The organism is Flavobacteriales bacterium (assembly GCA_020435415.1).
Taxonomy (GTDB): Bacteria; Bacteroidota; Bacteroidia; order JACJYZ01; family JACJYZ01; genus JACJYZ01.
Window position 1 is genome coordinate 24558 of sequence record JAGQZQ010000001.1, and the last position, 115343, is coordinate 139900.

A 115343-nucleotide genomic window follows, 5' to 3' on the forward strand; every position below is an offset into this window, starting at 1 on the left:
CCTCCACAGGTTGTACCACATGTTCTTCTGCAATGGGTGTTTCACCGTCCATTGGATTATGTATTCGGCCATCCGAAGAATCCGGCATATCTTTGTGGGCCTGATATCCACTATCCGTGAGCTTGAGCTGTGCTACCTGTTTTGGCGCCTTGTTCTCTCCTACAAATATCCTGAACCTGCCTTAGGCAAACATCAACTCACCTGCTTTCTTTGCGGAAGGCACTATGTGTTGTTCCACGATATTCCTTGAATAGTTTGTCAACGGCTGGGTCTGAACCACCGGGCGATAATGCGCCACCGTATCGATATGGCTGATAACACTATCCAGCCTGGCCAAAAAGCGATTGTTGATCCCATTGGCATTCGACAAATACGAGAAATAAACGGAATCGTACGCGAACGGAAAATCCTCATCCACGTCGGGTGTCCTGGTGATCCTTTTCAGAATATTGGATTGTGCACCCGCATCATAATAAAAGATATCCTTGGATGCAGGTACCAGATGAACGTCCGTCTTCATTCTGAGGGTATCATCCACCCGGTTTGAACTGAACAGAATGCCTTCATCATTGCGCACGAAACGTGGATGGAGGTCATCATAAATATCGTTGGTGATCTGTTTGTTGGTGAAGGAAGAAATATTGTAAACAAAGATGTCTGACTGACCTTCACGGATGGCAGACAGTACAAGGTTTTTACCATCACCTGAATAGGAAAAGTCGACAATCTTCTCAAAATGAAGGAACGGCGTTTCCTGCCACTTGGGTCGCTTTTGGCTCAGGTCGTAGTACCCCAGTAAAATACGGCCTTTATGCTCCCGCATCATGGCCAGCATTTTTCCTCCCGGATGCCAGTCTAACAGCGGGAAAGAATAATCCAAACGATATTCCGCCAGCTTGAATCCTTTCTTGAAAATCTTTTCCGTTTTCCCGGTTTCAAAATCGTGCAGCCACACTTTGTACTTGCCCATGTGGTTGGAGACGTATACCGCCTTGCTTCCATCCGGACTGATCTTTAAATGAAAATAGGTCCGGTTCTTTTTGAGTTTGCCGATCTCAACACTGTTTTCAGGCAGGTGGCGTGTTTTATCCGCGTTGGTATAACGTTCCGTATAATAATTGATCCACTCGAAGGTGAGGTTCTTGAGTGAAGTGCCAAGTACAAAAAGGAATCCGCTCTCAATATTCCGACTGATCTTAGCCATGTACAGAATGTTCGGTATCACGGACTCCCCGTATATATCTGCAATATATGCCCAGATCGAATGGCCGGCATACACGGCATCTTCTCCGCTTAGCTTGTTGAATTTACGGTAACGACCGGAGATGATACCATCCTTCACCCGGTTGTCTACATGCATATTCCAACCCTTTGCCAGGTATGACATCAGGCCATTGAGATACCATTCCGGAAGATTCAGGAAGGTGGAGTTCTTAAGCATATCCTTGAGATCCCCGCCATACATCATCTGATTAACGAGCACCTGGGCCAGACCAGCCTTGATCTCTTCTTCGAAATGCGCGTGATCTCCATCGAAATAGAGGAGGATCTTGGTACCTACAATCCTTGTGACGCCCCCGGTATTGTATTGTTCGGAGCCCATCAGACCGATATTGGTCTGCCTCAGATCCGACAATTTATTGAATACCACGAGCTGCAACTTCTTTTCAAGTTGATAGTCGAGCTTTTTTTCCAGCTCCGCTATATACTTGTCCGCTGCCTTCGCTGCATATATCGCGAGGTTCTTCCCCCCTTTATAAAAGTAAATGTCAAACTCCTGAAACCGGTAGAAGGTCCACAACATCTCTATGTGTTGTACCCTGTTCTGCCCGAAGGTCATCTGCGAACCATTGTAATACTGTGCCTGCGCTCGTGGTGCAGATGCCACGACCAAAAGTATCGCCGGGATCAGCAGACGAAGAAACGTAATACGGGATGTTTTCGGTTGTTTCAATCTTGAGACTTCTTGGAATGTACAGTAAAAGTAACTATACTGTACAATAAAAGTAACTATTTTACATCAATCTTTGTACTTTCGTTATGTAAACCCCCGAGGATGGCAACTGCACATTCATTTACATTCAATCCCTTTCAAGAGAACACATACATCGTTTATGATGAAACCGGGGAATGCCTCATCATCGACCCGGGTTGTTGCGATGCGAACGAACAGAATGCCATCACTTCCTTTATCCGGGATAACGGCTTAAAACCGGTAAGGTTACTGAATACGCATGCCCATGTTGATCACATCATGGGCAATGCTTTCATCGCAAGGAAATATGGCATTCCTTTAGCCGTTAACGAACTCGATCTTGCCTTATTGCGCAATGCCAGTTCACATGCCATGGCGTTCGGTGTGACCATGGAACCATCCCCCGAGCCGGACTCCTTCCTGGATGAAGGCATGGTGATTGAATTCGGAGACACAAAGCTGGATGTGGTGCACACACCGGGACATAGCCCGGGAAGTGTTTGTCTCATCAATCATAATGACAAATGGGTGATCGGGGGTGACGTATTATTTTACAGTAGCATTGGACGTACGGATTTGCCGGGAGGAGATTTTACAACGTTAATCCATTCGATCCGGTCAAAATTGTTTATCCTGGATGATGACTTCACGGTTTATGCCGGCCACGGACCTTCCACGACCATAGGTCAGGAACGCAAGCATAATCCATTCCTGCAGGAACGGGTCGTTTAACCTTAGCGTTTAAAAAGAATATCCCTCAGTATTTTCGAAAAGAGATAAACATCCGTGTAACTGTTATACAGGGGCACCGGAGCCAACCGGATCACTTCCGGCTCACGCCAGTCACATATCACACCGAGATCATAAAGCTGATCAAACACCTCTTTACCCCTATCAATAACAACCGACAATTGCGCACCCCGCATGGCAGGGTCTTCCGGCGTCAGAATCTTCACCTCCACGCCGGTTGAGGCCTCCACCTCCTTCAAACAATACCACAGATAGGCTGTTAATTTGTCGCGTTTTAGGAATAAGTTTTCCGGACCTGCATCCACCATTTGTTCGAGTGCCGCCTGCTGCGGCGCCATGGCAACGGCAGGCAAACAGCTCATCATCCAACCCGCAGCTCCGGGTGTCGGGGTGAATTCCTTCTTCATTTTAAAACGTTCCGCTGGATCACATCCCCACCATCCTTCCAATCTAGGCAAACCGGGTTTGGAGGCGTATCTTTCGTTGACAAAAAAACCGGCGATGGCACCCGGCCCCGCATTCAGATATTTGTAATGACACCACACTGCAAAGTCCACATCCCAGTCGTGCAGATTCAGCTCGATATTTCCAATGGCGTGTGCAAGATCAAAGCCTGCCTTCGCACCTACCCCATGCGCAGCCCTGGTAATTGCTTCCATGTCGTAGCGCTGTCCGGTATAGTAATTCACGCCCCCCATCATGACCAGTGCCAGCTCATCACCTGTAGCATTGATGGCCTCAATGATCGCCTGGGGTTGTAACGTGGCCTCGCCTTCTGCGGGAAACAACTCTATAAGACAGGATCCGACATCAAGGCCGTGAAGTTTGAGTTGGGAAGACAAGGCATAATAGTCAGACGAAAATGCTCCCGCCTCCATGATGATCTTATTGCGCTTACCGTTTGGTGTAAAGAAGGAAGTAAGCATTGCATGCAGATTGCCGGTCAGACTGCCCATCACGCACACCTCTGATTCCCGGGCACCCGTATAAAGAGCCAGCCCTTTGGCAAATCTTTTATGAAGATCAAACCATGGCGCATCCCCTCTGGTATATCCTTCCACACCCATCTCCGCCCATCGCTGCATTTCATCATTGACTGCCTGTGATGCGGACCGCGGTTGTAAGCCCAGGGAGTTTCCCACAAAATACAAGGCTTCTTTTCCCCGAACCTTCGGAAAGAGCATTTGCTCGCGGAAACGTGAAAGCGGATCGGCATTGTCCTGTGCAGCAGCAAAGTCTGCACTAAACTCAAAGTTGGTTGAAGTGATGACAGGTTCTTTGTTTACAGACGTACTCATAACTGGGTTTAATTTGTGTGAAAGATATAAATTCGTGCCCAAAACCAGCCGAGATGAATACCGAACGTTCCGAGAAGTTATATGTAAAAGCACAAAGCCTTTTTCCGGGAGGCGTTAATTCTCCCGTCAGGGCATTCGGTGCCGTCAGCGGAGATCCGATATTTATTGCAAAGGGAAAGGGAGCCAGGTTATGGGATGTGGATGGAAATGAATACATCGACTTTTGTTGCTCCTGGGGTCCGCTTATTCATGGCCATGTGCATCCGGAAGTGATGCGAAAGGTTGAAGAGGTCATGCACCTGGGTACATCGTTTGGGGCACCTACCGAACTGGAGAATCAACTGGCTTCTCTGATCATAGACAACAACCGGATGGTGGATACGCTCCGGTTTGTAAGCTCCGGGACGGAAGCCACCATGTCTGCCATCAGGCTTTCACGGGGTTATACCGGACGCAACAAGATTCTGAAGTTCGAAGGTTGCTATCATGGTCATTCCGATGGCCTGCTGGTGAAGGCTGGCAGTGGACTGGCCACACTGGGCACCGCATCGTCTGCCGGGGTTCCCGCCGGTTATGCGCGGGAAACCATCGTCATTCCTTTGGCCGATGAGGGCGCGCTTCAGGAAGCCTTTAAACAGCATGGTCAGGATCTGGCATGTGTGATCACAGAGCCTTTGCCTGCCAACAATGGTTTACTCAGACAGGACCCGGCATACCTTCGTTTGCTGCGTGAACTATGTACCAAGGCAGGCACGGTACTGATCTTTGATGAGGTGATCACAGGATTTCGTTTAGGTTTTGAAGGTGCGGCCGGATATTATGATATCATACCCGACCTGGTAACCTATGGGAAGGTGATCGGTGGCGGGTTTCCCGTTGGCGCTTACGGCGGCAAACAAGAGATCATGGAACAGATCGCACCAAGCGGACCGGTATATCAGGCAGGCACACTTTCGGGCAATCCGGTGGCCATGGCAGGTGGACTGGCCCAACTGAGCTTGTGTCTGCAGTCTGGCTTTTATGACCACCTGGCTGCCCGTACCCGTGAATTTTGTGAACGTATAACCGAAAGCGCCCGTCAAAGTGGCTTTCCTTTTTCCGTTGTTTCCGAAGGATCTATTTTCTTTTTAAGTCTGAATGAAATGGAACCACCCAAAGCAGCCCATGAAATAGATCCGGCTGCTATCAAACTATTTTCAGAATGGCACAGGCTATTGCTGGAGGAAGGCGTCTATGTCGGACCGTCCGGCTATGAAGTTTGTTTCCTGAGTTCGGCCCACACAGATGAAGATCTGGACCAGGCCGCACAGGGCATTCAACGTTCCCTTGAAAGATTATTTTCCTGATCAGGATTACCCCAGGAATTCAAACAACCATAACCAAAGCGGCTGAGCGACCAGCATGCCATCCAGAACTGACAAATGAAAAAAGTCGCTTTCCACCCTGGCGCTGCGCACAATGAAGAACGCGGTCATCAGGTTACTTCCGGAATACGCCAGTAACTGCGCCTGACTATAAAATCCCTGAAAAAAAGTGTGGCCGGCTACCAAACCGGTGTGAAGCAAGAGGCTGAACAACGAAATGCGGATAGCTGCTACTTTGCCCACGGTATGCACCCAGGTCTTCAATCCTTCAGCGCTATCATCCTTGGCATCGCGAACATCAAAAGGAAGTGTCAGGGCAAAGATGAAGAGGCTCCGTTCAGCAAACATGATGTACATATTTTCCCGGGTCATCACGGTCCAACCCGAAACAACTGGTAAAGCCACCGTTACAAGCGCCCACACTACAGCGATCAGAGGAAGCTTCAGATAAGGCAGTGCGCGCAATCCACCCCATTTGCCTATTGGTAACCTGTACAACAGAACAGGAATGCAGGTAATAAGGCAAATGGTCCACGAGATGTGATCCAGAAAACGGATCAGAAACAACATGGGCACAATGGCAATACCCAATGCTGCCAGAAGTATTTTCCGCCTTCTTCTGCTCCACTGCAATCGAACCGGAAGATCTTTTTTGGCTGAAGTTGTGATGGTAAGCACACGGTGCATGGAATAGGACCACCATGTAGCGATCAGGACCAGGGCAAAAGCCGGCCACAAATAAGCATCATATTGCTGACCGTGCATGAGGGTAAGCATGCATTGCATGGCCGCTCCTATGGCGATCCATCCGTTTGCATACACCAGGTTCTTGAACACGGGAAGCGATTATTTATGAAAGGCCTGTTGATAAACAACAAGTCCGGTAAGAAAGCCCAGAAAGCTGGATGCCGCGCTGTGGCGTGTACGTTTGTTGCGCGCTTTGCCTGTATATCCTTCCCGGTAATAGAAGTCATCCTTCATCTTTTCATCCATTCCTGTCTCCTTCCTGGGTGATATATTTCCGATAAGAGACACATAAACCACCTGAGGAACGAGTCCATACAATGGGCCTAAAATAGCCGATCCTCCCCCTACCAAGAAGGCTGGCGCTTTAAGCCACCCGGTATGGTAGTTTTGCCGGGCGTCGTAAATTCCCCTGATATACTTTGCCATTTCCTGTCTTGAATAATCGTCGCCTTCAAGGGTATCCACATCATAAACCCAAAGCTCATTATCCCCTTTAACGATGAGGAACACCCGGTACCTTGACATACTTTTCTCCTTTTCTTTACCCGGTACCTGGTAGATCACCTTTGAGGCAAGGGTATCAGCAGAGGTTACATGGAGCGTATCACCATTCATGAGCACAAGACGTACATCCGGTTGCTGGGCATACAACAAACCGCACATCATACACATGAAAGTGATCAGGATAAATGCTTTCCCGGAAACAGAGTAGGTCATGAAGCGCCAAAGGTATAAAAACCGGGGGACGGGATGGAAAAAAAATACGCGTGGGTAGCTGTTTTTTCTTGCCAACATCACTACATTTGCACGTCCAAAATTAGCCCATAACAAGTAACCTGAAGGTAACCCGGTATCATATGAAAGAAACCACATTTGTTCGCAGACACATAGGCCATGATGAAGAAACGGTAAAACGAGCGCTTGAAACGGTCGGATGCGATACCCTTGATCAATTGATTGGTGAGACCATTCCTGCCAGTATCCGTCTTAAGAAGGATTTGCCTTTGGATGAAGGTCTTCTCGAGTCACAGTATCTCGATCATATCAGTCGCCTTGCAGACAAAAACCAGGTATACAAATCATACCTGGGTCAGGGTTATTATGACTGCATCACCCCATCACCGATCCTCAGAAACCTTTTTGAGAACCCCGGATGGTATACCGCTTATACACCTTACCAGGCAGAAATATCACAAGGTCGCCTTGAATCTTTGTTGAACTTCCAGACCATGGTCTGTGACCTTACCGCCATGCCTTTGGCAAATGCCAGTCTGCTTGATGAAGCCACGGCAGCAGCGGAAGCCATGATCATGTTTTATAATGCCCGCACCAAAGAAGAAGTAACCCAGGGAAAAAATACGTTTGCGGTAGCGGAGAATTGTTTTCCTCAAACGCTCGACCTCCTGAAAACAAGAGCCATTCCGTTGGGCATTGAACTTGTTGTGAAGCCCAGCAATGAGCTTGCCGGTGTAAACAACGCATTCGGCATGCTTCTTCAATACCCGGACGGATTGGGACTCGTTGAAGATTATAAAGGTCTTGTTGATGAGGCCCACAAGAAACAAATCAGGGTAGCTGTTGCATCAGATCTGATGAGCCTTGCCTTATTGGTCCCTCCCGGCGAATGGGGTGCGGATGCGGTATTCGGGTCCAGTCAGCGATTTGGTGTACCCATGGGTTATGGTGGACCACATGCTGCATTCTTTGCCGTGACCGAAGATTTCAAAAGATTCATTCCCGGTCGTATCATTGGCGTATCTGTGGATAAACTTGGGAAGAAGGCGCTCCGCATGGCGCTTCAGACCAGAGAGCAGCACATCAAGCGTGAACGTGCCACGTCAAATATCTGCACATCCCAGGTTCTCCTCGCCAACATGGCTGGTATGTATGCTGTGTATCATGGTCCTGAAGGCATTCGCTTTATTGCCGACCGCATTCATCGTCGTGCAACCATGGTGAGCAACGCACTGAGCGCATTGGGTTATGAATTGAGGAATTCCGCATTCTTCGATACATTGTTCATCAATGGAGAGGGTGATAAAATCCGTGAACTTGCCGAAGCGAAGCGTATTAACTTAAGGTATACGAATGATGGCATTGGCATTTCGGTGGATGAAACAACCACTGAAGAAGATGTCAGACAACTGATCGCCGTTTTTGCAGAAGCATCAGGTAAACCGGCGCCTGCGGATTTATCCGGGGAAGGTATTCTGCCGGGATCCTTGAAGCGGACCTCTGCCTTCCTTACCCACGACGTGTTTAACAGCCACCGTTCGGAAACAGAATTGATGCGCTACATCAAGAAGCTGGAGAACAAGGACCTGTCCCTCACCCACTCTATGATCCCACTCGGTTCATGCACGATGAAACTGAACGCAGCCACGCAATTGATGCCTGTGAGCTTCCGGAAATTCAACGGGCTACATCCTTTTGTTCCGGTTGAACAAGCGCAGGGCTATGCCGAGATTTTCAGAGATTTTGAAAAGGCACTGTGCGTTATCACAGGATTTGACAGTGTTTCGTTACAACCCAATTCCGGAGCTCAGGGAGAATATGCCGGACTGATGGTGATACGCGCCTACCATGAAAGCCGGGGTGATCATCACCGGAATGTGGCTTTGATCCCATCTTCCGCACACGGCACCAACCCTGCCAGTGCCGTGATGGCCGGCATGAGTGTGGTGATTGTCAAATGCGACGAGAAGGGGAACATCGATCTGGAAGATCTGAAAGCAAAGATCGAGAAACACAAGAATGAACTTTCCTGCTTCATGGTGACCTACCCATCCACCCATGGGGTATTCGAGGAATCCATTATGGATGTGACCAAAATGATCCACGAAGCAGGTGGGCAGGTATACATGGATGGTGCCAACATGAACGCTCAGGTAGGACTGACCAATCCTGCGACCATCGGAGCCGATGTATGTCACCTTAATTTACATAAAACCTTTGCCATTCCCCATGGAGGCGGTGGTCCCGGCATGGGCCCGATTGGTGTAGCAGCGCACCTGTCACCGTTTCTTCCAGGTCACCCCGTGATCAAAACCGGAGGAGATCATGGTATCACAGCCATATCGGCAGCTCCCTGGGGCAGTGCAAGTATTCATCTTATCTCCTACGCTTACATTAAACTACTTGGCGCAAAAGGACTCAGGGCTTCCACCGAAGCTGCCATTCTGAATGCCAACTATCTGAAAGAACGCCTTGAAAAGTACTATCCGGTTTTGTACAAAGGCACCAAGAACAGGGTTGCTCATGAAATGATCCTGGACTGCAGACCATTCAAACGTAATGCCCAGATAGAGGTGGAAGATATCGCAAAACGACTGATCGATTATGGATTTCATGCACCTACGGTATCATTCCCGGTGGCGGGTACCTTAATGATCGAACCAACCGAGAGTGAGTCCCTGGATGAACTGGACCGTTTTTGTGAGGCCATGATTTCCATCAGACAGGAAATAAAGGATATTGAAGAAGGCAAGGCAGATGCTGTGGACAATGTCTTAAAGAATGCGCCACATACAGTTATGGAAGTCAGTGGTGATAAATGGGATCACGCGTATAGCCGGTCCCAGGCTGCGTTCCCGTTACCGTGGTTGACCGAGGCCAAATACTGGCCAACTGTCAAGCGTGTAGACAACGCACAGGGTGATCGACAACTGATATGCACATGCCCTCCGATGGAGGCTTATGAGGAAAACTTACTCGAACAAGTTTAAGCGTCAAAAGTATTTCTAAACGCTTGTATAATTATTTGCGAGTTTTTTTACCTTTGGAGCATTCGATTGTATCCAATTGTTTCTGAATTATTCTTTTAACCCTAACCTAAATAATTGATTATGAAGAAGATCTACACTGTTGCAGGTGCTGCATTCTTCCTGGCTAATATTGCGTTTGCTCAGCGTACCAATATTGCTCCAGCAGAAGTGAGGCCCGGTGCACAAAATGAAGTCTCCACAAACGTGGCACATTCCCTGAATGCAGGTATTGATGCATTGGGTGATACCATATGGTCTGAGGATTTTTCAGGTGGCATTCCGGCCGGCTGGGAAATCATTGACCACACTACACCGGCCACTGGAAATGTATGGGAATATGCAAGCACAGATACTATTTCCTGTATCCTCACAAGCGCCATATTCAAAGCTACTTCCGCCAAAAATGGGTATGCATTGATGTTTGGTGACCGGTACAATGCTGACGCTGGTTGCCTTAACAATCTCGGTGTCACCTTGATGAACACTTCTCTTCAGACCCCGGCTATGGATTATACAGGTTATACATCTGTATTTCTTAAATTTCAGCATGCGTTCCGGTATTGTTGTGATCCAGCTAGCAAGTTGAGTATTTATGTGTCGAATGACAGCACCTCCTGGAAAGAATATAACGTCAAGGGTACTTACCCGGTTAGTACAGGAGTTAAGGTCAATGACAATTCGCCTAACCCAATGATGGCATCGGTTAATATTTCGGATATTGCAAGCGGTCAGTCAAAGGTTTGGATCCGCTGGCGGATAGATGGCCCTAGTCACTACTACTGGGCGGTTGATGATGTTGCAGTTGTTGAAGGCTACACTGAAGAAAATGCACTTGTAAGGCCGTTTGTTGACTTCAATTATATGGATGGTGGTTTTTACTCCATGTTGCCAAGGAGTCAGGGAGCCACTACACCGATCGATTTTCGTGGCGCAATATACAACAATGGTACTTCCGCTCTCGCTAACGTTGTACTTAACGTAAAGGTGAAGGATCCTTCCGGTGCTACAGTCTATGATGAGTCTTCCACCGCTATGTCAACGGTTCCCCTTGATCTTGACACTGTTTCAACCAGTACGTCATTCTATCCGGGTTCAACATGTAATGAAATCGGTCAATACTCGATTGATTACACGGTAAACCAAACCGAAACGGATCAGTACATGGCAAACAATACCGCATCCTTTAATTTTGCGCTTTCCGACACTGTTTTTGCACGTGATTATGGTGTTGCCAACAAGGCCATTGGCCTGACAACATGGGCCTCTTGTTCGCAGAATGCGGATGGTGAGGAAATCAGCACATTATATGAATTCAGCAGTGATGCAGTAGCCACTTCTATTTCCTTTTATAATATGGCAAGCACTACTCCCGGCGTAGCAGTGATTCTTAATCTTTACCGCTTTCAGGTAGATGGAAACGGCGCAATTGTTCAAACCAGTCCTATTGCAGCATCTGAAATTTATGACATTGTTGCCGGTGACGCTAACTCCTGGATTACTTTACCATTTACCACCCCGGTGACTGTAGAAAAGGATAGTGCATTCATGGCATCCATATCCATCTATAATATTGCCGGTAAAAGCTTCTGGGTTGGTGGTGATCTCGCAACCATTCAGCCTGATGCCACCTCATTCGCATACTGCTCAGGCGGTTGGGGTTGGGTAAGTGATCAACCGATGATCCGACTGAATGTAAATGATGGAAGTGGTAACTACTGTGTAGGTGTAAATGAGGTCGAAAACCCTCATAAAGTGAAGGTATTTCCCAATCCGAACAATGGTTACTTCAATATCATTGCTGAGAACCTGAGAGGCAGGAATAGCACAATTCAAGTAACCAATGTAATTGGTCAGGTTGTCTATTCTAAGGACGTATGCGTTTCTACTTCTTACCTGAGTGAAACGATAGATCTATCTTCAATTGAGAAAGGTTTATATTTTGTGAAGTTGATCAACAACAACTCCGAAAGCGTATACAAGGTGGTCGTGGAGTAACCGCTTTAACTTACCCATTATAATAAAAGAGCCCGGGAAATTCCCGGGCTCTTTTATTATAATGATTATATGTGCCCATACCTGCCCGCTCGAAGGTCAACAACCTCTTCCCACTTACTCCTTTAGCTTCCGCATGAATTTGGAGGCATACACAAAGGCATTGATCTCCGGGTTATCGGTCTGTAGTATCTCCTCCTGATTGCCCTCCCACCATTTATGCCCCTGGTGAATAAATACGATCTTCTCCCCGATCTCCATAACCGAATTCATATCATGGGTATTGACAATGGTCGTGATGTTGTATTCATCCGTGATCTCCTGGATCAGGTTATCAATCACGATAGAGGTCTGCGGGTCCAATCCTGAATTCGGCTCATCACAGAACAGGTATTTGGGGTTCATAGCAATCGCCCTGGCAATGGCCACGCGTTTTTGCATTCCTCCGCTGATCTCTGAGGGGTAGAGTTTATTCGCATTTTCCAGGTGAACCCGCTTTAAGCAGAAATTCACGCGATCCCTCATTTCCTCCGCACTCATATCCGAAAACATCATCAGGGGAAATTTCACGTTCTCTTCTACCGTCTGGCTATCAAAAAGCGCTCCTCCCTGAAACAGCATACCTATCTCCCTGCGAAGAAGCTTTCGCTCATGGTTTTTCATCACGGTGAAATTGCGGTCGTTGTAAAATATTTCTCCTTCATCCACCTCAAACAAACCTACCACACATTTCATCATCACGGTCTTTCCTGATCCGCTTGCGCCAATGATCAGATTGGTTTTTCCGGGTTCAAAGACAACAGAAACATCCTTCAAGACCTTCTTCTCACCAAATGATTTGGAGATGTGCCGGGCTTCAATCATATTAACAATAATTGGGTGAGGATGTAATTGGTGATCAGGATACCCACGCTGCTGAATACAACAGCCTTGGTGCTGGAATGCCCCACTTCGAGTGATCCTCTTTTGGTGTTATAACCATGGTAGGCGGAAACAGAGGTAATGATAAACGCAAAGACCACTGTTTTTATAAATGCGTAGGTCACGTTAAACGGATCGAAGTCATATTGAATCCCATAAATAAAGTTCCTGGAAGTTACAACGCCGGCCATTGTTCCTGCCAACCAACCACCGGTTATAGCTACACACATGCTGATGGCTACCAACACGGGATTTATCAATACCGCAGCAATGATCTTGGGAAACGTGAGGTAGGCCGCTGAATTCACACCCATGATTTCCAGTGCATCAATCTGCTCGCTCACTCTCATGGTACCCATTTCACTGGCAATATTGGAGCCCACTTTTCCGGCAAGGATCAAAGCGATAATGGTTGGCGAAAGTTCAAGAATAACGGATTCACGTGTGGCAAACCCAATCGCATAAGCGGGGATCAGATCGCTGTCTATACCCGAAGCCGTCTGAATAGTGATCACCGCACCCATGAACACCGAGATCAACACCACAATTCCCAGAGAACCCAGACCGATCGTGTCTATCTCAAGGGAAATCTGCCTTCTGTAAATGGCGGCTTTTTCCGGCTTTTTGAACACCTGTAGAAGGAACAGACTATAATTCCCCAAATGGTAAAATACATTCATGCAATACCCAAATTACCGGCTAAAAATAGGTATAATTTCTCAACATGACCGTCGTTAACCATATGAGGGGTAGCAGGTTTTCACAACACTCAAAAAGTTTGGTTAAGTTTGTTTAAATTGAATGGCCATGAAAAAACGACAGGGACTTCTTTTAATCACCAGCGCACTTCTTTGTACCTTCCTGTTCTCGGGATGCTTTGTCTTTAGAAAGAAGAACCGATGTGATTCCTGTCCAAAGTGGAGTTCAACCACACCCGAAAAAAAGCATCACAGCCCTTTTATCAAAGGCTGATTCTCGTTGCGATCAAATACCCCATTTTAGGTATTGCCGGGATACCCTCCTCACCTTTACTTTGCATATTGACGTAATTGATCCTGAGCCACGTGAGAAATCTGCTTCACCTTAAACCCGGAGAAAAGGGAACCATTCAATCCATCGTTGATCGCCATATTTCACTTAAATTAATGGAAATGGGATGCTCTTCCGGAGCAGAAGTCGTCATGGGCAGGGCTGCACCATTCGGGGATCCGATCACAATTATGGTATCCGGCTCCAGGATCAGCATGCGCAAATCCGAAGCTGCTTCTATTCTTCTGGCAGAACGCGCAACAACCGATTCACTTAGGTGAAAGGAAATACATTAACGCCTTCCCGTTTGACCCGGATCGCACTGATCGGTAATCCCAATACCGGGAAAAGCAGCTTATTTAATGCGCTGACCGGACTCAGGCAAAAGACCGGAAATTTCCCGGGGGTAACGGTAGATAAAAAGACAGGAAGATTTACACACAGTTCACCGGCAGCAGCAAAAACCTTTGAGATCACTGATCTGCCCGGCACTTACAGTCTGATCCCATCCTCTCCGGATGAACAGGTCACCACCCGGTTCATCACCAATCATGATCAAGACGCCTTACCCGATTGCGTTCTGGTAATTGCCGATGCCACCCAGCTCAAAAGGAGCCTTCTCATATGTACCCAGGTTATCGACCTGGGACTTCCTACCGTATTGGCACTGAACATGTCCGATATCGCGCAACGAAAAGGGATCACAATCCTGGTGGATGTACTGAGCGCCCAACTGGGCGTTCCTGTGGTAGCGGTAGATGCGCGTTCGGGGACGGGCATATCCAGACTAAAGGAAGTACTCTCATTGACCAACCAGGGAACCCTCAAAGCGTTTCATCCGGGAAAAAAACAAAGTGCCGGATCCCACGATATCCCATACCTGAAAGATCTCCTTCTTCAGGTCCAACAACAATTATCACACGGGCCGGATCTGGATGAAAATACACATGAAGCGATTCTTGAGGATACCCGGGAACGCCAGGTTAAGATCGACAGGCTGGTTGATCATATTCAAACCCGTAATGAAGGCTCCGGAAAGGATTTGACTACGATGCTGGATGGTGTTCTCACTCATCCGTTATGGGGATACCTCATCTTTTTGGGACTTATGCTGCTGATATTTCAGGCGATCTTCAGTTGGGCACAGTGGCCGATGGACCTGATCGATATGGGCATGACCAATGCAGGCATAGCCATGAAAGAATTTCTCCCTGATCACTTCATCTCTCGCCTCCTGGTAGATGGTGTTTGGGCCGGATTGAGCGGTATATTGGTATTTGTTCCGCAAATCGCGCTGTTGTTCACGTTTATCGGCTTATTGGAAGACAGCGGCTATATGGCCCGGGTAAGCATGATCATGGATCGCTTGATGCGGAGCTTCGGTCTTGGCGGAAGATCGGTTATTCCCCTGATCGGCGGTATGGCCTGTGCCATTCCGGCCATCATGTCCACCCGCATTATCGGTCATGCGAGGGAACGATTGATCACCACGCTGGTCATCCCCTTTACCACCTGCTCCGCACGCTTACCGGTATATACACTTCTGATCTCCCTCGTTATTCCGGAAGATCAGATGCTGGGCCCGTTCAACCTCCAGGGTCTGGTATTTCTGGGTTTATATCTGCTTGGCTTTGCCATGGCCCTGCTGGCCGCCGCCATTCTGCATCTTTTATTTCGAAAGAGGGAAAAGAGTGTATTTATCATGGAGATACCTGAATTCCGAAGACCCCACGTAGGGAATATTCTGAATACCGTCTTGGAGAAGGTCCGGATATTTGTAACTGATGCCGGTAAGATCATCATCGGTGTTTCCATGGTATTATGGTTTTTATCGTCCTATGGGCCTACCCCCGAGAGTTCCGGATCGGCTGATCCACCTGCAACAACACTGGAAACAAGCTGGGCCGGACAGATTGGTAAAACGATTGAACCGGTCATCAAACCATTGGGCTTTGACTGGAAGATAGGGATCGCCCTGATCACGTCATTTGCCGCCAGGGAGATATTTGTAGGCACCATGGCCACACTTTATAGCATAGAAGACCAGGATAACGAACAATCGTTGCGGCAAAAACTACTCAGCGAACGGATTCCCGGGACCAATAAACCGAGGTATACACTGGCAGTCGGACTTTCTTTGATGATATTTTATGCCTTTGCATTGCAATGTGTTAGCACCCTGGCGGTGGTATACCGGGAAACAAAAAGTTTAAAATGGCCCATTCTACAGTTCTCAATTATGGGGATTCTTGCTTACTTTGCAAGTCTGATAACCTACCAACTGTTCAGCTAAGCCGGGGGTTTACGAACATTTGCTCCTCATTGGCCGGTTTATGGTTCAGAGAAACGACTGATATCCAATTTATTGACTTTTTAATTACTCGAATCTATGGCTTTCAGGTGGTCCCGCATTCCGTATGATGTGATTCGTCATCATATTCCGGAAAATGCCTGGCTGTTGTTACTGCCCTTGATAGAAGGGCAACCGCTTCACATTATTTTATGGGATCACCGCCAGTCCAAGTTCGGTGATTACCGGTCTCCGGACAACCACGGGATCCATCGCATATCCGTGAATAAAAGTCAGAATCACTATTCGTTTCTCATTACCCTTATCCACGAGCTGGCGCACATGATGGTTTATGAACGCTATGGCCAGAACAAACAACCGCACGGCCGTGAATGGAAACATGTTTTTCGCTCCATGCTTATGCCGTTCATCCAGGCCGGGTGTTTCCCACCTGATCTGACCAGGGAATTGCACCGTCATTTGGAAAACCCCAAAGCGACCACCGCTTCTGATCTATCCTTGTCTAAAATGCTCTCATCGTATGATTCGGATGGGGGTGTCCTTCTGGAAGATGTACCAACGGATACGGTCTTCAGACTGGAGAACGGCATGGTATTCCGCAAAGGAGAAAAACGCAGAAGCAGATATTCCTGCACAAGGATCCAGGATGACCGGCTGTACTATGTGAATGCACTTGCACGCGTCGAAGTGGTTTAACACGTGCAACCTGTTACCTTGCATCACGTCCTTTCAAAGGAATTCTTCGTCAATTTTGCTACCTTTGGGCTCCCGCATTGACGCGAGCAATCAACAACAGCAAACATCATGAGTACTTTAACCGCAGAAAGCACACCATTGAAAGTCTCCCAAATGGCCGAGTCACTGATCGGCTCGGAGATCATCAAACTGGCCCAGGAGATCAATGAAAAAATCAGTAAGGGAGAGAAGGTATACAATCTCACCATCGGTGATTTCAACCCCAAGGTATTCCCCATTCCCTCTGAATTGAAAGAGGAAATCATCCGTGCCATTAATGAGGATGAAACCAACTATCCCGTACCCAACGGTATGCCGGCCCTCAGAGGCGCCATTTCCGAATACCTGCAGGCCAGAATGGGTGTAAGCTATAATGAACAGGAGATTGTGGTATCCGGAGGTGCAAGGCCCTTGATCTATTCCGCTTATCGCGCCCTGGTAGATGAAGGTGATACCGTATTGTTCCCGGTACCTTCGTGGAACAACAACCACTATGCACACATGCTGGGTGCAAAGGCCGTGTGGGTGGAAACCAAGCCGGAAAACAACTTCATGCCTACGGCGGCTGAATTGAAACCGTACATTGGAGAGGCAAGCCTCCTGGGACTATGCTCTCCACTTAATCCTACCGGCACCGTATTTACCAAAGAAGCTTTGGAAGAAATCTGCCAGTTGGTTGTCAAGGAAAATGAAGCTCGTCTGCAAAGCGGAAGGAAACCACTATACCTGCTGTATGATCAGATTTATTGGGTATTAACCCATGGCGATACCGTTCACCATGACCCGGTAACGATCAATCCTGCCATGCGCCCCTATACCGTTTTTGTTGACGGGATGTCCAAGGCTTTTGCAGCCACAGGGATTCGGGTAGGATGGTCTTTCGGCCCTGAACGGATCATTCAGAAAATGAAGGGCATCTTATCCCATGTTGGCGCGTGGTCTCCCAAAGCCGAGCAGGTGGCAGCAGGCCGGTACCTGAAACGCACAGAAGATGTTGATCGCTTTCTTACAAGCTTTAAAACCGCGGTAATGGACCGTCTGGAAGGTTTTTATAAAGGTTTTTCTGACCTTAAAAGTGAAGGCTTTCCTGTTGATGCTATTGCTCCGCAAGCTGCCATCTACCTGACTATAAAGATTGATCTGAAAGGAAAAAAATTGCCGGATGGTACGGTGATCAGCACGACACAGCAGACCACCAAATACCTGCTGGAAGAAGCAAAAATGGGCATTGTTCCTTTCAATGCATTCGGTGCATCCAATGACTCCGCCTGGTATCGCCTCTCCGTTGGCACATGCCGGATGGAAGATGTGGCCGACGCCATTGCCAGTTTACGTAGTGCACTTTCCAAACTTAGCTAATGTCCCAATCAAACAACACTTATTGCGTGATCATGGCCGGCGGAATCGGAAGCCGCTTCTGGCCGATGAGTCGTTCAAACCGCCCCAAACAGTTCCTGGATATCCTTGGAACCGGAGAAAGTTTATTACAGCAGACTTACCGGCGGTTTTTGCCTCTGTGCAAACCGGAAAACATCCTGGTTGTAACGCATGCGTCATACACAGATATGGTGATGCGCCAACTTCCGGACCTGCCTAAGGAGAATATCCTTGCGGAACCATCCCGCCGGAACACCGCACCGTGCATTGCATTTGCATCATACAAGATCAGTAAGTTCAACCCGAATGCCAATATCATCATCGCTCCTTCGGATCATCTGGTAACCAATGAGAAGGAATTCGTAAGGGTGATGGAAACCGCACTTCAGGCTACGGAGAATCAAAACCTCCTGGTAACACTTGGAATTAAACCCAGCCGACCCGATACCGGTTATGGATACATCCAGTTTACCCAGGAAAACCTTCCGGACCATGAAGAGGTGCACAAGGTCAAGACCTTCACCGAAAAACCGGACCTGGACATGGCCCACTACTTCATGGAAAGCGGAGAGTTCCTGTGGAATTCCGGTATGTTTGTATGGAATGTGAGCAGCATTCTGGAAGCACTGGAAAGATATCTTCCTGAAATCAACGCAGTATTCCTGGAAGGTGTACATGAGTTGAATACACCCGGCGAAGAGGCCTTCATCGCCAAAGCCTATGCGGTTTGTAAAAACATCTCCATCGATTACGGTGTGATGGAAAAGGCCGGAAATGTTTTTGTTTTACCGGCCGATTTCGGCTGGTCCGATCTGGGAACCTGGGGGTCTCTCTATGACCACATGCCCAAAGATTCGAACGGCAATGCCATTGGAGGAAACAACGCCATCCTTTACGATTCAAAGGACTGTGTGGTGCAGCTTCCCGGCAATAAGTTGGCCGTACTACAGGGATTAGAAGATTTTATCATCGTGGATTCTGAGAATGCGTTACTCGTCTGCCGCAAATCGGAGGAGCAGCAGATCAAGGAGTTTGTGAACGAGGTGAAGGTCAGCCGCGGCGACGAATTTGTGTAAAAACGCTCTTCATACTGTATTAACCCCTTCTTATTTCTTCTTCCAACTCCTGTTTCAGTTCATCAATATCCCTTAACTCTTTTTTGAGTTCTTTCGGAATGGATTTGCTGAGTTGGTATTCGCTCACACCCATGGGTTTTGACATCCCTTTGAGTGCATACTCCACTACCACACTGTTCTTGGTTGGACATAGCAGGATGCCTATGGTTGGCTTATCATCTTCGCCTTTCAGCATATCGTCCACTGCGGAAAGATAAAAATTCAACTGCCCGGCATATTCCGGTTTGAATTTATCGATCTTCAGTTCTACTACTACATAGCTCTTCAGACGGATATGGTAGAATAGCAAATCGATATAAAAATCATCTTCACCCACCTGCAGGTGATATTGCCTGCCAACAAATGCAAAACCTTTACCCAGTTCAATCAGGAAACGGGTGATATGCTCCATCAACTTATCCTCCAACTCCTTTTCCTTATACTTTTTACTCAAGCCAAGAAAATCAAACACGTAAGGATCTTTGATTGTCTGTTCGGCGAGTTCGGATTGTGGTGAAGGAAGCAGGTGTTTAAAATTGGTGGACTTGCCTTTGCGCTCCTGTCTCTGATAAAGTCCTGTTTCGATCTGATGCTCCAATATGGCCCTTGACCAGCCGTATTCAACGCATTGATTGGCATACCATAGCCTTTCCTTGATGTTGTTTGCTTTGTTCATCAAAGCAATGTTATGACCCCAGGGCAACTGAGAAACCACCCTATCAAAATTATTCGGATTAACCGCTTCGGTACTTCCGGACAATTCGCCAACAGGCTGTTGGCGAATTGTCTTTTTGCCAACGGATTGTTGGCGAAACAAATCCGGATAAGTTTCTGCAAACCGCCTCATATAACGCAGATTACTATCTGACAGTCCCTTCATATCCGGAAACTCCTTTCGCAAATCAGCAGAAAGTGTTTCGGTCACTTTAGCGCCCCACCCTTTTTGTTCTTGCTGTTTGAGGATGGCCTTGCCGATATCCCAGTACAAGCGAATCAGCTCGGCATTGGCAGCCAGGGCAGCCCTTATGCGGGCTGAAGCAATTCGTTGCTTCAGGTCTTCCAGTAAACCCAGATATGCTTTTTCCCGGTCAACTTTCATAACAAATGGAAAGGTTAAACACGGCTAAGCCAATGCTGTTGAGACAATTTACTTAGCTACCATTCAATTGGAGTTTGTAGCATAACCAGAAACAACCACCGAAAACCTCACCCTCGCTTACAGCGAACCGATCATCCTGGATGGATCCACCCATTCGGTGAACTGATCATCGGTAAGCAGATCGAGATCAATGGCTGCCTTCCTTAGGGTGCTTCCCTCCTGGTACGCCTTCTTTGCGATCTTAGCGGCATTCTCATATCCGATGTGGGTATTCAACGCGGTGACCAGCATCAGTGAATTCTCAAGGTTTTCCTTTACCCGGGGTGTATTGGCCTCAATACCTGCCACACAATTTGATAAGAAGGACTGGCTCGCGTCACCGATCAGCCTTGCTGCCATCAGGAAGTTATAGATCATCACCGGTTTGAAAACGTTGAGCTCGAAATGTCCTTGCATTCCGCCGGCAACGATGGCTGCATCATTTCCGATCACCTGAGCACAAACCATGGTCATGGCTTCACACTGGGTAGGATTTACCTTCCCGGGCATGATGGATGATCCGGGTTCATTGGCAGGGAGAATCAACTCACCAATACCACACCGCGGACCTGAACCCAGTAAACGTATATCATTTGCGATCTTCATCAGGCTTACTGCCACCGTCTTCAGAGCACCCGATGCCTCTACAATGGCATCATGCGCTGCCAACGCTTCAAACTTGTTTTCAGCGGAAACAAAAGGCAGACCTGTGAGCTCTGCAATCTGGTTCGCCACTTTCACCGCATATCCCTTCGGCGTGTTGATTCCTGTTCCAACCGCTGTTCCACCCAGGGCAAGCTCCGCCAGGTGAGGCAGTGCGTTGTTCAGCGCACGGATGCCATGATCGATCTGGCTGACATAACCGGAAAATTCCTGGCCCAGGGTAAGGGGCGTGGCATCCATCAGATGCGTGCGTCCGATCTTCACGATATCCGCGAACTGTGTAGCCTTGTCCTTAAGTCCATCACGAAGTGCCTCCAATCCCGGAATGGTATTCTCCACCACCATGCGGTATCCTGCGATATGCATGGCCGTGGGGAAGGTATCATTGGAAGATTGCGATTTATTCACGTCATCATTCGGATGAATGAATCGGTCTCCATCACCCAGCTTATTACCTTGAATCACGTGGGCACGGTTGGAGATCACCTCATTCACGTTCATGTTAGACTGTGTACCTGATCCGGTTTGCCAAACGACCAGGGGAAACTCGTCATCCAGCTTGCCGGCAATGATCTCATCGCACACCTTCGCGATCAGTTCACTTTTTTCCGATGGCATAACGCCAAGGGCGGTATTTGTCAAGGCTGCTGCTTTTTTGAGATAGGCAAAAGCGTGGATCACCTCAACCGGCATGTGTTGGCCGCCGATCTTAAAGTTCTCCCTGGAGCGTTGTGTTTGTGCTCCCCAATATTTACCGGCGGGGACTTTTACCTCGCCCATTGTATCTTTTTCAATTCTGTATTCCATGTGACAGGGTTTTGTCGTGAAAAATTATAGCAATGTTTTTACATTTTCCGGAGGTCGCCCGATAACGGCTTTGTTGCCACTGACAACGATCGGTCTTTCAATAAGGATAGGGTTATTTGCCAGAACCTTAATCCATCCTCCTTCGGTGAGAGACTTTCCTTTATACTCCTCTTTATAAAGCTTCTCGGACTTCCTGATGATGTCCTCTGCTTTAAGTCCGAGCTTGTCAAGGATGGCCTTGAGTTCCTGCTCGGTCGGAGGTGTTTTAAGATATTCAACCACTTCGGTCTTTGCGCCCGAATCTTCAATAATCTGTAACGTCTGCCGACTTTTCTGACATCTCGGGTTGTGGTAGATCTTCATGACTAAGGTGTGATTAGTTTCTTCCGAATTCCATCAGATACGCCTTGATAAACTCATCCAGATCCCCGTCCATCACATCCTGTACATTGGATGTTTCAATACCCGTACGCAGGTCTTTCACCATTTTGTACGGGTGCATGACATAGTTCCTGATCTGGGATCCCCACTCGATCTTCTTCTTCTTACCCTCTTCCTCAGCCAACTTTTCCTGGCGTTTTCTCAGCTCAAGTTCATATAACTGTGACTTAAGCATTTTAAGCGCTTTCTCCTTATTTCTCAATTGGGAACGTTCCTCCTGGCACTCAATGATCAGGCCGCTGGGGGCATGTCTCACGCGGACAGCCGTTTCAACCTTGTTTACGTTTTGTCCGCCCGCACCACCGGAACGAAATGTATCCCATGTGATATCGGCATCCTTGATCTCGATCTCAATATTATCATCTACCAGGGGGTAGGCATATACCGAAGCAAAGGAGGTATGTCTTTTGTTGGCAGAATCAAACGGGGACAACCGCACCAGGCGATGCACGCCATTCTCACCTTTGAGGTAACCGTAAGCAAGTGGGCCGTCAAACTCCAGGGAACACGTTTTGATGCCCGCCACATCTCCCTGCAGCAGGTTCACTTCTTTCACCTTGTAACCGTGCGCTTCCCCCCACATGATGTACATGCGCATAAGCATGGCTGCCCAATCCTGGCTCTCGGTCCCGCCTGCACCCGCATTGATCTGAAGGATGGCACCCAATTGATCTTCTTCCTGGGAGAGCATGTTCTTGAATTCAAGATCCTCAACCAGTTTCAGCGTTTTATCGTATTGGGACTGCACCTCCTCCTCACTGCTCTCACCCGCCTCATGGAACTCCATGAACACGGCCAGGTCATCAAATGCAGCTGCCGTCTCAAGATATGCTTTGGTCCATACCTTAACGGCATTGACTTCCTTCATGACGGCTTCGGCTTTCTTGGGATCGTTCCAAAAATCCGGCTGTTGCGTAATGGCTTCCTTTTCCTTCAGGAATGTTTGTTTCCCATCGACGTCAAAGATGCCTCCTTAACGCATCCAGGCGCCTCTTCAATTCGTTCTTCTGTTCGTTGGATATCATGGGCGCAAAGATAAAATAATGTGCTTAAAATCCGCTGGCCTGAATACAGATCAGGTATTGAGTATGTTCCGGACAGCTTTCCATACAAGGGCGGGCTCAAATCCTTTTCCGATCACAAAATCCGCAATCCGTTTGTTTACAGCCGGACCGGATCGGCCTGAGGTTCCTGCCTTTTTAAGTATCCAGGCATCCAGCGCTTCCTGGTATTCATCATCCGGGATCTCCTCCATGGCCTTTCGGATGCAGTATGGTGATATGTTCCGTTGTTTGAGCTCCAGGTTGATTCGGATCTTACCCCAACGCTTTATCCTGAACTTTCCGCGGGCGAATGCACGTGAAAACCGTTCTTCATTAATAAAGTTTTCCGTGATCAGGGAGGCGATGAGCAATTCAACATCCTGGCGGCCCAGTCCTAATGTATAGAGTTTTTTGCGCACTTCCTGCTGACAACGCTCCTGGTAAGCACAATAATGGCGGGCTTTTTCTAGTATTTCCGGGGAAACAGACATGGAAGGCGAAACTAAGTATTCTGTGTGTCACTTTTTGAATCATACCTATGAAAGTTTGAAATCCGGATGAAACGTCCTTCGAATAAGGGATTGAATGAATCCTTCTAATTAAGATTACGTATATTAGCAGGTAGCTAGGGGTTTTACAGGAAGACCAATCCGGCAAGTAGAGTTTTTTACGCGTCACCTCCGATCAGTATGTTCAGAATCAGATTAACCGATCTTGCCCGAAGGACAGGCGTGTTTGGGCTCCTGTTGATAATTTGCTCTTCAGGAAGCGCCCAGCAAAAAGCAACGGGCGATGGTGAACAATTGCCACTAGTCGACGGGTCCTGCGGTTCTCCTACAGGTCCGTTCTTCGAATGGGACGGTTCGTCCTACTCCAATTACACACAAGCCAACACAGCAGGTAAATGCAATAATAACCTCACAGCCGGGCAAACATATTGCTATACCTTTCTCTATCCATCCACCGGTAGCCTTAATTTGAAGATTTATGTTAACGGGAGCTGCGGTAATTGTGATGGCAGTTTTAGTATCAATTCCGACCCTGCTTGTACCGGTGGGTGCTGGGGGCCATTTTCCAGTTTCTCAGGTTGCACCAACACCCTTTATAACTCCAGTTGTTCTCTTCAGGAGTCCGGAGGATTTGAGATGGGAACCGGTTGCACCCCAGCCATTACATGTAATACTACTTTCACCTGGTGCTTTACAGTACCAGCAGGTTGCAGCACCCTGGACATATGTCCCTTATCCAACTGTTCGGCAGGTTCCAGCAATTGTGCCGGTGGGTTGCCGGTTAAGCTTATGAATACTCTGATAGAAGAACATGGCGAGAAAATCTTTATGGCTTGGGTAACAGGCACCGAAGAGAATAACGACTATTTTACAGTAGAAAAATCCGATGATGGAATTCATTATCAGTTACTGACTACGGTTCAGGGCTCAGGCAACAGTTTTAAGCCAAAAAAATACAGCATTTACGATACGGAACCATATCATGGCATGAACTACTACCGACTGTCCCAAACCGATTATGATGGAAAAACAGAGGTGCTTGACCACCTTGCGGTAAATAAAGACCCGGAAGGATTATCCATTTCATCTCTCTACCCTAATCCAGCCAACGATCTTGCACACGTATCCATTACAACCGAAACCAGTGAGCAGGCGCAGGTCCAGATCATCGACATGACCGGAAGATTGCATTACCAGTCTTTCTACGACCTGAACGAAGGCACCAATGTGATTTATCTTCCCACCAATGAACTGCCTCAAAGCACCTATTTCTTCAGAGTTACCACCAAACGGGGCACGGAGTATATCCGGTTTGAGAAGGTCAACTAACCCTTCAGGGTGAACAATTATTTTCACAGTTTATGTTATCGGGATTTTATTACCTTTGCAGCCGTTCTTGATTGATAGTCGTAAGTCGCTAGTAGTTAGTAGTAAGTATATAGGCTACCGATGAATGTTATGTTTTTTCGACTAGCGACTAACTACTCAGTACTAATTTTGGTGCGGTAGCTCAGTTGGTACCTGCCTGCCGTCGCGCAGACCAGGGCATCGGCAGGCAGGGAGCAAAGGACTGAAAATCCCTCCACACCATTAAAGGTTGAGGTATTAAGTAAGGTAGGGATGGTTAATGGTGAGGAATAAGTAAAATATAAATACTGGTGCGGTAGCTCAGTTGGTAGAGCAAAGGACTGAAAATCCTTGTGTCGGGGGTTCGACTCCCTCCCGCACCACAAAAACAGTTTGGAGCAAGAGCATACAGCATACAGTCCGTGCGGTAAGCTTCCTTGCTCCAAATTGTTTTTGTCCCTGTTGCTGTATGCTCAAACTGTATGCTCACTAGTATGTTGAGATAAACCCGTCAATGACTGTTTCCCTCCCACCAATAATTATCCCCAATCACTTACAATTACCAAACCTACCTGTCTATACGAAGGCTTGTGCAATAGCAGCCAGGTCGTCAATTTGACGGTTCGAAGTCATGTCGGTCAGCACCACGAAAACAGCAACAGCATACAGTGAGTACATGCTGACCGTATGCTCTTGTTATTTTCGTCCTGTTGCTGTATGCTCACACTGTATGCAGATTTCAAAACCTCACCCCAATCACCAGGATATCATCCACCTGTTCCTCGCTTCCTTTCCATTTCGTGAATTGTTCTTCAAGGATACGTTTCTGCTCGACGATGTCCTTGTCATGTATTTCCTTTAAAAGATCTCTGAACTTTTTCGTTTTGAATTTTTTACCCGTCCGTTCCCCGAACTGGTCTGCAAATCCATCGGTAAAGAGATACATCATATCCCCTTCCTGATACGGCACATGTTTGTCCTGAAATTGTTCCACCCCATTGATGTGTTTTCCGGCAATCGGGTAACGATCACCCTCCACTATGTTAAGTTCTCCTTTTCGGAACATGTACATAGGGCGCATAGCTCCTGCAAAGGCTATGGTCTTCTCCTCCCGATCGATACTGCATAAGCCGATATCCATACCATCAGGAGACTCTACCGACTCATGGGCCTGGTTCAATAATTGCCTGATATGCTGATGGAGTTTGTTCAGGATGCCGGCCGGATCAGTCAGACGCTGCCCTTCCACCAGCAGATTGAGTTGCGTGAAGCCCAGCATTGACATCATAGCGCCCGGTACACCGTGACCCGTGCAATCAGCCACTGCCAGTATATCCCTGTTCCTGACACTTGCATGCCAGTAAAAATCACCGCTAACGATATCCTTTGGTTTAAAGAAAACAAATGAATTCGGGAGGCTTCCTGCCAATTCCTTTCCCTTTGGAAGAATCGCACTTTGTATCTTCCGTGCATAGCGAAGGCTTTCTCTGATCAGTTGATTTTGCTCTTCGACCTTTTCCTTTTCCTTCTCCAGATCAATTGTCCTTGACCGCACCTTTTCCTCCAGGCCCTCGTTCAGTACCTTCAATTCTGAATTAACGGAGTCGAGCATCTTCAAACTATTTTCCAATTCCTGACTCACCCTTTCCCGCTCCTTCAGCAGGTTTTGACGCTCAATGGCATATCTGATGGACTTCTCCATGAGGTAGTCGTCATATTTTCCCTTCTCCAGGTAATCCTGGGCACCCAACTGTATGGCCCTCACTGCGGTCTTATGATCTGACAAACCTGTCATGATGATGATGGGAAGATGCGGGTACTTCTTTTTGATCTCAGTATATCCATCCAGATGGGAACTGTCCGGCAGAGACAAATCCAGCAACATCACATCCACGTGGTAGCGTTTTAAGATATCCAGTCCTTCGCTCACCCTACTGGCGATATGAAGCGCAGACCCCCTTAGGTTGGTAGAATCGAACAATTCACGAAAGAATTGCTGATCGACCGGGTTATCCTCAATCATCAATATCGACAGATCCCTATTCATGATTTTTTGGCAATCGGGCAGTCTGGAACCAGAACTGTTCGATTTGTCTGGCCACCTCAAAGAAGTGGTCGAGATCAACAGGTTTTGTGACATAACAATTGGCATGATCATTATAACAAGCTTGAATATCCTGCTCGGAGGTGGAGGTGGTAAGTACGACAACCGGAATCTGTCTGAGCTTCTGATCCATCTTGATCTCTGCAAGCACCTCTCTTCCGTCCTTTTTCGGCAGATTCAGATCCAGCATGATCAGATCCGGTGTGGGTACTCCTTCGTAGCCGGAGATCTTTCTCAGAAATTGCAAAGCCTTGATTCCGTCTGTCACTATATGAATATTGAACTCATGGTAATTTCTTTCCATGGCGGTTTGCGTCAGCTCGATGTCCTCCGGGCTGTCTTCTACAAGCAACACCTGTATGGGGTAATGAGGTTTATTTTCTGTGTCCATATACGGAACTATTTAGGTAACGTGAAATGAAACGTGGTGCCCTTTCCGAGGCTTGACTCTACCCATATCTCACCGCCATGCTTGGTCACGACTTTCTGGCACATGGCGAGACCGATCCCAGTCCCCTCATATTCCTCTCTGGTATGCAGTCTTTGAAAGATGATGAATATGCGTTTAAAGAAATCCTCTTCAATCCCAATTCCATTATCCTTGACAAAGAATTGCCAGTAACCATCCACCTCATTGGCGCCCACTTCTATCACCGGACTCACACCTTCACGCCGGAATTTGATGGCATTGCCGATAAGGTTCTGGAACAGGAGTTGAAGTTGGGCGTTGATTCCCGGAACCGTTGGAAGCGGACCGACTTTAATGTGCGCATTGCATTCGGAAATCCGAATCCTGAGATCGGTCATCACCTTCTGAACCAGATCAGCCACGTCTACCTGCTCAATATCCTCATCATTGGTATTTGAAAGTCTTGAATAGGTCAGAAGGGCTTCTATCAACTGTTTCATCCTCTTGGTTCCATCCACAGCCACATTAATGTACCGCTCGCCTTTCTCATCCAGCGTATCCTTTATATGGTTTTGCAACAGTTGCAAATAACTTGTAATGGCCCGCAATGGCTCCTGAAGGTCATGGGATGCCACATAGGCGAATTGCTCCAATTCCCTATTGGATCGTTGCAAGGCTTCGGTGCGCTCCTGTATGCGGATTTCAAGGAACTTATGACTTTGCTTCAACTCTTGCTCCTGGGTATATTTCTCCACAAAGAACTGAACCTTGTTGAGCAGAACCTGAGGATCGAACGGTTTGGTGATATAGCTGAACGCACCTTTTTCATAGCCTTTAAATACATTGATGTTTGATGTATAAATGGCTGAGATGAATATGAAAGGCATCCGGGCCGTCTTTTCTTCGGAGCGCAGGATTTCTGCCAACTCATATCCGTCCATCTCAGGCATCTGAATATCCAACAGGGCAAGCGCAAAGTCGTGTCTCAGCGTGAGCTTTAGTGCCTCGTTCCCGCTGCTTGCGCGGAACAGTTCAACATCAAGGTCCTTCATCAGCCGCTCGAGTGCAATCAGGTTCTCAGGCCTGTCATCAACCATCAGAATTTTGGGCCTGTCAATTCTCAGGTCCTTTTCAGGACTGGACACCTCATGCGGTTGGTCCATGGTCATCATTCCTTTATCCATATTCTCATAAGTGAAAGTAAGCGTTCAATATCCACTGGTTTTGATATATAGTCGTTGGCGCCGGCATCTATGCACTTCTGCCTGTCTTCTTTCATGGCTTTTGCTGTAAGAGCGATAATGGGAAGATTACGGAACTGCGTATTTTTTCTGATCTCACGCATGCAGTCGTATCCATCCATTTCCGGCATCATGATATCCATCAGGACGATATCCGGGTGCGGTTGTTCCTTGAGTGCTTCGAGGGCCACTATACCATTCTCAGCCTTTGAAATAATGAAGCCCTGGTCCTTGAGCACCTTGGACAGTGCGAAAATGTTGCGCATGTCGTCATCAACCAGAAGCACATGTTTATCGTGAAAGAGTCGTTCCTTGTCATATAAACTGGTGATCATTCCCTGCTTTTTATCCGGGAGGTTGTTCACCGTACGATGCAGGAACAGGGCGGTCTCATCCAACAAACGTTCTTCGCTTTTCACGCCTTTGATGATGATGGAATCCGCTGACATTCTGAGTTCTTCATTCTCTTCCCTGGTGAGCTCTTTTCCGGTATACACAATAATGGGCGGGACCTTCTTCTCCTTTTTTCTTTCCTCCAGCATGTGTATCAATTCAAAGCCCGTCATATCCGGCAATCCGATATCCAGCACCATACAATCCACCTGCTGGTTATCGAGAATCTCCAGTGCCTGTTTTCCGGTTGACGCTTCAACACATTTCACGTCGCCGTTACCTATCAGTTTTTTAATCGACTTTCTCATCACGTTGTTATCCTCCACAATGAGGAGGTTCTTCATTTTACGATTGATAAAGTCCTCTATCCTGGAGAATGCTTCTTCCAGCTGCGGTTTGGTCACAGGCTTGGTCAGGTATTCAAGTGCTCCGGAACGAATAGGATCCAGGGTTTTTTCATTCACAGACATGATGTGCACCGGAATGTGACGTAGTGCCGGATTTCCCTTTAACTCCTTCAACACCATATGTCCGTCGATGCCCGGCAGATCAATATCCAGCAAAATCGCATGGGGCATAAATTTGGAAGCCAGCGCAAGTCCGTCTTCACCCGTGGTCGCCGCCAGGTATTTGAATCCTTTTTCATTTGCCTGTTTGGCCAGGACCCGTGCAAAGCCAAGATCATCATCAATGATGAGCATACATAGATCATCCTTCGTTATCTGATCCCTTTGATCATCAATTCCCGGGACATTCAGATAGCGATTATCCGTAAATGACACCGGCTGTTTAGGTTCATGTTTCACCCACACTTCCTCCGCCGGTTTACCGTCCCCTTTGCTTATTATTAGTGGTATTGACAAGGTAAAAGTGGAACCTTTTCCGGCATCACTTTCAAGGCTGATATTTCCTCCGAGTAGTTTGGCCAACTCACGGGAGATGGACAGCCCCAGGCCGGTACCGCCATATTTACGTGCCGTCCCACCATCGGCCTGTTGGAAAGCTTCAAAGATCACATCCTGCTTGTCCTTGGGAATCCCTATTCCTGTATCGGAAACCATGACATTCAGATTACTTCCTGCATCTTTCCGGAAGGTTATTTTCACACTTCCTTCTTCCGTAAACTTCAAGGCATTTGATATCAGATTCTTGATCACCTGATCCATTCTCTGACGGTCGGTTTGAATGGTTTCAGGAACGCCATCTTCTACAACCACACTCAAATCCAAACCCTTCTCAGATGCCTGTCTCTTGAAATTCCTCCGAATGTCAGCAGCTATTTCATGTACCGTCACCTTTGAAATATTCAGGTCCATCTTACCAGCCTCGATCTTGGAAAGATCCAGTATTTCATTGATCAGAATCAGAAGATCCTGTCCGCTTTTGCTAATAACCTGCGCACTTTCCACCTGATCTTCAGTCAGGTTCTTTTCCTTGTTGGCGGATAAGTCACCGGCAAGAATCAACAAGCTGTTCAGAGGCGTACGCAGTTCATGGCTCATGTTGGCCAGGAATTCACTTTTGTATTTGCTGCTTATTTCCAGTTGCTTTGCCTTCAGTTCAATATCCGTTCTGGCGGTTTCCAGGTCCTTGTTCTTTTGCTCCACCACCTGGGTTTGTTCTTCCAGTTCTTCGTTGGCGGCCTGCAGTTCTTCCTGTTGCTCCTTGAGTTTCTGGGCCTGTTCTTCCAACTCCTCATTGCTTTGCTGCAATTCCTCCTGCTGGGTTTGCAGCTCACCGTTCAGCTTTTGCATGGCGGCCTGCTGTTCCTTGAGTTCTGTGATCTCAAACCTGACGGAAATGAATTTTTCGATCTTACCATTGACGTTTAGAATGGGGACAATGGTCGTATCCACCCAATAGTAACTTCCATCTTTGGCCTTGTTGATAATCTCACCACTCCATACCCTACCCGTTGTGATGGCTTTCCACATACCCACGAACAAGCCGTCCGGTTGTTTGCCGGACTTAAGCATGCGGTGATTCTGGCCTATTAATTCTTCGCGGGGGAACTTGGACACTTTCACAAATCGGTCGTTGACATAGGTGATATTTCCATCCACATCGGTAATGGAGACCAGAGCCACGTCATTCAGTCCTTCCAGTTGCTGCTCAATCTCCCGTTTGGCATTGGCCAATTGCGTACCTTTTTCCGTAGCTTCATCCAGCAACTGCTGAATCTTCATTTTGGTAATCGCAGTATTCACTGCCACTCCAAGCGTTTCCATGCTCCCCTTCACAAATTCCAACTGAATTTCTTCGAATGCCTGTGGCTTGCCAAGCTCGATAACCCCGAGTGAGCGGTCCTCAAACAGGAAGGGACTCACCAGGACGTTCCGCGGTGGTATATCCACCAATGTGGATTTCACCCGGATGCTCTTCTCGTCCACGTCATGGAGCATGATGGGTTTCTTCGCAGAAGCCACCTGACCAATCAGACCTTCACCCATTCCATACCTGCCGTTGCCATCGCTATTTGAGAATGCATATTTCCCTGCGAGTTCCAGGTCATTTCTTTGTTCGTTTTTAAGGTATACCGAACCGATATTGGCCTCCGTGTAATTGGCAATGAATTCGATCACATCATTCACCAGGGTGGTCACATCCTTATCTCCCTGAATCACATCGCTGAGTTCATTCTTTCCGGTACTCAGCCATTTGTACTGTTGGGTTTCCTGTTCTTTCTTAATCAGCGCGTCCCTCATGCGAACCATCGCATTTCCAAGCGCTGCCAACTCCGTAGACCCACTCACCGATATATCTGTGTCCAGATTTCCGTCACCAATATTTTCAGCCACGTTCACTGCTCTGGCCACGGGCCTCACAATCGAACGCGTAATGAACCATGAGAAAATGATACAGAGTATGGAGAGAAATGCAAGTAGAGACCATTCCACCGTGATCATATTACTCAATTGTGCCGTTGTCAGGACCTGATCATCATTCATAAATTTCTCCTGCTTCCGGCGCATGGCGTCTATCAAACCGGTGATCTCCTTATTGAGATTGACCATTTTACTCTCTATAAGATCTTCGGCGGCCTGCTGGTTGGTTGCGGCAACGTTCTCCACCTCGGTCTGGTACTGGTCTAACGTTTGCAACAAACCTTCCAGTCGGTTCACCTCATTCACCCAGGCCTCATGCTCCTCCATCTTCACCTTTTCCGTAAGCCCTTTCAACACGGCCATTGGCGGCCTGATCTCTTCATCCCATATCTTTCTTCGGCCTGACCTGTTGGTATCCTTACCCAGCATCACCCATCCACGAAGCTGGGAAATGCTTTGATGTACGCCTGCCATCAATTCCAGGTCGGCATTTAAGGCCGGAGCCCTGAGCGTGTGAAGCCTGTCAGCGGTGGCATCTACATTTTCTGCCATCGAAATGATGATCAATACAGAAATGATCAGGGAGATGATCATCGCTCCATAACCGAAGCTGATTTTCTTTCCTATCGAGTCAAGCTTGAAATTCATGGTGGTTGTTTGATTGTTGGTGTACTTTCATAAGTGTTTCGCTTATTTTATCGGGAGAAAGGATGAGGTCGGGCTGGCACGCTTCGATCGCTGCCAGCGGCATATATGGTGACTCAGCGGATTCCGGACTTTGTGCAATGGTAAACCCGCCATACTCTTTGATCTTCGTTAGGCCACGTGCACCGTCGTTGTTGGCTCCGGTAAGCACAACACCCACCAGGCGCTCGCGGTAAGCGTCAGCGGCCGTTTCAAATAGGACATCACACGATGGCCTGGCATAACAGACCCTCTCGTCAATAGTGAGGCTCAGGGTACGATCGGTTTCAACGAGAAGATGATAATTCGGTGGTGCAATGTAGACCGTGCCCGGCATGGCCGTCTCTTTTTCATCCGCTTCCTTGACCCTGATGCGACATTGTTTATCAAGAATCGTAGGCCAGACGGAACCTGCGTCAGGTGCAATGTGTTGCACAATCAGGATGGTCAAAGAAAAATTCTGAGGCAACGGAACAAGAATCTCACGGATCGCCTTCAGGCCACCGGCTGACGCCCCTATAACAAGAGCTTCATATCTTGTTCGCTTATTCAGTTGCATATCTTTTTTTATAAATCCGCTGTCCTTCGTCCAACGCTTCAAAATACTTTCCGTACTCTGAAAACATTAATGTCTCTTTGTGTCCAAGACAGAGAATGCCACCTCTGACCAGGCTTTGATGAAATAAACGAATGACTTTATTCTGAAGATCTTTATTGAAATATATCAGAACATTGCGGCATACGATCATATTGGTTTCGGTAAAATCCCCGTCAGTCACCAGGTTATGATGAGCCCAGACAATGTTTTTTTTCAGGTTGTTATTCATGATCGCCGAATCGTACTTCGCGTAAAAATGATCTGTGAATGAGGCACGCGCTCCACTGGAAACATAATTCATGGCATGACGCTTCATCTGCTGGATTGGATAAATACCTTCCCGCGCCTGCTTTACGACATCATAATTGAAATCCGTGGCATATAATTGTGTGCGGTCATACACTCCTTCCTCGGACAGAAGGATGGCCATGGAATAGACTTCCTCGCCGGTGCTGCATCCGGCGTGCCATATCTTGCAATAGGACCATGTTTTTAGAAGGGGCACCACCTTTTCCCTGACTGCAGCATAAAACTTCGGGTCCCTGAACATTTCGGTGACATTAATGCTCAGATCTTTCAGAACCTCCGAGGCAAAAGACGGATCGGCAAGTACGCGGTGCTGAAGCATCGACACGCTCTCCAACCCTGATAATCTGAGGCGTTGGAGAATCCGGCGTTTGACATGCGCCTTGGAGTAACTCCTGAAATCATAGCCATACCTTTGGAATATGGCTTCCAAAAGCAGAGGTATCTCAATGTCGTTAATATCCGGCTTGCTCACTACTTCCATGCCCGTGAGTCATATTTGTTCATGCTGAATCGGGACTAACAACCTTAGCCCTACCGATTGTTCACCGGAGGATATCCTGTAATCATTACGGACATATGCACAATCAGTGCCTGGTTTTACGCCCCGACCGAACGGAAGTTACTCGGTATTTATACCTAATTTTCGCATTTAAAGCGACTTACATAACTATGGTTCATGTCCATATAACCCCTAAGTCACCCGTGCACCCATTTAATGAGCAGGTTTGATTTTATTTAACTTTGGCGACATGCAACTAGTCATTGACATCGGTTCCTCGCATACCAAAACAGGCCTTTTTTCAGGCAGGGATTTGGTTTCATCCCACAGCTTCGATGGCATTCCTGATCCGGAAACTTTAAGCGCCTGGTTGAAGTTGTACCCATCGCCTTATGCAACCATTGTTTCCAGTGTCAATCAGGAGGCACCGGAATTATATGATTTTATTAAACAGAACATGATCCTCGTGCTGGTAGACAGCCAAATGTCTCTTCCTGTGAAGGTAGACTACAGAACACCGGAGACCCTTGGCAATGACCGGTTGGCCGGCATCATGGGCGCTTATGGTCGTTTTCCTGTAAAAGACGTTCTGGTGATTGATGCCGGTACATGTATCACTTATGACCTGCTTGACAAAAATGGTGTTTACCAGGGAGGCAGCATCAGCCCCGGGCGTCGGATGCGGTTTCAGGCGCTGAACAAATTCACGGCACGCCTTCCACTCGTCAATGGAAACGATGAAATGGCGCTTACCGGAAAGGATACCACCACTTCAATACAGTCGGGAGTGCAGCATGGGATACTCTCCGAAGTGGCCGGGATAATAGGTTTGTATCAACAGCAATATAAGGATGTTACCGTCGTTTTGACCGGGGGCGACAGTGCCTTCTTTGATAAGAATCTGAAAATTAACATCTTTGTCGCCCCAAACCTGGTACTTGAGGGATTGAACCTTATGTTAGAATGCCATGCGAAAGTTTAAATTGATGCTGCTCATACTGGCGGGCCTCTGCGGAGTCGTCAATGCCCAGGAACGCAGCAATTCGCCATACAGCAGGTATGGTATCGGCGAGCTTTATGGCAACACCTTTTCATATGCCACCTCTTTGGCTGGGGCCAGTATCGCATTCCGTCCAAACGTAGAACTAAACCTACAGAACCCCGCATCACTCACGGCTATGACCAGCCGGGCGCAATTCGGAATTGGTATTTTCAGTCACATCAACAAACTGAAGGTGGCCTCTTCCTCCGTGCCATCATTAAGGAATACCACGCAATTGTCTCAGATGAGCATGGGCTTTCGGATAAAGTCAAACTGGAAAGGTGCCCTGTCCCTTGCCCCGTATAGTGGCGTAGGATATTCCATGGTAGAAAAGGTCAACATTGACCAGGTAGGTGAGGTGAAATACAAGTTCAATGGCTATGGTGGAGTGAATAAGTTCACCATGACACATGCCTACCAATGGAAAAACCTGTCTGTTGGTGTCAACGCGAGTTACATCTTCGGCCGGATAGATCGTCAACGCTCGGATTCATTACCGGATAATATATTCGGATTCAATAGCGCAGCGAGCAGCCAGCTACTGGTGCGTAACTTCGTTTTTGAGACCGGAGCACAGTACCATCGGAACCTTTACTATCAAAACAATAAGGGAAACCGTGACTCGCTTGAACTTATTCTGGGAGCTACGTATGGTCCGCCCGGTCATCTTAACAAGACAAGGGAAGACTTCCTGATCACGATGACCACGCCCGGTGGCACCACTGTTGACACATCATTCAGCGAAAGCTTTGAAGGCAAAATGGTCTTACCCCTTTCCTGGGGCGCCGGTGCCTCCATCGGCAAAACAGCCGGTGATAAGCAATGGCGGATTGGTGTGGACTATACAGCACAACCATGGTCTAACTACACGCTTTTTGACAAAGCAGATTCCATTGGAAATGCCCATCGCTTATCCATTGGCGGCCTGTATCAAAACGATGCGGAAGGCATACAATGGCGAGGTGGATTATTCCTTTCGCAAACCTACCACGAACTCAAAGGGATCGCCATTCAGGAAAATGGCATAGCTTTTGGTTTGAGTGTACCCATGAAGGTGGCAAAACCTCTTGGAAGTAATTATTTAAACCTCGGTTTTGTCATTGGAGAACGTGGAACAACCGATCAATCTTTAATTAAGGAGCAGTTTATCCGGCTAAATGTGGGATTCTCATTTCAAACGGCAACTTGGTTCCTGAAACGTAAATACGACTGATATGAAGGCTTGGAAACTTTATTTAACGCTAATTTGTGTATGTGGGATGGCTTTAACCCAAGCTTCCGCACAATGTTATCAGACCAAAGATAATGGTCAGAAGTTCGGACCGGACAGCGCAAAATGCGTTGAAAATCTCTCTCTGTATAGTGAATACTACAAACAAAACAATATGGAGATGGCGCAGAAGCCATGGCAGGAGGCCATTACCAACTGCCCGAGGTCTTCACAAAACCTTTATATACACGGCCCATCCATTCTGAAGTATGCTATTAAAAAGGCCACAGACCCAAAGATTCAAAAGAAACTGGTGGATTCCTTGATGTGCGTTTATGATAAACGCGTTGAGTATTTCGGAAAGAAAGGATATGTACTGGGCCGGAAAGCATCAGATTATTATACCCTTACCAGGGATAGTGAAGGCGCTTATGCCATGTTCAAGGAATGCATGGAACTGGAAGGAAATGAGACGGAAGCCATACCTTTGGTATATTACTTCCAGTCTGCCTGCGACCTTCTTAGCAAGGAGAAACTTACCAAAGAAGATGTACTTGGACTTTTTCAGAGCATTGGTAATGTGATTGATTACAACCTGAAGAAAGACCCGAACGACAAGAATTATCAGGCAGCGCAGGAAAATGTGGAAAAGATTTTTGTCAATTGCAGCGGTATTGCCGATTGTGGTGCGATGATCGGGATTTTCGGGCCGCAATTTGATTCAAAGGTAGATGATCTGGACTGGCTGAAGAAAGTAGCAGGATTATTAGATCGTCAGAAGTGCCAGGATTCCCCCTTATTCTTTAAGGTGGTGGATGCCATTGGAAAGAAGGAACGTTCTGCCACCGTTTTCCGGATGCTCGCAGGATTGGCGGCCGGAAAAGGTGATTGCACGACAGCCATAAAATATCTGCAGGATGCCGTTGAAATGGAGGAAGATGCGACCCAGAAGGCAAAGGACCTGCTTTCCATTGCAAAATGCTACGCCAATCAAAAGCAGTTCGGACAGGCAAAATCCTATGCGCTGCGCGCTGCTTCCACCAAGAGTGGATGGGGAGATCCATACATCTCGATTGCAGAGTGGTGTGCCGCATCATCTTCATCGTGCGGAGACAATGAATGTCTGGCCAAAGCCGGTTACTGGGTTGCCGTGGATTTCCTTACCAAAGCCAAGTCCGTTGATGGTTCCGTGGCATCAGAAGCGAATGAAAAGATCAGCAAATACAAACAATATTTCCCGAACAATGAGGACTGCTTCTTCCATGGCATCAAAGAAGGAGACGAGGTGGAAGTCGGTTGCTGGATCAATGAAAAGACCAAGGCCAGGTTCTAAGTTTGGTCTGATCCCTACACTATGTCTGCTTAGCATACTGACCGCATGCGAGGCAGACCTTGCCAAGGTGGATCTGGTCACATCTCAGGATGAGACAGCACCAGAGGTGGCGCACAATGTTGAAGCGCTTTACAGCGATTCAGCCATGCTGAAGGTGAAGTTGAACGCCCCCCTTATGGAACGCTTTTACGGCGAGAAACCCTATGTGGAATTTTCCAAAGGATTGCACGTGGTATTCTACGACTCAGTTGCCCAACCCAATGCTGAATTGACCGCAGGATATGCCATCCGCTATGTGAACGAACGCAAGATGGAAGCGCGACGGAATGTGGTGGTCGTGAATGAGCGGGGTGAACGGCTGGTGACAGAACATCTGGTGTGGGACGAGCAAAAACAAATCATTTTTACAGAAGAAGAAGTACACATCACCAGGGATGATGAGGTGATCTGGGGTCAGGGACTTGAAGCCGATCAACATTTTAACCGATACCGCATTAAAAAACCGATTGGTTCATTTCACCTACCTGAAGAAAAAACGGAAGAACATGTTCCTTAAATGGGCCTGGGTGATTGTAGGTATCGTGTGTCTGTTCACAACTATGCTGGCACTTTATCGGGGAGATGTGGAGATGGCTGGAACTTTTTTTATCTTTACTTTGGCTTCGGCGCTATTATACTGGCGACGTAGGAATACAACTTAAGTTAAAACACCGTACCGATCATGGAGTCTTCTGAAGACGCGGACCAGACCATAACCAAGCCCTGATCTATATTCATGGAAACAGGCTTGGTCATTCTGATCTCACTCTTTTTTTCGGCATTCTTCTCAGGCATTGAGATCGCGTATATCACCTCCAACAAACTCGATCTGGAGCTTCGCAGGAAGAAAGGCCTGATCTCTGCAAAATTACTGGCCGGCATTACCCGATATCCATCACGGTTTATTGGTATGCTGTTGATCGGCAATAATGTAGCGCTGGTTTTCTATGGTATAGCCATGGCACGGCTGCTTGAGCCAGACTTGCGTTTGTACCTGCACTCCGATGCTTATGTGATGGTGGTACAAACGCTTATTTCCACCATCATCGTTCTGCTGACCGCCGAGTTTCTTCCAAAGGTGCTCTTCCGCATCAACCCTAATTTTATCCTGCTGACCCTTGCCGCTCCCCTGTGGCTTCTCTACTTTCTGCTTTATCTTCCCGTGGTACTCATCATGCAAGTGGCCCAATTCATACTAACACGCATATTTGGTATTGCCTTTCATGCAGAAGATCCTGTATTCGGTAAAACGGATCTTGATCATTACCTGGACCTGGTGACCACAGGAATCAATCGGCCGGAAGACATTGATCCTGAAATCAAGATTCTTAAAAATGCACTCGACTTTACCAATATCAAGGTGAAGGAATGCATGGTTCCCCGTACAGAAATTGTTGCCCTGAATATTGACGATCCCATCAATCAACTCAAGGAACAATTTATCCGGACCGGGCTTTCCAAGATCCTCATCTTCAACGAAAACATTGATAACATCATCGGCTATACCCATTCCTATGAGTTATTCAAGAACCCAAAAAATATCAAAGCCATCCTTCTGCCGATCATCATTGCTCCGGAAAGCATGAGGGCCAGTGAGTTGATGGAGAATTTTATCCGTGATCACAAAAGCGTCGCCGTAGTGGTTGATGAATTTGGCGGTACCGCTGGAATGGTAACCATGGAGGATATCATTGAAGAGATCTTCGGTGAGATCGAAGATGAGCATGACTCGGAAGAACTGGTTGAAAAACAGCTCGGTGACCATGACTACCTGTTCTCCGCCCGACATGAGATAGACTACCTGAATGAGACTTACGATCTTGGCCTGAAAACCTCAGATGAATACGAAACACTCGGAGGTATGGTCACCCACTTTCATGAAAGCATCCCTGAAGTGGATGAGGAGATCGCGGTTGACAATCATATTTTTGTTATCAAAAAGGCATCTGATTCCCGGATCGATCTGATTCGTCTTAAAGTTCGGAATACGTCCTGATATCTGCGTTTGCCGTCTTTTTATTTTCAATTATCCATTGTATCTTCGCACCTCATTTTCAAGACCTATAAAGGCATGGCTATTATTGGAAGTATTAGAAAAAAAATGGGCTGGGTACTTCTGTTCTTCGTCGGAGGTGCGCTCCTGGCCTTCATACTGGGAGATTTTTTGAACTCAGGATCCTCCATGTTTACAGGAGATCGCACCACAGTGGCGGAAGTTGGTGGCACCAAAATCTCAGCAAACGTTTATGAACGTAACGTGGAAGAACGCCTTGCATCTTTTCAGATGAACAGCAACGGCGAGAACATACCCAGCGAGACTCAGGACATGCTGAGGGATGAAGCATGGGAACAAATGATCCGTGACCTGATCATGGAACAACAATATAATGAGACCGGCATCGCCGTGGGTGGAGAAGAACTGAAAGACATGGTCTCCGGACAGAATATTCATCCTGAGGTTGCCAGGGCATTCACCAATCCGCAGACCGGTGAATTTGATCCATCCAGCATCCTTAGCTCCATCAAGAGACTACGGGAAACCGAAGATGGAAACAACCGGTGGGCCATGTTTGAAGATAAGATTGTGAAGGAAAGGACCTTTGAGAAGTATGCCATGCTTATTCAGAAAGGCCTTTATGTCACTACAGCAGAAGCTGAAAGGGATATACAATCCGGCAGTGCAAAGGCCAATATCTCATACGTGTACAAGTCATTCAGCAGTGTGTCTGATAGCTCAATTACGGTGACAGATCAGGAGATCAGAGAATACTATGAAGCCCACAAACACCTTTACAAACAAAAGGAAGAGGAAAGAAGCCTTGAATATGTGATCTTTAATGTGGATCCCTCAGCAGAAGACACACTTGAAGCACGCAACTGGATCAGTGAGATCAAAGAAAAACTCGTTGAATCCACGACTGACAGTCTGTTTGTTAACCGCCATGCAGACACGCCTTTCGATGACCGTTTTTATGGCAAGGGATCTATTGCCGCCAACCTGGATTCCATCTTTTTTGCAGCGGATTCAACAGGCCTGGTCGTAGGTCCTTATTTTGAAAATGGCGCCTATAAACTGGCCAAGCTATCTGAAAAACGTATGCACTCCGACAGTGTCAAAGTACGTCAGTTTGTCCTCCTGGCAAAGGAAGGCGATACCCTCGCTACCTATGCCCGTGCCGACAGCCTGATGAAACTGATCCAGAACGGAACACCATTCGGTGATGTGGCCTTTAACAACAACGATGATCCCTCTACCCAGGCAGACAGCGGGAACATCGGTTGGGTAACCGAATACGACCAACGCATGACATATTATGGTCCTCGTTTCACAGATACCTGCTTTGCCAATACCAGTAAAGGGCTGATCCTGCTGAAAACACCATATGGCGCTCATGTCATTGATGTTCAGGAAAGGACGAAGCTGGTACCCCAGGTTCGCATTGCCTTTGTAGATCGTTACCTGAAGCCAAGTCAGGAGACTTACAACAATGTTTATCAGCAAGCCAATGAGTTCGCCGGAAAAAGCCGTACCGAGGAAACCTTTAGTCAAAACTCGACCAAGCTGAATAAACGTGTGGCGGAGGGTTTGCGCACAGGTGACAGAAATATTCCTGGACTGGAGTCCGCCAGACCAATGGTACGTTGGGCATACAACAGTGAAGTCGGTGATGTATCCGATGTCATGGCTTTTGGAGACAAATTCGCTGTGGCCTTACTGACAGAGGTGCTTGAAGAAGGCTACATCCCCATCGATAAGAGAAAACCGGAACTGGAAATAGCAGCAAAGAAGGAAAAGAAAGTCAAACAATTCCAGGAAGAGTTCAAATCTAAGATGGCGGGTATCAATGACATTAATGCATTGGCCAGTGCCATGGGATCGGAAGCACAAAAGGTAGAAGGCATTACCTTCTCCGCCAGCTTCGTTGCAGGACTAGGCATGGAGCCTGCCGTGATCGGTCATGCTTTCGGTGAGAAACAAGGTCAGCTTTCTCAACCGATCAAAGGAAATACAGGCGTTTTTGTGATCGTGGTAGAATCCGTGACTCCCGCCCCCGAGGGCCAGGATATTGCTACAAAAAAGAAATCCATGAGGGCAACCGCACAATCCAGGGCTGCTACGGATGTGGTTAATGCGCTCCTGGAAAAGGCAGATGTGCAGGATTACCGCGCCAAGTTCTATTAATAAATTGCTAAGATTTTGTTTCAGAAGACCCCGCAGATAGCGGGGTTTTTTGTTATCCCAGGATCTCCATCCGCACCGAGTCCAGCTTGATGAAGATGAAAAGGAGGATCGTAAAACCCCATAGCGAAGATCCACCATAGCTAAAGAAGGGCATGGGTATTCCAATGACCGGCGCCAAACCAATGGTCATCCCTATGTTGATGGCAAAGTGAAAAAAAAGAATGGATGCCACCCCATATCCGTATATCCTGCTGAAATGGGAACGCTGTCGTTCTGCCGCATAGAGTATTCGCAGCATAAGAAACAGAAAAAGGGAGATCACAACGAAACTACCCAGGAAGCCCCACTCTTCTCCCACCGTGCAAAAAATGAAGTCTGTGCTTTGCTCGGGTACAAAATCATACTTGGTTTGGGTTCCTTTCAGAAAACCTTTCCCGGTTACCCCTCCTGAACCAATTGCGATCTTTGACTGATTTACGTTATAACCCGCTGCATGAATGTCGGCCTCTTTACCAATCAATACATTGATGCGTTTGCGATGGTGATCGGCCAGAACATTGTCAAAAACATAATCGACACTGTACACCAGGCCTGCACAAAGCACAAAGCCTCCGATCACCGCGATGATGTCTGACTTTGACTTTCTGACAAGGTAAACCAGCAACATTGCCACGCCGGCAAAACAGGCAATAAGGACAAGCTTATCAACCAACAAGGCCAGTATGAACACCAGTGCAAGGCCTGCCCCGATGATCAGGACGTTTCCGGATAGCCCTTCCCGAAACAACACGAGAACAAATGCGGAATAAACCAAAGACGAACCTGCGTCTCCCTGAAGAACGATAAGGGCCGCCGGAGCCAGGAGAAGGGCAAAGGACCACATTTTTATTTTCAGGTCCTGAAACTTTATTTCATGAAGCCCGAGGTATCTTGCCAGGGCAAGAGCGGTTGCAAATTTGGCGAACTCCGCCGGCTGCAGCCGGAATGCACCGATTTCAAACCAGGAACGGGAACCCGCCACCTCTCTTCCGAAAAACAACACGGCCAGCAGCATCGCCAGCGTAATGCCATACAGGATCATCGAAAAGGACTCCCAGAATTTACTTTCTATCAACAGCAAGGTTAATCCGATCACAAATGCTGTAGCAATCCAGATCATTTGCTTGCCATAGTTCCTGGATACGTCCAGGATACTCGCATGACTCTCATCATACACCGCCGCATAAATATTCACCCATCCCATGATCACCAGTAACAAGTAGGTTATCACCAACCACCAGTCGATCCCTTGCATTATGTTCTTTCTCGTGCGCATCGATGCTAAAGCTATGGATGGGTTTCTATCATTCTTTTCTCAAGGTCTTTTCGTGAGACTTCACCCTTGAGGTATTTTTCAATCATCAGTGTGGCAATGGGTGCCGCCCAGCTCGAACCGAAACCAGCATTCTCAACATATACCACAATCGCGATCCTGGGTTCATCCTTCGGTGCAAAGGCCATGAATATGGAATGGTCTTCCCCATGCGGATTTTGTGCCGTCCCCGTCTTACCGCATATGGCAATGCCTTCTACTTTTGCCCGGCTTGCTGTTCCGGCCTGAACCACCTTTTCCATTCCCTCAATCACCCACTTGAAGTGCGATGAGTCGATGGTGGTGTGGATCGGTTTCATGTATTTCTCATCAATACTTTCCCGGCCTTCAACAGACTTAACAATGTGCGGAATGTAGTAATACCCCCGATTGGCAATGGTGGCTCCCAGATTCGCCATCTGCAAAGGGGTTACCCCAAGTTCGCCCTGACCTATCGCCAATGAAATAACGGAGAGCGACTTCCAACGGCCTTTGCCATGATAACGGTCATAGTATTCAGCCTTGGGAACAAGTCCCTTGAGATCCTGATCCATATCGGTTCCCAGGGAGGCCCCAAGGCCGAAACTGGTCACATGGTCACGCCAGGCATTGTAACCCTTCTCGGTTGTAGGATAGGGATCAATAATCGATTTGAATACCCGGCAATAGTATGCGTTACAGGAATGCTGGATGGATTGTACAAGGTTAAGCGGACTGGTATGGGCGTGACATCCTACCGTAAGTCCTCCAAAATGAAAACCGCGCTGACACCCATAACTTGTGGATGGAACCACCACCCCTTCCTGAAGACCTACCAGGGCATTCACCAGTTTGAAGGTGGATCCGGGTGGGTAGTTCGCCATTGTAGCCCTGTTGTACAAAGGTTTCAGACTATCCATCACCAGTTTGTTATAGTTGGTTGTTCGTTCCCGTCCCACCAGCAGGTTGGGGTTGTATACCGGCGCGGTGACCAATGCCAGGATTTCTCCTGTCGAAGGTTCTATGGCCACGATGCTGCCCATTTTATTGGCCATGAGATGCTCTCCGTAAGCCTGTAATGTGGCATCAAGGGTGGTGTGTATGTTCTTTCCCGGTACGGATAGGGTATCATATGCTCCGTTCTCAAAGCTTCCCACAACACGGTTATGTACATCAACCATTCTCACCTTTAACCCGCGCTGCCCCCTCAATACCGTTTCATAATAATGCTCTATCCCGCTGACACCGATATAGTCACCAGCTTTGTAGTAAGAATCGCGTGCCAATATCTTATCATCCACTTCTCCCACATATCCGAGCACATGGCCCGCCAGGCTATCCGGATATTTTCTTAATGTCCTTGGCTGAAGGAAGAATCCCGGAAACTTGAACAGCTTTTCCCGGATGATCGCACTGGGATTTGAAAGAATATTCTTTTCAATTACCGAGGCCTTGTAAGGAGAATAAGACCTGGCATCTTTCAATCGCTTTACAAAAACAACAGGTTTCAAACCGATGAGCTCACAAAATGCCGTGGTATCCAGATCCTTTACCTGGCGCGGAATCACCATCAGGTCATATGCCGGTTCATTGTACGCCAGCAGTTTTCCCTGGCGATCGAATAATAATCCCCGGGCAGGATATTCGGTCACATAACGCAGGACGTTATCATTGGCGTACAGCTTGTACTGATCATCCACCACCTGGATATAGAACAAACGCAAAAGAAGTATCAGTCCCGTGCCGATAAAGATCATGGCCACCACCAGCATCTTCGACGAGATCACCCTGCTCATCGACTCACGGGATTTGTGAAGATCAGTTTAACAACGATGATCAGAAATGAGGTGATCAGGGTGTTGATAATGGTGCGGAACAGGACGGACCAAAAATAGTCCAGTGAGAAGGCTTCCAGGTAAAACAGAACAAGGTGGTGAAGAAAGACCATGATCACCGTGTAGAAGACCATTCCCCGCAAACCCTGCGCACCTGCCTTGGTTTGTTTGTAGTCGTATGTATCCCGTTCAGAAAGAGACCGGGTAATCAATGGTTGACAAAATACCATGAAGACACAAGCGGCTGCATGCATACCAGCTGTATTGGAGAACATGTCTATGATGATGCCGGTCACGAAAGCGATAGGAAGAAGCAACACTTTTCTTTCATTCACAGGAAGCGCCAGCAGAATACTCAGGTACAGGAATGGGGTGAACCTTCCCAGGAAACTGATGTTGTTCAGGATCAGGACCTGGATCAGGATGAAGATTATAAAACGGATCGTATGTTTAAGCACTTCATTCATTCATCGGCTCTTCATTCATTTTCTGAAGTTCTTGCTGTTCGTCTTTTCGGATGTTTTGAATGGCATATACAAATGACAGGTTGCCAAAGTCCGCAGCGGTCCTGACCTTCACAGAATAGAAATTATCCCCGGGAAGCACTTCGTAATCAACCACGGTGCCAATCATCAGACCCGCCGGGAAAACGGCAGATGCACCGCTCGTTACCACGGTATCTCCTTCCAGGATATCAGCAGGCAAAGGCACATCACCCATGGTCAACAGACTCGGATCATTGCCGTCCCATTGGATCACGCCGGTGTACTTATTGCGTGAGAATCGCGCGCCAACGGTAAACTCTTTGTGAAGCAGGGACCTTGCGACCGCATAGTGTTTGGATACATTGGTGATCATGCCAACGATCCCTTTACCGGAAATAAGCCCCATGTACTCTTCCAATCCGTCTTCACTTCCTGAGGAGAGCGTGATATAATTGCTGCGCTGGTTCAGAGAATTGGCGATCACTTCTGCGGGATAAAAAAAGTATTGCATCCCATTCAGGCTATCCATGGTACGCTGGTATTCCGATGTTGATGACGACGCCATCAACAAACTTCTTAACCTTGCATTCTCATCCGCCAATAAACGGTTCTTCTCCCTGAGGGAGAAATAAGAAGTTACGTTATCCCATGCACCGAATACACCTCCGGCAACGCGGCTTGACGAATTAATAAATCCTGCCCGTTGGTAGGTATTGTTTCTCACCACCAGGGAAAAACACAGAATTTCAAAGGCAACGAATACGAAAAAGTAATGGTTTCTCCAGATGAAGCTGAACAGTGCGCGCATGAAGCCGTACTCCTTTACATTCCTTGAACTACCTGATCAGGAACGGGAACTTATGTACGTTTTTGAGTGCTATGCCGGTCCCCCTGGCTACTGCCCTTAGCGGGTCTTCGGCAATGTGCACAGGCAATTTCGTTTTTAGTGCAATCCGTTTATCCAGGCCACGAAGCAATGCACCACCACCGGCAAGATAAATTCCGGTCCTGTAAATATCGGCGGATAGCTCGGGAGGTGTCATCTCCAGTGCGTTCAGGATGGCCTCTTCAATTTTGGAAATGGATTTGTCCAGCGCATGGGCGATCTCCACATAAGACACTGAGATCTCTTTCGGAATCCCCGTCATAAGGTCACGACCATGTACGGCGAAGTCTGGTGGTGGATTGTCTATTTCCGTAAGTGCGGCACCCACCTCAATCTTGATGCGCTCTGCAGAACGCTCACCGATCAGGATGTTGTGCTGACGACGCATGTAGTCTTCAATGTCACTGGTGAAGTCATCACCGGCTACACGGATGGACTTATCACAAACGATCCCACCCAAAGCTATCACAGCGATTTCACTGGTACCTCCACCGATGTCGATCACCATGTTGCCGTTGGGTTCCTCCACATCAATCCCCATACCGATGGCAGCGGCCATAGGCTCATGGATAAGGTAAACTTCCTTGGCACCGGCATGCTCTGCGGAGTCACGTACAGCCCGTTTTTCCACCTCCGTGATACCGGAAGGAATGCATATCACCATGCGCAATGCAGGCTGGATCAGTCTTCCCTTGCGGTTGATCATCTTGATCATTCCGCGGATCATGTGTTCCGCAGCGTGGAAATCTGCGATCACACCATCCTTGAGCGGACGTATGGTTTTGATATTTTCATGGGTCTTTCCATGCATCTGCATGGCCTGCTTGCCTACAGCGATCACCCGCCCCGACAAGCGGTCTGTTGCCACGATGGACGGTTCATCCACCACCACCTTATCGTCAGATAGTATCAGCGTGTTTGCTGTTCCCAGATCAATGGCAATTTCCTGCGTTAAGAAGTCGAATAATCCCATAAGCTAACCCCCGGACGAAAAGTGTGAACTTTGTTTAATCACTAAAAATAATGTTTTAAAATGGACTGATGGGGTCAGCGGGATAAGTTTTTTAAACAATTGAATGCTAAAAACTATGGTGATGGTGGTTCGGGGAGTCTACAATGGTCATTCAAATGCAACTCCATCGGATCATGGGAAGCAAACTCAACTTCATCTTACTTCCTGATCACGGTATTAAATTTCCCATGCTCAAAACGAATGGTATCCACCGCATTGGGATAGTGTTTGGGATCATCTGGATCTATCACCATGATTAACTGAAACTCTCCCCTGACCTCACCGGTAATCTCATCATAATGAGTCACCTTGATGAAATTGTCAAAGCCAATCATAGGAATAACGTGATACACATTATCAATCACATCTCCATCCTCTTGCAAGGTGGCATAAAATGCGCCGGTGATCACCGAATCTGTGTGGGCATCTATTGTGTCAATCATATTCCACTGATTCTTGTACGGGATACGGAAAATATATAGCGACTCCCTTAGAAATTGATATTCATTGTATACATCAATGTTAAGGTCAAAACCGTAACCAAACGGTTTACTTGGAATGCCTTCGATCAAGGCACGCCAGGGCTGGCCATTTTTCACCGCCGTGGCCTCGCCTTCATAACCCTTAAGGAGGATGGGGTCCGGCTTGCAGCCTTGCAGCATGGGCAGGATTATAAGAAGAGTGACCAGGTACCGCATTAGTTCTTTAATACCATTAGTTTCCTTGTCTCAACAAATTCGTTTGTTTTCAGCTGGACAAAAATACTTCCACAGGAACCTATAAGCGAATATCTACTTCCTGATCACCGTAGTGAATTTCCCATGTTCAAACCGAATGGTATCCACCGCATTGGGGTAGTGTTGAGGGCGACTCAAATCAATGATCGTAGTCAATTGAAACTCTCCGCTGACTTCACCGGTATGTTCGTTGTAATGGGTTACGGTTATATAATTATCAAAATCAACGGCATTGAAAACATGATATATATTATCAATCACATCTCCATCCTCCTGCACGGTGGCATAAAATGCGCCGGTGATCACCGAATCTGTATGGGCATCTATTGTGTCAATGATATTCCACTGATTCTTATATGGGATACGGAAAATAAATAACGATTCCCTTAGAAATTGGTATTCATTGTATACATCCACATTAATATCAAACCCGTAACCATAAGGTTCACTTGGAACGGCCCTGATCAATGCACGCCAGGGTCGGCCATTTTTCACCGCCGTGACCTCCCCTTTATAGCCCTGAAGCAGGATGGGGTCCGGCTTGCAGCCTTGAAGCAGGGGAAGGATCAATAGTAGAGTGACCAGGTACCGCATTAGTTCTTTAATACCATTAGTTTCCTTGTCTCAACAAATTCGTTTGTTTTCAGCCGGATAAAATACTTCCACAGGAATCTATAAGCGAATACCTACTTCCTGATCACCGTAGTAAATTTCCCATGTTCAAACCGAATGGTATCCACCGCATTGGGGTATTGCTTAGGATCATCCGGATCAATGACCACCATCAATTGAAACACCCCGCTAACTTCACCGGTATGCTTGTTGTAATGGGTTACGGTTAGATAATTGTCAAAATGAACGTCATTAAAAACATAGTATGCATTGTCCATCACATCTCCATCCTCCGCCAGGGTAGCATAAAATGCACCAGTAATCAACGAGTCGGTATGCCAACCTATCGTGTCGATCAGGTTCATCTGATTTTGATAGGGAATCCTGAAAATAAACAAAGACTCCCTTTGAAACTGGTATTCATTATAGACCTCCATGAGAATATCAAACCCATAGCCAAGTGGTTTGTTTGGAACAGCCCGGATCAAGGCACGCCAGGGCTGGCCATTTTTCACCGCCGTAGCCTCGCCTTCATAACCCTGAAGCAGGATAGGGTCCGGCTTGCAGCCTTGAAGCAGGGGCAGGATCAAAAGTAGAGTGACCAGGTACCGCATTAGTTCCTTAATACCATTAGTTTCCTTGTCTCAACAAATTCGTTTGTTCTCAGCCGGACAAAATATTGTCCAGGCGTTAACCCCGAAATATCCAACTTAAAGGTATGAAGTCCTGAAGGAAAACCGCCATTGTCTTTGGCAAGGATTAATTTTCAGCATGATTTCAGGTGTTTGGTTTGAAGCAAAGCTATCCCAAACGGAACCGTTAGTAAAGGGACAAGTCAATGACGTTTGATAGTTAGGATGATCTGGTCCGGGGTTATTTTGTCAACAACAAAAACCTCGTCAGATACAGATTACGGAGCTTGTAATCGCATCAAAAGAATATTCAGCGGTACCCATTGTGGAATGGAATCCTTACTGCACAAAACGTGCAAAGGTCATCAAAATAGAAACTTCAGGATAAAGGGGACAAATCCTCGTCTAATGTTTAAAATGCCGCTTACCGGTCACGACCATGGCCATGTTCTGTGAATTGCAGTAGTCTACAGAATCCTGATCCTTTACGGAGCCACCCGGTTGTACCACAGCTGTGATGCCCGCCTTGTGCGCGATCTCCACGCAATCCGGGAAGGGGAAAAAGGCATCCGAAGCCATGACGGCACCCTGCAGGTCAAAGCCGAAGTGCCTGGCTTTGGCAATGGCTTGCTCCAGGGCATCCACGCGCGAGGTTTGTCCCACGCCACTTGCCAGAAGCTGCCCGTCTTTGGCCAATACAATGGCGTTGGACTTCGTATGCTTCACCAGCTTCACCGCAAAGATCATGTCCGCGATTTCGCTCTGCGCCGGTTTCCTTTCGGTAGCGGTTGTAAAATCAGCGGCGGTTTCTGTGAAAACATCCCTGTCCTGCTCCAGCACACCATTCAGAATTGTGCGGAATTGTTTGGTGGAACGTTTGATCTCCTTTCTCTTCAGGATGATCCTGTTCTTCTTTGACTGTAGCAGAGTCAATGCCTCCGGTGCGAAGTCGGGTGCGATGAGTACTTCAAAAAACAACTTGTTCATCTCCTCTGCTGTGGCCAGATCAATGGGGCGGTTGCTCACCAGTATCCCACCGAATGCACTCACCGGATCCCCAGCCAGGGCATCTTTCCACGCATCAATAAGGTGCTCCCTGCTTGCCAGTCCACAGGCATTGTTGTGCTTCAGCACGGCCACGGTGGTTTCTTCAAAATCATCTATCAGCGCCACGGCGGCATCTATGTCGAGCAGGTTGTTGTAAGATATTTCCTTGCCGTTCAATTTGTCAAATGCCTGATCGAGGTCGCCGTAGAAAACGCCCTGCTGATGGGGATTCTCACCGTATCTCAACACATGGGCCGGAGCCGCATCTGCTTTAAATACCATTGGCTGATCTCCCTGAAAGAAGCTGAATATGGCGCTGTCATAGTGCGATGAAACATCAAATGCACGGCATGCCAGGGCCTGACGTTGGGCCAGGGTGGTAACGCCGTCGTTCTCATCCAGGAAACCTTCAAGTACGGCATACTCTTTTAAGGAAGGCACGATCACCACATCGCTGTAGTTCTTTGCTGCCGCACGAATAAGGGAAATGCCACCGATATCTATCTTTTCTATGATCTCCTGGTGGGATGCTCCGGATGCAACCGTATCTTCAAAAGGATAGAGGTCTACGACCACGAGGTCAATCTCCGGGATCTCATATGTAGCCAGTTGCTCCACATCGCCTGCTTCTGACCTGCGACTCAGGATACCTCCGAATACTTTTGGGTGCAGGGTCTTTACCCGCCCCCCAAGAATGGACGGATAGCTGGTCAGTGATTCGACCGGGGTTACCGGAACCCCCAATCCTTCAATGAATGTTTGGGTTCCTCCGGTGGAAAACAGCTGGACGCCTTTTTCATGAAGTTTCCTCACAGGGCCTTCCAGACCATCTTTGCTAAATACAGAAATCAGTGCCGACTTTATTTTTTTCTTTCCTTCCATGGTGTTTTTGTATGGTTCCGTTCACAACCGTGACGAGCGAGGGCGCAAGTTACGATGACCTGCCGGGGCAAGCAAAGACCGCCACGCTTACTTTTTAACATAGAATTCACAACACACCCCTGCTGTCTCATTCTTAATTCTTAATTTTCCTCTTCATTCTTAACTCTACATTCTTAATCCCCTTATGATTTTTCTCCGGCTGGTACGTGAAAGTGTGATGTTTGCCCTGCATGCCTTGTGGGTGAACAAGCTACGCACCATCCTCTCGCTTTTGGGGATTACCATCGGCATCTTTGCAATCATCGCGGTTTTCACGGGCATCGATTCGCTGGAGATCAACATGCGTAAGAGTTTTGATAAGCTGGGCACCAATGTTGTTTATGTTCAGAAATGGCCATGGACCTTCGGCCCCAACTATGCCTGGTGGAAATACTGGCAGCGTCCGCTCACCACCGTTGAAGAGGCGGAACTGGTTGCGGAACGGTGTCATGCCGCCAGTGAGGTGGCATTCCAGGCGAGCGATAACGGAACGGTCAAATACCGCAACAACAGTGCCGACAGGGTTACCATCCTGGCGGTTTCCCAAACGATGGATCGCATCCAGAATTACGAGTTCAGTGAAGGGCGGTTTTTCAGTGAGATCGAGTCTGCCGGAGGACGTAACCTGGCTATATTGGGTGCGAATATAGCTTCCAGTCTTTTCCCGCTTGGCAATGCCCTCGGTAAGAATATCAAGGTCATGGGACGCAGTGTTCGTGTAGTGGGTGTTCTCAAGAAGGAAGGGGAAAGTATGTTTGATACCGGTGGAGACAATACGGTGATCATCCCACTGAAATTCGCCGGAAACATCATGTACATCAAAGGTCCGGCGGCCAACCCCATGATCATGGTGCAGGCCAGACCGGGCATACCCAACTCCGAACTCATCAGTGAACTGGAGGGTGTGATGCGCTCCATCCGTAAGATCCGTCCGGGCGAAGAATCCAACTTTGCGTTAAATGAATCAAAGCTGCTCACCAATAACTTCAGCGGGATTTTTACTGTGCTCAGTCTGGTTGGACTGATCATTGGTGGGTTCTCCATTCTGGTAGGTGGGATCGGCATCGCCAACATCATGTTCGTGTCTGTAAAGGAACGTACCAATCTGATCGGTATTCAGAAAGCCATCGGAGCGAAGAGCCACTTTATCCTGATCCAGTTCCTTTCCGAATCCATCACGTTGTGTCTGATCGGCGGCTTTTTCGGACTGATGATCGTTTGGTTTGGTACTATTGTAGCCAGCTCCCTTCTGGACATGGAGTTCTCGCTTACCTTCGGAAATGTGATGATCGGGGTGCTGGCATCCGGACTGATCGGGGTGATCTTCGGCTTTATTCCGGCATGGATGGCATCCAGGATGGACCCGGTTGAAGCGATCCGTTCTTAAGTCTGTTGCACCTTCTCCGGTTTTCCAACGATTTCCCCCAGCAAGTTCAGTGCCTGCTCCACCGAATGAATCCCCCTTACGATCAACCGCAGGGTTTCCCCACTTTCTTTCATGGCCGTATCCGCACCCCTGCGTTGCACAAAGGCAAGGATGGCGGAAAATACGGGTGACTGGTAATAGGCCTCCAGATCCTGTGGCGGAAAATGACCGATCAGGCGATCGTTCTTGAGAAATAATTTTTCGAAGCCGAGTGAAGCACCCAGCCATTTCAGCCGCATCGTGTCCAGCAGGTCCTGCACCTGTTGCGGCAGTGGTCCGAAACGATCACGCAGCTGTTCCACGAAAACCGTCAGGCCATCTTCATCTTCTACCTTGTTCAAGGACCTGTATAAAGAAAGTCGCTCGCTGATCTTGTTCACATACGTATCCGGTATCAACACTTCCAGGTCTGTCTCTATCTGACATTCATGTACAAACACACTTTCTGCTTCTTCATCTTTGAACAGCTCCCCGAATTCTTCATGCTTTAGCTCACGAATGGCCTCATCCAGAATTTTATGATATGCCTCAAATCCCATCTCTGAAATGAAGCCGCTTTGCTCTCCACCCAACAGGTTTCCAGCTCCCCGGATATCCATGTCGCGCAGGGCGATGTTAAAGCCGCTGGAGAGATCCGAGAATTCTTCGATGGCCCTCAGGCGTCTCCTGGCGTCATTGGAAAGGGTGGCCAGAGGTGGTGCCAGCAAGTAGCAAAAGGCTTTTTTGTTGGAACGTCCCACACGCCCCCGCATCTGGTGAAGGTCACTTAAGCCATACATGTGTGCCTGATTGATGATGATGGTGTTGGCATTGGGAATATCCAATCCGGATTCGATGATGGTGGTGGCCACAAGAACATCATATTTCCCTTCAATGAAATCCACCATGATCTTCTCCAGGTGCTTTCCATCCATCTGCCCGTGAGCCACAGCAACCCTGGCGCCCGGCGCTGCGCGTTCCACCATATGTGCCACCTCATGGATGTTCTTCACGCGGTTGTGTACGAAAAATACCTGTCCACCTCTCGACAATTCATAATCCACAGCCTCTGCCACTATGGCTTCATTAAAGGGTTGGAGCTGGGTCTGGATCGGGTAGCGGTTCGGCGGTGGGGTATTGATCACCGAAAGGTCCCTCGCACCCATGAGCGAAAAGTGCAAGGTTCTCGGGATGGGTGTGGCGGTGAGGGTAAGGGTGTCCACATTCACCCGCATGGCTTTCAGTTTTTCCTTGGCGGTCACCCCGAACTTCTGCTCTTCGTCCACAATGAGGAGTCCGAGATCTTTGAACTTGACATCCTTGCTGAGCAGCCGGTGGGTGCCGATGATGATGTCGATTTTTCCCTCAGCCAGTTTCTTCAACGTTTCCTTTTGCTGGGCGGATGTCTTGAAGCGATTCAGGTAATCTACATTGCACGGAAAATCTTTCAGTCGTTCAGCGAAGGTTTTGGAATGCTGAAGCGTAAGAATGGTGGTAGGTGCGAGAATGGCCACCTGTTTGCTGTCGGCCACGGCTTTGAACGCAGCGCGTATGGCAATCTCTGTTTTTCCGAAGCCCACATCTCCGCATATGAGGCGGTCCATCGGATGGGGTTGCTCCATGTCCTTTTTCACATCGGCGGTGGCCGTCACCTGATCGGGTGTATCTTCATACAGGAAGGAGGCTTCCAGTTCATGCTGGAGATAGGTATCGGGTGAAAATGCCAGACCGTCCTGCATCTTGCGCTTGGCGTAGAGCGCAATCAGGTCCTTGGCGATGTCCTTGACCTTCTTTTTGGTTTTGGACTTGAGATTGGACCAGGCCTTGGACCCAAGCTTGTTGATCTTGGGCACGTGGCCTTCCTTGCCCGAAAAGCGCATGATGCGATGAAGCGAATGAATGCTTACGTAGAGGATATCGCTGTCCTGGTAGGTTAACCGCACGGCTTCCTGTTTCCTGCCGTTGACATCAATTGTTTCCAGTCCATCAAACCGGCCCACACCATGGTCGATGTGCGTGACAAAATCGCCCGGTTTCAGGTCATAGAGTTCCTTAAGCGTAAGCGCCTGGCTGCCGGTAAAACCGGTCTTCAGTCGGTACTTATGATACCTGTTGAATATCTGGTGATCCGTATAGCAGGCATATTTCAGTCCTTCATCAATGAACCCTTCATGAAGTGATTTCGCATAGGGCTGAAAGTGGCGGTCTTCCTTTCCTTCAGGCGCAATGTCATCCAGAATGGCATAAATGCGCTCTATCTGTTTGGCATGATCCGCGAAGATGATGTTACGGTAACCTTTCTTATTACAGGAAGCGATGTCATCGGCAAGCAGCTCAAAATTTTTGTTGAATGATGGCTGGGGGTGCAGGTCAAAATTAATGGTATCATCCACCTGACCGTTGTATCGCCCGAAGATCACCTGCCGCCACGGCTTCCATACTGCATCAATTTCTTCATAGGTAGCCAGCACCTGCGTCGGTTGCGGTTGCTCTTCCCTTTTCTCTAATCCATCGTACGCCTTCACACATTGCGTCATTTCCTGCTCCAGGCGATCTCTGACCAATTCCGGATGACGTATCCACAGGGTGGCGTTCTCCATCAACAACGGAAAGGGTGCCTTTTGATCCAAAACCTTTTCTTCATGGAAATCCGGCACGATAGACAGGCGGTCAAGCATGGAAACAGAAAGCTGCGTGTCCGGTTCGAATGTTCTGAGTGATGAGATATGATCATCGATCCATTCTATGCGGTAAGGAAATTCATGGTGAAACGTATAGACGTCAACGATGCCTCCGCGGATAGAAAACTGTCCGGGTTCATAAACAAAATCCACCGCCTCAAAACCGAAAGAGAACAGCTTCTCACGCATTTCCTCGATGTCTCCTTCCTGGTCCAACTGGAGGTCAATGCGCTTGTCGCGGTATCGCCTGCCCGGCCATATTTTCTCTGCCAGGGCTTCAGGGAAGGTGACGATGGCCAGTCCTCTTTTATTGGGCTTACCTGCCCGTTCCATCACCTCATTCCGTGTGATCACGTTGCTGTTGATGCGTGGGCCGTAATACTGCCGGTACGACTCCGGAAAGAACATGGCTTGTCCGGGTGCAAGCACCGTTTGAAGATCATTGTAAAAATATGCTGCTTCCTCTTTATCGTCGAGTACGAAGAGGTGTATGCCACCTGATTGTGATAGCACCTGTGAGAAATACACCGGAAGAGCACTTCCGATGAGGCCGGTCAGATGAAGGTGTTGCGGTTGCTCGTTCTGAAGGCCATTCAGAATCCGGTGAACCTGATCGGTTTCTTTAAATGATTGAAGAAAGGTATCAAATGCAAACGTTTCGCCGGAATTCACAGGTCAATCTCCTCTTCAGGCCGGCACTTTCTTTCCGGCGGCAATAAATTCCATCACCTTGTTCACCATCTCTTCTGAGCCTACGATGTAGGGAACGCGTTGGTGAATATCGGTCGGCTTGATGTCCATGATGCGTCCGTGACCATCGGTGGCCACACCACCTGCCTGTTCCGCGATAAAGGCCAGCGGGTTGCATTCGTACAGCAGACGGAGTTTTCCCTGGGGGTTCTTTGCGGTGGACGGATAAATAAATATCCCTCCCTTGATCAGGTTGCGGTGAAAATCGGCCACCAGCGAACCGATGTATCTTGAAGACAACGGACGACCGGTGGCGCTGTCTTCCTCCTGACAATACTTGATGTATTTTTTTACTCCTTCGGGAAAATGCACATAGTTCCCTTCATTGATGGAATATATCTTACCGTCTTTGGGAATGGTCAGATCGGGATGTGACAGGCAGAACTCACCGATGGACGGGTCCAGGGTAAAGCCATTCACGCCACGTCCTGTGGTGTATACCATCATGGTAGAAGAACCGTAGATCACGTAACCTGCGGCCACCTGCTCGGTTCCGGGCTGAAGGAAATCTTCCAGGTTACCCGGTCCGGAAAGCGACACACGGCGGTAGATTGAAAATATCGTTCCGATGGAAACATTCACATCGATATTGGACGAGCCGTCAAGCGGATCAAAGACCACCACATACTTTGCATTATCCGAAATGCTGCCATCGAAAGGGATGAGGTCTTCATTCTCTTCAGATGCCACGGCACAACACTCTCCTCCGGATTTCAGCGCGGCGATGAACTGTTCATTGGCAAACACATCCAGCTTCTTCACTTCTTCCCCCTGCACATTCACGCTGCCGTCCTCACCGAGAATATCCACCAGTCCGGCCTTGTTCACCGCACGGTTCACAATCTTGGCCGCCAGACCGATATCGCTGAGCAATCTGGACAGCTCTCCCCTCGAATAAGGGAACTCCGCCTGGCGCTCGATAATGAACTCGTTGAGGGTGGTTACATGTTTGTCTTTGTTCAATCCTACCATAACTGATGTTTTAATACCTCACAAATATCGGAATTATCGGCCAATACAGGAAATCTAACGGTTTATGGTCTAAAGTTTAAGGTTTAATGTTTAAGGTTGGTCCGAACCTTAAACATTAAACCTTAAACCTTAAACCATCTATTCCTTACCTTTGACACAAATTACAGCCCATGAACTTCACGATAAGAAAAGCGGTGCGGGAAGATGTTCCCGACCTGTTGCGCCTGATACGCGAATTGGCCTTGTATGAAAAAGCACCTGATGAGGTCACCGTAACCGAAGAAGAACTTGCCCGTGACGGCTTCGGTGACAAGCCCATCTTCGATGCCATTGTCGCCGAAACGCCGGAACGGATCGTAGGGATGGCCCTGTACTTCCCGGTATACTCCACCTGGAAAGGCAAGTGCATTTATCTTGACGACCTGATCGTGGAAGAATCCATGCGGGGCAGCGGTATCGGAAAAGCTTTGTTAACGGAACTCATGCGCATCAGCAAAGCCTTCGGTGCACGCCGACTGGCATGGCAGGTGCTGGACTGGAACGAACCCGCCATTAAGTTTTATGAAAGTCTGGGGAGCCAGCTGGATGGCACCTGGATCAACTGCAAGCTGACGGGTGAGCAGCTGCATGAGATGGAACTTACCCGTTAAAAGTTTGTGGTTTGCTTCGTCCTCCATAGCTTTAGCGAAGGAGGGTGGTTTGTAGTTTGTGGTTCGGTGTCAAACGTTAATCATTATGCAAAGTTGTTTTACCTGATCATATGCGCCAAACCAATGCTTAAGGATTCTTCCGGGACTCCTCGTGTCAACTACAAACTAGAAACCAGAAACTAGAAACCACATTAATTATATGAAAGTATTCAAGTTTGGGGGCGCATCGGTGAAAGATGCTGATTCCGTGAAGAACGTCGCCCGTGTGTTGAAGCAATTTCCTGAGGAGTCACTTGTGGTGGTGGTATCGGCCATGGGCAAAACCACGAACGAACTCGAAAAGCTGGTGGCATGTCACCTCCAGGGCCACAAAAACAAAACACTCAAACAACTCAAGTTTATCCGCGACTTTCACATGACCATCGTGAATGGACTGTTCGGAAAAGAAGATGCGGTCGAAGGTCTGGAAAACCTTTTAAGTGAACTGGAAACCCGGTCCCTGAAGAAACCCACTACCAACGAAGATTTCGCTTATGATCAGATCGTATGCTACGGCGAACTCATTTCCACCCGCATCGTGGCAGCCTACCTGAACAACGTGGGCATGTCCTGCACATGGTGGGATGCGCGCGACCTTATCCTCACGGACAGCACCTACCGCGAAGGGAAAGTCAACTGGAAAGTGACGCGGGAACGGGTACGCAAAAACCTGTTGCCGAAACGTAAAAAACATATTTCCCTCACCCAGGGTTTCATCGGTAGCACTTCCCAAAAACATACGACAACACTGGGCCGGGAAGGATCCGATTATACCGCTGCCATCCTTGCCCACACCCTCGAGGCGGAAGAAGTGACCATCTGGAAAGATGTACCCGGCGTACTCAATGCCGATCCCAAGTGGTTTGATGACACGGTTCTCCTCCCCCAGCTGTCTTACCGTGATGCCATTGAGCTCTCCTATTACGGCGCCACCGTCATTCACCCGAAGACCATCCAGCCTTTACAAAACAAGAAAATCCCGTTGCGGGTGAGGTCGTTCGTGAACCCGAAAGCCAAGGGCACCGTCATCGCTGAAGCGCATTACCGCAAACTCATCCCATCATTCATCTTCCGAATCGACCAGGCTTTGCTGTCCATCCAGGCAAAGGATTTCTCTTTCATCGCCGAGGATAACCTGAGCTTGATCTTCAGTCTGTTCGCCAAACACCGCATCAAAATCAACGTGATGCAAAACAGCGCCATCTCCTTTCTGGTAGCAATGGATAACAACAAAAAGAAGGTCTCCGCCCTGACAAAAGACTTGTCTAAACACTTCAATGTACAAAGCCAAACCGGGCACCTGGAGCTGATCACCATCAGGTATTACGATCAGAAAACCATCGACCGCGTTTGCATCAACAAGGAAATTCTACTGGAACAAAAAGGACCGGAGAATGTGCAGCTGGTGGTGAAGGATAGGGGGTGATGTGATGATGTGGTGATGTGGTGATGTGGTGATTTGGTGATGTTGATCTGAAGAAGAAACAATTTATCCATCCGCAAGCGCCTCAAATTCCTTTCTTTTATTTTCAAACCACTCCTGCATAGCCTTTGGATTCTGCATCAGTTCCTGCATTTCATCCATGGCTTTGAGGTGAGCGGTATCCCCTTTCTGAAACATTTCCCTTCCATGTTGTTTGCTTAATTCCGCCATCTCCTCGAAAGTGTTCGCGTGAAATTCCTGGTCGCATGCGCCGCCCAGTTGTTTGCATGTCATGGTTTTCATGATGTTGGTGTTGGTTCCGTTTACTTAATCCCAAACTATGCAATAGAAAATTTTCTATTGCATGATTTTGGGGTTAACAACGCAAATACAATAGCCGCATAAAGCAAGGAATGTACCAAACCTACCGAGATCTTCAGGCAGCATTGTCGTTATAATATTTGATCTGTTTTAATACTCCGGCCTTCTTTTCCCTTTCCTCCTCCAGGTCATAGTCATCCTGCAGTCCGAGCCAGAACTTGGCAGTGGTTCCGAAATACCGGCTTAACCTGAGAGCGGTATCCGCAGTGATTCTCCTGTTTCCCTTGATAATCTCTGAAGTCCTTGTTTGTGGTATTTCAATGTCTTTTGACAAACGATAAGCACTTATGTTCAACGGAATCAGAAACTCTTCCAACAAAATTTCACCGGGGTGTATGTTTGGTAGCTTGGCCATGATTCAAGATTTTAGTGATAGTCCATTATTTCAACTTCCGAGGCTTGCCCGTTATTCCATCGAAAAACAATTCGCCATTGATCATTGATCCGGATGCTGTAGAAGTTTTTATGTGCACCTTGCAATTTCTCTAATCTGTTCGCCGGAGGCACCCGCAAGTCTCCTATGTTCTGTGCATTATTCAACATTCTGAGTTTTCTTCTTCCAACCTTTTGAATCTCCAATGGCAATTGTTTTACCCGATCACCATTCCAGATACTTTCTGTTTCCTTTGATCCAAATGACACAATCATACTAACGCATTACATTAGTAACGTTAAAAGTAACCAATATGTTTCGATTTAAAAAGAAGCTTTCTTTCTCAAATTCCTTTCTCTTGTTTTCAAACCAGTCCTGCATGGCTTTTGGATCCTGCATCAGTTCCTGCATTTCGTTCATGGCTTTGAGGTGTGCTTCATCGCCTTTCTGAAGCATTTCCCTTCCGTGTTGCTTGCTTAATTCCGCCATCTCCTCGAAAGTATCCGCCTGGAACTCCTGGTCGCATGCACCACCCAGTTGATTGCATGTCATTGTTTTCAGCTTATTTCGTGCGTACCTCAATTCGCATTATCATTGGTTAATGATAGGGTAGCTGTAAGCTACAGAATAGTACGACGAAGGTGCACCTGTCCCGGTATCGCAATGATCCGGGAACCTTCGCCGAACCTCCACATCACACATCACACATCACACATCACACATCATACATCATACATCACACATCATACATCATACATCATACATCATACACCCCCCGCGTACCCCTGGGCAAACCTTCCCCCGTCAACCCGACGCGTTACGCACTGCCTCCTGCCTCCTGCCTACTGCCTACTAACTCCTGCCTACTGACCTAATCTTCTCCGCCAGAAACACCGCCAGCTTCTCGTACGACTCATACGACCATCCGGCAATGTGCGGGGTGATGATGGCATTCGGATTGTCTATCAGGTATTGCAATGGCCCGGGAATTGCGTCGGTGGATAGTTTTTCGAATGACGACTTTTCATACTCCAGAACATCCAGACCGGCGCCGATCACCTTCCCTTTCTTCATTGCATCTGCGAGGTCGGAGGTATTTACAACCGCTCCACGGGACGTGTTGATGAGGTAGATATTCTTGATGAAGCGATCCAGGTATGCCGCATTAACCAGTCCTCGTGTTTCGTCGGACAGCGGTACATGTAAGCTCAGGATATCTGCCTGGGCGAATATCTCATCCATCGACACACTGCGCACCATACCTTCCTCGATCATTGGCAGGTAAGGATCAAACACCATGACTTCCGTAGTGAATCCCCTCAGACGACGAGCAAGTGCGGAACCGGTATTTCCATAACCGATGATGGCTACGGTTTTTTCGTCGAGTTCTATCCCGCGGTTGGCTTCACGTTCCCATTTTCCCGCGCGTACTTCATCCCATGAACGGGAAATGTTTTTTGTAAGTGACAGCATCAGACCCAGCGCATGATCTCCCACCGCATCGCGATTGCCTTCCGGTGCGGAAAAGCAACGAATGCCTTTTTCTTCGGCATAAGCCACATCTATGTTCTCCATGCCGGAGCCATAACGTGCAATCCATTTAAGATTGCCAGCACGGTCGATAAACTCCCGGTTCACGGGAAACTTGCTGCGGATGACCAGCCCCTCGTAATTCGGGATGAGGTCATACGCTTCTTCAGGGGTAATGTCATATTGAAGATCGCATTCCCACCCATCACCGGAAAGGAGGCTCATCATCCGTTCGTGCACACTGTCTGCAAAAAGGACTTTCATGTTTTTTCGGAGGTTAATAATTAGAGGTTTCTGGTTAAAAGTTTAAGGTTCGTTAACGGGGTTATCGTATATCCATAAACCAATGTAGCATCATGGGAGTTCACTTGATCATACCTTTTGTCCCTGGATGGATGCATATCACCAAACCAGCCTGCCTCGCAATAGTCCAAGCGTCGGCTGGCAGGTCATCACATCACCAATTCACCACATCAACTATCATCCATATATCATGTGGCCGATGGTGAAGTAGACCAGCAAGCCAAGTACATCATTGGTGGTAGTGATAAAAGGACCTGTTGCCAATGCAGGATCTATCTTATACCGATGCAACATGAGGGGAATCAGGGTCCCAAAGATAGAGGCAAAAATAATAACGGTCATTAATGCGGAACTTACCGTGAAGCTTAACATCAGATCATTGTTGAATATCCAGTTGTAGATCAGCAGAACGGCAGAGCAAATAGCGCCATTGATGAGGGAGACAGAAAGCTCCTTCATCACCTTCGAGAAAATATTGTTAAACTCCAGGGATTTATTTGCCAGACCCTGAACGATGATTGCGGAAGACTGCACACCCACATTTCCTCCCATGGCCGCAATCAGGGGTATGAAAAATGCCATGGACGGATTGATCTGTAGTTGCTGTTCATGTGAACTGATCACCTGTGCACCCAACAGACCACCCAACAGACCGATCAGCAGCCAGGGTAATCGTGCCCTCGAAAGTACCCAAACGCGGTCACGCTGTTCCACATTGCCGGAGATACCGGATGCCAGCTGGTAATCACGGTCGGCTTCTTCCTGCATCACATCCACCACGTCGTCAATCGTAATGCGACCGATCAACCGTTTGTGGTCATCCACCACCGGCAGCACAACCAGGTCATATTTTTTCATGATGACAGCCACTTCCTCGCCAGGGGTATCGGCACTTACGGAAATCACATCTTCATCATAAGCATTTGCCACTTTGGTTATGGTAGGATGCACCAACATATTCTTGAGTGGAAGTAATCCCACCAGACGATCTTCGTCATCCACTACATACACAGCGTATACATCATCCACCTCCTCAGCCTGCTTGCGCAACTCATCAATACACGTATGAATATCCCACGTAGTTCGGGCCTTGATCAGTTCCTTGGCCATCAGACCACCGGCGGAATCCTCATCGTAACCCATCAGGTGTACAATGTCACTGGCCTGCTCAATGTCCTCCATGTGGGTGAGGACTTCCTGCTTTTTATCTTCCGGCAGCAGGGCCATGAGGTCGGCAGCATCATCGGACTCGAGGTTCTCGATCACATCCTCAGCGATCTCACGGGATGTGAAGTTCTCGAGCAGTTCTTCCCGTTCGTCTTCATCCATTTCGATGATGACTTCGGCGACCTTTCCCTTCTCAAGCGACTGGTATAGCACCTTGACCTGGTCTACTTCCAGTTCATCAACAATCTCGGCAATATCCGCAGGGTGGAGGTGTTCGGTAAGCGAATTCAGCGCGACGGTGTCATGCTGTTTGATGGCTTCCTTGATACCGGAGATCAGATCCTTTGTTAACTCAAAAGCCATGTCCTGCGCACAATTTAGGTTCTATCCGGCCGTAGGGCCCGGGCGAGTTCGTCAAATGCTTCAACCGATAACTCTTCTGCCCTTTTGGTTAGGTATGGGACCTCACCGAACGAGGGCAAAATAACGGTTTTTAGTGCATTCCTCAAAGTCTTTCTGCGTTGATTGAATGCCAGCTTCACAACTTGTCGGAACCACTTCTCATCGGCAAGAATGCGGGGCGTCTCTCTGCGCACCAGCCGTATCACGGATGACTTCACCTTAGGCGGTGGAAAGAATGCTCCCGGCTGTAATGTCATGACCTGTTCAACTTCATAATAGGCCTGGATCAGCACACTCAGAATACCGTAAGTTTTACTGCCCGGTTGCTCCCTGACCCTATCAGCCACTTCCTTCTGGAACATTCCCACCACCAGCGGTATCATCGGGCGATTGTCCAGAATCCTGAATAATATCTGCGAAGAGATGTTATACGGAAAATTGCCGATGACTGCCAATGACAGGCATTCTGTTTGTGCCGGGTCCCATTTCAGAAAGTCTTCCAGGAACAATTGCGGTTTGATGGCAGGAATCAGGTCAGTCACGAAGGCTGCCGCCTCGGGGTCTATTTCCACCACATAGAGTTTATCACCATACGTTGTCTGCAGGTGCTGGGTGAGGATACCTTTCCCCGGACCTACCTCGACGACCTTCTCAAAATCGATACCCTGCAAGGCCTGCACGATCTGAAGTGCCGTGTTGGTGTCGGTAAGGAAGTGCTGTCCGAAATGCTTTTTGGGTCGCATGCCCGAAAATAGAAAGATTATTCCGACTGTCGTTTAACTTCATCACAGTGGTTATGTATCTTCGTATGTAATCAATGTAACGGTATCATGAAAAAACTGCTTTTTCTCACGTACCTGATGTTGACCGCTTTCGGATCGGTTTTCGCACAGGACGACTATGCCGATACCACCAACGGGAAAGCTTATGAGCTGTATGTGGTTATCAAGAACGACGGCACTAAATATGTTGGCAAGATTATCTCGGACGACGCCCGGGAATTACTTTTGGAAACAGAGAAGGTTGGTCAGATTTACATCCCCAAACATGAGATCAAAGAGGTGAAGAAGATTGAATCCGGACAGCTCTCCAAAGCCGGTGAGTTTATTGCGGATGATCTTTTTGCAACACGATATTTTATTTCAACCAATGGTTTGCCCGTAGCAAAAGGAGAGAGTTATATTCTCTGGAACCTGTACGGACCCGATTTTCAGTTTGCGGTCAGCGATCATGTCACCGTTGGTGTTCTTACCTCATGGTTTGCGGTACCCATTATCGGTTCTGTCAAATATTCAGCGAGTCTCAGCGAGTATGTGCATGTGGGCGTTGGTGGACTTCTGGGTACCTTATCATATATAAGACCCAGTTGGGGAATGGCACTTCCCTATGGGACGCTTACGCTTGGGAACAAAAGAGCCAACATTAGCGTTTCCGGAGGTTACGGAGGTTATTTCGGTGACGGTGAATCCGGAGGCAGGGCATTGTTCGCAGTAGCCGGATTGGCCAAGATAAACACTAAATTTTCCTTTGTATTTGATTCATTTATCATTCCTCCAAAATCCGGTGAGCCCTGGGGCAGTGCCTATCTGTTTATACCCGGTTTGAGGATAGAAACGAAGGAAGATCGGGCCTTCCAGTTTGGATTTGCGGGTGCGACTTTTGAAGGTGAAACGGCTCCCATCCCGATCCCCATGATTCAATGGTTCAGAAAATTCTGACATGGATGTAGAAAAAATCCGCAACATCTGTCTCGGGAAACCGGGTACCACGGAAGACATGAAGTGGGGCGATCACTTATGCTTTTGCGTGGCTGGAAAAATATACCTGATCCTGGGTATGGATGACCATCCGGTTACCGCATCCGTAAAAGTAACAGATGATGAATTCGAAACATGGAGCCGGCGCGAAGGTTTTGTTCCCGCCCCTTATATGGCCCGAAACAAATGGGTGAAGATGGATGATCTCGAACGACTCGGTGAGAAGGAATGGCGTGAGCGCATCGAAATCTCATATGACATCATCCGGTCAAAACTTCCTAAGAAAATTCAGGCAAGCCTGTAACAATGGGAAACCATATTCAACAAATCGACGATTACATTCTCAAGGCACAAGGGTTTGCCCAACCCATCCTTCAACACCTGCGAACACTGATCCATCAGGCCTGTCCACAACTGGAGGAAAAGGTACGGTGGGGCATGCCGCACTTCGATTACAAAGGCATGATGGTGAGCATGGCCGCATTCAAGGCCCATTGCAGTCTCATGTTTTTTAAAGGAGAGTTTTTGAACGACCCCAAGGGTGTTCTTGATAAACAGAGAGAAAAGGGCATGGGACAGTTCGGACGCATCACCTCCCTGAATGATCTTCCTTCGGACAAGGTGCTCATCGAATTTATCAAACAGGCCATGCATCTGAACGAGGATGGTGTGAAGAAAGCCAAACCCTTGAAGAAAAGCACGCCCGTGGTTGTTCCGGATGTGATCCGAACGGCGTTATCAAGTCATCAGAAGGCATTGAAATATTTCAATTCACTGCCACCCTCTCACCAAAAGGAATATATTGAGTGGATCACTGAAGCCAAAACGGACACCACCCGCGAAAAACGAATAAAAACAATGCTGGAATGGCTCACCGAAGGCAAGTCCCGAAACTGGAAGTATATGAAATAGTTTGAGGTTTAAAGTTGAAGGTTACAGGTTGTCCGAACCTTAAACCTTAAACCTTAAACCATTCAACCTTCAAGTTCTTTCTTAAGATTATCCAACCCTTCAGCCAGACTGGGTCCCAATGCTTTTTCCATATCCATGAACAACATCATAATGTTCATCGGATAAGCCATATTGCCTTCAAAACCCCACTCCACTTTGGTGGCACCACCAGCATCAGCGGTGGTCATATATGCGCCGCCTTTGGATTCAAAAGGCTCTTTGAAACGCAATTCATAATCTATGCGCTGACCTTCGGTAATGCCCATGATTTCCTGCTCACCCTTGCCTACATCTTTGTTATCGCTTTCCCAGGCTGAGACAAAACCCACGGTACCATCGGTTCCTGTGTAATTCTTTTTCATGTTGGGATCCATTTGCGCCTATACGCTGAAGTTGTCCTGATTCTTCAACATTTTCAGATAGGAAAAAACTTCTGTTTTAGGTTTGTTGATGGTCACCTCCCTGACAACATGGTAATCCTTGGCGGTGAATATTGGAATAATAAAAAACAGAGCAACGATGGCTCCGAGAACGATCAGTACTTTTTTCATGATGGATGTGTTTGATTGAACCTTCCGTAGATCGATCAAATATAATAACTTGTCGATAATTCCTAAAAGAGGTCCTAACTCCCTGACTGCCCAACCACTTCGAGAAGCGTACGAAATGCCACCATTTTATCTTTGTACTTATCCACCACTTTTTTCTGGAGTTCGGGAGCATGCTTGTCCCGGTAAAGCTCATACTCCTTCATGGAAGTGCAGTGATACTGGATGGCGTAGGTTCGTCCTTCGGGGTCGTCGGAAAGCACACGTGACATGCGGTGACCTGTAAATCTTCCGGTTTCCAGTACTTCCGGAATGTGTACGCTATTCATCCATTCCAGCCACTCGTCATGGACATCGTCGCTGATGTTTACGGTTACATTGTATACGATCATTTGATAGTAGTTAGTAGATAGTAGTTAGTCGTTAGTAAGGGGCAGGGTTACAGTAAAACGCGCTCCACTGGTTGGTCCCTGGTTTACCTCTACCCTTCCACCATAAAGCTGGGTGATGTAGCGTACGATGTAAAGTCCGAGACCGGTGCCACGCGTGGTTCTTGTTTCCTCCTGCTCCACCCGGTAAAACCGCTCAAAGATATGTTCTCTTTCATTTTCGGGGATGCCCGGACCATCATCTTCCACCTGTATGACCACGGAATTGCGAATACGGTGTATGTCTAACCGTACGGTCTTCTCATCCGGGGTATACTTGAAGGCATTGCTCAACAGGTTCTCCAGGACTGACTCCAGGGCATGATCATCTCCCCTAACGGTGATACCTTCTTCCACGGATAACACAAGATGGGGACCAGCGCTATGTTTGGCCTGCATCCGTGCCGCTATATTCTCCGCGAGTTCGGACAACATCACCACATCTTGCTGGAAAAAGCCTTTACCGCTTTCAATGCGTGCAGCCATCAACAGGTTATCTGCCAGTTTTGCCAGGCGGTCCGTATCCTCAATGGCCATATCCGCCATTTCGTTTACCTGCTGCTCCGGAAGCTTCCGGTTACGTATCGTTTCCAATTGCAACCGGATAGATGCCAGCGGACTTTTAAACTCATGACTGATACTCAATAGAAAGTTCTTTTCCTGCTTTGCCAGAGAGACTTCTCTTCTGAAAGCACGTCGCACGCGCCACACGCCAAGGAGAAGAATCAGGAGAAAGACACTGCCTTCGCCCACGACCATCCATAAACGGCTATCCCGGGTTTTATCAACCGTACCCCCATCTGCCAGTATCCATGCCCACCACCCGAACTGAAGCAGAATGTAGGCCACCAGCAGATAAAATACCGTAAGTGTCTTATGTCTTTGCTCCCTGGCCATTGAACAAATGTACCATCAATTTTTTTCATCTTTACAAGAGCGAACGTGCCTTTCTGTTGTAGGCCGTATACAATTGCAGAAGGCCTGAAAATAACATTCATGAAAGAAAAAACAGAAAAAGAATGGCAGGAAGAACTTGATGCGGAGTCTTTCGATATTCTCAGGAAGAAGGGCACCGAACGGCCTTTTTCCGGTAAGTTCAATGACCACTTTGAGAAGGGTGAATACGTATGTAAGGGTTGCGGTGAAGTTCTGTTTGCGTCCGGTTCCAAGTTCAATGCCCATTGCGGATGGCCGGCATTTGACCGATCCATTGCAGAAGATGCGATCACTGAGACACGGGATACGAGTCATGGCATGGTTCGAACAGAAATCTGCTGCAGCAAATGCGGTGGTCATCTCGGCCATGTCTTCGATGATGGTCCGACTGAAACCGGCCTGAGATATTGTGTGAACTCCCTTTCCCTGGACTTTAAGAAGGACCAATAAACCAGAGATACAATTGGAGATTCGCTGGGCTATTGAACATCTTTGGAACAGATTTTGGATATACCCTTCCAAACAAAGCTGATTGCCATATGAAACGCTTACGCCTCCTTGCCCTGTTACTGGTTTTTGCTTCGTGTGCTCCCAGGGTGCCCTTTACACAGCAAATCCGTGAAGAATACAAACTGACTGAAGATGAGCTGAAGTCTATCCAGTTTTATGTGTCGCACAACATCGTGTTGAAACGCGGAGAAAAGATGGATAAACAGAAAGCCACCGAAGATGGGGCGCTGAAGATCAAGAGCGGACAATCCGTAGAAGAGATTGTGATCAAAGCCGGCACACGTGGTGTGGTGGAAAAGGTGGTCGACGGAAATCGCCTTGCCATTAGTTTTGAAGTCGGCGACAATACCTATCTGGTCTTCGGTGAAGGCAAATCCATGAACGGTTATTACACTTTGCAGGCCACCGAATGGAAAGATGGCCGCGGAACCATTAATTATGGTGATCAGCTGTACATGTCCAATGCAGGAAGCGGAAGTATATATCTGTTGTTTAAGCTCAAGAAACTGGACCAGTACCGCAAGAAGCAGAAGATTGTGAAGGGTCGGAAGGTATAGACATTGCGGTCATGCCGTTGCCATTCACCGCACGATCGCGCAACCTAATGCCACCGGACTGGTGCTTCCCCGCCCTATCACCAAACCAGCCTGCCTCGCAATAGCCCGAGCATCGGCTGGCAGGCCACACATCATCACATCATCAAATCACCAAATCACCAAATCCACAGGCTCAATACTCCCACAGATCCTGTTCGAAGTCCATGATGTCATGCTTCACGCTTTCACCCTCAAGCAGGGCGTCCATTCCGGTTTTGTATTCTTTGATATACCGGTCGTAAGCATTGGATTCTTTGATGATGAAACTGCTGAACATCCGCTTCACAAAGACATCGTCAAAACTTAAGGGCATGACGGCGTTGTTTCTGATGAACACCTTCTTCTGTGCCAGAACCGGCCTCAGTTCCGGAAAGTATACCCAATAAAAATCGCGAAGTCCGAGGAATTCACCGGACTCAGAATACTCGGCGATCACCGGAGCGATCCCGATGATGCGGCATTCCATAACCGACCGCTTCTTATCGAAGTACCAGTCTTCCTTAAGCTTGAACATCACAACCCGACTCCGATCGAATGGGTTGGAAATGATCTTGGGTCTTTCAGTATCGTCTTCCGGGTAGTATACCATGATGGTATCGTTTTCACCGGCACCCAGCACGGATAATTGTTCACGCCCGATTGGCAGCGTGAATTCATCGCTGGTATAAAGTCCGTCATAGGCCTCATATGCCGTAACAGCACCTTCCAGCACAGCATCGTGGATCACGTCAAACAGGTTCTGACGTTCTTTGATGGGATGATTGCTGGCGGGATAAGCCAGGGGTAGATTCAGTTTTTCACGAAGATCAACATAGCGCCAGACGCGTTTGGACCACATCATATCGGCTTCCCTCACATACGGATAAGGAGTAACGCTTTCGTCACGCTCAGGTACGGTAACGCCATCCAAAACATTTTGACCGGTCATCATCATGGGTATGGCCATGCATGCGACCAGGGCCCTGTTCATTCGTCTTCTCATCATTTCCACGTTTTTGTTCAGGACCCTCTTCCTTACACTTCAACGGGCACCATACACTGGATAGTATGGCCTTTTGTTGTATAACCATTGAATTCAGGAAAAGGAACAGGTAAGAACCCTCCTTTACAACAAAATGTTCTGTTGGCCGAATCAACATATTTTCGCAAATTACGGCCGCGAAAGGAAGCTATACCAAACCTTTCCAAATAAGAAAATAACCTATGAACAAGATTACATTATTCTCATTGATGGCACTGACGATGGCTTCCTTCTCATGCCAGACCGGAAATGATCATCAGGACCAGGAGGGCAGCGCTGACAGTCTGACCGTGAACGAAACTGCAGAAGCAGAAGCACCTTCAACTTTTGAGGTGATGCTTCCTTCCCCATTACAGATTGCACGTATCTTTCAGAAAGCAGGACTTCCATTTAAAAAAGGACTGGTCAATGATCCTTCCAAGGTATCTTCTTATGCTTCCACGGATGTGCAGACTTTGAATTTTGGCGTATACTCTGCCGATCTCTCTTACCTCGTTCTCAACAAACAGTCTCAGGACGCCTTTAACCAACTCAAGGCAGTGAAGGAACTGGCCTCTTCAATTGGATTATCGCCCATATTCAACGATGCACAAATGATCGCCTCCTTTGAAAAAAATATAGGAGTTGAGGATTCGATGATTACCACACTGGTGAATCTGCAAGAGAAGTTACACGAAGTGCTGGAAGATGGGGAACAGGAACATCTTAACACAGTCATCTTTGCCGGCGCCTGGATCGAAGGTATGTATCTGGGTTCTCAAAGCACCGGGCAGGACATTATGCCGGGCATCAACAGCCGCATATTGGAACAGATGGCCATTCTTGGCAACCTGATCAAAGGTCTGGAAAATCAGCCCAATCATTCGGAAATGGTTGCTGCCATCATTACCGGACTAAAAGATATTCAGACAATGTACAATGGATTTGCCTCGGTGAAAGCACTGGACCAGTCGCAAGATGTTGAACTTGACCAGCTGCAGCTCACCAACGAAGAAAAAACCGCGCTGACGGAAAAGATCGCGCAAATCCGTTCATCCATCATTCAAGGTTAAACCTTTTCATATGCTAAAAAGAACCTTATTGCCGGCTAGTGTCCTTCTTCTGTTTGCAATGTTAGCCATATCGCAAACGGCGGAACCGGTTGACAGTTGCACACCGAGGGAAACCAGGGAAAAATGCAAACAATCGCTCGATCCGTTTAAATACGACGCAGGAAAGATTGTACGGATCGTTTTTAAGGAGCAGGCACAGCAACAGGAATATGAAATTCCACTTTATATAGGTGAGAAGTACCGCTTTGTATTTCAAAAAGAAGGTTTACCCCAGGATGTGGAAATCAATGTCTATGACAAGATGATCGGAGCCAAAAACCGGTCGTTGCTATTTTCCAGCAAGGGCAAGTCTTTTGACGAGAAGGAGATTATCTGGGAACCTGAGAAGTCGCGAAGGGTTTATGTCCACTTTGATATTCCGCCAACCACTGACGTGGTAAAAAAAGGTTGTGTGATATTTCTTTTGGGATATGCGCTCTGAATAGTCAATCAAGGATTAACCTGCATCATTTTCCCTATCTGTTTGTCCAGTACCTGACGCCCGGCTTTGCCTTTGTCATGATATAACAGCACCCAGTGTGCCTGTCTATCGCTTTCGGGGGCGGAAGCGCATGAATCGGGCTGGTTATCTCCTGATCTGGCACCAAGGACCAATTGACTGCCTTTTCCAAACTGTGGTATGGCATCCCGTTTAATGGTGTCATTAATGAAATAAATGGGGTAACATTTTCCATCTATTCTAAGGGCATCCAATGACAATGCGTCTGAACTCCGGTTCACTTTCATGCGCACCTGATATTCCGTATGGCCTGGTATACCGGGAATTCCAGGAACCACCTTCCGTTCCTGCACATCGATTAATTGGAACGGGGGTGCTGCACAACCGGTCAGCCCAACCCACAAGATGAGACGTGACCAACTGGTCATCACTCGATCTCTATTTCATCGCCCTTGGTATCAAAGAAACGATATTCCAGCATTTGGTAGGAGGTAGTCGGAAGTACCTTCAGCTTCAGACCAGTTCTGGACATCCATTTCTTCCGCACCGAATTAAACAGTCCGCGGTTAATATATGACTCGATGTAAGGGTGTGTGTAAACAGTCAATGCCTTGGTGATCTTCTCACTTGCGATATGCTTGAGCTTGTTCTCAATTTCATCCACGAGCAGAATACTTGGTTGTATCTCACCACTTCCATTGCAGGAAGGGCATTTTTCTGTTGTTACAATGTTCATTTCGGGACGAACACGCTGCCTGGTAATTTGCAACAACCCAAAGCGGCTTAGAGGTAATATCTTGTGCTTGGCCCGGTCCGCTTTCATCTCTTCCTTGAAGACCTCGTACAATTTCTTCTTGTTCTCGGCCTTGTACATATCGATAAAATCCACGACAATGATGCCGCCCATGTCGCGCAAACGAAGTTGCCGTGCAACCTCCTTTGCCGCCTCAATATTCACATCAAGGGCATTCGTCTCCTGGTCTTTATCTGATTTTGTTCTGGCTCCGCTGTTCACATCGATCACATGCAATGCTTCCGTATGCTCTATGATAAGATAGGCACCGGATGACATGGTCACTGTTTTACCGAACAGCGATTTGATCTGGCGGTGTATGCCAAAATTCTCGAACAAAGTTTTCTTACCCTGGTAGAGCTTAACAATATCCTGTTTATCAGAGCCGATGGACTTGAGGTATTTTTTTATGTCCTCATAGAGTTCGGTGCTATCCGTATAAATATTGTTGAACGAAGGATTCAGTACATCGCGTAGAAGAGCGGAGGTACGATCGATCTCACCTAAAACTTTCTTAGGTGCCTGGGCCCCCATGAGCGCTTTGTGACACTGTTCCCATTTGGAAACCAGGTCCCTCAGATCGTTGTCAAGATCTACGACCTTTCTGCCGGTGGCGGCAGTACGGACGATCACTCCGAAATTATCGGGCTTAATGCTCTCGATTAATCTGAGTAATCGTTCTCTTTCCTTTTCATCATTGATTTTCTGGGAAACCGAGACCTTGTTGTAAAAGGGCACCAGAACCATGTAGCGTCCGGCGAGAGATATTTCGCAACTTAGCCGTGGGCCTTTGGTTGAAATGGGCTCCTTGGTAATCTGCACAAGAAGACGGTGCTTTTCAGCGACCACATCTCCGATCTTCCCTCCCTTTTCAATATCCTTCTCAAGGCCAAAACCCTTAAGTGTTGCTTCCTTTCTGTTTTTGCTTAGGGTAGGCAAAAGAAACTTACCCAGCGATTTAAACTGGGGTCCGAGGTCATGGTAATGCAAAAACGCATCCTTGTCATAACCCACATCTACGAAAGCGGCATTTAATCCGGGCATCACCTTGGTCACCCGACCCAGGTAAAGGTCCCCGGCCACATAGCTCCGGTTACGCTTTTCATTATGAAACTCAACGAGTTGTTTCTCTTTGAGAAAAGCGATCTGAACTTCGGAATCCGTGGCCTTAATAATGAGCTCACTGTTCACTGTTTTCAGGATTGCGTGCGGCCCAGCTTCATTGCGATGCGCAATGATTAACTGTATAGGGTATCATATCAGACCGGGATCTTTAGGATCGATCGTTCACAACACTGTACCGGTCGGCATGCCGGCCACACAACGAAAAAATAACACAGCTCTCTTTGAATGTGAGTGAGGCCCGGAAAGCGGGCACAGAAGGTATTCTGTTTATACCATCACCCAGGCTCTTGATGCAGCCCGGGTATCATTCCAACTCACCGTTCTCAGACAGGTGTGTTTTTAGCTATTCTTCTTCTTATGGCGATTTTTGCGAAGTCTTTTTTTCCGCTTGTGGGTTGCCATCTTGTGTCTTTTCCTTTTTTTTCCGCTTGGCATTGCTATAACATTTACGTTAATACTGTGATGCTATTCGAGTGATTCAATCAACGTTCTGGCCTTTTCCTTAGCTGCACTGTCTGTTGCCACATCCAGAAACGTTTTATAAGCGTTTATGGCACCCGGGGTATCTGCCTGCATCATCAAGGCATCTCCCATGAAGAACCATGCTTCTTGGTTGTCCGGTTGTAATTCCAGGATCTGTTTAAACCTCGCTACCGCCTTTTCTCCCTGACCGGACATCAGTGAGAAATATCCCATTGCGGTAAGCGCCTCAATATTATCAGGGTCCTCTTCGAGTATCTCGCGTAGTTTGCGGATACCTTCCATTGGGTTTGTTCCCTGTTGAATGTCCCTAACAGCCTCTGCCAGCTTTTGCTCAACCGATGGCGAAGAATCTCCTCCGGCGGTCTTCTCATCCGCTTTGTGTGGCAGCACCCACATCAAACCGAATAAAACCAACACCGACAGCACCGCCAATCCGCGCCTCAACCGCTCCTTTCGGGACATCCGACCTATACCTTCGGCGAGTTGTTCCTGACTGCCTCTACAAAGGTCTTGGCCGGCTTAAATGTTGGAACAAAATGTTCCGGGATGATGATCGTGGTGTTCTTGGAAATGTTTCTGCCGGTTTTCTGAGCACGCTTCTTTACAACGAAGCTGCCAAAACCTCTCAGGTAAACATTCTTGCCCTGAACCATCGCACTTTTCACCGATTTCATAAAGGCTTCCACGGACGCCTGAACAGCCACCTTTTCAATGCCTGTTTTTTCAGCAATTTCCGCTACAATGTCTGCTTTTGTCATCTTTTCCTAATGATTTTCAATCAGTTATAATCGAAAAAGGGAGACGAAGATACGCTTTTTGTCTGGAACCCAAAAAAAAATCAATTAATTTTGATGCTAAGTAATTCAATCATAGAATGTTTTAAGATGAGAACATGGCAAAACGAATGGCTGAACTGGTACGCTGAACATCGCCGTGATCTTGCCTGGAGAAATACAAAAGATCCTTATGCCATCTGGGTATCGGAGGTGATTCTTCAACAAACACGTGTTGACCAGGGTACGGACTACTATCATCGTTTTCTTGACCGGTTTCCTACGGTCTCTCACCTCGCCAATGCACCAGAAAAGGATGTTTTAAAATGCTGGGAGGGTCTGGGCTATTATTCCCGTGCCAGGAACATGCACCACGCCGCCGGTCAGATAGTTGCTACCCATGGGGGACAGTTACCCGCTGACAGGGATGCATTGCTTGCCCTGAAAGGCGTCGGTCCTTACACGGCACACGCCGTTGCATCAATCGCCTTTGGTTTGCCGTATGCCGTGGTAGACGGGAATGTGTCAAGGGTGCTTAGCCGACTGTTTCTTATCACGGACGATATTGCCACGGGAAAAGGACACAAACGCATTGAACAGCAGGCCCTGGAAATTCTGGATCATCGTGATCCGGGCACCTGGAACCAGGCTGTTATGGAATTGGGAGCGCTGGTATGTACCCCCGTCAATCCGCGGTGCGGAGACTGTCCTGTTTCCGGAATTTGTAAGGCATACATCAAAGGCATGACGGATGAATTACCCGTAAAATCGCCCAAAAAGAAACCCAGGGACCGGTTCTTCAACTACCTCGTATGGGAAGATCCAGGGGGCATTCACCTTACCAAAAGGACCACGAAAGATATCTGGCAAAACCTTTATGAATTTCCTTTGTGGGAGTCCGATCAACCGGTTTCCGGTCCCGAGGAACTGATCGAAGCCATGCCTTCCTATTTCAGATCGGGTAAAGAGAAGATCATAGATCATACATCCATAACCCATATCCTCACCCACCAGAGAATTCATGCCGTCTTTTGTCATGTGCAGAGCGACCGGGTTATCAAACAGCCCGGTATTGAAAGGATCGAAAGAGACTCACCCGTAGCATGGCCCGTGCACCGACTGGTACAGCAATATCTGGTGAAGCTGGGTTTTATTTTTTAATTTTGAGGTTGCATCGACCGTTTCGCCCGGTTGATGGAGAACATTGTTTTATAGGGCGATGAAAATAAAAATTCTGTGTAGTTATGGCAGGCATAAATAAAGTGATCCTCGTTGGGAACCTTGGCAAGGATCCGGAAGTAAAATATCTGGAAAGTGGCGTGGCCATTGCAAAATTCCCGTTGGCAACTTCTGAAAGTTTTAAAGATAAATCAGGTAACCGTGTTGATCAGACGGAATGGCACAACATTGTACTCTGGAGAGGTCTGGCGGAAGTCGCTGAGAAATATCTAAAGAAAGGCAACCAGGTTTACATTGAAGGAAAGATCAAAACCCGTTCATGGGACGATCAGGATGGCAACAAAAAATACATGACCGAGATTGTTGCGGATAACATGACCATGCTTGGCGCCAGGAAGGATGAATTCGGAGATGATAGCCAGGCACCTTCATATGACAATGGCCCGGTAAGCCAGCCCGCGGCCAATGCCGATTCCGGACCATCTCCAACAGATGACCTTCCGTTCTGATCAATGAAGAATCATCGCCGTACCAATACCGTTTGTCCCCGTGGATAGTGCTGACGGCCTTCCGTTAGGCTGGACCGTTCTGACGGTTACTTTTCAAGGACTGACACCCGCTTCTGCGATTGCTCTGAGCGTACTTCCGTTGCTATTGCTGGCTTCTGCCATGATCTCCGGCGCTGAGGTGGCCTTCTTCTCACTGACCCCACAGATCCGAAAATCCCTTGAAGAAGATCCCGGGAAAAGGGGCAGGACCATCCTTCAATTGCTGGACAGGCCCAAACGACTACTGGCAACCATATTGGTCGCCAACAACCTGTTTAACGTAGCAGCCATCATCCTGTCTTCATTCGTGACAGCCAATGTTTTTCACTTTCAGGGAGACAAGGTACTTGCCATGTTGGTGGAGGTGGTCTTCATCACCTTCCTGCTCGTCCTTATCGGAGAGATATTACCGAAGGTGTACGCCACCAAACATGCCTTACCTATGGCTAGTCTAATGGCATTTCCATTGTTTGTAATGGAACGCATTTTCAGACCGATCTCCTTGTTCATGATCACCCTCACATCCGTGTTCGACAAAAGGATCAAGCAGAAATCCACCGAGCTTTCCATGGATGACCTGTCCCATGCGCTGGAATTAACCACGGATGAAGCCACCACCGAAGAAGAACAGAAAATGCTTTCCGGCATCGTTAAATTCGGAAATATAGATGTGAAGCAAATCATGAAGTCCAGGGTGGATGTCGTGTCACTGAATGATACTGCGGACTTTGACGAGGTGCTTAAAGTGATCATCGATGCGGGTTATTCACGTATCCCCGTATTTCATGAACATTTCGATCACATCGGTGGGGTGCTTTACGTAAAGGACCTTCTTCCTTATATCGACAAAGGGAAGTCGTTCAACTGGCAGGCATTGATCCGGAAACCCTTCTTTGTTCCCGAAAGCAAAAAGATCGATGACCTTCTGAAGGAATTTCAAAAATCGCGCATACACCTGGCCATCGTGGTAGACGAATATGGTGGCACGCTCGGAATTGTGACCCTTGAGGATATCATTGAAGAGATCGTGGGTGAGATAAGCGATGAATTTGATGAAGAGGAATTGGTTTATTCAAAACTGGATGATCACAACTTTATTTTTGAAGGGAAGATTCTGCTTAAGGATTTTTGCAGGGTCACCGGATTAGAAGAAGGAACTTTTGATGGCAGCGCAGCGGAAAGTCTGGGTGGAATTATTCTGGAACAAGAAGGCAAAATCCCAGATAAAAATGCCGTGGTTGTTTATAAAAATCTGGAGTTCAAGATCGAAGCCGTGGATACCCGCCGCATCATCAGGGTGAAGGTGACCATCCTTCAGGAAGAGGAAAAGAACAAGGAAAATGAGGATTGAATTTCTTAAACGTACCACTTTTCTCATCAGCCCGGTTTTGTTATTTCTCGGGTGCAACAGCTACGACCCGGTGCCCAAGCCAACCGGATACCTGCGAATCGACTTGCCGGAAAAATCTTACCGTGCTTATGAGTCGGATTGCCCTTTTACATTTGATTACCCCACTTATGCGGAGATCATCACCAGTGATCCCATGCTCAGGGAAAAGTGCTGGATGAACATCAACTTCCCCGCATTCAAAGGCAACCTTCATGTGAGTTATAAACCGGTAACGGATAACCTTCAGCAGTATCTTGAAGACTCATACCAGTTCAAGGTCAAGCATATGTCCATGGCCACCGCCTTTGAAGACAGCCTGATCACCGACCCGGAAAGAAAAGTATATGGCATGGCTTTTCAGATTAAGGGTGAGCGCACCGCCAGTCCATATCAGTTCTTCCTGACCGATTCTGTTCATCATTTCCTGAGGGCTTCCTTGTATTTCAGGGTCAGCCCCAACAACGACTCACTTGCCCCGGTGATTGATTTTCTGGAAAAGGATTTTGAACGAATGATCAGTTCGTTCCGCTGGAAAGAGAATGAAACACCCTGAACATCCCCAGGCGGTGACAAAGGGATAACACCACCGCCAATAAAAGGAAGGCACCGGCCTGGTGCAGCACCCCCATCACCACAGGAACACCCGTTAACAGGGTGACTACCCCCAGAATGAATTGCATGGATACGGCAATGATCAACCACAACGATGTGCGATGCAGTAATGACCATACTGGGTTCTTCCTTATCCTGAATGCCAGCCACAAAGCCAGGAGGGCGACGCCATATGCCAGGGTACGATGCACAAACTGCACCCCGGCCAGGCCGTCTATCAAGCCAGTCCACCAGGGATCCATTGCCGTCACACCGTCTGCTACCCACTGACTTCCCATCTTTGGCCAGGTATTGAACACCAGACCCGCTTTTAATCCGGCAACAAATGCGCCGTAGAGAATTTGCAGAGCCAATATCGCCAACAACAATTTAGACCAGGTGAGGATGGCAGGCGCCTGTATGCGTTCATCTCCGGACCGCCTGATGTCCAGTATCCACCAAAAGGCATAGGAGAATGTGGCCAGCGCCGTCATAAGATGCGCAGCCAACCTGTAGTGACTCACATGGGGATTATGATCCAGACCGCTCTGAACCATATACCATCCCAGCACCCCCTGAAAACCACCCATGGCAAAAAGGATGAGGGCACGGGGCACGGCACTTCCGGTGATCCATTTTTTTCGATAGAAGAAAATAAATGGCACCACGAAGACCACTCCTATCAGACGCCCAAGAAGCCGATGAATGTACTCCCACCAATAAATCGATTTAAAATCATCGAGTGTGAAATGAAAATTGCGTTGCTGGAACTCCGGGAACTGCTGATAATCCTCAAAGGCCTTTTGCCAGGCCTCTTCCGATAACGGTGGCAGCGCACCGGTGACCGGCTTCCACTCCACCATGGACAACCCGGATCCCGTGAGCCTGGTGATCCCGCCAATCACCACCATGGCAAAGATCAGCAGACAGCCTGAGGCCAACCACAGGGTGAGGGGTCGTTTACCTTCCTCGGTTTTATTCATGAAGCGAAATTATAAAAAAAGGCCGTCGGAAATTCGACGGCCTGCCCTCCGGGTTGCGCGCAACTATCTGTTAAAATACCCATTGGTGGTTATCAGGATCAGACCGCCAGTCAGGTCACCGTATTCCGCCGGAATTCCACCGGTCAGGACTGTCACCTGGTTGATACTGCGGCCGGGCATTTCTGTACTACCGATGACCTTCATACCATCGATGTAGACCTGGGTAGACTCCTTGCGGGCGCCACGAATATAGAGGCCGCTGCCGTCCGGTGCGGGAAATACGCCGGGGGCCAACGGGGCATAGGAAACCGGATCGGATGAAGCCACAGGGATTTTGGCGATATCCCTCGGTGTAAGGGTAAATTCGTTTGAGGGATCCAAGGGAATAACGGGCGGTCTCACCACGCAGATCGGTAAGTCAAGCATTCCCACCTCGATGTCCTGAATCAATAGTCCGCCGGCAGTAACCAACAATCCTTCCAAAACAGTGGTTTTCATTCCCGCAAAGCTGGCCTCCAGCGAGTACTCACCCGGTTGGATTCCGCGGATCCGGTAATTTCCATGCTCATCGGCCATGGAACCGGTAATAACATCACCATTCTTCTTAACGGCCACATTGGCAAATGGAAGCGCTTCTCCTGTCGCCGCATTGGTAACCCGACCTTTGATCTCACCGGTACTTACAACAGAACTTGCATGAGTTAATGGAGAAGTGAAAAGAAAAGTAACGATAAAAAAGGTGAAAAAGGAATATTTGAATCCAACTCCTCGCTGATGTTGTCGGGATGAACCCGCTGAATAAATGGCCCACATCTTCATAATAAGTGTTGATTTAGATAAACGGATATGCGGATCATCGTTCTTCTTCCACAATATACGTTTAAGCGATCCTCCCCGAAACCGGAACATGGTAAACGGTTGCCCGGAACAGGTCAGTGGTTGTCGCCAATTTGCGTACGGTCATCCATTAATTCCACAAAGCATTGGGATAAACATTCTCAATGTGCTGAAATCTCAAACCCCCGCACTACCTTTGACCCGCCGATGAATCTTCTGGAAAATAAATTGTACCAATGGCTGACCCTTTGTCTGCTCGCCCTCACATGGGGTAGCTCCTTTATTTTGATGAAGAGGGGGATGGTTTCCTTCACGGACACCCAGGTCGCTTCCATGCGTTTGATGTTCGCATGTGCGGTCTTGATGCCCTTCGGTATAAGGGCCATTCGTAAGGTCCCACCCAAAAGCCTTTTGCCAATTGCGCTTGTAGGACTTTTCGGCAATGGCATTCCTGCCTTTCTGTTCACCAAGGCACAAACGCACATCGATAGTTCCATGGCCGGTATCATCAATGCGCTGTCACCATTGTTCACATTGATCATTGGCATTCTATTCTTCGGACTGAAAGGAAAGATTAACCATTGGATCGGGATCATCATCGGTCTGGCCGGAGCAATCCTTCTGGTATACCAGGGAGGTGAAGTGGGCGGACAGGCCATGTATGCGGCACTTGCCATACTCGCAACTGTGTTCTATGGATTTACCATTAACCTGATCAAGTCCAGGCTTCACGAGGTACCTTCTCTCAGCATCACCTCCATCGCCTTTCTGTTTGTGGGTCCACCAGCCACCATCTATCTCTTTACAACCGATTTCACCACACGCCTGGCCACCGACCCGCATGCCATGACAAGCATGGGGTTCGTCATGATCCTGGGCATGGTGGGCACAGCCTTTGCCGTAGTGCTTTTCAACATGCTTATCAAAGTAACAAGCCATTTGTTCGCAGCCTCTGTCACCTACCTGATCCCCGTGGTGGCTGTTCTATGGGGTGTGCTTGACAAGGAAGTGATGAGTTTGGTGAAGGTGGCCGCCATCGCTACAATACTGGCAGGTATATACCTGGTGAATCAGAAAAGATGAATGACGAGTGAAGAATGAAGAGTGAAGAATGAAAATTAAAAGTGAAGAATTTAGGTCGGGGGTGAGAACAGGCATGCGACTGGCAACAAAATTTCTTGGGGATCGAAATTCTTTTTCATACATTTGCACCCCCTTAATGTAAGTACAAGGAACTATGTATGCAATCGTAAAGATAGGCGGACACCAGTACAAGGTCGAAAAGGACCAGGAGGTGTTTGTAAACAAACTCGCTCAGAATGAGGGAGATCAGGTATTGCTGGATAAAGTGTTGCTGATTGACAACAAAGGAAAAGTGACCACCGGTGCACCCACCATTGCAGGTGCAGGTGTAACAGCTACCATTGTTGAGCACATGAAGGCAGACAAAGTTTTGGTCTTCAAGAAGAAGAGAAGAAAAGGCTACCGCAAACTGAACGGTCATCGCCAATCCATCAGCCGTATCAAGATCGAAAAGATCGAAGAAACAGGCGCGAAGGCTCCGGTTAACAAGGCTAAGGCTGCTGCTCCCAAAGCGGAAACCGAAGTAGCACCGAAGGAAGAAGACAAAAAAAAGGCAGCAGCTCCTAAAAAAGAGGCCGCCCCAAAAGCAGATACCAAGAAAGCACCCGCTGCAAAGGCAGCTCCAAAGGCTGAGAAAACAAAAAAAGAAGACAAAGGCGAATAACCTTATAACCGTATACAACCATGGCACATAAAAAAGGAGTCGGTAGTTCCAGGAACGGTAGAGAATCAGAAAGTAAACGTCTGGGCATTAAAATTTTCGGTGGACAAAAAGTAATCGCCGGAAATATTATCGTGCGTCAACGCGGCACAAAACACCATCCGGGCCTGAACGTAGGCATCGGAAAAGACCACACCCTGTTTGCTCTTACCGGCGGTGTTGTGGAATTTAAGCGCAAAAAAGATAACAAATCGTATGTTTCAGTGGTTGAACCCGGCCAATAGAAACATCTGAATCATTATTTTTAAAATCCCGATCAGTTGTTCGGGATTTTTTTTTGAACCAATAAAAACCATTGACCAAATGCTGCCTATTCAAATTATCCGGGACCAAACCGACGAGGTGGTAAAAAAGCTAAAGAAGAAGAATGTCGATGCCCGTGCAACCATCGACCGCATTCTGGCCCTCGACCAGGAGCGCCGGACAACCCAGGCGGAGAACGATGACCTGCTGGCAGAAGCCAATCAACTTGCACGCTCCATCGGTGACCTATATAAACAGGGCAAGGCACAGGAAGCAGAACAAATGAAGACCCGCTCTTCAGAATTGAAAGAGCAGAGCAAAACACTCAGCGAAAAACTCGATACCATCGAGCAATCCATCCGCGACGTGCTGGTTGAACTTCCCAACCTGCCTCATGATTCCGTCCCGGAGGGAAAAACGCCGGAAGACAACGTGGTGGTCAGAGAAGGTGGTAAAACCCCGGAACTGGGTGACAACGCTATGCCCCACTGGGAACTGGCAGAAAAATACCGCCTCATCGATTTCGGTTTGGGCAACAAGGTAACAGGTGCCGGCTTTCCGGTATACCAGGGCAAAGGAGCCAGACTCCAGCGAGCCCTGATCAATTTCTTTCTGGACCGGGCACTTGCAGAAGGCTATGAAGAATTCCAGCCGCCCATCCTGGTGAATAAAGACTCTGCCTTTGCTACCGGTCAACTCCCCGATAAGGAAGGGCAAATGTACACCGCCGAAAAGGATGAACTTTATGTGATCCCGACAGCCGAAGTCCCACTGACCAACTTATGGCGTGACATGGTGGTGGAGACCTCACAACTTCCGATCAGGATGGTGGGCTACACCCCTTGCTTCAGACGAGAAGCAGGTTCTTATGGTAAAGATGTAAGGGGCCTTAATCGTTTACATCAGTTCGACAAAGTAGAGATCGTTCAGATCAGCCATCCCGACCAATCCTACGAGATTCTGGAAAAGATGGCAAGCTATGTGGAAGGCCTCCTGCAGGCACTGGAACTCCCCTACCGCGTGCTGAAGTTATGTGGCGGAGATATGGGCTTTACCGCCGCACTGACCTACGACATGGAAGTGTATTCCGCCGCGCAAAAGAGATGGCTCGAGGTGAGCTCCGTATCTAATTTCGAAAGCTACCAGGCCAACCGGCTCAAGCTCCGTTTCAAGGAAGATAAGGTAAACAAACTCGCACATACGCTGAATGGAAGCGCCCTCGCCCTGCCCCGGATCGTTGCCGCGCTGCTGGAAAACAACCAAACCGAGAAAGGCATTCGCATCCCCAAAGCACTTGAACCCTATACCCGTTTTGAATATGTTGATTAGATTCACCCTTTACCTTTGTTTGGCGGCTGGTATGCTGAGCACAGCCACCTCATGCTCCGACCCATCGGAAAATAACCTGGTGGTGTTAGACAGCCTGCAAACCGAAATCCGTCAACTTGATGATTTTCTAAAAAGCATTGACTACAAACAATCCATGGCATGCCTGGACAGTGTCAACGATGGATTGCACACCATAGCCGCGGAATACCAGGATACTTTTCCAAAGAGCCTGGCGGTGATGGTTTCGTCCTATCGTGGTATTCGCAAACCCCTATCAAATTTAAAGGACCGTTACCACGTTTATCTTCAGGAGATGCAAACCTCCGCAAACCAGATCGACAACCTGAGAAAAGATATCCAGGAGGGCAATCTGGAAGGTTCGTTGGTTGACAAATATCTGAATGACGAAAGAGAAGCTTTGGCCTCATGGCAACAGGAAATAGAAAAAACCGTAAACATGGCCAAAAAGAAACTGATCCAGTACGATTCAATACAACCTTATATCAGACACACGGTTGATAGCCTGAAGGCCGCCCACCTATGATGTGGAAACGAATCATATACCTGCTTACCCTCAGCTGCTCGCTGCTTGCATCAGGTTCGGTATTTGCTCAGACGGAAACAGACGAGCAATTGGCCGGGTTATACCTACAACAGAAAGATTACGAAAAGGCGGTTTATTACTACGAAAAATTATTCGAGTCCCGGCCTGACAATTATTACTACCAACCCCTGCTGACATGCTATCTGGAACTGGCGGACTTCAAGAAAGCGGAAAAGCTGGTCCGGAAGCAAATCAAGAATAACCCCACAAGTCTGGCATACCAGGTAGACCTGGGCTATGTCTATCGCAAGTCCGGTGAAGATAAAGACGCCGAGCAACAATACGAGAAAACGGTACGTGAACTTCCGGCTATTCAGAAAGAGGTGATCGATCTTGCCAATACCTTCATGGGGAAAGGGGAAACGCGTTTTGCAGTCGTTGCCTACCTAAGAGGAAGGGTCCTGTTCAATGGTATTTACACCTTCAATATGGAACTGGCCGAAATCTACGCGGCCAATGGAGAATACATCAAAATGTTCGAAGAATATATTTCCCTGCTAGACCAGGACCCTTCGTACATCCAAACCGTGCAGAATGCCCTGCAGGCCAAAATAGGAAATGACGTCACCGGAGAACGAAGGGAGCTGCTCAAGAGTCTTCTACTCAAACATATTCAGAAATACCCGGATGCCGTGGTCTTTTCCGAACTGTTGACCTGGTATTACATGCAGGAGAAACAATTCGGATCTGCCCTCATACAAGCCAAAGCCTTGGACAAGCGGCTTCGTGAGAATGGCCAGCGTATTATGAACCTGGCCGCTATTGCAACACAAAATCGTGATTACGATGTTGCCATTGATTGCTATAACTACATCATCGGCAAAGGAAACAATGGCTACCACTACCCCGATGCTCGCGTGCTGATGCTGGAAGTCATGTATCTTAAGATCACCACAAATCCAGGTGTTCAGCAAAGTGAAATCACCACCCTTCAGACAAAATACAAGGAAACCCTGAATGAATTCGGCATTTCCGATCGTACCTCTTTGATGGTGCGTGACCTGGCCCACCTTGAGGCATTTTATCTTCACGATATGGATGCCGGCATCGGAGAACTGACCGGCATGCTGGAAGCACCGGGAATCTCAAAGTCCAAACTGGCGGAAGTCAAACTGGAACTGGCCGACATTTATCTGCTGACAGGAGAACGCTGGGAGGCAACCCTGCTGTACAGTCAGGTCGAGAAGGATTTTAAGAACGACCCCATAGGTCACCAGGCCAAGCTACGCAATGCAAAGTTATCCTACTATATGGGCGATTTCAACTGGGCAAAAGCCCAGCTGGATGTGCTGAAAGCAGCTACCACCAAGCTGATTGCCAACGACGCCCTCGACCTTTCCCTCCTGATCACCGATAACCAGGATGGTGACTCTCTTGATCTCCCGCTACAGATGTACGCCCGCGCTGACCTGTTGTCTTTCAGAAACAAAGACAGCCTCGCCCTCCTTGCGCTGGATTCCATTTCACAGCTGGCCATTACGCACGCTTTGGCAGATGAAATCCTTTTCAAGAAAGCAGAGATCATGGAAAAACATGGCCGGTTTAAAGAGGCGGCTAACTTCTATCAAAAGATCATCGACAATTATTCGTTTGATATCCTGGCGGACAATGCCTTGTTCAACCTTGCTGAACTCTACCAATATCGCCTGAATGACCCAACCAAAGCGATGGAACTCTACCAAAAGCTACTGGTTGACCACCCGGGCAGTTTGCTGTCCGTGGAAGCCAGGAAACGATTCCGGGAGTTACGGGGAGACAAGTTGAATTAAGAATTAGGAATGAAGCGTGGAGATATGGTATGCCTTCACGCTTTGTTCTGGCTTATGGGGTCTGAATCTATCTTATCGCTTCAATGATCTTTAACAGTTCGTTGGTTAATGTTACCCAGATGATCCCCCTTTCATTCCTAATTCTTAATTCTTAATTCTTAATTCATCAGTATCTTTGTCGTTCATAACCTTTCACCATGAGCGATACTCCCTTTCAGAAAACCGTGCTGCTTATCCTTGACGGATGGGGCGACGGTAACGGCAGTCAATCCGATGCCATTGCACGGGCCAATACCCCTTTTGTTGACGGGCTGTATGATAAATACCCACATGCCCACCTTCTTACTTCAGGCGAAGACGTGGGTCTGCCCGCCGGACAAATGGGCAACTCGGAAGTAGGTCACCTGAACATCGGTGCCGGAAGAATCGTTTATCAGGACCTTCAACGCATCAACAAAGCAATCCTGGACGGTGAGATCAAGGCAAACCCCGCCTTGCAGAAAGCATTTGAGACCGCCAAAAACAACAATGTCAAACTGCACCTCATCGGTCTGGTGTCCGATGGCGGCGTTCATTCGCACATCAACCACTTGAAGGCGCTTTGCGACCTGGCGGAAGATGCCGGTGTCCCGCAGACATACATCCACGCATTTACGGATGGGCGCGATTGCGATCCCAAAAGCGGACTTGGTTTTATAAAGGATCTCGAAAAACATATTCAGAATAAGCCTGTCTCCATCGCATCGGTCATCGGTCGCTATTACGCCATGGACCGGGACAAACGATGGGAGCGTGTAAGAGAAGCCTATGACCTGCTGGTTCACGGCAAAGGGGAAAGGGTCACCAATGCAGAACTTGCCATTGAGAGCTCATACGACCATGATATCACCGACGAGTTTATCCGTGCACATGTGTGCACCAACGACATCGGAGTGCCGGTCGCAACCATCTCCGAAGGTGATGTCGTGCTGTGTTTCAACTTCCGCACTGACAGATGCCGTGAAATCACACAGGCGCTGACGCAACAGGATTTTCCGGAACAGGACATGCACAAGCTCAACCTTCACTACGTGACCATGACAGTCTACGATGAGACCTTCAAAGGGGTGGACGTGATGTTCAGGAAGGACAATCTGAAAAATACCCTTGGCGAGGTTTTATCCGATGCAGGAAAAAAGCAAATCCGTATTGCGGAAACTGAGAAATATCCGCATGTGACATTCTTCTTTTCAGGCGGAAGAGAGGAACCTTTCCCGGGAGAGAAGCGCATTATGATCAACTCACCCAAGGTGGCAACCTATGACCTCCAACCGGAGATGAGTGCCTGGGAAGTGACGGATGCCATCGCCACGGAACTGATGAATGAAGACACCGACTTCGTTTGTCTGAATTTTGCCAACCCCGATATGGTAGGCCATACCGGCGTTTACGAAGCGATTGTAAAAGCAGTGGAGACCATTGATGCATGCGTAAAACGCGTAGTTGAAACCGGCATCACCCATGGATACAGTTTCCTCATCATCGCCGACCATGGCAATGCCGACTTTGCCATCAATGATGACGGCACACCGAATACGGCACACACCACCAATCCGGTTCCTGCCATTCTTATCCATCCGAAACTTAAATCCATACAGAATGGTATCCTGGCCGATGTGGCGCCTACGTTGCTAAATATGATGGGATTGGATCAACCGAAAGAAATGACGGGAAATGTACTGGTCAGGGCATCTTCCAGAATCCCGGAAACGCACTGACGTATTATTCCTGATTCGTCATTCTTAATTCTTAACCACCCTTTCCGTCATCGCCTCCCCATCGGGGGTTTCCGCATATAACATGTAGGTTCCGGAAGGAAATGTGGAAAGATCAATGTAGAGTTGATTGGTACCCGATTGCAGATTTGCCTCCGTTGTATAGACTGTCTGGCCAATCATATTGATCATTCTTACCCGTGATAAACCTGGTAGCTGTGAACGGATCATACAATTCACAAAACGATCCGAAGGATTGGGGTAAAGGACCAATTCAGCCGTTCCATGCTGTTCGCACCGCACCTGCATCCAGGGCCACGTTTTCCGCTGGCCGTTCATGTCGGTTTGGGCAAGACGGTAATACCGTGCGGTACCGTTAAAGTCGTTATCATCGGTAACCTCGTACAGGAGAAGATCAGTGCTGTTGCCCGCGCCTTTTACCGTAACAACGGTTTCCGCATTTACCGCATCCATACTTTTTTCTATGGTAAAGAAGTCATTGTTGACTTCAGATGCGGTGATCCACGTTATCTTAATACCAGCGTTCGCAGGATCACAATCCACGGAAAAGGAACGAAGGGTGATGGGCAGGGCGGCTTCCGCTTCTACAGCGCCAACATCTGATGGTGTACCCCTCGAGCCTCCGTAAATATCATCGGTAATGGCCAGGGAAGTACCTACGTTCAATGCCGCCGACCCGACGGTAAGATCCAGGTCAAAAGTAGATACATCGTTGTAATTCGGGTTGCCTTCCACCGCATTTTCGTCTCCCGAGGTGCCACCTGCATTCGTATGATCCGCACCCTGCCAGGAAGCCAGTGTGGTGTAACTGGTCATTGTTATCGCGTTCCTCCCGAATGCCGCCCCGTTAGGTGCATAGTAAACGTTATAGTCACATGTAGTGGGACGGGAAGAATTGGTGCTGTTATCATTAATATTTATGCATGCATAGCTTGAGGAAGCCGCTCCGGAATAAAAGATATTATTCACGATGTCCCAGTTCTTCAGAGACACAGCGCCTGATCCGAGCAATGCATTCTGTGAATTATAGAATGAATTATAATACAGATCAACCGTGGTGGCCTCATTGGAGGTTAGCCCGTTCACGGAACCAGTAATGATGTTATTATATATTTCGTGGTTGGTGATGGAGGAATTAAAGAATGCATTCAGATAAATCCCGACGTTTCCGTTGCGTATGGAATTTTTATAGATGTCCACGCTCAACACATCATCAATATAAATGCCTGTGGTACCGGCAGTGGTGGAGGAAGAATACACCGTGTCATTGTATATGGCAATACCCGAGGGTGTGGTCCAGAAGGCCTGGCAGTAAATACCTCTTCCTCCTGAAGGGTATGTGATATTGCAGTGGTGAATGCTATTGTTTGAATAAGCTCCGTAGGAGATATCGTCATTCATGTGTATGGTTCGGTAGCCACCGGAGTTGGACTGGCTGATCGTACAACTGTCAATCTCAGTATCATCAATATCACCTACCATGTAGATACACCTTCCGCCGGTAGCTGATGTCTGGGTGATCTTACAATTGTTGAAGTAGTGATTATCCGCATTGCCATACAAATACACAGCTGAATATGTGTTACCCGTAGCAGTGATGGTCATATCCTCAAATTTCACCCATTGGACGAGGGTACTGCTTCCGTTCAGGTAAACGGTGTTACCCGAACCGTATGTGAGGATGGTCACGTCCTTGCCAGCTCCGCGGAATGTCACGTGTCCGGATATTGAACCATCGTCACTGGATGTGACAGTCACTTGTCCGCTGTAGGTTCCTTTGTCGATGTAAACAACATCACCTGCCACCAGTGCATAGGTACTGATCACATTGGCGATGGTGAGCTTGGGTGTGCTCACACTGGTCCCGTTATTGGAATTATTTCCTACGGCCGTGCACCAGATGTCACCAACAGTGCTGGCATCGTTTACATAATAGCTGGTGGCAAATGCCGGGTTGAGACCTGCAAAGTTAATGGCCACGAAAGCGAGCATTGCACCCGTTCTGGTCAATGCTCCTCCGCATGTTAACATTTGAAAAATATTTTTCATGGTGGTTCGGTTGAGATGTCTTCTACTCCTAAAACAATCAACTGATGGACAGGGTAAAGTTAAGACATTAATTTGACATCAAAAGCCGCAGGGAAAATGGTAATGTTGAGATAAATCAACTGTGATGTATGATGGGTGATGTACGATGTGTGATGGGTGATGTAAGTGGATAAAAGCTAACAATTGTGACATAAACCTTTCAATTATTCATCATCCCAAATCATATTTCTACGTGTAGTGGGGCTATGTTCTAATAACCACGTATGCTTCTGCCGTGTTCAAGTGCCGGAAGCTGAGCGCTGCTCTCAGGCATTCTCTCTATATTTACGCTCTACATTTAATCTTACGGTTATGGAAACGCCTACCGCCTCGGCTGTGAATGCCTATATCAACGAGAACAAGGACCGGTTCATCGAAGAACTTTTTGCACTGCTGCGCCTGAAATCCGTTAGTGCCGATCCCGCTTACAAAGAAGAGGTACTGAAAACTGCGGAGTTTGTCAGATCTTCCCTTGCCGCTGCCGGTGCCGACAACACGGAGGTGATCGCCACGGCAGGCTACCCCGTTGTTTATGGTGAGAAAATCATCAACCCCTCATTGCCCACCGTGCTTGTATACGGCCACTACGACGTGCAACCTCCCGACCCGATGGACCTGTGGGATTCCCCTCCGTTCGAACCGGTAATCAAGAATGAAAAGATTTATGCCCGTGGTGCATCGGACGACAAAGGTCAGATGTACCTCCACGTAAAAGCATTCGAGACCATGCTGCAAACAGGCACACTCGCATGCAACGTAAAATTCATGATCGAAGGGGAAGAAGAAGTTGGCTCTGAGAATCTCGGCGACTTCCTCAAAGAAAACAAGGAAAAACTGAAAGCGGACATCATCCTGATCTCCGATACGGCCATCATAGCCAATAACATTCCTTCCATCACAGTAGGCCTGCGCGGACTCAGCTACTTACAGGTAGAAGTGACAGGCCCCAACCGGGATCTTCATTCAGGGATTTATGGCGGCGGTGTTGCCAACCCCATCAACGTACTTTGTGATATGATCCATTCGCTGATCGATGCGGATGGTCACATCACCATTCCCGGTTTTTACGATGACGTGGTAGAACTCACTGCAGAGGAACGCGCTGAGATGGCAAAAGCCCCCTTCAGTCAGGATGATTTTAACAAACATCTTGATATAAAAAATGTAAAAGGAGAAAAGGGATATACCACGCCCGAAAGGGTTTCGATCAGACCTACCCTGGATGTGAATGGCATCTGGGGTGGCTATACAGGTGAAGGCGCAAAAACCGTTATCGCATCAAAAGCTTACGCCAAGATATCCATGCGTCTGGTACCTAACCAACGCCCGGAAAAAATCACAAAACTGTTCGCCGATCATTTTGAAAAAACAGCACCGGATTATGTGAAGGTAAAGGTAACGCCCTTCCATGGTGGACTTCCCGTGGTTACTCCCACCGATTCACCGGCCTACCAGGCAGCAGCCAGGGCCATGGAAAAAACCTACAGCAAGAAACCCGTACCACAACGCACAGGTGGTAGCATTCCCATCGTGGCATTGTTCGAAGAGGTGCTCGGACTGAAGTCCATCCTCCTCGGCTTCGGCCTGGACTCCGACGCCATCCATTCCCCCAATGAACACTTCGGCGTATTCAATTACCTCAAAGGCATCGAGACCATTCCGTGGTTTTATAAGTATTTTGCGGATAGTAAATAGTAGTTGGTAGATAGTAGTTAGTCGTTAGTGGTGGGGAATGAATAAAAAGGGAAGCGGCTGAATCAAGTAGGAGTATTCAGACCGCACAGATTCCTCGCTCGGGATAACAGGGTTCATCTTTCCTTCCTTTGACAAATCGGTCGTGTGATCCCGAGTGCAGCGAGGGATCTTAAAAACAGCATATTTCGTATGCATCTCAACCCGCATTATCATTGGTTAATGACAGGGTAGCTACAAGCTACAGAATAGTACGACGAAGGTACAACCTTCGCCGAACCTCCACATCAACACATCACACATCATACATCATACCCCCCCGCGTACCCCTGGGCAAACCTTCCCTCGTCAGCCTAACGCGTCACGCACTGCCTACTGCCTACTGTCTACTATCTACTATCTGGCACAGACTTTGCATTGCCCGAATCCTACAAAAAACCTATATTGCCAAAGCATTCGTAACTGTTCAGTCCAAAGAACACCTATCATGAAAAACCTCTTGCCGGGAATCGCCCTTGCACTTGCCATGCTGATGGCCGGATGTGCAAAGGATGAACTCATCGTCGTTCCGGACAACATCGTACCTCCTGATCCAACGGTCAGCGACCTGCCCCGACAGGTGATCATGGAGAATTACATCAACAAACTTTACATCAGCGTGCTTGGCCGTAAACCTTCTTCTGCGGAGCTTGCCACAGGCCTTACAATTCTTCAGCAGAACGATCTGTCGATGGCAGACCGTGAACAACTGGTGGAGATCATCCTTAGCAGCAATGAATATTATGCAAGAGCATACGATCTGGCCAGGATAGAACTCCTCAATGGCCTTGACACAGCTCAGATCACCCAGGATATTTTCATTTACAACCTTCTGCTTCAGGATACCGCCACCTACGGCCCGTACTTTCCGGCGATCAAAGCGGAGATTGCCAGACTCGAGGCCCTTCAGGATGTGCCTGTTGATTTTCCCTCCGGCCAGATCAACATGATCGGGGTGCACCGGCGTTGTGTGGACAATGCCTATTACGACGATATCAACATGGGTACGGAGAATTTTGTGGTATCCATGTTCCAGAACTTCCTCCTCCGATACCCTACACAAACGGAATTAGCGGAGGCGTCAAAGATTGTGGATGGCTTTACCGGAACCCTGTTTTACCAGATCGGTGAGAACAAGGCCGATTTCCTTACCATCTTTTTCGCCTCATCAGGTTACTTTGAAGGTCAGGTCAGGAATCTATTTCAGCGTTACCTGTTCAAGGATGCAACATCCGAACAAATGAGCAGTCTCAGCGCCATGTACCAATCCAATTCCGATTACAAAGCGTTGCAAAAAACAATTCTTTCGATGGACGAATTTGTAGGCCTCAAAAACTAGCATAAGTATGAAAAGAAACCTGCTGCTTTTCCTGTCCATAGTGCTGATCATCGCAACCTCCTGCAACAAGGAAAAGGAATACGTATACGAGGTGAATGACGTAGTGATCAATCCACCCGGATCACTAAAAGACCATGTGAAGTCTACCATTGAGTTCATCTCCATCGCCTATTCGGATCTGTTCGGAACAACCATATCCAATGATGAACTGGTGGATCTTGCCGTATCGTATGCCGCGGTGGGTGACAAAAAGCTGGTGGAGGATATGATCATCCGGAACTTCCTCAACAAAACAGGAGCACAGATCCCGACCAAAGTGGAAATGGAAAATGATGTGGATGGTTTTATAAACGATGCTTTCAGAAAATTCTACAACCGCGATGCCACGGATTATGAAAAGTGGTACCTGGGCAATCTCATCAACCAGGACAATACCATCACGCCAGAATTGGTGTATTATGGTATGATGACTTCGAACGAATACAGATATTACTAACGCTAAGCCGTCATGCTAAGAAGGTCATTTCTTAAAAAAGCCACCGCAGCTACCGCAGGCGCATTTGCTGCACCATATATCCTTCCTACGGGCAGACTTTTCGCTGCCACAGGCGCGCGGCGTGTAGACCACGTGGTTTTCTGCCTGTTCGCAGGCGGCGTCCGGAATCTTGAATCCGTACACAAAGCCGAAGGCAACCTGATGCCACACTTGTTCACCGGCACCGAGCCCATCTCCGGTGACATTTATCCGGGTGTAAACCCCATCACCTCAAACCCGCTGGCACAGCCCCTTCAGAAATACGGTACGCTGTTCCGTGAATTCCGGTATGTAGATGGACCAACAGGTCACTATAACGGACATACAACGGCGCTTACAGGTACCTACACGACCACCGATGTAAGCATCCGGGAGAATCCTAAGTTCCCTACTGTTTTCGAATACTACAGGAAATACAATACCCCTTCCATGCCTGCCACCAATGCGTGGTGGATTTCCGATTCTCTCGGTCCCTACCCTTTGCTGAACTACAGCAACTATCCGGGATATGGTGCTGCCTATGGCGCAAATCATATTCAACCGTCATCCATCATCAGTCAGGCCGGTTACGATACCCTTGGTAATCCACGGGTTTTCTCTTCAGATGAAAAGAAACTGGTGGAGAAAGTGCGTGGCTTCTGCGACAGCAACTTCAGCGGAGAATTCAGCAATAATGACGCCGGTGTGACCAACGACCCGACCGGAGCAGTTCAGGTGGAATCTTTCATCTCACAGGAATTTGCAGATGCGGTGAATGGAGGATATAACAACCCCTGGGGGATCGGTGCACTGAACGGGGATATGTTCAATATTTTCTTTACCGAACGCGTGATCCAGGAGTTTAAACCTGAACTATGTGTGGTGAACATGCAGGGCGTGGATGTGTGTCATACGGATTTCACCGCCTACTGTCGCAACCTCAACCGGGCCAGCTATGCAACAGCACACCTGTGGTATACAATACAGAATACTCCCGGAATGAAGGACAATACGGTGATGATCGTGGTTCCCGAGCACGGTCGTAACCTGAGCCCGAACACCATTATTGATCCCTACGGCCGCTATGCCCTTGACCATACCAGCGACCCGACTTCACGGGAGATATTTTGCATGGTGGTTGGACCACCCTCCGTTGTAAAACAAGACCAGGTCATCTCCACAGAAACCGGGGAAAGCATTGATGTGGTTCCGACCATCGCCAATATCCTGGGCTTCGACGCCGATATTCCGGCAGGCATGTTGCTCGGATCACCATTGCTTCAGGCATTTGTTTAAACATCCGATCATGACAAAGAACTGGCTCCTTCCCGTATCCACCCTGACCATCATCCTGATGATCGGTTTCGGTGCATGTAAGAAAGATGACGCTGTGCCCGACAACCCTTACGATGATGTCGACTATAACACGGGCGGATCAGGGAACGACACCGTTGACCCCAACTCCATCACCGGCATCCATCGCAATATCTTCATCACCCGATGTGCATTGCCGGGTTGCCACGATGGCAACTTCGAACCGGACTTCAGGTCGGTCCAGTCGTCTTATGCTACTTTAGTATATCATCCGGTGATCAAGAACAACGCCAACAATGACTTCACCTTTCGTGTCGTCCCATATGATACGGCAAAATCCGTTTTGCACGAACGCATCACAAACTGTTGTTTTGTGAACCAGGATGACAGGATGCCTCAGGACAACATCGGCGTACCCATGGATCAGGAGGATATTGACCATATCGCAAACTGGATCCTCAACGGAGCAAGGGATATCAACGGACAAGTATCTAAATACCCCAACCTCGAACCTACCCTGGTCTCTCCGTTTTATGTGGCCATTGATGACAAGATACCGCCAACCGTAGCCTATTCAGATCAGAATAACCGCGTAGACAGCATCATCTACAAACCTTTCTTCGTACCGAACAATGTGAATTTTGTGCTGGCCTTTTATGTGGATGATGACAGCACGGCCATCAAGAATCTATTGGTAAATCAGGTAAAGATGTCGCTTGACCCGGATGACTTCAGCACTGGCTGGCAGGTCAATGCTTCTTACCTGAACCTTAATCCGGACGAGATATATATCGCCACGATCAATACCTCGTCCCTGCCAAAGGACACCACCATCTTTTTCCGATACTATATGAACGACGGCGACCACAGTCAGAATACCGAATTCCTACGTGATGGCTTCGCCTACGAGTATAAAACGTATTTTGCATTCAGGGTGAAGCCCTGAACCAAATCTTGGAGAATATGAAAATAACCAGCATTGGGCTTTTGTTCACCACAGCCTGTTTTCTTTTGGCCGGATGCAAAAAGGATGACAACACCATCAGTCCGGTTCCGGAAATCGAAGTGGTATCCGTTTCTCCGGCCACAGTGACAGAGTTCAAGGATTCCATCGTTTTTGTAATTTCATACAAAGATGGAGACGGCGACCTCGGGCAGAATGAAAGCGGTATTCAAAACCTCTTCATTACGGATACCCGTAATGGGGTTGTTTTCGGATCGCGTATCCAGCAGTTGGCGCCGGATGGAAGTGACATCGCGATTCAGGGTAAGGTACAGGTAACTCTTAACAGCACCACCATCACAGACCAGTCGTCCAGCCAGTCCGTGGTTTATGAAGTTTATGTGGTTGACCGTGCCGGCAATAAAAGCAATGTAGCAATAGCTCCTGCCATTACTGTGGTCCGGTAAAGCACGTATTACATCCGGGCATTCCCGGCCTGATCAAATTTCCGGCATGGTTTTTTCCTATCTTTCGGCATGACTCGATTTCAGCATTTTACCAGACTGTCCCTTGCGGGGATTATTCTCTTCCTCACTTCGTGCATGCACTATGAACCGGTGGAGATCGAGGGTGTAAAGTCCGTCAGGATCATTGAAATCTCCAAGGAAGGCATTGATGCTGAGATCCAGATTGCCATCAACAACCCCAACAAATTCAGCTTCTCTATTACCGATTATGATCTTGATATCCGGATGATGAATATGAACATCGGAAAGGCCAAACTGAAGGATAAAGTGAAGATCCAGCCAAACGGAACGCAGACATATGCATTCCGTGTTCAGACCTCGTTCGGTCAGATGCTGGCGGTAGGCTTGCCCATGTTGCTGTCCGGTGGGTTGAAAAAGGACACCAGGGTAGAAGCCAAAGGATTTGTAAAGGTGAGACATATGGGCGTAAGCAAACGCATTGAGGTGGACCTGGAAGACACGGTTAAATTGTTGAAATGACAAACCTGGAAGCCGTTCCGGATAAACAAACCATTCTGGATGCTGAATCACGCATTCGCGAATATGTTCATCGCACACCGGTCATGCGTTGCCGCACCCTGGATGATCTCGTGGGTTCGGAGCTTCATTTCAAGTGTGAGAACCTACAGAAAATTGGTGCGTTCAAGATCCGCGGAGCCACCAATGCTATACTTTCATTATCAGATGATGAAGCGAAGCTGGGAGTAGCAACGCACTCGAGTGGCAACCATGCACAGGCACTGGCATTGGCAGCACGAAACCGTGGGATCAAGGCCACGATTGTCATGCCGGAGAATGCACCGGGGATAAAGAAGTCTGCCGTCAAAGGCTATGGAGCTGAAATTATCTTCTGTAAGCCCACCACTGCTGACCGGGAACAAACACTGGAACGGTATATTCAGAAATCAGGCGCCATTCTGATACACCCATATAATGATTATCGCATCATTGCAGGCCAGGCAACCGCTGCCAAAGAACTGATGGAAGACATGCCCGATGTTGCGGACGCTATTTTAGCACCTGTAGGGGGCGGTGGACTGCTATCAGGAACTTGCCTCAGTGCCAGGTATTTTTCCTCTAATACAGAAGTGTGGGGCATTGAACCTGCCATGGCGGACGATGCCTTCAGAAGTTTCAGAGACGGTTTTATTCATCCTTCTGAAAACCCGGCAACCATTGCGGATGGATTGCTGACTTCCCTTGGAGATAAAACGTTCCCGATCATCAAAGAACATTGTACAGGTATTCTCACGGTAAGTGAACATGCCATCCGGCAATCCATCCGCCTTATCATGGAAAGGATGAAGCTGGTTGTTGAGCCTTCAGGGGCCGTAACCCTTGCTGCATTACTCGAATACCCTGAGCAATTCAAAGGTAAAACCATCGGCCTCATCATCTCAGGTGGGAATGTGGATATAACAAGCATTCCTCAAATACTTTAGGAAGTTTGTTCGATATTTTGATAAGTTTTATCGACATCTTTCTGCAATTTACCCTACCTTTGTAATGGGAATGGTTAGTGTCTCTCAGCAGACCGGATATAAAATCAACTTCACGCATCTCAACAGATAATTGTTGATAACTGAAGACCTAATGGAATTTAATTCAGTGTTTCCTTCGTTATTTTGTACTATGGATTATAAAAAGGCAAAATACCATCTGACGACGTGGAGCATGTGCTTGATCTTAAGTGTGAATTTTCTCTACGCACAAGATCAAAAGAGCGAGTTTTCCATTGAACAATACAACGACCTCGCCGTCATCTTCATAGGAAAGATTCTGAACATCGAAGAAGTTGATAACGGCTTCAACTCCCGCATCATCTTTAAACCTTCCAAGGTATTCAAAGGCCAGCCCGAAGGCAACATCATCGTGCATACGCCCTCGCAGAAAACACATGGATGCGGGATCAAGGCGTTTATGAATGAGGAGTGGCTGATTTTTTCAGAAAGTGACGGGGACAGGTTAAACACATCCTACTGCATAGGAAGCACAAAAAAGATAACAGACAACAGCACGATCAATGAGTTAACCGTTCTCTCCGAACAAACCGGTGGTTATATGGAATGGAAGTATTCCAACGGCATCGTTGGCGGACGGGGAGAAATTGTCGCCGGTAAACCGAACGGAGAATGGACCTACTACTATCAGGATGGATACCTGAAGTCCAAAGGAATTTATGTCAGCGGAAATAAAGAAGGGGAATGGACGTATTACTCTTCTTCGAAAATTCTCTATCAGATGAACAACGATCTGGAGGTGCTGACCAACATCATGGATAGTCTGTGGCTTACTCCCGTCGCGGCAAAACATCTTGCCGAAACAGCTAATTACCGTCTTGAACCTGTTATGGAAGATTCCACCAAGAATCCAGTCCGCCGGCACGGAGACCTGAAAAAATCCGAGTCATATAAAGATGGTAAACTGGATGGAAAGGTCCTTACCTACCACGATAACGGCCAGGTGGAAAAAGAAGAAAATTACCTTAAAGGCCGCCGTCATGGTGTATATATCACCTACTATGCCAACGGTCAGAAGAGCCGGGAAGGTGGCTACTCCCAGGGAATACCCAAGGGAAAATGGGTAGACTATAACCGCAACGGCTCCGTACGCCATGAGGCCATGGATGCCATACCTGCATATCGGGCAACAAAAGACGGCATGGTACCGATAACGGAAAAAAAGAGTAGCGGGGCAACCTCAATGAATTAGTGCGAGCGGGTTGCCTCCCTCGCAAGCCAGGCGAGATGCCTGATCAGTTCATTCAATCCCTTTTCAATACACCTGACTCAGACTCACAGAAGTTTTCTTGCTTTCTTTGACTGGAATTCCTTCGCATATAATGGCTCGAAGTATGCCAAATCCAGATAGGATGCCGAACGGTAAAGGCCAAGACACTCCTTTACCATATGCCTGGCCAGGGGATAATGCCCCTCTTCGATGTGTGTATTATGATATCCACCCAATACCTCCCGACATTTAGGGGCCCCGTCGCCGAAGAATATCACAGGCCCTTTGTCAAGCCAGGGGCGGTAGGTATCCTCATCCACCACCTCAGCCTGGACTTCCCGTACCAGGTTTCCGCCAACATCGTACACAGCAGCAAAAACCTCCATACGGCGGGCATCCAGCATGGGGCACAGCCAGGTTTTCGTACCCCACTTGTCTGAGGGCATGGATTCCAGATACGACTGAACCATGATATCCGTTGTTGTCATCCCAATGAGAGGAATATCCAACGCAAAGCAAAGTCCCTTGGCCGTGGCGGTGCCAATTCTAAGTCCTGTATAAGATCCGGGACCCATTCCCAGCGCCACTGCGTTCACATCAGCATAGACCTTACCAGCCTCTTCAATTACTTCCCTGATAAAACCGGAAAGCACTTCCGCATGGCTATAGTTGCTGGTGATCTGCTCACGAAATGACAGCATCTCACCATTTTCGGCCAATGCGACGGAGCATGCATGCCCGGATGTTTCCAGGTGAAGGATTAACGGATCAGGAGATGGATGTTGGCTCATGCCTGCTATTGCCCCGGTTGGGCATCAAACAACTTGCTTTTATCCACCACCTCAACAAGACGGCCGTCTTTCAGCGTACGCGAAATAGCACTGTAAGGTGCTGTGACCACCTCCTGGTCAACAGAGATGCCTGACTTGAGCTCTATATAGGTGTTGTCCTGTATCCCCGTGACCACCGGCGTAAGAACAGCCTTTCCATCTTTCACAACAAACACATATGTTTTGATGGCATCTTTTTCCTTTTTATCAGACTCCATTTTACTGTCTTGCTTGCTTCCACTGTCGCTCTCTTTCTTATCGCCCTTTTCGCCGGATCTTTCGGCGCTCTTATCTGACAAATCTGTATCCGCTTTATCTTCGTCCCTTGTTGTCACCGATTGGATCGGCACAGAAACCACATTGGTTACTTTCTCTGTCTGGATATCCACGGTTGCTGACATACCAGGCCGGAAAGGAGAGTAGTTACTCTGCTTACCTTCCGCCAGCGCTTTATAGGAATCTGGAAGTATTCTGATCTTCACAATAAAGTTTGTCACCTGATCCATACTCAGGCCGGTGGTGTTGGCGGAGTTGGCGATCTCCGTGACCACACCCAGGAATTCCTTGTCCAGGTACGCATCCACTTCGATGGTGCTGGTATCACCAAGGGCTACCCTTACAATGTCGTTTTCATTCACCTCCACATTCACTTCCATCCCATCCAGATCCGCAATCCGCATCATTTCTGTTCCGGCCATCTGTGTTGTACCAACAACGCGTTCCCCCTTTTCAACCTTAAGTCCGTAAATGGTACCGGAAATAGGCGCAAAGATTTCCGTTTTGGCCAGGTTGTCCCGTGCTTCTTTCAATGCAGCCATGGCGCTGCTGATATTAAATTCAGCCGCCTTGACGCTTTGCTCTGCCGCAGCTACATCCGCTGCTGCCACTTCAAACGACGCTTTGGACGCATCGAAGTCTGCTTCTGAAATAGCTTTTTTCTGCCAGAGGCTTTCGTTGCGTTTATGCGTTGCCTGTGTATTGATAAACTGCGCCCTGGCCTGTTCCAGTCTTGCAATGGCATTGGCCAGATTTGCCCGGTTCGTGTTCACCGAGGCTTCCATGCGATCGACTGCTGAACGGTATACATCGGGACGGATCACAGCCAGTGCATCACCCTGTTTGACCAAATCCCCTTCTTTCACATATAACTCAACAATCTCTCCCGAGACATCGGGACTGATCTTAACTTCCGTTTCCGGTTGTATCTTACCGTTTGCTGAAACGGTTTCCATGATCACGCGTGCCTCCGCCTTTTCAACCGCCACCATCTCTCCGCTTCTCTTGCCGATCACGCCCGCCTTTTTTCCAACGACCGACACCACCAGCAAGATGATCACGGCGCCCAGAATAAAAAAGAGTGTCTTTTTACTTTTCATATCAAGAGATGTTTGGGGCTCGTTGAATCCGTTAAAAGGTTAGCGGATTACCCGCATAGTAATCCAGAATTTTCAGCTTAAAGAAATAGTCATATTTAGCTTGAAGCAGATCCGATCGGGATTTGTCCAGTCGGTTTTTCGCATCAATATATGTCACGGCGTCCACCAGGCCTTGCTCTGCCCTCAGGTCTGTGTAGCGAAATGATTCTTCCATGGCATCCGTGCTTTTCATCGATGCATGGTATTTGTTAAATGCCGCTTTTGCATCCGCAACAGCTTGCTGAATTTCCTTCAATAACTGACGTTGTGCGGCTTCCTGGTTCAGCTGTGCATTTTCCAGCGCGATCTTGGCACCTGAGATCGCGGTACGTGTTCTCAGTCCATTGAAGATGGGGATGGTCAGGTAGAAACCTATCGCTTTGTTTACATTCTGATCCAACTGATCATTGAAAGGCGTGGTCTCGTATGTTGCCTTGTAACTGGGCGCAAGTACTTCCACACCACCGGCGGTGTAGCCGATAGTATCCACGCCGGTAATGCTTAGGTCGGTCAGACTCTGCCTTGCCCCGGAGTATCCCGACCCATAGGATGCGCGCATAACGAGCGAAGGGCTTTGGGCGCCTCTGGCAATCGCCAGATCCTTTGTTGCACTAAGCACACGGTACTCCGCAGCTTCTACTTCGGGTTGGGTATTCAATGCTTTCTGGTAAAGATTTTCCGGTCCTTCCAGTACAGGCTGACTGGCGGTTACCTCGAGCGCCGGGCGTTCGATGCTGAAGTCGCCTACTGATTCAAGCTCCATCAACTGAGCCAGGTTCAGATAAGCAATGTCTTTCTGGTTGATGGCATTCACTTCCTGTAACTGGTCGGTGGCAAGTTGTGCTTCCAGATCCAATTGATTTCCTTTGGCGAGCGCTCCCGCTTCCACCATGTATTTTGTGCGTTCCAGCTGACGCTCGGTAAGCTTCCGCTGATCGATGGAGGTATTTACGAGTTCATCCGCAAACAGCACCTGCAAATAGGCGTTGATAACAGCGATGGTCATATCGTTACGGGTCTTCCTGGTATCCGCCAGCCCTGCAAGATAATTGTAACGGCTTTTCTTCACCGAATTGATCATCTGAAGACCATTAAACAGGGTTACGGAACTGGATAGTGAAAAGCTGTTTGAACGAACCCTGTCGGTAATGAACTGGTTGGTGAACGGATCAACGGTACGCCCGAAGCTATAACTCTGGGATGCGTTACCGTTAATCGTCGGCAACAATTCCGCTTTCGCCTGAAGCAGGTTATTGGATGCGGAGCGGTTGTTCAGTTCCGCCTGCCTGATCTGCATATTCTCCTCCAATACCCTGTCAATGCATCGTTGCAGGGTCCATGGTGGCTCCTGCGCCGTGCATAGTACAGGCCCCATCAAACACAAAAACCATATACCGAAACGTCTGCTCATCATGCGGGATAAGGACGTGAAAATAACAAGAATGTCCTGCATGCCCATTACCTTAACGATTTTTAACAGGAAGGGTAAAGTTAAACATTCCCGTTAAGATGGGGAGGGGATTGTCAACGGGAGGTTAGAAATGGGATGATAGACATTAGACAGTAGATAGTTAGATAATAGACGATGGGATTGGGATGATGTTGAACAAAATCATGTTGTCGGTCAAGGATACTTTAAAGGGCTGTTTAGCATGGTAAAGTATCAATATCCATTTGCCAATGACATATATCTAATGTCGGAAACCCATTTTCTACTCTCTTTTGTCTACTGTCTATTATCTACTGTCTATTGTCTGATGTCTATTGTCTAATAATTCAGGTTCGGAGACAACCATCTCTCTACCGTTTCCACCTCCATGCCTTTGCGTTTGGCGTAGTCCTCCACCTGATCCTTATTGATCTTTCCTAGGGCAAAATAAGTAGACTCGGGGTGAGAGAAATAGAGGCCGCTGATTGAAGATGCCGGGAGCATGGCAAAGCTTTCCGTTAAGGTGATGCCTGCATTCTCTTCCGCATTGAGCAGGGTGAATATCAATTCCTTCTCGGTGTGATCCGGACATGCAGGATAACCTGCAGCCGGGCGGATGCCCTGATATTGCTCGGTAATCAGCTCTTCATTGGAAAGTTTTTCATTCGGGATATAACCCCACAGTTGCTTTCTCACCCGCTCATGAAGGTATTCTGCAAAAGCCTCGGCAAGTCTGTCGGCGAGTGCCTTGAGCATGATACCCTGATAGTCGTCATGATCCGCTTCAAATGCTTTCAGGTGTTCTTCAATACCCAGTCCGGCCGTTACCGCGAAAGCGCCGATATAATCCTTTGCCTCATCGCCCTCAGGCGCGATATAATCCGAGAGCGCCTTGTTGGGTTGCCCCTGGGCTTTCTTCAATTGCTGGCGCAACGTATGCAGCACGGCAAAACTTTTATCCCTGGACTCATCGGTGTAGAGAACGATGTCATCTCCGGAAGATGCGGCAGGCCAGAAGCCAACCACTCCCTTTGGTTTCAGCCACTTTTCTTTAATGATGCGATCCAGCATTTTCTTTGCATCACCGATCAGGCGCGTGGCTTCTTCGCCAACAACTTCGTCTTTCAGAATCTCAGGATATTTACCTCTCAGTTCCCAGGTGGCGAAGAACGGTGTCCAGTCGATATAAGGTGCCAGCATTCCTGCGTCCACGTCATCAATCACTTTCACACCGGTAAAAGTAGGTTTGACAGGTTTGTGATCTCCCGGAAAAAGTGGAACCTTATTCTTGCGTGCATCTTCGATGGAGATCAGTTCCTTCGCTGTGGATCGCTTGTGGTATTGATCCCGAAGATCAGCATACTCGTCCTTCATTTTTTTACGGAAGGCCACCTGATTGTCTTTGTTCAACAGACTTTCCACAACTGTGACGGACCTTGATGCATCCAGCACGTGTACCACGGCACCTTCGTAATTTTCATCAATTTTAACCGCGGTGTGTATTCGTGAAGTGGTGGCACCACCTATCAACAGTGGGATGTCAAACTTTTCGCGTTTCATTTCCTTCGCCAGGTGTACCATCTCATCAAGCGATGGCGTGATCAAACCGCTGAGACCGATCGCATCCACCTGCTCTTCCCTTGCCTTTGCAAGAATTTTCTCGGCAGGCACCATCACGCCCAGATCAATGATCTCGTAATTGTTGCAGCCCAGCACCACCCCCACGATATTCTTACCGATATCATGTACATCACCTTTCACGGTAGCAAGGAGTATTTTTCCGTGATTGCTCTTGCCACCTTTGGCTTTGTCCGCTTCGATAAAAGGAAGCAGGTAAGCCACGGCCTTTTTCATGACACGCGCGCTCTTCACCACCTGAGGCAGAAACATTTTTCCAGAACCAAAGAGATCACCCACCACGTTCATGCCATCCATGAGCGGCCCCTCGATCACTTGCAACGGGCGTTCAAATTGATGTCTGGCCTCTTCCACATCTTCCTCGACAAACTCAGCGATGCCCTGCACAAGGGCGTGGGTCAATCGTTCAGTGACTTTGCCTTCCCGCCAGGACATATCCCTCTCTTTTCGCTTACCTTCACCTTTGACGGTTTCCGCATACTCCAGCAGCTTTTCGGTCGCATCCTCTTTCCGATCCAACAACACATCCTCTACCTTCTCGAGAAGTTCTGCGGGAATATCATCATACACCATCAGCATGGACGGATTCACAATACCCATGTCCATCCCTTCGCGGATGGCGTGGTAGAGGAATGCCGAGTGCATGGCTTCGCGTACCAGGTTGTTTCCTCTGAATGAAAAAGAGACATTGCTGACCCCACCGCTGACATGGGCTGCAGGGAGGTTCTCACGGATCCATCGGGTGGCCTGAAAAAAATCCATTGCATTCTTTCTGTGCTCTTCCATCCCGGTTCCGACGGGAAAAACGTTCGGGTCAAAGATGATGTCCTGGGGTGGAAATCCAAGTTTGTCCACGAGTAACTTATACGACCTCTCACATATCTCGATGCGTCTTTCATACGTATCAGCCTGGCCATCCTCATCAAATGCCATGACGACCACGGCAGCGCCGTAACGCATGATGGTGGTTGCCTGTTTGAGGAATTTCTCTTCCCCTTCCTTGAGCGAAATACTGTTCACCACGCCTTTGCCCTGCAGACATTGCAGACCGGCCTCAATGATCTCCCAGCGGGAAGAGTCCAGCATGACGGGTACCCGAGCGATATCCGGTTCCGAGGCAATGAGATTCAGAAAACGCACCATGGACTCCACACCGTTGATCATGCCCTCATCCATGTTGATGTCAATGATCTGAGCACCGCCTTCCACTTGTTCCCTGGCCACTTCCAGTGCAGCCTCATAGTTGTTTTCCTGGATCAGTTGAAGGAATTTACGTGATCCGGTGACATTGGTCCGTTCACCGACATTCACAAAATTGGTCTCCGGGGTCACCGTAAAAGCTTCCAATCCACTTAACGTGAGAAATGGGTGGTTCTCCCATTTGAATTTATATACACCCTTGTATGCGGGATTCAGGCTCATGCGCGCTCCTCGATTTTAAGTTGTGGTTGATATTTTGCCGCCAGTTGGGCGAGTGCTCTGATGTGGTCCGGGCTTGTGCCACAACATCCACCGATGATGTTCACCAAACCTTCTTCCAGGTATTCTTTCACCTGCTCTGCCATTTCCTCCGGGGTTTGGTCATAGGCCCCGAACTCATTGGGAAGACCGGCATTGGGATGGGCGCTTACCGCGCAGCCCGCATGGGTATGCATGATCTGGAGATAAGGCAGTAATTGTTTTGCTCCGAGTGCACAATTCAATCCGATGCTCAGCGGATGTGCATGGCGGATGGATGCGAGAAATGCCTCCGTGGTCTGACCTGACAAAGTGCGTCCGGAAGCATCGGTGATCGTGCCGGAAACCATCAGTTCAATGTCCCGGTATTTCGGCTGGTCATCCTTCAGTTCAGCAATGGCCATGAGGGCTGCTTTTGCATTCAGCGTATCGAAAATGGTTTCCACGAGGAATGCGTCCACTCCTCCTTCTGCCAGTCCTTCCGCCTGTTCCCTGTAGGCCTGTTTCAGTTGAAGAAAATTCACCCTGCGAAGGCCCGGATCGTTTACGTCCGGGGAAAGGGAAGCGCTCATATTGGTAGGTCCGATGGATCCGGCTACGAATCGGGGTTTGTTGGGTTCCTTTGCGGTGAACTCATCTGCGACGGTACGTGCGAGCTTTGCCGCAGCGATGTTCAGTTCCCTGACGATGGACTCCATGCCATAATCCGCCTGTGCAATCGTGGTGGCTGAAAATGTATTGGTCTCTGCAAAATCGGCGCCCGCTTCATAATATGCCCGATGTATATCTGCAATGATGTGCGGGCGGGTCATGGCCAGCAGGTCATTGTTCCCTTTAAGCGGGGATGGGTGATCTGCAAATCGTTCGCCCCGATAGTCCTCCTCGGTCAAATTGTGCCGCTGGATCATTGTACCCATAGCGCCATCCAGCACTAAAATGCGTTTACTCAGTTCTTCACGAATGGTTTTTTTCATATACTTTTCGTTACGTTTTGGCAAAAAAAAATCCCTTCCTTTTGAGAAGAGACCCTGATTGCACTGAAGCACCGCTTATCTCTCCCTTTCAGGGGCTGGAGGTAGCACCGCGCCGGGAATGACCAGGTCGGTTGCCAAGACTTCACAGGGCCAGTTCCCTCGGTCTTTCTTGATAAGCCGTTCGGCAGTTTTGCTGATCTGCCTTCAAATAACTGATGCAAAGGTAAATGAAATGATGACAAATCACAAAGCGCTGCCTCAACAACATCACAACGGACCTTGTCATACGGAGTATGATTTACCTTCAAATGCTTACTGTTGACCCTTCTTGAGCTTGGCCATCCAGGATTTACGGAAAAAGACCACCGCCAATATCGAAAGCATGAGGTACGGAATGGTCATGAGGTACAGGATACCTCCGTTCAGACCATCCACCACACTTCCAAAGCCGCTTCCGGCATTACTTTGTGTCACGGCTTTACACATGGCACATTGGGCCTGGGTCACATCCGGGATGAGGGTTAAAGCAAACAGAACGATCAGGACGCAATAAATGGATAACTTTTTCATAGCAACTTTAAACCGATTTCAAAGATACTAATTAATCTACCCCGTGTTATTTTAATGCTAAATTTTTCAGAAAAATCACGCACTACCTAAGGAAGCGAACTCAGAAATCAGAAAGCGTAATATGGCGAGATCATCAGGTAAACCACCACGCCTGTAACGGTTACATAGAACCAGACCGGCCATGTCCGGCGTGCCCACTTACGGTGTTTCTCATACTTTCCCCTTAACCCCAGAAAGAAGGAATACAGCACGAGTGGCAATACCACAGCAGCCAGCAAAATGTGACTGAGGAGAATGAACAGGTACAATGGACGGAGTCCGTTGTCCTCAGGAAATTTGGTTTCGACTCCAAAAGAATGAAACGTTACATAGGACAACAGGAAAATACAGGACAATACAAAAGTGAGTATGTTCAGGCGTTTGTGCAAGGTCACCTTTTTGTTGCGTATAGCCAGAAGTGAAATCAGCAGCAATACACTGCATGTCCCGTTGATCACCGCATTCAGAAACGGCAGGTTCCTGGCGAATGAAGGCAGGCTATCTGCAGGTGGTAAGGCATACAGGTATGCCACCAGGCCGAACACAACCACGGAAAGGCCAAGGATCGCATACAGAATGGTTCTATCGTTTTTTGAATTAGTGACCTTCTCCATAACTTTTTTTCAAAATCCTGATTTCATCGATCAGCCTGGTGACTTCCATTGAATCGGTACCCTCGTACAGTCCACGAAGATGGCCTTCACGATCTACCAGCATGAAGTGCTGATCGTGCAGGAACGCCTCGCCCCCTGCAACACCGGGTGCTGCTGTAAGAAAATACCCGCGTTCGGCTAATTGGTATATACTGTCCTTCTCTCCGGTTACAAAAAACCATTTCCCGGGAATGGCACCGTACATTTCGCCATATGCCTTCAGTGCTTCCGACGTATCGTGTCCTGGATCAACCGTATGGGACAAGATAAGTATGTCATCATCATCCTTAAATGCATCCTGCACACGTTTCATCTGGCGGGTCATAATGGGACATACTCCCTGGCAACGGGCAAAAAAGAAATCAGTCACATAAATATGGCCATGGAACACGTCAGAACTAAGGATATCTCCATTCTGATCAACAAATGAAAATGGTGGAACGGTATGGTAGATGGTATCCTCTTTCCCGGTCGTCTCATTTGCAACGGTCCCCAAACGCGGACCGATATACGGCAGGTCCTTCAGGGTAACACGGTTGTGCAGGAACAGGAAATAGAATATAAATCCGCTGAATATGATCAGGATAAATACACCCCTTTTGGCCCATTGATTTGCCATCATGCCGTTAATTTGCTGACCTCACTATCACATCCTCCCGGCAAAACCTGGGTTTTCCGGTGGTTCTACCTGAAAATTCCGTCGAGCATATGAAGTTGTGACCCTTCTGTGAGGCAGATAAAGATGAGATAAAGAATGAATAGAATATATGGCAGCAGGATTGCCACTTTAAAGCTTTTCCGTTCATCGCCCAGATGCATGAACACCATCACGATGTAACCTGCTTTCAGTACCGTGAGACCTATAAAGATCAGTTTAACCGCTGTCCATGACAGCCACTCCATCTGTGCGTAATACACACCCAACAGCACTTCCAGCAAGGTCACGACGGTCAGAAGAGTGGTTACAAACCATATCTTCTTGCGGATCTTTGCGCCGGCCTCTTCGCTATGGTGTGCGTCGAGGGAATATTCAATGATATCGTCTCTTTCCATGATTTAGGATTTGGTCGGATTAAAGCAGGTAATAAAAGGTAAATACAAAGACCCATACAAGATCCACAAAGTGCCAGTACAAACCGGTCTTCTCCACCATTTCATAGTGGCCGCGTTTGTGATAGGTACCCATGACAACCCCGATAAGGATAATGATGTTGATCACCACACCACTGAACACGTGGAAACCGTGAAAGCCAGTAACGAAGAAGAAGAAATCTGCATATTGGGTCAGACCGTATTCGTTCTCATGAAGGTTCGCACCATAGATAACACGTCCGTGGCTGATCACTTCCTTGGCCTGGTCACCGGACAGGATCACATGCTCACCGGTCTCCGCATCTTTCCATGGCAGTTTTAGTGAGGTCTGACTATGGTCGGCCCATTGCGCCACCGTACCATCAGGAATTCTCAGGTCACCGAGTGTAACCGGTTGTTCTATTTTCAAAGCACCGTGCTCACTTCCCTTGATGAAGTTGGCCCACTCCCATACCTGAGATCCCAGGAAGAAGAATCCGCCTACTACCGTCAATGCAAGCCACATGATCACCTTTTTCTTATCCATGCGGTGACCGGCTTCCACGGCAAGTACCATGGTCACTGAACTCACGATCAGGATGAAGGTCATCATGGCCACATATAAAAGCGGAAGATGCGTGTCATGGCTTACAAAAGGAAAGTGAAAGAACACATCTTCACTCTTGGGCCATATGTCCGCGTGTCTGTGTCTGTGTAAACCCAAGGCTGTCAGCAAACCTCCAAAGGTAAGGGCATCGGAAATGAGGAAGAACCACATCATCATCTTTCCGTAACTCATGCTAAACGGGGAACGCCCGCCTCCCCATAGTACTTTGGGGTCAATTGCTTGTGAAACTTCTCCGGACATAGGTCAGAATTTCGTTGTTATCGGATGTAAAGTAAAAACAAAAATAAATAAATCCATAAACCGTCTAAAAAATGCCAGAAAATGGCAGTCAGTTCCAGACCGACGGTTTGGCCCGGGGTGTATTTATTCTTAAGGGATTTCGTCCAGGACACCACCAACGCCACCAGTCCGAACAACAGGTGGGCCAGGTGGGCAGCGGTGATCACATAAAGGAATGATGCCGAAGTATCGTTGCCTACAAAAAATACATTGTGTTGCACCAGGATGACCCAGCTGACAAATTGAAGCGCGGTAAAGGTCAGCCCCAGTACCAGCGTCGCCATCATCATTGTCCTGACTTTGGAGAATGCACCGTTCTTTGCTGCATGCAAAGCCTGCTGCATGGTGATGCTGCTCACAAGGATAACCGCACTGGAGATCCAAAGCGTGTAGGGCAGATCGAAGGAGAACCAGTTATCCGATTTACTAACGAACATCGCACTGGTAAGACCCGCAAAGATCATGTTCATACTCACGATAGAAAACCATAGCATGGCTTTCTTCGGATGTATCTTGGGTCCTTCGGTTTCTCTTTGTGTCACGGTGATCAAGGCAAACCTGTTTTATCAAGGATCAATGCGATCTGCACCAGGGGTAGGTATAGAAAGGATCCGAACATCAATTGTGTAGCGGCTTTATGCAAGCCGGTCATATGCAGTCTGAAGGCCTGGAGAAAAAACATCACGCCACACAGGCTCACCACCACGGCGGAAATCTGCCCGGTCATCCCGAATGCATATGGCAACAGGGTGATAGGTATCAAACCGATGGTGTATACCAAAATCTGAAATGAGCTTTTCTTACCCCTTCCTTCCAACGACGGAAGCAAACGAAAGCCTGCCTTTTTATAGTCATCATCCAACACCCAGGCGATGGCCCAGAAATGCGGAAACTGCCAGATGAACTGTATGCCGAAGAGCAACCATGCACCGAAGTCGATCCGGCCTGTGGCAGCAACCCATCCGAGCAAGGGCGGAATGGCTCCGGGGAACGCACCGATAAATACAGCAAAGGGCGACCGTTTTTTCATCGGCGTATAAGCCAGGGTATACATGATCAGTGCCAGCGCACCGAGGATGCCACATAATGGTGAGATCATGATCCATAGCAGGGCGGTACCTGCAACCCCCATGGTTCCGGCCAGCCACAAACCTTCCTTCACCTGCATTCTGTTCTGAGGCAATGGCCGTTGGGAAGTTCTGGTCATCAATGCGTCGGAATCCTTTTCCATCACCTGGTTAAAGCCATTGGAAGCAGCTGTCACGAGAAATCCACCCAGGAGGAGATACACCAGACGCATCATATCCACATCCGCAGAAGCTAGCATAAACCCGGCAGCGGCAGAGATGACAACCGTCAGGGTCAACCTGACTTTCATAAACTGGAGGTAATCCTTCATTTTAAGCATCCACGGCCTGGCAACTTCTTCAGGGACTGCACCAAGTGAAAGTGACGTATTTTCCTTTATCAACAAGATTGGGAAAGCATTTAAATCGAGCGCAATTTTACCAAATATTTGATGGAACCACAACAAATAAGCGCTTATTTAGATTGTTACCAGATAACGGGGTACGGGAAGGTCAAAAGTCCAGATAGCGGGATGGGAACCAGGTGGAAATTCCCACACTGATGTTTGCGTAATCTTTATGTTCGGCAGCGGTAGCCTCCATTCTCCATACCAGGCTTGCAAATGCATTGGTCCGTCTACCCTCCCCGATCCATTTCCTGCAGGTAACCTCACAAAATACCAGTCCGGTTTTGATGCCCTGCGCCACATGGTTTCCCCTTGTATCCGGATAGGGTATGAAAAGATTGCGGCCCATATGGGTGCCCGTGGAGTCATCTCCATAAAGGGCCATGGACACGTGTACCGTTTGCATCCACTTCTCGGAAATATGCTGAAGGCGGAAAAGGCCTTCCACAAAATTAGCCCTCAGTGGGTGGGCAAGTGCTTCGTTAAAGTGGGTGTAATTCTGGGTGGACACCACGTGGGTGTAGGTGTACGGCCTTACATAGTTGGCCTCAAAACGGACCGACAAACCTTTTTTCCCTAATACATCAACCACCCTCCAGCCCATCTGCACACCTTGCTTGTTGCTGGACCATCCGTCCCATTTTCGGATCTCCTGGAAAAAGAATTCGTCCAGACAGGCCTGGCCGTACCAGTAGCTTTTCTTTCCGGTCATGATCCGGACATTCAGTCCCATCAAAACATTGTCCGGTGATCCCAGGGAAAATTCCACCGGACGGTAGAAAATAAACGGATTGAGGTAATTGATATCAAAGCCCCGGATGCCTTCGCTGTCTTCGTGTTGCCAGACGACAGCCTCAAAGATGCCAAGGGATAACGCACGACCTATATGCCAGTCAAGAAAGTGCATGGCGGCATATTTCCCCTGGTACTTTTCTTTCTGCCCCGAAGCGCCATTGATATGTTCAAGCTTGAGGAACAAATTGGTGTATTGCATTTTCCACACGCGGGTGGTGAGCCTCAGGTAGGGACTGCTTCTCGGGTTATAGGACAACAGCAACGACCGGTAGCCATTGCCAATGAAATTTTTACCTCGTCCTGCCTGCAGTTGAAAATGACGGCTGGGTGTCCATATAAACTGGATCCTTCTGCTGCGCCATCCAACCAGATCATCTTCCAGTTGCTTGGCTCGTCCGGTGCCGGGAATAACCTCAAACGAATCGATGTACGTTGAAATGTAGGGAGGCATCCGGGACGCGCCCCAAATGCCATTCATTTCAAAGGACCATTTGGCCTGTCCGGTCCTCAGGCGGAATCCGCCACCCACTTCGGATGTGGATTGCGTTCCCAATCCTCCCTGGAAATGGTATACCGGTGCCACATTGAACATCCACTTCTGATTATTGAAGGATAGCAGGTCTTGCTGCTTAACCGGATGGCCTACTTTCAAACCGTGCTTCTCCCCATTTAATGTGCGTAGATCCATGGTGATGGGATAGACAGCATTGAAACAGGAATCTGCCCGGGAGAATTGTTGCCCTTCCGTACTCAGGTCCGATGGTGAACCCGGCATGACATTGAACTGTTGTGCATGAAGGCTGAAGGTCACCAGAATAAGCAACCCTGTCAAGTATCTTTGGGGACCGGTTTTCACCGACTCAGGAAACGTGTGGTTTACCAACCCTGTAATGCCTGCGCTTTAGAAGACCCGGCAGGAATACCAGTCCGGCAGAAACCAACCCCAGCAGTACAAGTGCCATGCTCTGATCCAGTCCGGCAAACAGGATGGCTAAAAAGATGAGGAATACATTGACGATGTAAATGGTGAGCGTGGTCTGGCGCTGGGTCAGGCCGTTGGCAATCAGTCTGTGGTGGATATGGTTCTTATCTGCCGCAAATGGTGAAGTACCATTCATCGCACGGTAAATAAATATTCTTAACGTATCGAAGAGCGGATAGATCAGTACGGAAATCGCGAATACCGGTTTGGAGATTTGTACGAAGGTACCTTCCATTCCGCTGATATCGTACTCAATCAGTTTGATGGCAAGGATGGAGACGATCAGTCCGATTGTCAGTGACCCTGAGTCGCCCATGAAGATCTTGGCCGGATAGAAGTTGAAGATGAGGAATCCGAGGAGGGCACCACCCAGAGAAAAGGACAGGGCGGTCAACACAGGCTCTCCGACAAGGAAAAACCAAATTCCGAAGGAAAAACAAACGATAAAGCCAACACCAGCCGCAAGCCCATCCACTCCATCTATCAGGTTGAAGGCATTCACGATGACGATGTAAGTGAACAGCGATAAAAAAATACTGGCCCATTCGGGCAGGGTGTAAATGCCGAACAGGCCGTACATGCTGGTGAGTCGCACATTGGCCATCAGCACCAGAACCAGGCCCACGATCACGTGTGCAATCAATTTTTTCATGGGAGCGGTACCGATGATATCATCTTTAATCCCGATAAAAAACAACAGGATCACGGTGGCTACAGTATACTTAAGGTCATTGGTGGATTTCAGCAGATTCTGATAACTCTCAAGGCTGTCTGCCGGAAACCATAGCGCGAATGCAAACAAGGCGGCTGCAAAAATAATGATGCCCCCGATGGTGGGAATGCTGCTTTTGTGAAGTTTCCTGTCGTTGGGCTCATCGATCAGGTTCTTCATTTTTGCTACGGTAATAAGGGGAGGCGTAGCGAAGAGGACGACTACAAAGGAGGTGACGAAGCTGAGAATAACCGTTTCCATCATGCAATTCGTTGATTGCGCGGTAAAGTTAAATATTTTTTTGCCCGGCCACGGTGTTACGTAATATTACTGAATTGGGTTACATGCCCCATCGGTCAGAAATCATCATAGGTGTTATCCAGTCTGGTTTTCAGGCCAAAAAATAACATTGAGGTGGTCATCGACTTATCGTCGGTTATCGCCACCCTGGACATCCAACCAACAAACAAATTCATTTGATACGAAGGGTTGATCAGGTAATTCACCTGTAATCGGAAATTTGAAATTTTCACCTGTTGTCCCTGAAGCAGGGTGTTGCCAAATCCCAGCAGACCATATTGTGCATCATAATCGGACTTAAAGATGTCAGATCCGTAATGTTGCTGACTTGTGCTATCCCTTCCCGTCCGGGCGATCACCCACCGTGCGTTCAGCATCCAGTTATTTTTTCGATAATCGGCCAGAAATACCCATTCCCTGAAATTGGCGCCCAACGGATGAGCCAGCGGTTCGGCAAAATGGGTATAGCTTTGCAGCGGTGTTTTATGGGCGTAGGTATAGGGTCTCACCGCGTTCAGTTCTGCCTGAACATCCAGGTTGGCAATGCCGAACAGATCAAAACCATGAACGCCGAGCTGATAGCCCAGTTTATTCTGGATGAAGCCCTTCCGTTCCGTT

At 48.0% G+C, this 115343-nt stretch carries 107 protein-coding genes, 1 tRNA gene, 1 pseudogene and 1 riboswitch (1 of these 110 only partly in view); of the genes and pseudogenes, 47 read left to right on the forward strand and 62 right to left on the reverse strand.

All coding sequences use genetic code 11. The features are described from left to right. Nucleotides 1-181: 181 nt before the first annotated feature. Nucleotides 182-1954, reverse strand: coding sequence for a PD40 domain-containing protein (locus KDD36_00115; protein ID MCB0395022.1), 1773 nt, complete (start codon nt 1952-1954; stop codon nt 182-184). Between the two features lie 102 nt (nt 1955-2056). Here KDD36_00115 and KDD36_00120 point away from each other — a divergent pair, with 102 nt between their 5' ends. After that, the gene (locus KDD36_00120) at nt 2057-2707 is read left to right on the forward strand and encodes an MBL fold metallo-hydrolase (GenBank protein ID MCB0395023.1); all 651 of its coding nucleotides are present in this window, start codon (nt 2057-2059) and stop codon (nt 2705-2707) included. Nucleotides 2708-2709: 2 nt separating this feature from the next. On the opposite strand, the gene kynU is transcribed toward KDD36_00120, so the two are convergent. Then, entirely contained in the window at nt 2710-4023 is a 1314-nt protein-coding gene (kynU, locus tag KDD36_00125) for a kynureninase (protein MCB0395024.1), read from the reverse strand. 53 nt (nt 4024-4076) lie between these two features. On the opposite strand from kynU, the gene hemL reads away from it, so the two are divergent. After that, nucleotides 4077-5369, forward strand: a complete 1293-nt coding sequence (hemL, locus tag KDD36_00130) for a glutamate-1-semialdehyde 2,1-aminomutase (GenBank protein ID MCB0395025.1) — start codon at nt 4077-4079, stop codon at nt 5367-5369. Between the two features lie 6 nt (nt 5370-5375). On the opposite strand, the gene KDD36_00135 is transcribed toward hemL, so the two are convergent. Beyond that, a complete protein-coding gene (locus tag KDD36_00135) occupies nt 5376-6224 on the reverse strand; it encodes a hypothetical protein (GenBank protein MCB0395026.1) in 849 nt (282 codons plus the stop codon). A 9-nt stretch (nt 6225-6233) separates the two neighbouring features. Continuing rightward, nucleotides 6234-6851 carry a hypothetical protein gene (locus KDD36_00140; GenBank protein ID MCB0395027.1) on the reverse strand — a complete coding sequence of 206 codons (618 nt, stop codon included), beginning with the start codon at nt 6849-6851 and terminating at the stop codon, nt 6234-6236. Between the two features lie 140 nt (nt 6852-6991). On the opposite strand from KDD36_00140, the gene gcvP reads away from it, so the two are divergent. Together gcvP and KDD36_00150 are read left to right on the forward strand one after the other, a co-directional pair. Continuing rightward, on the forward strand, nt 6992-9859 hold the full coding sequence (gcvP, locus tag KDD36_00145; GenBank protein ID MCB0395028.1) for an aminomethyl-transferring glycine dehydrogenase: 2868 nt from the start codon (nt 6992-6994) through the stop codon (nt 9857-9859). A gap of 120 nt (nt 9860-9979) precedes the next feature. After that, nucleotides 9980-11893, forward strand: coding sequence for a T9SS type A sorting domain-containing protein (locus KDD36_00150; GenBank protein ID MCB0395029.1), 1914 nt, complete (start codon nt 9980-9982; stop codon nt 11891-11893). Between the two features lie 114 nt (nt 11894-12007). On the opposite strand, the gene KDD36_00155 is transcribed toward KDD36_00150, so the two are convergent. Together KDD36_00155 and KDD36_00160 are read right to left on the reverse strand one after the other, a co-directional pair. Beyond that, complete coding sequence (locus KDD36_00155; GenBank protein ID MCB0395030.1) at nt 12008-12754, reverse strand: ATP-binding cassette domain-containing protein; 747 nt, start codon at nt 12752-12754, stop codon at nt 12008-12010. Continuing rightward, a complete protein-coding gene (locus KDD36_00160; GenBank protein MCB0395031.1) occupies nt 12751-13491 on the reverse strand; it encodes an ABC transporter permease in 741 nt (246 codons plus the stop codon). Before KDD36_00160 ends, KDD36_00155 begins: the two co-directional genes overlap by 4 nt. 384 nt (nt 13492-13875) lie before the next feature. Here KDD36_00160 and KDD36_00165 point away from each other — a divergent pair, with 384 nt between their 5' ends. The 5 genes from KDD36_00165 to KDD36_00185 all read left to right on the forward strand — a co-directional run bounded on the left by KDD36_00165 (nt 13876) and on the right by KDD36_00185 (nt 19339). After that, the gene (locus tag KDD36_00165) at nt 13876-14121 is read left to right on the forward strand and encodes a ferrous iron transport protein A (protein ID MCB0395032.1); all 246 of its coding nucleotides are present in this window, start codon (nt 13876-13878) and stop codon (nt 14119-14121) included. Next, the gene (gene feoB / locus KDD36_00170) at nt 14118-16133 is read left to right on the forward strand and encodes a ferrous iron transport protein B (GenBank protein ID MCB0395033.1); all 2016 of its coding nucleotides are present in this window, start codon (nt 14118-14120) and stop codon (nt 16131-16133) included. Before KDD36_00165 ends, feoB begins: the two co-directional genes overlap by 4 nt. A gap of 96 nt (nt 16134-16229) precedes the next feature. Beyond that, nucleotides 16230-16847: a SprT-like domain-containing protein gene (locus KDD36_00175; GenBank protein ID MCB0395034.1), complete on the forward strand. Its 618-nt coding sequence runs from the start codon at nt 16230-16232 to the stop codon at nt 16845-16847. Between the two features lie 138 nt (nt 16848-16985). Continuing rightward, the gene (locus KDD36_00180) at nt 16986-18245 is read left to right on the forward strand and encodes a pyridoxal phosphate-dependent aminotransferase (protein MCB0395035.1); all 1260 of its coding nucleotides are present in this window, start codon (nt 16986-16988) and stop codon (nt 18243-18245) included. Beyond that, nucleotides 18245-19339 carry a mannose-1-phosphate guanylyltransferase gene (locus tag KDD36_00185; protein MCB0395036.1) on the forward strand — a complete coding sequence of 365 codons (1095 nt, stop codon included), beginning with the start codon at nt 18245-18247 and terminating at the stop codon, nt 19337-19339. Before KDD36_00180 ends, KDD36_00185 begins: the two co-directional genes overlap by 1 nt. A 19-nt stretch (nt 19340-19358) precedes the next feature. Here the strand turns inward: KDD36_00185 and KDD36_00190 are convergent, their stop codons facing one another. From KDD36_00190 to KDD36_00210, 5 genes are all read right to left on the reverse strand, one after another. Next, nucleotides 19359-20477, reverse strand: a complete 1119-nt coding sequence (locus KDD36_00190) for a DUF1016 family protein (GenBank protein ID MCB0395037.1) — start codon at nt 20475-20477, stop codon at nt 19359-19361. 117 nt (nt 20478-20594) lie between these two features. After that, nucleotides 20595-21986, reverse strand: coding sequence for a class II fumarate hydratase (gene fumC / locus KDD36_00195; protein MCB0395038.1), 1392 nt, complete (start codon nt 21984-21986; stop codon nt 20595-20597). A gap of 24 nt (nt 21987-22010) precedes the next feature. Next, on the reverse strand, nt 22011-22349 hold the full coding sequence (arsC, locus tag KDD36_00200; GenBank protein MCB0395039.1) for an arsenate reductase (glutaredoxin): 339 nt from the start codon (nt 22347-22349) through the stop codon (nt 22011-22013). A 13-nt stretch (nt 22350-22362) separates the two neighbouring features. After that, nucleotides 22363-23452 (reverse strand): peptide chain release factor 2 gene (prfB, locus tag KDD36_00205; protein MCB0395040.1). Its coding sequence is split into 2 segments (ribosomal slippage): nt 22363-23397 and nt 23399-23452, totalling 1089 coding nucleotides; the frame shifts between segments, so codons are not numbered across the junction. Nucleotides 23453-23502: 50 nt separating this feature from the next. Continuing rightward, nucleotides 23503-23961 carry a RecX family transcriptional regulator gene (locus tag KDD36_00210; protein ID MCB0395041.1) on the reverse strand — a complete coding sequence of 153 codons (459 nt, stop codon included), beginning with the start codon at nt 23959-23961 and terminating at the stop codon, nt 23503-23505. Nucleotides 23962-24159: 198 nt separating this feature from the next. On the opposite strand from KDD36_00210, the gene KDD36_00215 reads away from it, so the two are divergent. Both KDD36_00215 and KDD36_00220 read left to right on the forward strand, forming a co-directional pair. Next, nucleotides 24160-25308, forward strand: coding sequence for a T9SS type A sorting domain-containing protein (locus KDD36_00215; protein ID MCB0395042.1), 1149 nt, complete (start codon nt 24160-24162; stop codon nt 25306-25308). Between the two features lie 328 nt (nt 25309-25636). After that, nucleotides 25637-25709, forward strand: a tRNA-Phe gene (locus tag KDD36_00220). A gap of 356 nt (nt 25710-26065) precedes the next feature. Here the strand turns inward: KDD36_00220 and KDD36_00225 are convergent. The 6 genes from KDD36_00225 to KDD36_00250 are packed head-to-tail and all read right to left on the reverse strand — an operon-like array spanning nt 26066 to nt 34370. Continuing rightward, nucleotides 26066-27373 (reverse strand): response regulator, encoded by a 1308-nt coding sequence (locus KDD36_00225; protein MCB0395043.1) that lies wholly within the window; start codon nt 27371-27373, stop codon nt 26066-26068. Next, nucleotides 27366-27821, reverse strand: a complete 456-nt coding sequence (locus tag KDD36_00230) for a response regulator (GenBank protein MCB0395044.1) — start codon at nt 27819-27821, stop codon at nt 27366-27368. Before KDD36_00230 ends, KDD36_00225 begins: the two co-directional genes overlap by 8 nt. Before the next feature lie 8 nt (nt 27822-27829). Beyond that, on the reverse strand, nt 27830-29023 hold the full coding sequence (locus tag KDD36_00235) for a response regulator (protein ID MCB0395045.1): 1194 nt from the start codon (nt 29021-29023) through the stop codon (nt 27830-27832). Then, entirely contained in the window at nt 29008-32946 is a 3939-nt protein-coding gene (locus KDD36_00240) for a response regulator (protein MCB0395046.1), read from the reverse strand. Before KDD36_00240 ends, KDD36_00235 begins: the two co-directional genes overlap by 16 nt. Continuing rightward, the gene (locus KDD36_00245; GenBank protein ID MCB0395047.1) at nt 32930-33541 is read right to left on the reverse strand and encodes a chemotaxis protein CheB; all 612 of its coding nucleotides are present in this window, start codon (nt 33539-33541) and stop codon (nt 32930-32932) included. Before KDD36_00245 ends, KDD36_00240 begins: the two co-directional genes overlap by 17 nt. After that, the gene (locus KDD36_00250) at nt 33528-34370 is read right to left on the reverse strand and encodes a protein-glutamate O-methyltransferase CheR (protein MCB0395048.1); all 843 of its coding nucleotides are present in this window, start codon (nt 34368-34370) and stop codon (nt 33528-33530) included. The genes KDD36_00245 and KDD36_00250 overlap by 14 nt, the downstream gene beginning before the upstream one ends. Before the next feature lie 268 nt (nt 34371-34638). Here KDD36_00250 and KDD36_00255 point away from each other — a divergent pair, with 268 nt between their 5' ends. The 6 genes from KDD36_00255 (at nt 34639) to KDD36_00280 (ending at nt 42195) form a co-directional block, all read left to right on the forward strand. Beyond that, nucleotides 34639-35370 (forward strand): type III pantothenate kinase, encoded by a 732-nt coding sequence (locus KDD36_00255; GenBank protein ID MCB0395049.1) that lies wholly within the window; start codon nt 34639-34641, stop codon nt 35368-35370. After that, nucleotides 35357-36643 (forward strand): hypothetical protein, encoded by a 1287-nt coding sequence (locus tag KDD36_00260; GenBank protein MCB0395050.1) that lies wholly within the window; start codon nt 35357-35359, stop codon nt 36641-36643. Before KDD36_00255 ends, KDD36_00260 begins: the two co-directional genes overlap by 14 nt. A gap of 46 nt (nt 36644-36689) precedes the next feature. After that, complete coding sequence (locus tag KDD36_00265; GenBank protein ID MCB0395051.1) at nt 36690-37973, forward strand: hypothetical protein; 1284 nt, start codon at nt 36690-36692, stop codon at nt 37971-37973. Further along, nucleotides 37948-38529 (forward strand): LPS export ABC transporter periplasmic protein LptC, encoded by a 582-nt coding sequence (lptC, locus tag KDD36_00270; GenBank protein MCB0395052.1) that lies wholly within the window; start codon nt 37948-37950, stop codon nt 38527-38529. The genes KDD36_00265 and lptC overlap by 26 nt, the downstream gene beginning before the upstream one ends. Nucleotides 38530-38748: 219 nt before the next feature. Then, on the forward strand, nt 38749-40008 hold the full coding sequence (locus KDD36_00275) for an HlyC/CorC family transporter (protein MCB0395053.1): 1260 nt from the start codon (nt 38749-38751) through the stop codon (nt 40006-40008). A gap of 105 nt (nt 40009-40113) precedes the next feature. Next, nucleotides 40114-42195: a SurA N-terminal domain-containing protein gene (locus KDD36_00280; protein ID MCB0395054.1), complete on the forward strand. Its 2082-nt coding sequence runs from the start codon at nt 40114-40116 to the stop codon at nt 42193-42195. Between the two features lie 52 nt (nt 42196-42247). Here the strand turns inward: KDD36_00280 and rodA are convergent, their stop codons facing one another. From rodA to purH, 10 genes are all read right to left on the reverse strand, one after another. Then, nucleotides 42248-43510: a rod shape-determining protein RodA gene (gene rodA, locus KDD36_00285; protein MCB0395055.1), complete on the reverse strand. Its 1263-nt coding sequence runs from the start codon at nt 43508-43510 to the stop codon at nt 42248-42250. Between the two features lie 11 nt (nt 43511-43521). Continuing rightward, nucleotides 43522-45321, reverse strand: coding sequence for a penicillin-binding protein 2 (gene mrdA, locus KDD36_00290; protein MCB0395056.1), 1800 nt, complete (start codon nt 45319-45321; stop codon nt 43522-43524). Continuing rightward, a complete protein-coding gene (mreD, locus tag KDD36_00295; GenBank protein MCB0395057.1) occupies nt 45318-45827 on the reverse strand; it encodes a rod shape-determining protein MreD in 510 nt (169 codons plus the stop codon). The genes mrdA and mreD overlap by 4 nt, the downstream gene beginning before the upstream one ends. Continuing rightward, nucleotides 45820-46653 (reverse strand): rod shape-determining protein MreC, encoded by an 834-nt coding sequence (gene mreC / locus KDD36_00300; GenBank protein MCB0395058.1) that lies wholly within the window; start codon nt 46651-46653, stop codon nt 45820-45822. Before mreC ends, mreD begins: the two co-directional genes overlap by 8 nt. A 28-nt stretch (nt 46654-46681) precedes the next feature. Then, nucleotides 46682-47704, reverse strand: a complete 1023-nt coding sequence (locus KDD36_00305) for a rod shape-determining protein (GenBank protein ID MCB0395059.1) — start codon at nt 47702-47704, stop codon at nt 46682-46684. Between the two features lie 197 nt (nt 47705-47901). Beyond that, nucleotides 47902-48405 carry a hypothetical protein gene (locus tag KDD36_00310; GenBank protein MCB0395060.1) on the reverse strand — a complete coding sequence of 168 codons (504 nt, stop codon included), beginning with the start codon at nt 48403-48405 and terminating at the stop codon, nt 47902-47904. 129 nt (nt 48406-48534) lie between these two features. Continuing rightward, nucleotides 48535-49074 carry a hypothetical protein gene (locus tag KDD36_00315; protein MCB0395061.1) on the reverse strand — a complete coding sequence of 180 codons (540 nt, stop codon included), beginning with the start codon at nt 49072-49074 and terminating at the stop codon, nt 48535-48537. 92 nt (nt 49075-49166) lie between these two features. Next, nucleotides 49167-49706 carry a hypothetical protein gene (locus KDD36_00320; GenBank protein MCB0395062.1) on the reverse strand — a complete coding sequence of 180 codons (540 nt, stop codon included), beginning with the start codon at nt 49704-49706 and terminating at the stop codon, nt 49167-49169. Further along, nucleotides 49706-49801 carry a T9SS type A sorting domain-containing protein gene (locus KDD36_00325; GenBank protein ID MCB0395063.1) on the reverse strand — a complete coding sequence of 32 codons (96 nt, stop codon included), beginning with the start codon at nt 49799-49801 and terminating at the stop codon, nt 49706-49708. The genes KDD36_00320 and KDD36_00325 overlap by 1 nt, the downstream gene beginning before the upstream one ends. A gap of 328 nt (nt 49802-50129) precedes the next feature. Then, nucleotides 50130-51653 carry a bifunctional phosphoribosylaminoimidazolecarboxamide formyltransferase/IMP cyclohydrolase gene (gene purH / locus KDD36_00330; protein MCB0395064.1) on the reverse strand — a complete coding sequence of 508 codons (1524 nt, stop codon included), beginning with the start codon at nt 51651-51653 and terminating at the stop codon, nt 50130-50132. Nucleotides 51654-51837: 184 nt separating this feature from the next. Between purH and KDD36_00335 the strand changes: the two genes are divergently transcribed. Further along, nucleotides 51838-53079, forward strand: a complete 1242-nt coding sequence (locus KDD36_00335; protein MCB0395065.1) for an ABC transporter permease — start codon at nt 51838-51840, stop codon at nt 53077-53079. Here the strand turns inward: KDD36_00335 and mfd are convergent. Both mfd and fbp read right to left on the reverse strand, forming a co-directional pair. After that, nucleotides 53076-56450 (reverse strand): transcription-repair coupling factor, encoded by a 3375-nt coding sequence (gene mfd / locus KDD36_00340; GenBank protein MCB0395066.1) that lies wholly within the window; start codon nt 56448-56450, stop codon nt 53076-53078. The two genes, KDD36_00335 and mfd, sit on opposite strands and share 4 nt — an antisense overlap. Before the next feature lie 15 nt (nt 56451-56465). Further along, nucleotides 56466-57500: a class 1 fructose-bisphosphatase gene (gene fbp, locus KDD36_00345; GenBank protein MCB0395067.1), complete on the reverse strand. Its 1035-nt coding sequence runs from the start codon at nt 57498-57500 to the stop codon at nt 56466-56468. 170 nt (nt 57501-57670) lie between these two features. Between fbp and KDD36_00350 the strand changes: the two genes are divergently transcribed. Together KDD36_00350 and KDD36_00355 are read left to right on the forward strand one after the other, a co-directional pair. Then, nucleotides 57671-58150 carry a GNAT family N-acetyltransferase gene (locus KDD36_00350; protein MCB0395068.1) on the forward strand — a complete coding sequence of 160 codons (480 nt, stop codon included), beginning with the start codon at nt 57671-57673 and terminating at the stop codon, nt 58148-58150. Nucleotides 58151-58349: 199 nt separating this feature from the next. Beyond that, nucleotides 58350-59615: an aspartate kinase gene (locus KDD36_00355; GenBank protein ID MCB0395069.1), complete on the forward strand. Its 1266-nt coding sequence runs from the start codon at nt 58350-58352 to the stop codon at nt 59613-59615. Between the two features lie 63 nt (nt 59616-59678). On the opposite strand, the gene KDD36_00360 is transcribed toward KDD36_00355, so the two are convergent. The 7 genes from KDD36_00360 to rsmA all read right to left on the reverse strand — a co-directional run bounded on the left by KDD36_00360 (nt 59679) and on the right by rsmA (nt 64511). Further along, on the reverse strand, nt 59679-59915 hold the full coding sequence (locus KDD36_00360) for a DUF1059 domain-containing protein (GenBank protein ID MCB0395070.1): 237 nt from the start codon (nt 59913-59915) through the stop codon (nt 59679-59681). A gap of 133 nt (nt 59916-60048) precedes the next feature. Next, nucleotides 60049-60348 (reverse strand): HigA family addiction module antidote protein, encoded by a 300-nt coding sequence (locus tag KDD36_00365; GenBank protein ID MCB0395071.1) that lies wholly within the window; start codon nt 60346-60348, stop codon nt 60049-60051. A gap of 11 nt (nt 60349-60359) precedes the next feature. Next, nucleotides 60360-60641 carry a type II toxin-antitoxin system RelE/ParE family toxin gene (locus KDD36_00370; protein ID MCB0395072.1) on the reverse strand — a complete coding sequence of 94 codons (282 nt, stop codon included), beginning with the start codon at nt 60639-60641 and terminating at the stop codon, nt 60360-60362. A 1-nt stretch (nt 60642) separates the two neighbouring features. After that, the gene (locus tag KDD36_00375) at nt 60643-60918 is read right to left on the reverse strand and encodes a DUF1059 domain-containing protein (GenBank protein ID MCB0395073.1); all 276 of its coding nucleotides are present in this window, start codon (nt 60916-60918) and stop codon (nt 60643-60645) included. 300 nt (nt 60919-61218) lie between these two features. Next, nucleotides 61219-62160, reverse strand: a complete 942-nt coding sequence (locus KDD36_00380; GenBank protein MCB0395074.1) for a hydroxyacid dehydrogenase — start codon at nt 62158-62160, stop codon at nt 61219-61221. 216 nt (nt 62161-62376) lie between these two features. Continuing rightward, the gene (mgtE, locus tag KDD36_00385) at nt 62377-63729 is read right to left on the reverse strand and encodes a magnesium transporter (protein ID MCB0395075.1); all 1353 of its coding nucleotides are present in this window, start codon (nt 63727-63729) and stop codon (nt 62377-62379) included. A gap of 14 nt (nt 63730-63743) precedes the next feature. Further along, entirely contained in the window at nt 63744-64511 is a 768-nt protein-coding gene (gene rsmA, locus KDD36_00390) for a ribosomal RNA small subunit methyltransferase A (GenBank protein MCB0395076.1), read from the reverse strand. 87 nt (nt 64512-64598) lie between these two features. On the opposite strand from rsmA, the gene KDD36_00395 reads away from it, so the two are divergent. The 3 genes from KDD36_00395 to KDD36_00405 are packed head-to-tail and all read left to right on the forward strand — an operon-like array spanning nt 64599 to nt 66437. Further along, nucleotides 64599-65486 carry a hypothetical protein gene (locus KDD36_00395; GenBank protein MCB0395077.1) on the forward strand — a complete coding sequence of 296 codons (888 nt, stop codon included), beginning with the start codon at nt 64599-64601 and terminating at the stop codon, nt 65484-65486. Between the two features lies 1 nt (nt 65487). Next, complete coding sequence (locus KDD36_00400; protein ID MCB0395078.1) at nt 65488-65829, forward strand: MmcQ/YjbR family DNA-binding protein; 342 nt, start codon at nt 65488-65490, stop codon at nt 65827-65829. Between the two features lie 2 nt (nt 65830-65831). Beyond that, a complete protein-coding gene (locus KDD36_00405) occupies nt 65832-66437 on the forward strand; it encodes a YdeI/OmpD-associated family protein (protein MCB0395079.1) in 606 nt (201 codons plus the stop codon). A gap of 62 nt (nt 66438-66499) precedes the next feature. Here the strand turns inward: KDD36_00405 and KDD36_00410 are convergent. The 3 genes and pseudogenes from KDD36_00410 to KDD36_00420 all read right to left on the reverse strand — a co-directional run bounded on the left by KDD36_00410 (nt 66500) and on the right by KDD36_00420 (nt 68349). After that, nucleotides 66500-67027, reverse strand: a pseudogene (locus KDD36_00410) (SRPBCC family protein). Between the two features lie 74 nt (nt 67028-67101). Continuing rightward, complete coding sequence (locus KDD36_00415; protein MCB0395080.1) at nt 67102-67416, reverse strand: DUF4286 family protein; 315 nt, start codon at nt 67414-67416, stop codon at nt 67102-67104. 24 nt (nt 67417-67440) lie between these two features. Beyond that, entirely contained in the window at nt 67441-68349 is a 909-nt protein-coding gene (locus KDD36_00420) for a HAMP domain-containing histidine kinase (protein MCB0395081.1), read from the reverse strand. A gap of 99 nt (nt 68350-68448) precedes the next feature. Here KDD36_00420 and msrB point away from each other — a divergent pair, with 99 nt between their 5' ends. Then, on the forward strand, nt 68449-68838 hold the full coding sequence (gene msrB / locus KDD36_00425) for a peptide-methionine (R)-S-oxide reductase MsrB (protein ID MCB0395082.1): 390 nt from the start codon (nt 68449-68451) through the stop codon (nt 68836-68838). Nucleotides 68839-68927: 89 nt separating this feature from the next. After that, complete coding sequence (locus KDD36_00430; GenBank protein MCB0395083.1) at nt 68928-69455, forward strand: hypothetical protein; 528 nt, start codon at nt 68928-68930, stop codon at nt 69453-69455. A 172-nt stretch (nt 69456-69627) separates the two neighbouring features. On the opposite strand, the gene gldN is transcribed toward KDD36_00430, so the two are convergent. Continuing rightward, entirely contained in the window at nt 69628-70479 is an 852-nt protein-coding gene (gldN, locus tag KDD36_00435) for a gliding motility protein GldN (GenBank protein ID MCB0395084.1), read from the reverse strand. Nucleotides 70480-70697: 218 nt separating this feature from the next. Between gldN and KDD36_00440 the strand changes: the two genes are divergently transcribed. Continuing rightward, entirely contained in the window at nt 70698-71567 is an 870-nt protein-coding gene (locus KDD36_00440; GenBank protein MCB0395085.1) for a hypothetical protein, read from the forward strand. 10 nt (nt 71568-71577) lie between these two features. Continuing rightward, nucleotides 71578-72048, forward strand: coding sequence for a hypothetical protein (locus KDD36_00445; protein ID MCB0395086.1), 471 nt, complete (start codon nt 71578-71580; stop codon nt 72046-72048). An 8-nt stretch (nt 72049-72056) separates the two neighbouring features. On the opposite strand, the gene KDD36_00450 is transcribed toward KDD36_00445, so the two are convergent. From KDD36_00450 to KDD36_00465, 4 genes are all read right to left on the reverse strand, one after another. Continuing rightward, the gene (locus KDD36_00450; GenBank protein ID MCB0395087.1) at nt 72057-72494 is read right to left on the reverse strand and encodes a hypothetical protein; all 438 of its coding nucleotides are present in this window, start codon (nt 72492-72494) and stop codon (nt 72057-72059) included. After that, nucleotides 72494-74050, reverse strand: a complete 1557-nt coding sequence (locus KDD36_00455) for an Rne/Rng family ribonuclease (protein ID MCB0395088.1) — start codon at nt 74048-74050, stop codon at nt 72494-72496. Before KDD36_00455 ends, KDD36_00450 begins: the two co-directional genes overlap by 1 nt. Nucleotides 74051-74449: 399 nt before the next feature. Beyond that, nucleotides 74450-74929: a tetratricopeptide repeat protein gene (locus tag KDD36_00460; protein ID MCB0395089.1), complete on the reverse strand. Its 480-nt coding sequence runs from the start codon at nt 74927-74929 to the stop codon at nt 74450-74452. Nucleotides 74930-74934: 5 nt separating this feature from the next. Beyond that, nucleotides 74935-75225 (reverse strand): integration host factor subunit beta, encoded by a 291-nt coding sequence (locus tag KDD36_00465; protein ID MCB0395090.1) that lies wholly within the window; start codon nt 75223-75225, stop codon nt 74935-74937. Nucleotides 75226-75351: 126 nt separating this feature from the next. On the opposite strand from KDD36_00465, the gene mutY reads away from it, so the two are divergent. From mutY to KDD36_00485, 4 genes are all read left to right on the forward strand, one after another. Next, nucleotides 75352-76401, forward strand: a complete 1050-nt coding sequence (mutY, locus tag KDD36_00470; GenBank protein MCB0395091.1) for an A/G-specific adenine glycosylase — start codon at nt 75352-75354, stop codon at nt 76399-76401. An 83-nt stretch (nt 76402-76484) separates the two neighbouring features. Then, entirely contained in the window at nt 76485-76928 is a 444-nt protein-coding gene (locus KDD36_00475; GenBank protein ID MCB0395092.1) for a single-stranded DNA-binding protein, read from the forward strand. 160 nt (nt 76929-77088) lie between these two features. After that, the gene (gldE, locus tag KDD36_00480; GenBank protein ID MCB0395093.1) at nt 77089-78318 is read left to right on the forward strand and encodes a gliding motility-associated protein GldE; all 1230 of its coding nucleotides are present in this window, start codon (nt 77089-77091) and stop codon (nt 78316-78318) included. Next, on the forward strand, nt 78308-78910 hold the full coding sequence (locus KDD36_00485; GenBank protein ID MCB0395094.1) for a hypothetical protein: 603 nt from the start codon (nt 78308-78310) through the stop codon (nt 78908-78910). The genes gldE and KDD36_00485 overlap by 11 nt, the downstream gene beginning before the upstream one ends. Here KDD36_00485 and KDD36_00490 read toward each other — a convergent pair. Further along, complete coding sequence (locus KDD36_00490) at nt 78873-79931, reverse strand: COX15/CtaA family protein (GenBank protein ID MCB0395095.1); 1059 nt, start codon at nt 79929-79931, stop codon at nt 78873-78875. The genes KDD36_00485 and KDD36_00490 overlap by 38 nt on opposite strands. Nucleotides 79932-79994: 63 nt before the next feature. Continuing rightward, on the reverse strand, nt 79995-80840 hold the full coding sequence (locus tag KDD36_00495; protein MCB0395096.1) for a carboxypeptidase regulatory-like domain-containing protein: 846 nt from the start codon (nt 80838-80840) through the stop codon (nt 79995-79997). Nucleotides 80841-80975: 135 nt separating this feature from the next. Here KDD36_00495 and KDD36_00500 point away from each other — a divergent pair, with 135 nt between their 5' ends. The 7 genes from KDD36_00500 to gpmI all read left to right on the forward strand — a co-directional run bounded on the left by KDD36_00500 (nt 80976) and on the right by gpmI (nt 88274). After that, complete coding sequence (locus tag KDD36_00500) at nt 80976-81851, forward strand: DMT family transporter (protein MCB0395097.1); 876 nt, start codon at nt 80976-80978, stop codon at nt 81849-81851. Nucleotides 81852-82005: 154 nt separating this feature from the next. Continuing rightward, entirely contained in the window at nt 82006-82515 is a 510-nt protein-coding gene (rplU, locus tag KDD36_00505; protein MCB0395098.1) for a 50S ribosomal protein L21, read from the forward strand. Nucleotides 82516-82535: 20 nt separating this feature from the next. Next, entirely contained in the window at nt 82536-82796 is a 261-nt protein-coding gene (gene rpmA / locus KDD36_00510) for a 50S ribosomal protein L27 (protein MCB0395099.1), read from the forward strand. 79 nt (nt 82797-82875) lie between these two features. Then, the gene (gene serS / locus KDD36_00515) at nt 82876-84144 is read left to right on the forward strand and encodes a serine--tRNA ligase (protein ID MCB0395100.1); all 1269 of its coding nucleotides are present in this window, start codon (nt 82876-82878) and stop codon (nt 84142-84144) included. Then, complete coding sequence (locus tag KDD36_00520; GenBank protein MCB0395101.1) at nt 84134-84688, forward strand: hypothetical protein; 555 nt, start codon at nt 84134-84136, stop codon at nt 84686-84688. Before serS ends, KDD36_00520 begins: the two co-directional genes overlap by 11 nt. Continuing rightward, complete coding sequence (locus KDD36_00525; protein ID MCB0395102.1) at nt 84685-86517, forward strand: tetratricopeptide repeat protein; 1833 nt, start codon at nt 84685-84687, stop codon at nt 86515-86517. The genes KDD36_00520 and KDD36_00525 overlap by 4 nt, the downstream gene beginning before the upstream one ends. Before the next feature lie 197 nt (nt 86518-86714). Then, the gene (gene gpmI, locus KDD36_00530; GenBank protein MCB0395103.1) at nt 86715-88274 is read left to right on the forward strand and encodes a 2,3-bisphosphoglycerate-independent phosphoglycerate mutase; all 1560 of its coding nucleotides are present in this window, start codon (nt 86715-86717) and stop codon (nt 88272-88274) included. A gap of 24 nt (nt 88275-88298) precedes the next feature. Here the strand turns inward: gpmI and KDD36_00535 are convergent, their stop codons facing one another. Continuing rightward, a complete protein-coding gene (locus tag KDD36_00535; GenBank protein MCB0395104.1) occupies nt 88299-90341 on the reverse strand; it encodes a T9SS type A sorting domain-containing protein in 2043 nt (680 codons plus the stop codon). Between the two features lie 351 nt (nt 90342-90692). Between KDD36_00535 and KDD36_00540 the strand changes: the two genes are divergently transcribed. From KDD36_00540 to KDD36_00580, 9 genes are all read left to right on the forward strand, one after another. Continuing rightward, nucleotides 90693-92075 (forward strand): dipeptidase, encoded by a 1383-nt coding sequence (locus KDD36_00540; protein MCB0395105.1) that lies wholly within the window; start codon nt 90693-90695, stop codon nt 92073-92075. Nucleotides 92076-92559: 484 nt separating this feature from the next. After that, on the forward strand, nt 92560-93450 hold the full coding sequence (locus KDD36_00545) for a hypothetical protein (GenBank protein MCB0395106.1): 891 nt from the start codon (nt 92560-92562) through the stop codon (nt 93448-93450). Between the two features lie 7 nt (nt 93451-93457). Continuing rightward, a complete protein-coding gene (locus KDD36_00550) occupies nt 93458-93946 on the forward strand; it encodes a hypothetical protein (GenBank protein MCB0395107.1) in 489 nt (162 codons plus the stop codon). Between the two features lie 12 nt (nt 93947-93958). Next, nucleotides 93959-95260, forward strand: coding sequence for a hypothetical protein (locus KDD36_00555; protein ID MCB0395108.1), 1302 nt, complete (start codon nt 93959-93961; stop codon nt 95258-95260). A 10-nt stretch (nt 95261-95270) separates the two neighbouring features. After that, nucleotides 95271-96224 (forward strand): hypothetical protein, encoded by a 954-nt coding sequence (locus tag KDD36_00560; GenBank protein ID MCB0395109.1) that lies wholly within the window; start codon nt 95271-95273, stop codon nt 96222-96224. Nucleotides 96225-96241: 17 nt separating this feature from the next. After that, nucleotides 96242-96688 carry a hypothetical protein gene (locus KDD36_00565; protein MCB0395110.1) on the forward strand — a complete coding sequence of 149 codons (447 nt, stop codon included), beginning with the start codon at nt 96242-96244 and terminating at the stop codon, nt 96686-96688. A gap of 69 nt (nt 96689-96757) precedes the next feature. Next, nucleotides 96758-97228 carry an LEA type 2 family protein gene (locus tag KDD36_00570; GenBank protein MCB0395111.1) on the forward strand — a complete coding sequence of 157 codons (471 nt, stop codon included), beginning with the start codon at nt 96758-96760 and terminating at the stop codon, nt 97226-97228. Beyond that, on the forward strand, nt 97225-98190 hold the full coding sequence (locus tag KDD36_00575; protein ID MCB0395112.1) for a threonine/serine dehydratase: 966 nt from the start codon (nt 97225-97227) through the stop codon (nt 98188-98190). The genes KDD36_00570 and KDD36_00575 overlap by 4 nt, the downstream gene beginning before the upstream one ends. Nucleotides 98191-98440: 250 nt before the next feature. Continuing rightward, nucleotides 98441-99460 (forward strand): hypothetical protein, encoded by a 1020-nt coding sequence (locus KDD36_00580; protein ID MCB0395113.1) that lies wholly within the window; start codon nt 98441-98443, stop codon nt 99458-99460. A gap of 83 nt (nt 99461-99543) precedes the next feature. Here the strand turns inward: KDD36_00580 and tsaB are convergent, their stop codons facing one another. From tsaB to KDD36_00655, 15 genes are all read right to left on the reverse strand, one after another. Further along, nucleotides 99544-100269: a tRNA (adenosine(37)-N6)-threonylcarbamoyltransferase complex dimerization subunit type 1 TsaB gene (tsaB, locus tag KDD36_00585; GenBank protein MCB0395114.1), complete on the reverse strand. Its 726-nt coding sequence runs from the start codon at nt 100267-100269 to the stop codon at nt 99544-99546. Nucleotides 100270-100274: 5 nt separating this feature from the next. Continuing rightward, on the reverse strand, nt 100275-101684 hold the full coding sequence (locus KDD36_00590; GenBank protein ID MCB0395115.1) for an efflux RND transporter periplasmic adaptor subunit: 1410 nt from the start codon (nt 101682-101684) through the stop codon (nt 100275-100277). A gap of 31 nt (nt 101685-101715) precedes the next feature. Then, complete coding sequence (locus tag KDD36_00595; GenBank protein ID MCB0395116.1) at nt 101716-103176, reverse strand: TolC family protein; 1461 nt, start codon at nt 103174-103176, stop codon at nt 101716-101718. A 315-nt stretch (nt 103177-103491) separates the two neighbouring features. Continuing rightward, nucleotides 103492-106212, reverse strand: coding sequence for a methionine synthase (gene metH, locus KDD36_00600; GenBank protein MCB0395117.1), 2721 nt, complete (start codon nt 106210-106212; stop codon nt 103492-103494). After that, nucleotides 106209-107222, reverse strand: a complete 1014-nt coding sequence (locus KDD36_00605) for a homocysteine S-methyltransferase family protein (GenBank protein MCB0395118.1) — start codon at nt 107220-107222, stop codon at nt 106209-106211. Before KDD36_00605 ends, metH begins: the two co-directional genes overlap by 4 nt. Nucleotides 107223-107294: 72 nt before the next feature. Further along, nucleotides 107295-107401: riboswitch (SAM riboswitch) on the reverse strand. A gap of 133 nt (nt 107402-107534) precedes the next feature. Continuing rightward, nucleotides 107535-107792 (reverse strand): hypothetical protein, encoded by a 258-nt coding sequence (locus KDD36_00610; GenBank protein MCB0395119.1) that lies wholly within the window; start codon nt 107790-107792, stop codon nt 107535-107537. Nucleotides 107793-107899: 107 nt separating this feature from the next. Next, nucleotides 107900-108445 (reverse strand): DUF420 domain-containing protein, encoded by a 546-nt coding sequence (locus KDD36_00615; GenBank protein ID MCB0395120.1) that lies wholly within the window; start codon nt 108443-108445, stop codon nt 107900-107902. Then, nucleotides 108429-109106, reverse strand: a complete 678-nt coding sequence (locus KDD36_00620; protein MCB0395121.1) for an SCO family protein — start codon at nt 109104-109106, stop codon at nt 108429-108431. The genes KDD36_00615 and KDD36_00620 overlap by 17 nt, the downstream gene beginning before the upstream one ends. Nucleotides 109107-109168: 62 nt before the next feature. Next, the gene (locus KDD36_00625) at nt 109169-109537 is read right to left on the reverse strand and encodes a cytochrome C oxidase subunit IV family protein (protein MCB0395122.1); all 369 of its coding nucleotides are present in this window, start codon (nt 109535-109537) and stop codon (nt 109169-109171) included. 19 nt (nt 109538-109556) lie between these two features. Further along, on the reverse strand, nt 109557-110423 hold the full coding sequence (locus KDD36_00630) for a cytochrome c oxidase subunit 3 (protein ID MCB0395123.1): 867 nt from the start codon (nt 110421-110423) through the stop codon (nt 109557-109559). A gap of 17 nt (nt 110424-110440) precedes the next feature. Further along, nucleotides 110441-111013: a cytochrome c oxidase subunit 3 gene (locus KDD36_00635; GenBank protein MCB0395124.1), complete on the reverse strand. Its 573-nt coding sequence runs from the start codon at nt 111011-111013 to the stop codon at nt 110441-110443. Then, complete coding sequence (gene cyoE, locus KDD36_00640; GenBank protein MCB0395125.1) at nt 111010-111933, reverse strand: heme o synthase; 924 nt, start codon at nt 111931-111933, stop codon at nt 111010-111012. The genes KDD36_00635 and cyoE overlap by 4 nt, the downstream gene beginning before the upstream one ends. A gap of 109 nt (nt 111934-112042) precedes the next feature. After that, a complete protein-coding gene (locus tag KDD36_00645) occupies nt 112043-113563 on the reverse strand; it encodes a hypothetical protein (GenBank protein MCB0395126.1) in 1521 nt (506 codons plus the stop codon). Between the two features lie 28 nt (nt 113564-113591). Then, nucleotides 113592-114689 (reverse strand): undecaprenyl/decaprenyl-phosphate alpha-N-acetylglucosaminyl 1-phosphate transferase, encoded by a 1098-nt coding sequence (locus KDD36_00650; protein MCB0395127.1) that lies wholly within the window; start codon nt 114687-114689, stop codon nt 113592-113594. Between the two features lie 92 nt (nt 114690-114781). Beyond that, nucleotides 114782-115343, reverse strand: partial view of a hypothetical protein gene (locus KDD36_00655; protein MCB0395128.1) — the end only. It continues 1091 nt past the right edge of the window; the window shows 562 of its 1653 coding nt (coding positions 1092-1653); its start codon lies beyond the right edge, outside the window; the stop codon is at nt 114782-114784.

Coding starts and splice junctions, on each gene's coding strand:
- KDD36_00155 (MCB0395030.1), bottom strand. CDS start 12,754: ATGATTGAAGCCCGGCACATCTCCAAATCATTTGGTGAGAAGAAGGTC.
- fumC (MCB0395038.1), bottom strand. CDS start 21,986: ATGGAATACAGAATTGAAAAAGATACAATGGGCGAGGTAAAAGTCCCC.
- mreC (MCB0395058.1), bottom strand. CDS start 46,653: ATGCGCGCACTGTTCAGCTTCATCTGGAGAAACCATTACTTTTTCGTA.
- KDD36_00630 (MCB0395123.1), bottom strand. CDS start 110,423: ATGTCCGGAGAAGTTTCACAAGCAATTGACCCCAAAGTACTATGGGGA.
- KDD36_00545 (MCB0395106.1), top strand. CDS start 92,560: ATGAAAAACCTCTTGCCGGGAATCGCCCTTGCACTTGCCATGCTGATG.
- KDD36_00565 (MCB0395110.1), top strand. CDS start 96,242: ATGAAAATAACCAGCATTGGGCTTTTGTTCACCACAGCCTGTTTTCTT.
- KDD36_00305 (MCB0395059.1), bottom strand. CDS start 47,704: ATGGGATTATTCGACTTCTTAACGCAGGAAATTGCCATTGATCTGGGA.
- KDD36_00210 (MCB0395041.1), bottom strand. CDS start 23,961: ATGTCTGTTTCCCCGGAAATACTAGAAAAAGCCCGCCATTATTGTGCT.
- KDD36_00650 (MCB0395127.1), bottom strand. CDS start 114,689: ATGATGGAAACGGTTATTCTCAGCTTCGTCACCTCCTTTGTAGTCGTC.
- KDD36_00605 (MCB0395118.1), bottom strand. CDS start 107,222: ATGAAAAAAACCATTCGTGAAGAACTGAGTAAACGCATTTTAGTGCTG.
- rpmA (MCB0395099.1), top strand. CDS start 82,536: ATGGCACATAAAAAAGGAGTCGGTAGTTCCAGGAACGGTAGAGAATCA.
- KDD36_00215 (MCB0395042.1), top strand. CDS start 24,160: ATGTTCAGAATCAGATTAACCGATCTTGCCCGAAGGACAGGCGTGTTT.
- KDD36_00315 (MCB0395061.1), bottom strand. CDS start 49,074: ATGCGGTACCTGGTCACTCTACTATTGATCCTTCCCCTGCTTCAAGGC.
- KDD36_00520 (MCB0395101.1), top strand. CDS start 84,134: ATGTTGATTAGATTCACCCTTTACCTTTGTTTGGCGGCTGGTATGCTG.
- tsaB (MCB0395114.1), bottom strand. CDS start 100,269: ATGAGCCAACATCCATCTCCTGATCCGTTAATCCTTCACCTGGAAACA.
- KDD36_00120 (MCB0395023.1), top strand. CDS start 2,057: ATGGCAACTGCACATTCATTTACATTCAATCCCTTTCAAGAGAACACA.
- KDD36_00625 (MCB0395122.1), bottom strand. CDS start 109,537: ATGGAAAGAGACGATATCATTGAATATTCCCTCGACGCACACCATAGC.
- KDD36_00360 (MCB0395070.1), bottom strand. CDS start 59,915: ATGAAAACCATGACATGCAAACAACTGGGCGGCGCATGCGACCAGGAA.
- mrdA (MCB0395056.1), bottom strand. CDS start 45,321: ATGAGCAGGGTGATCTCGTCGAAGATGCTGGTGGTGGCCATGATCTTT.
- KDD36_00405 (MCB0395079.1), top strand. CDS start 65,832: ATGGGAAACCATATTCAACAAATCGACGATTACATTCTCAAGGCACAA.
- KDD36_00190 (MCB0395037.1), bottom strand. CDS start 20,477: ATGAAAGTTGACCGGGAAAAAGCATATCTGGGTTTACTGGAAGACCTG.
- KDD36_00375 (MCB0395073.1), bottom strand. CDS start 60,918: ATGACATGCAATCAACTGGGTGGTGCATGCGACCAGGAGTTCCAGGCG.
- KDD36_00240 (MCB0395046.1), bottom strand. CDS start 32,946: ATGAATTTCAAGCTTGACTCGATAGGAAAGAAAATCAGCTTCGGTTAT.
- mgtE (MCB0395075.1), bottom strand. CDS start 63,729: ATGGCTTTTGAGTTAACAAAGGATCTGATCTCCGGTATCAAGGAAGCC.
- fbp (MCB0395067.1), bottom strand. CDS start 57,500: ATGGTAGGATTGAACAAAGACAAACATGTAACCACCCTCAACGAGTTC.
- KDD36_00500 (MCB0395097.1), top strand. CDS start 80,976: ATGAATCTTCTGGAAAATAAATTGTACCAATGGCTGACCCTTTGTCTG.
- KDD36_00590 (MCB0395115.1), bottom strand. CDS start 101,684: ATGAAAAGTAAAAAGACACTCTTTTTTATTCTGGGCGCCGTGATCATC.
- KDD36_00610 (MCB0395119.1), bottom strand. CDS start 107,792: ATGAAAAAGTTATCCATTTATTGCGTCCTGATCGTTCTGTTTGCTTTA.
- KDD36_00350 (MCB0395068.1), top strand. CDS start 57,671: ATGAACTTCACGATAAGAAAAGCGGTGCGGGAAGATGTTCCCGACCTG.
- KDD36_00535 (MCB0395104.1), bottom strand. CDS start 90,341: ATGAAAAATATTTTTCAAATGTTAACATGCGGAGGAGCATTGACCAGA.
- KDD36_00250 (MCB0395048.1), bottom strand. CDS start 34,370: ATGGAAGTAGTGAGCAAGCCGGATATTAACGACATTGAGATACCTCTG.
- KDD36_00550 (MCB0395107.1), top strand. CDS start 93,458: ATGAAAAGAAACCTGCTGCTTTTCCTGTCCATAGTGCTGATCATCGCA.
- KDD36_00485 (MCB0395094.1), top strand. CDS start 78,308: ATGAGGATTGAATTTCTTAAACGTACCACTTTTCTCATCAGCCCGGTT.
- KDD36_00465 (MCB0395090.1), bottom strand. CDS start 75,225: ATGACAAAAGCAGACATTGTAGCGGAAATTGCTGAAAAAACAGGCATT.
- KDD36_00280 (MCB0395054.1), top strand. CDS start 40,114: ATGGGCTGGGTACTTCTGTTCTTCGTCGGAGGTGCGCTCCTGGCCTTC.
- KDD36_00570 (MCB0395111.1), top strand. CDS start 96,758: ATGACTCGATTTCAGCATTTTACCAGACTGTCCCTTGCGGGGATTATT.
- KDD36_00230 (MCB0395044.1), bottom strand. CDS start 27,821: ATGGACACAGAAAATAAACCTCATTACCCCATACAGGTGTTGCTTGTA.
- KDD36_00445 (MCB0395086.1), top strand. CDS start 71,578: ATGCTAAAAAGAACCTTATTGCCGGCTAGTGTCCTTCTTCTGTTTGCA.
- KDD36_00275 (MCB0395053.1), top strand. CDS start 38,749: ATGGAAACAGGCTTGGTCATTCTGATCTCACTCTTTTTTTCGGCATTC.
- KDD36_00395 (MCB0395077.1), top strand. CDS start 64,599: ATGAAAAAACTGCTTTTTCTCACGTACCTGATGTTGACCGCTTTCGGA.
- gpmI (MCB0395103.1), top strand. CDS start 86,715: ATGAGCGATACTCCCTTTCAGAAAACCGTGCTGCTTATCCTTGACGGA.
- KDD36_00555 (MCB0395108.1), top strand. CDS start 93,959: ATGCTAAGAAGGTCATTTCTTAAAAAAGCCACCGCAGCTACCGCAGGC.
- rsmA (MCB0395076.1), bottom strand. CDS start 64,511: ATGCGACCCAAAAAGCATTTCGGACAGCACTTCCTTACCGACACCAAC.
- KDD36_00525 (MCB0395102.1), top strand. CDS start 84,685: ATGATGTGGAAACGAATCATATACCTGCTTACCCTCAGCTGCTCGCTG.
- purH (MCB0395064.1), bottom strand. CDS start 51,653: ATGGAAGGAAAGAAAAAAATAAAGTCGGCACTGATTTCTGTATTTAGC.
- serS (MCB0395100.1), top strand. CDS start 82,876: ATGCTGCCTATTCAAATTATCCGGGACCAAACCGACGAGGTGGTAAAA.
- KDD36_00460 (MCB0395089.1), bottom strand. CDS start 74,929: ATGTCCCGAAAGGAGCGGTTGAGGCGCGGATTGGCGGTGCTGTCGGTG.
- KDD36_00560 (MCB0395109.1), top strand. CDS start 95,271: ATGACAAAGAACTGGCTCCTTCCCGTATCCACCCTGACCATCATCCTG.
- KDD36_00260 (MCB0395050.1), top strand. CDS start 35,357: ATGCGAAAGTTTAAATTGATGCTGCTCATACTGGCGGGCCTCTGCGGA.
- KDD36_00450 (MCB0395087.1), bottom strand. CDS start 72,494: ATGACCAGTTGGTCACGTCTCATCTTGTGGGTTGGGCTGACCGGTTGT.
- KDD36_00150 (MCB0395029.1), top strand. CDS start 9,980: ATGAAGAAGATCTACACTGTTGCAGGTGCTGCATTCTTCCTGGCTAAT.
- gcvP (MCB0395028.1), top strand. CDS start 6,992: ATGAAAGAAACCACATTTGTTCGCAGACACATAGGCCATGATGAAGAA.
- KDD36_00175 (MCB0395034.1), top strand. CDS start 16,230: ATGGCTTTCAGGTGGTCCCGCATTCCGTATGATGTGATTCGTCATCAT.
- KDD36_00335 (MCB0395065.1), top strand. CDS start 51,838: ATGATTTTTCTCCGGCTGGTACGTGAAAGTGTGATGTTTGCCCTGCAT.
- arsC (MCB0395039.1), bottom strand. CDS start 22,349: ATGAAGATCTACCACAACCCGAGATGTCAGAAAAGTCGGCAGACGTTA.
- kynU (MCB0395024.1), bottom strand. CDS start 4,023: ATGAGTACGTCTGTAAACAAAGAACCTGTCATCACTTCAACCAACTTT.
- KDD36_00235 (MCB0395045.1), bottom strand. CDS start 29,023: ATGGATAAAGGAATGATGACCATGGACCAACCGCATGAGGTGTCCAGT.
- KDD36_00415 (MCB0395080.1), bottom strand. CDS start 67,416: ATGATCGTATACAATGTAACCGTAAACATCAGCGACGATGTCCATGAC.
- KDD36_00540 (MCB0395105.1), top strand. CDS start 90,693: ATGGAAACGCCTACCGCCTCGGCTGTGAATGCCTATATCAACGAGAAC.
- KDD36_00420 (MCB0395081.1), bottom strand. CDS start 68,349: ATGGCCAGGGAGCAAAGACATAAGACACTTACGGTATTTTATCTGCTG.
- KDD36_00370 (MCB0395072.1), bottom strand. CDS start 60,641: ATGATTGTGTCATTTGGATCAAAGGAAACAGAAAGTATCTGGAATGGT.
- mreD (MCB0395057.1), bottom strand. CDS start 45,827: ATGAATGAAGTGCTTAAACATACGATCCGTTTTATAATCTTCATCCTG.
- KDD36_00310 (MCB0395060.1), bottom strand. CDS start 48,405: ATGCTGCAAGGCTGCAAGCCGGACCCCATCCTCCTTAAGGGTTATGAA.
- KDD36_00430 (MCB0395083.1), top strand. CDS start 68,928: ATGAAACGCTTACGCCTCCTTGCCCTGTTACTGGTTTTTGCTTCGTGT.
- KDD36_00490 (MCB0395095.1), bottom strand. CDS start 79,931: ATGAATAAAACCGAGGAAGGTAAACGACCCCTCACCCTGTGGTTGGCC.
- KDD36_00495 (MCB0395096.1), bottom strand. CDS start 80,840: ATGTTCCGGTTTCGGGGAGGATCGCTTAAACGTATATTGTGGAAGAAG.
- rplU (MCB0395098.1), top strand. CDS start 82,006: ATGTATGCAATCGTAAAGATAGGCGGACACCAGTACAAGGTCGAAAAG.
- KDD36_00380 (MCB0395074.1), bottom strand. CDS start 62,160: ATGAAAGTCCTTTTTGCAGACAGTGTGCACGAACGGATGATGAGCCTC.
- KDD36_00225 (MCB0395043.1), bottom strand. CDS start 27,373: ATGAATAGGGATCTGTCGATATTGATGATTGAGGATAACCCGGTCGAT.
- KDD36_00185 (MCB0395036.1), top strand. CDS start 18,245: ATGTCCCAATCAAACAACACTTATTGCGTGATCATGGCCGGCGGAATC.
- KDD36_00245 (MCB0395047.1), bottom strand. CDS start 33,541: ATGCAACTGAATAAGCGAACAAGATATGAAGCTCTTGTTATAGGGGCG.
- rodA (MCB0395055.1), bottom strand. CDS start 43,510: ATGCGCACGAGAAAGAACATAATGCAAGGGATCGACTGGTGGTTGGTG.
- gldE (MCB0395093.1), top strand. CDS start 77,089: ATGATCTCCGGCGCTGAGGTGGCCTTCTTCTCACTGACCCCACAGATC.
- hemL (MCB0395025.1), top strand. CDS start 4,077: ATGAATACCGAACGTTCCGAGAAGTTATATGTAAAAGCACAAAGCCTT.
- KDD36_00575 (MCB0395112.1), top strand. CDS start 97,225: ATGACAAACCTGGAAGCCGTTCCGGATAAACAAACCATTCTGGATGCT.
- KDD36_00620 (MCB0395121.1), bottom strand. CDS start 109,106: ATGATGGCAAATCAATGGGCCAAAAGGGGTGTATTTATCCTGATCATA.
- mutY (MCB0395091.1), top strand. CDS start 75,352: ATGAGAACATGGCAAAACGAATGGCTGAACTGGTACGCTGAACATCGC.
- KDD36_00255 (MCB0395049.1), top strand. CDS start 34,639: ATGCAACTAGTCATTGACATCGGTTCCTCGCATACCAAAACAGGCCTT.
- KDD36_00440 (MCB0395085.1), top strand. CDS start 70,698: ATGAACAAGATTACATTATTCTCATTGATGGCACTGACGATGGCTTCC.
- KDD36_00265 (MCB0395051.1), top strand. CDS start 36,690: ATGGCTTTAACCCAAGCTTCCGCACAATGTTATCAGACCAAAGATAAT.
- lptC (MCB0395052.1), top strand. CDS start 37,948: ATGAAAAGACCAAGGCCAGGTTCTAAGTTTGGTCTGATCCCTACACTA.
- metH (MCB0395117.1), bottom strand. CDS start 106,212: ATGAGCCTGAATCCCGCATACAAGGGTGTATATAAATTCAAATGGGAG.
- KDD36_00595 (MCB0395116.1), bottom strand. CDS start 103,176: ATGCAGGACATTCTTGTTATTTTCACGTCCTTATCCCGCATGATGAGC.
- KDD36_00320 (MCB0395062.1), bottom strand. CDS start 49,706: ATGCGGTACCTGGTCACTCTACTTTTGATCCTGCCCCTGCTTCAAGGC.
- KDD36_00160 (MCB0395031.1), bottom strand. CDS start 13,491: ATGAATGTATTTTACCATTTGGGGAATTATAGTCTGTTCCTTCTACAG.
- KDD36_00475 (MCB0395092.1), top strand. CDS start 76,485: ATGGCAGGCATAAATAAAGTGATCCTCGTTGGGAACCTTGGCAAGGAT.
- KDD36_00615 (MCB0395120.1), bottom strand. CDS start 108,445: ATGGAGAAGGTCACTAATTCAAAAAACGATAGAACCATTCTGTATGCG.
- KDD36_00140 (MCB0395027.1), bottom strand. CDS start 6,851: ATGACCTACTCTGTTTCCGGGAAAGCATTTATCCTGATCACTTTCATG.
- KDD36_00365 (MCB0395071.1), bottom strand. CDS start 60,348: ATGGCCAAGCTACCAAACATACACCCCGGTGAAATTTTGTTGGAAGAG.
- KDD36_00355 (MCB0395069.1), top strand. CDS start 58,350: ATGAAAGTATTCAAGTTTGGGGGCGCATCGGTGAAAGATGCTGATTCC.
- KDD36_00400 (MCB0395078.1), top strand. CDS start 65,488: ATGGATGTAGAAAAAATCCGCAACATCTGTCTCGGGAAACCGGGTACC.
- msrB (MCB0395082.1), top strand. CDS start 68,449: ATGAAAGAAAAAACAGAAAAAGAATGGCAGGAAGAACTTGATGCGGAG.
- gldN (MCB0395084.1), bottom strand. CDS start 70,479: ATGATGAGAAGACGAATGAACAGGGCCCTGGTCGCATGCATGGCCATA.